This window comes from Rhizobium sp. Leaf321 (assembly GCF_001423215.1).
GTDB classification, from domain to species: domain Bacteria; phylum Pseudomonadota; class Alphaproteobacteria; order Rhizobiales; family Rhizobiaceae; genus Neorhizobium; species Neorhizobium soli.
Map to the genome: position 1 here is coordinate 1,139 of NZ_LMOF01000009.1, position 115,343 is coordinate 116,481.

Genomic DNA, 115,343 nt, shown 5'->3' on the forward strand with positions numbered 1-115,343 from the left:
AGTCAGGACGAGCGCTGGCCATTTGTAGATCGGATCGGGCAGAACGCCGCAGCGCGCCAAGACCTCCGTGCGCGTTTCGTGACGGGGTAAGCGCCAATGGTCTGCAACGCGTAGGATCGGGCTCGTGCCATCGGCAAGTAATGGAACCTCCGCCGGCGCGGGGCCGTCGGGCCAGGACGTCAGCGGCACCAGTGCGATCTGCGTGCGGCGCAAGAGGCGGTTCAAGAATCGTATCGCGGCCTCCGTTTATGCTCGCCGCTCAGCAACGGGTCCAGGCAGAGTACGAGATATGCGCGGCCCATGTCCACGTTCCAAACGTCGTGCCCCCAGTTCACCGAAAATTCGTTCGGTTACGAGGGAGTGAGTCTCCGGAACAGATCGGACCGCTACTATTCAAGGCGTAACCCGTGAACCGGTGCGCTTTTCGTTGTCGCCCGACCGTTAGGCCGCGACGGCGAGCATCGCCTTCGCGGAAGCGGGGATGGCGAGGTGTTCGAAGCTTGGCTTGGCGAGCAGGTAGCCCTGGATGAGGGACACGCCCAAATCCCGCAGGGCCGACATCTCGCCGACGGTTTCAACGCCTTCGCAGAGCGGCACGATGTTGAGTTCTTAGAGCATCCGCAACGTGTGCTTGACGATGGTGAGCCGGACCGGATCAGTGTCGATCCCTCTGATCATGTCCATATCCAGCTTGACGATATCGGGCTGGAAATGACTGAGGAGGCCGAGACCGGAGTGGCCTGAACCGAAGTCGTCGATCGCAGTCTTGAAGCCCATATCCCGGTATGTCCGCAGGATGTGAAGGACGTGCTTGGTATCCAACTCCTCGTTCTCAGTGAACTCGAAGATGATACGATCAAGCGGAAAACCCGTCTTCATGGCTGTGGCAAGCGTCAGGCGGATACACGCCCGCGGTTCGTAGACGGCATTCGGCATGAAGTTAATCGACAGTTTCACGTCGTCAGTGGGGTCGTAGAGCTGCGCGGCAAGTTCGATCGCCTTGACCCGGCACTGCTGATCGAACGCGTAGCGGTTGTCGGCCTGCACCTGCGACAGGACAGACCCGGCACCTTCTCCACTTGGACCGCGCACAAGCGCCTCGTGGGCGAAAACCTTGCCTGTTGCGATGTCGACGATCGGCTGGAATGCCATCGAGAACGGTAGTTCGAATGCTGCGCCGTCGCGGCAGCCTTGGCAACTCGTCGTCATTGTGGAAAAATCTCCGTTTGCATCAGACTTAAGGCTCATCGATTAAACTTTCGTTTCCCCGATGCCAGCTCGGTGGCTTCCGCACACATGTCATAGATTAGCCAGCGCTGCGGCCGTCTCTTCGTACGCGGCTGTCTCGCCCTTCGACATCGTCGGTCTTGAGTCGTTTGTATAGCTGCGCCTTAGACATCAAATCGCAACCTGCTCTCCAGTTCAAAGACCTGGTTTGAAAAAAGCCGCTTAGTAGACCTCTATGGTGGGGCTAAATCTAGCCTATGGCATAGTAAGCCGGCGCCCGGTACGGTTCTGTCACCGTGGCGTTCCCCTCAATGCATCCACGGTAGAGGCTCGGCGTCGGTAGTCCCTTCCCTTCCACAGGCTCCGGGCCTCATTTTCATCTCCAAATAGCTAGAAATCTTAGCAATTTGATTTCCGATGACCGGTCGTAGGTTCTATTCCCATCAAGGCGAGCCAAAGATCTCCTTCCCTGTCCGAACCGAAAAAACAGTGGTGAGTAGTAGAAACTTTAAACCATGAGACAAGTCCGATATCGCTATGTCGGAGCGGTAAAAGGCCGCGTCAAGTAGGCGACAGGTCGCCAAAAGGTTTTAACATTGAGTCGAAAAAGGAAGTTAACTTCGCATTTAGTAAGTGCTGTCACCATCTTCCGATTTCATCACTTCTCGGCAGAGAGCGCTGTTGAGAGCTCCCAAACATGGGGGACAGAGGTCACCAAGTCCCTGAGGTCCTTCGGGTTTTTTGCTCCTTCGACTTCCTTCTTCCCGAGCACTGCGGCAGTTGCGAAGGCTACCATCCTTTGTCCTGCGAACTTCATGTTTTCCGGATTCTGCGTTTGCAGGATATGGGGCCCAAGAAAAACGCTGATATCTTTTAGTCCCTTGGCACGCTTATAGGTGTCGAGCGATCCTTCCAGGCCCTCGACGTAGTCCCAAGTGCCTTTGATAATCTGCAGCCCCGGCCATTTGTCCACGTTCGCCGGCACCACCGAGTCGACATAGTAGGTGGTGTTGAAGTCAACGCGGAGCGCGCCTTCGACGGCATCATGCCCGGCTAAGCGAAAGCCTAGACCTGCCGAATTGGGGCCGTAGAGGATGGCACCCTTCACGTTGGAAAGGCCGACAGGCTTGGTGCAGTTGGGTTCCGCGACGTCATAGTTGCAATTTTCGACAAAATTCTTGTGCATGAACCACTGAGCGGCGTAGGAGCCGCGCGAGTAGCCGCCAACAACAACGGGTATTTCGCGAAAAGATGCGCCATCACGCAAAATCTTCGCCGCTTCGCCGCCTTGTGAGAGCTTGCCATCTGGCCCAAGCACCCGCAAACCAGCGCCGGTTTCGAGCTGCTCCAGTTCTCGGAACATGTCGTTGGCCTGCTCGGCGGTGTTGAAACCGTTTCGACCACCAGATATCCCGTTTCCGCGGCGATCGGTGATGAGAACGTCAAAACCTGCGATGTTCAAATCTGATAGAAAGCTGCGCCAATGACGAATGCCCGGCTCCTCGGTTAGCTCGTCGCTCTTGGCAGGGCTGTAGTCTCCGGTTGTCACGTCGACGGTAAATGGCGCGGTCTTCGTATTGTCGATCGCGGTAAATTCGCTGCCGCCGCCATTGTTCATGATAACAAGGCCGCGGATCTTCTGGCCATCATCGGCGGTCACGCCGTCAGCCCTGATATACCAGCCACGCAGCTTGATGTCGCCAGTGAGCTTTAGATGTCGTTGTTCATAGCTATCGCGCGGCACAGTGAATTCGACAATGCTTGTTCGCTTGTCCGCATGGACGATGGCTTCGCTGTAAGGTGCTTGTCCGAAATAGGACGGTCGACGAACACTCGCAAGATCTACCATGCCGTCGAAGTCAATCGCGCCTTTCTTATCGACCTTTCCCGTATCGCGTGGCTCGAACTTGGCAAAACCTTTCGCTGCGGCAAGCGTCTTTTCGGCACAGGCCGGATCGGTTTTGCAGGCCACCCACTTTTCGCGAACGCGAGCGTCAGAGAAATCTTTGATATAGAAATCGTCAGGCGAGACGCCGAGCGGTAGAAGCTGGTTTGTGGGCGTGAAGGGAACGCATACTTTTTTCCCGTCCCAGTCAGCTACATAGCCTGGAAGCTCGCCGTTGCGGTCGACGTTCACCCGAGCGCTACATTCGGGTGTCGGAGTATCCCTGTTGACGATTGGCTTACCGGATGTTTGCGCATTGGCGCATGAGCTGCCAAATGCGACAAGGATCGATGTAGCCGATAAGAGGCTTGAACGCAGCATGATTTTTCTCCCCGCCAGATACGCCTGAACGAATGACGTCTATGTCTTCTGATCTAGTGGCCAATCAGCAATTGACCAGTAACGGCATTGATTTGAACCACCGTGCGGCTTGGCAAAAAAGCGCAACTGCGAGGATCGCGTAAGAATAGCAGCTTAGGTGGCGGAGCTCGTGGCACGCCGCGGACCTTCGACAATGCATTGAAGGTGCTGAGCTCGACTGTTCAGACCGCCGTCTGACGAAGCCGAGAATGAGCGCCTCGGATCCTCTCCGATGAAAGTGGGATCATATCTGGACGGCCCTGCTGCCTTGCGTCGGCTGCGCGGACATTACAAGCGCGCGATCTCCACAAACTCCATCCCGTTGCCCCGAGCGTTGAGAGCGCATGAGTGCCGTTCGACTTCGTGATTACCAAGCAACAGGCGGGCTATTCCTCGACAATGTTCGATGGCACCTTTCAGCTGCAGGTTATCTCTGAAGGGATGAGCACTACAACGAGCGGCGTCAGATCGATCTCGCGCTTACGGGTTTTGAGGGTTGTCTACGTTACGCTGAGGAAATCTGTCGGAACCTGCATCGCGGCAAGAAGTTTGGGCAAGATTGCACCAGGTGATCACACGCATCAATCACTCTGAGTGTTGGAGAAATCATCCAACGAAAGGTATGGAGCGATCTATGTGTTCAATCAACGACGGCGCAGTAGGCGAGGATAAAGTACAACGTCGCCGGTGTCGTTCTTCCATCTACCATGCAGACAAAATGACAGGGAAGGAGCTGATTTCAGGCATTCACAATTTTGGGGACATTCTTGTGGCGGCAGTCTTATGGACAGCCTCCATGTGCTGCGTCATTGTCGCAGGATCCCTTGTGATGCTTGCATAGGTCGCAAGATTGGTTTGGCTCTGCGCCCACTGAGCTGCTAGCCATCGTAGCGATGACCAGTCCACGTTCTGGCATAGTTTTCGGGACTTCATATCAAGTGGTCGCAGCTTAGTTCTCGTCGAAAGATTGGTGTCACCGCTCAATCGCCATGCACCACTGGCTCGATACCGGCGCGAGCCTTAGCTTCATTCGGCACAAGCCAGTGGATAGAGCGTAACATGAATCTTATCGGCTCCACCTCGACGCCGCAGTGAGACAGAGCAAGGTTCGCTGCTTGAAGGTGGTCGATGTAGGATCGCCGTGTGGCAGCCTCTCCTTTCTCGTTCACCAAGGTATCGCGGTCCGTGTCCTTGCCACTGTCTTTGCCAAGAAAGCTTGTTCCAGCGATCGCGTCCATCAGGTCATCTAGCGCCTGAAAGGCAGAGCCAACGTGGAAGGCGAATTCCGTCAGCGCCGTCTCCTCCTGGACGGGCCGTTGCGAAAGGACCGAGGCCATATCCGCCATAGCTGCGAAGAGCTTTCCGGTCTTCAACCAGTTCTTCTGCTCGACGTCCAGCGAAGTACCGCTTACACCCCTTAGATCGATTTCTTGGCCCGCCGCAAGACCTGTGTGCCCAACAGCATGGCTCAGCACCGCCGCCATCCGCACGCGGACATGATCCGGCACGCCTTCGACAGTCGAAAGAATACGGATGCCCAGCGTCAACAGCGATATGGCCGCGAGAATAGCTGTCGCCTGACCGAATGCTTTGTGGGTTGTGGGTTTCTGTCTCCTGAGCTCCGCGTCGTCCATGCAGGGCAGGTCGTCGAGGATCAAGGATGCGGTGTGCACCATTTCAACCGCGCAGCCGATGTCGATTGCGGCATCCAGGCATTCATCACGATTGACTGTCATCACGAAGATCAGCGGCCTGAACCGTTTCCCGCCGCCGAGCAGCGCGTGGCTCATAGCGGATAGCAGGTTCGGCGGCGCGTATTCTTCGGTTTCGAGGAGAGATTGCAGCCTGTTCTCGATTCTCGATCGCAGCTCGCTGATCGTCTTTCCGAGAAGCTCATCGCCGACAAAAGCCTGCAGCCACTGCGTGTCTATCGTCTGCTTGCTAGCCGCATCAAAAGTTGTCGATTTTTGAGCCTGTGTGCCGGACATTCAGCAAGCCTACCCTATATAACGTTTTCAGTTCCGGCTTACCGGTTGCTCGAACATATCTGTAGCACACACCGCTGGATGAAAGGCCCCTATGCTCGCGGAACGAAAAAAACAGCATTTAGATATAGTTCTTAGCGGGCATGGTTCTTCGACAGGTGTTGGAACAGGATTCGAAAGGGTTCGCTTCGAGCATGTTGCACTACCTGAAATTGATATGTCAGCTATTGATTTGACGACGGAATTTCTAGGGAGGAAACTCTCGGGTCCATTTCTCGTCAGCTCGATGACCGGTGGTGCACAACAGGCTCAGGAAATCAATCACAATATCGCTATCGCCTGCGAAGCCGCTGGGATCGCTTTCGCGGTTGGATCGCAGCGCGTAGCTATCGAGACGAATTCGGACTGGGGGATGAATCGCGAGTTGCGTCGCCTGGCGCCCTCCGTCCCGATTCTGGCGAATATCGGCGCAGCGCAGCTCAACACCGGCTACGGCATCGATCAGGCGCGCCGGGCGATCGAGATGATCGATGCGGACGCGCTGATCATTCACCTGAACCCGTTGCAGGAAGCAGTCCAGCCGGAGGGCGATCGCAACTGGCGCGGGTTGACGGAGAAGATCGGTTTGCTTAGCCAATCGCTGCACGTGCCCTTGGTCGTCAAGGAAGTCGGCTCGGCCGTCTCGCCGATGGTTGCTCGGAAACTGGCATCGCTCGGAGTCGGCATCATCGACGTTGCGGGAGCGGGGGGTACGAGCTGGGCAGCTGTCGAAGCACAGCGTGCGACGACCGCTTCCGAGGCCGCCATCGCATCGGCTTTCGTCGACTGGGGACAGCCGACGGCATATGCGATTTCGGCGATCCGGAAGTCCCTCCCGGACATCTTTATCATCGGTTCAGGCGGCGTGCGCAACGGCGTCGACGCGGCGAAGGCCATCCGGATGGGAGCAAATATCGTCGGCCAGGCCGCGTCGGTGCTTCGTTCGGCAACTTCGTCACCCGAGGCAGTCGCAGATCACTTCGAGGTCATGTCGGCGCAGCTGAGGGTCGCGTGTTTCTGTACAGGCTCGTCCACTCTCGCAGATCTCAGGATCGCGAGGCTTGAAGCTACATCCTACCCCTGATGGTCCATCCTGTAGCATCTGGAGCGACAACGCCAGCGAAGACTGAAACCGCCGCCACTGCGGGGCGCGACCTCGCTCGTGCCGGCAATAGCGAGCGGATGGAGAGCGGGTCGCACGATCTGTCGCTGCCCATCGTGCTCGTCGGGGCAGGTCTTGCCAGCGCAGTCATCGCGCAACGGCTCTCGACTGTCCGTGATGCGCCACCGATCGTCATTCTCGAAGCCACGGACACGCCCTTCGGCGAGCATACCTGGTCCTTCCACAAAGCGGATCTGCAACCCTCCAGCCTTGCCTGGATAGCGCCCCTGATCGCCCATGAATGGGACGGACAGTCGGTGCGGTTCGGCAGCTATGAGCGCCACCTGCCGTCCGGGTATGCTTCACTTACATCTACGTCCGTCAGCGAAGCCATCGAACGTCTGCCAAATGTGTCGCTCAGTAAGAACACCGAGGTTACTGCGCTTTCGGCTGCGCAGGTCACGTTCGCCAATGGCAGTACGCAGGCCGCGTCATGTGTCATCGATTGCCGTGGCTATCGACCAAGCGCGTCGATGGTGCTCGGCTACCAGAAGTTCGTCGGCCTCGAAGTGGAGCTTTCGGAGCCTCACGGCTTGCCGCATCCGGTCATCATGGACGCAACGGTCGACCAGCTCGACGGCTACCGATTCGTCTACCTGCTTCCAATGTCGCCGACGCGCGTGCTGATCGAAGACACACGCTACTCGGAAGGCGCCGATCTCAACGATGCGGTGATATCAGAGGATATCCACACCTATGCCACCCGCCAGGGTTGGGATATCACGCAGGTCGTCCGCCGCGAGAATGGCGTTCTGCCGATCGTGCTTGCGCATGATTTCGAGCGCTTCTGGTCAGAATTGCCGGCGGATATCCCCCATGCTGGTCTACGCGCCGGCCTGTTCCATCCGACCACTGGTTACAGCTTGCCGGATGCGGTCCACGTCGCTGATCTGATCGGCGAGAACTGGCCCATCGGCAGCGCCGCTCTGCCCCGTGCGATCCGCGGACATGCCGCCCGCCAACACAAGAAGCAGGGTTTCTACCGCCTGCTGAACAGAATGCTGTTCCTTGCCGCGGAGCCTGATCGGCGCCATCTCGTGCTCGAACGTTTCTACAAGCTACCGACGCCACTGATCGAACGGTTTTATGCCGGACGGACAACGATGACCGATATTCTGCGCATTCTTACCGGAAAGCCTCCGGTCCCCATCCATAGGGCGCTCGCCTGTTTGAGCGAGGCCAAGTTGTTCGAGAACGGATCCTCATGAGTGGAAGCAAGAAAACAGCAGCGGTGATCGGTGCAGGCTTCGGCGGGCTCGCGCTCGCCATCCGGCTTCAGAGCGCCGGCATCCAGACGGTCGTCTATGAGAAGCGCGACAAGCCGGGTGGCCGCGCCTATGTCTACACCGATGACGGCTTCACCTTCGATGCAGGCCCGACCGTCATCACGGATCCGGACTGTCTCGAACAGCTGTGGGCCCTTTCCGGACGGCGGCTATCCGACGATGTGACCCTTCTTCCGGTGTCGCCATTTTACCAATTGTGCTGGGAAGACGGCTACCGCTTCGACTATGCCGACGATCAGGTGGAGATCGATCGGCAGATCGCTGCGAAATCGCCTGAGGATGTCGAGGGTTACCGGCGCTTCCTTGCCTATTCCGAAGACCTCTACCGGGAGGGCTACGAAAAGCTCGGAACGGTGCCGTTTTTGAACTTCTGGTCGATGGCGAAGGTTGCGCCGCAACTGATACGGCTGGAAAGCCATCGCAGCGTCTATTCCAAGGTCAGCCAGTTCATCAAGGACGATCAACTGCGCCAGGCCTTCAGCTTCCACTCCCTGCTGGTTGGCGGCAATCCCTTCCGCACCTCTTCGATCTACGGCCTCATCCATGCGCTCGAACGCAAGGGCGGTGTGTGGTTTGCCAAGGGCGGAACCGGCGCGCTGATTGCCGGCATGGTCAAGCACTTCGAAAGGCTTGGCGGGACGATCCAGCTCAATGCCGAAATCGACCGCATCGAGGCTCGGGACAACAAGGTCTCCGGCGTCACCTTGAAGGATGGCACCAGCCGGAGCTTCGACCAGATCGCGTCGAATGCCGATGTCGTGCACACCTACAAGCATATGCTTCGCGATACGAACCGTGGCCGGGCAAACGGTCGCGCGCTGGAGAAGAAAAGCTACTCCATGTCGCTTTTCGTCGTCTACTTCGGCCTGAAGACCGAGCATCCCGAACTCAAGCATCACATGGTCCTGTTCGGTAACAGGTACAAAGAACTCATCTCGGAAATCTTCGCAACGGACAGCCTGGCAGAAGACTTTTCGCTCTACCTGCACTCGCCTTCCGTGACCGATGACAGTCTCGCTCCTCCGGGATCGAGCGCTTATTACGTGCTGTCGCCCGTGCCGCATCTCGGCACCGCTGATATCGACTGGAGCGTCGAGGGTCCGAAATATCGCGACCGGATCCTCCAGTATCTGAACGACCGCTATATTCCCAATCTCCTCAAAGACCTGGTGACCGTCCGGCACTTCACACCCTTCGATTTCCGCGACGAGCTCAACGCCCATCACGGATCGGCCTTCTCCGTCGAACCCATCCTGACGCAAAGTGCCTGGTTCAGGCCTCATAACCGCGACGACAGTTTCTCCAACCTTTACGTGGTCGGAGCGGGCACACACCCCGGCGCTGGCATTCCGGGCGTGGTCGGATCCGCGAAGGCAACTGCCGGATTGATGATCGAGGATGCGCTAAAGTGAGCGATGCCGTTATCACAAGCAGCGAGCAATCCATTGCCCAAGGATCGCAGAGTTTCGCCACAGCCGCGCGGCTGTTCGATCGCAGGACGCGTGACGATGCGGTGATGCTATATGCGTGGTGCCGCTACTGTGACGATGTGATTGACGGGCAGACGTTGGGGCATGACCAAGCCGACGACTTCCGCGACGGCCAGCAGAATCGGCTAGGGCTTCTGCGGCAGCAGACCGCGGCAGCTTTGCGCGGCGGTCAGACGAATGAGCCGGTCTTCGAGGCTCTCCGTCGGGTGGTTGATCGCCACCAGATTCCGGCCCGCCATCCCGAAGAGCTGCTTACCGGTTTCGAGATGGACGTGGTGGACCGCAGCTACGCCACGATCGAAGACACGCTCGACTATTGCTACCATGTGGCAGGGGTCGTCGGCGTGATGATGGCGATGATCATGGGGGTTCGCGACCCCCGTGTGCTCGATAGAGCCTGCGACCTCGGCATCGCGTTTCAGCTGACCAATATCGCCCGCGACGTGGTGGAGGATGCGCGGGCGGGGCGGTGCTATGTGCCGGCGGATGTACTTGCCCGGCACGGCATCAGCGAGATCGATCTTGACGATAGCGCGCAACGCGCACATCTCCATGCGGCAGCCGTCGAACTTCTCGACCTTGCGGAAGCCTACTACCAGTCGGCCTATCAGGGACTGGCTTCACTTCCGCCGCGCTCGGCTTGGGCAATCGCGACCGCGCGTCGCGTCTACCGGGCGATCGGCACCAAGCTCCGGACAGCAGGTCCGAAAGCCTGGGACAAACGCGTCTCGACGACGAAGGCCGAGAAGGCCGCGCTGTTGAGCGTCGCGCTTGGAGACGTGGCGCGCTCGCGCCTTCGTATGCAGGAGGTTCCCCGGCAGGGGCTCTGGCAACGTCCGTGATTATGCCCGGACGTCGCGCTTGTCCTCACCTCCGGCCGGTGGCGGGCTTAACTCCTGCTTGTTTTCCTGCAACTCCTTGACGAGCTTGTCCGCGGTCTTCGCGTAGACGAAGCCGAAGGATACGCAACCATCGCGACCTTCGACCGCATGATGAAGCCGGTGCGCCTGATAGACGCGCTTCAGGTAACCCTTGCGCGGAATGTAGCGAAACGGCCAGCGCTGATGAACCAAACCGTCATGCATGAAGAAATACAGAACGCCGTAGACGGAAACGCCGACCGCGATCCACCATAGCGGCCAGTACCAGTTGCCGATGAAGAACATGGCGACCGAGATGACGGCAAAAATGACGGCGTAGAGATCGTTCTTTTCCAACGTGTGGTCATGGGGCTCGTGGTGGGACTTGTGCCACCGCCATCCCCAGCCGTGCATGATGTGCTTATGTGACCATGCGGCAAACCATTCCATGAAGACGACGGTTCCGATGACCAGCGCGGCCGGGACCAGATAGTTCATAAGATTCTCCAAAAGCGACCTCAGTCCTGCTCATGCTGCGTTACGAGCGCGCGATGGGCCGGCAGCTTCCACCATGGCACCCAGGGCGCATCATGATGTTCATGATGATAGCCAAAGTGGAAGCAGGTCAAAAGCGACAGAAGCGGCGAAAATTCGTTGCTTCTCGCACGATGCTTGTCCGCAAATGGGATGTCGTCGACGCGGTGAGGCCGATACGTACCGAAATAGAAGAGCTGGACTGACGACAGGATGGCAGGCAGCGCCCAGAAAATCAACATCGTCGGGAAGCGTTCCTGCAGGATTACGAGGTAGAGGACCACGGCAACCGTCAGTGTCGCGAACTCACGCCAACCGAAATAATACTGGAAGAACTTGAGGTACCACGGCCAGAATTGCGCCGAGTGTTCGGTGTCGAAATCGGGATCGTCTGCCGTGCCTGCGTGGCGGTGGTGGGCGTGATGGTTTTCGTGCAGCTTTTCGTATGAAAATCCCGCGTAGATGAAGACGCAGAAGCGACCGATTGCGCGGTTGATGGCCGGATATTGCGGGAACATCGAGCCATGCATCGTGTCGTGCGCAACGATGAAAAGGCCGACGCTCAGCCAGCATTGGACGGCGATCACAAAAGGTGCAGCGAAGATGCGGCCGGGCACCGTCCAGTCGATCAGGAAGATCGCAGTGACATGGATCGTCATCCAAGCGGCGACGATGAGGCCTGCCAGCAACAGTCCTGTCGCGACGTCCCGTCGGTCGCCGCGTCTTGATCTCTCGTTGGTCCTCATCGCTCCATCCATCAGAACCTCAGCCTTCGTCGCGAAACGATCAGAGCGGAAGCCGTGCCGACCACAGCCATTGCCACGAGTGAAACTATCTCTGGAATGACATCCGACAAGGTCTCGTGTCTCCAGAACACACCGTAATAGGCTTCGATAGCCCAAGTGTTTGGCGTGAAGCGACCGATCGACTGCAGGAATTCGGGCATCATGAAGCGCGGTACCATGGAGCCGCCGACGGCCGAACAGATGAGCACGACGAAGGTGGAAACGGTCTGCGCCTGCTGTTTCGTCGTGCACGCCGATGCAACCGCCAGAGCCAGCCCGGACGCACCCAGTGCCGCGGCAACGGTGATCAGCAGCCACAGATCCAGCCGCCTGGTCACGTCGACCTCATAGACCAGCTGCGCAACGATGAAGATGAGGCCGACCTGGATGACGCCCTGGATCGTCAGGAACAGGAGTTTGCCTAGCACGACCACCGCGCTACCGCCCGGGCCGACCGCAATACGATCGATAATACCGGAGTTTCGCTCCTCAATCAGGGTCGCCGCACTTTGCAGAGACGCAAACAGCAGAAACAGAATGGCGACGGCGCCCGCATAATAGGTCACCGTTGCCCCGGAGCTATCGGACGAACCGACGGACGCCGTCGCGACAAGGCCGGGCGCGTTGGTGGCAGCCTGCGGCTCGCTTACCCGCGCACCGGCTTCGATCGCGGCTGCCAGCCTTGCGGACTGCTCCGGCGTGAATGTGCCGACAACGCTCTGGAACGTGATGGCGGTTCGCGAAAGGAGGAGATCGGGTAGCTGACGCGCCACCAGTTCCTGGACACGACCGGAGACGATACTGCCGGCCATCAGCTTCGACGGTTCGACCAGAACTTCGAAAGGTGCGGCCCCGGTGTCATCGATCTCCCCGCGGATGACAAGTCCGACATCCGCAGCGCCTTGTTTGACAAGGGTTTCGACCTCAGCCCGGTTTGAGCGCACGGGGCCGATGACCTCGAATGTCCGTTCCTGACGGAGCGCCTTCTCCAGACGCTGCGACGCTTGGGTGGATGAAAGCTGCGCGACCGCAACCTTCAGATCTAGCTTGTCGCTCGTCGTTGCCGAAAATATGGAGGCGAAGATCACGAAGATCGCCGGGGGCAGCACGAATGCAAGAACCAGCGCTCCCCGGTCGCGCAAAAGCCCTAGCGTCATCACACGAAGCATGGCAAGGATCATGGGCGAGGGCCCTCAAACCCGGTTCCTGGCTGGTCTGCTAGGCGGAGGAACAGGCTGTCGAGGCCGGGCTTGCGGAACCGGATCTCCTTCGTCGCCATGCCGGATTGTTCGAGATGTTCGGTGATCTCGTGAAGCGGCTTGGTGCTGATTACGCTCCAGCACTGGCCTCCCTCAACGGCAGAAAATCCGCGCCCGCGCAAGACTGCCGCATCCGTCGCCGAGACCGGCAGTTGCGTCTCGATGATGATCTCGTGCTGTCCGTCAAACGCCAGATCGAGGAGGGCGCGCGGAGCTCCCTGCGGACCGATAACGCCCTTGTGCAGAAAGCCAACCTGCGTGCAGAGAGTTTCTGCCTGCTGCAGATCGTGGGTGATCAGCAGGATCCCGACGCCGCTGTCGCGAAGCTTGAGAATGACGTTTTGCAAGGTGATGCGAGCCTCGATATCGACGCCGACCATCGGCTCATCCAGGATGAGAAGAGCAGGGCGATGCAGGATTGAAGCGGCGATATTGACGCGGCGCTTCCATCCCCCGGACAGGACTTCGACCCGCTCATGAAGACGATCCGTCAAAGCTGTGTGTTTGATGACTTCGCCGATCGCGTCTTTCGTCGCGACAGCACTCAGACCGGACAGCCGTCCGAAGACCTGCAGGTTTTCCAGGATCGTCAGGTGCGGATAGAGCGCGATTTCCTGCGGGACAAGTCCGATCTGCCGGGAGACGCCAGCCCGTATTGCCTGACCGCCGATCGCGATCGTTCCCGCACGCGGCTTCAGCCGACCGCAAATGGCACGTATCAGCGTCGTCTTGCCCGCGCCGTTCTGGCCGAACAGACCGAATATCTCTCCTCGCTCGATGCGAATGTTGATCCGACGGAGGATTTCCCGATCGCCGTAGCAGGCATTGAGATCACGGACCTCGAGAGCAGCAGGACTTCCCATCAAATCGCACTCCTTCCGTCGTTACCGTCTAACACGAGCAGCAAGATCTAACAGCCCGGCATCGGATCGATAACGGCCATCAACGGTCAAGATAAGGCGAACCATTTCATCTCTGGCTAGTTTGAGGCCACGTAGTTTCGTTCGGATTCAAATCGAGAGCTCGCGCTTGGGTCATGCCGAACTGATCGCATCCCTAAGATGGCCAATGATCGTTACGGCTTTCGTAGCACGGTACGGTTGACGGACGACGTTCTGACGACAAATCAGATCTCTTCGTCTGTATGAAACGACGCGTTTGGATAAGGGAGCGTCGTCGCGCGAGACATTCGAAGAGGAAACGGGTTGTCGGTTATCGCGTGGGTCCGTGGCGGATTAGGAAAGTGGAATGCATATCAGTAACGATGTTGTCTCGCGCTCGAGTCGCCATTTCACGATCTCTTTCCTGCTCATATGCTCGCAGATTATCTGGTTGCTTTCGCTCGGACGAAACTGGTTCTGCGCCTGCGGGTCGATCAGGCTCTGGGCGGGAATGGATCCGGCTCAGAACTCGCAACAGTTCTTCGACCCGTATTCTCTCCTCCATTTCGCATTCGGCTGCGGTCTCTTCCTGTGGCTCACGGCCGTGCGACCGCATTTCAATCTTGCCAGACGGGCAGCCTACGCCGTGATGAGCAGCGTGTTGTGGGAAATGTGCGAGAACCTGCCCTTCGTCATCGGACTTTTCGGCACCGAGGGCACCCAGCTCGCCTATTCCGGCGACAGTATCGTCAACTCGCTGTCCGACACATTCAGCGTTCTTATCGGCTTCGCAGTTGCGTCGCGCATCTCTACACCCGTAACCGTATCGGTAATCCTCGCGCTGGAGGTCCTGACCTTCACCTGGATCGGCGATAGCGTGGTGGCAGGAGTCTTGCGCATAGTATCGTCGTCGATAGCGTGAAATGCAGCAAAACGCCTCGACAACGTGCCTGAAGACACCCTCGTCACGCTCCGAAAGGTAACCGACTTTTGCATCTCGCTCTTATCTGCCCCCCATTCAAGAGCCATATCGCCGTCTTCGAGACAGTCGGAGCCGAGCTTGTGCGCAGAGGTCACCGGGTTACCTTCGTGCTGAATGCCGGAGCCGAGCGGTATGTGACGGAAGGATTCGATGTCTGCGCGGTGGAGGGGACCGACGCGCGACAGATGGAACGCGTCATCGACAGGGCGTCACGACCCAGCGGGCTTTTGGGCGTTCTGAGAACCGTTCACGACACGGCCATGCTGACGGACGCCCTCTGTGAACATGCTCCGGAACATCTTCGTGCACTCGGCATAGATGCCGTTCTTGGCGATCAGATGGAGCCGGCGGCTGGGCTGCTCGCTCGCCATCTCGGGGTACCCATCATATCGATCGCATGCGCACTGCCGATCGAACGCGATGAAACCATCCCGCTCCCGTTTTTGCCGTGGCTCTATGATCCGTCGCCAAAAGGGATCCGCCGAAACAGGGGAGGGGAGCGCGTCTCCCGGCTGCTCCTGCTGGAGCAGAACCGGGTCATCCGCAAATGGTCACGCCGCTTCGGTCTTGGAGAGACATTCCACGACCTTCAGTCATGCCTTTCCGATGTAGCGACAATTGCCCAGACGACGGTCGGCTTCGATTTTCCCCGCACCTCAGCCAATAGTCGGTTGCACATGGTGGGTCCGCTTCGAGAGGAGGAGCTCGAGGAGGAAATCCCGTTCGACGTCGACTCGGGAAAGCCCTTCGTCTTCATGTCTCTCGGCACGCTGCAGGGGCACCGCGCATCGCTTTTCGCTGCCGCCGCCCGAGCCTGCCGCCAGCTTGATGTGCAGTTGCTCGTCGCCCATTGCGGTGGGCTCGACCGGGAACAGGCAGAGGCCCTGGGCGCCACCTGGGTCGTGGACTTTGCGCCGCAGCGAGCCGTGCTTGCCCGTGCTGATCTTTGTATCACGCATTGCGGGATGAACACCGTCATGGACGCGCTCGAGTTCGGCACTCCCCTGCTTGCACTCCCGATAGCGTTCGATCAGCCCGGCGTCTCCGCCCGGATCGTCCATCATGGAGTCGGCTCGCGAATGTCGACCCGCCTGTTGACGACCGCCAAGACGAAGCAAGCTATTGAGACGCTGCTGCACGAGACAGGCTACAAAAAGCGGGCAGGGAAGATCGGCCGTACGATCTCGGCAGCAGGCGGACTGCGCAAGGCGGCTGGTATTATCGAGGCTGTCATCATCTGATCCCTTGGTGAACATTGCTTGGCACACCTAAGGCGCTTACTGCTGGGTCGCATGTTCGTATCCCTTCAAGGCGAAGATACTGATACGCCAGCACTTCATCTACATTCTGATCCGATCGCCAACCTATTTCAAATTACACGACACGACATTTTACCTGAGCATAAGAGGTATCTGCGGAAGGCATCTTTCGCGGGCCTCTCATCCGTCGAGTTTACGATGCCTGCTGGTTGCCTGCGGCGGATACGCTGGGTCCGACTGTCGGCCACGCGCACACGCAACGTTGCGACGCGCGCAGCCAGCAGCCCCTTCTGTCAGGTTCAGACCTGAGCCATGCCACCATCCACGGCCAGTTCTGCGCCGGTCGTAAAACTACTCTCTTCACTGGCAAGGAAAAGGACTGCGGCCGCGACCTCGTGTGGCCGGCCCATGCGCCCCAGCGGGATCATGCCGGAAAGCGCATCCCGGATCTCTTGCGAGGCTCCGGCCATCATCGCCGTATCGGTCGGGCCGGGGCTGACGACGTTGATACGGATGCCTTTGAGAGCAAGTTCGTTGGCCCAGGTGCGCGTAAAGGAGCGGACAGCGGCCTTTGTGGCGCCGTAGACGCCATATCCTTTGGTACCGATGTCGCCCGCGATGGAGCCGATCAACACGATCGTACCGCCGGGTTGCATGAGGTCAGTAGCACCTTGTGCCGCGAAAACGAGCGAGCGGACGTTAAGCCCGAATGCACGATCGAAATGGTCTTCGGATATGTCTTCCAAGGGTGCGTATTCGGAAAGACCTGCGTTGACGACAAGAATGTCGATGCGCCCCTGTTCCGACTTTACCTGCTCGAAGACACGAGTCAGGTCGGCGGTGTTGCTCGCATCCGCCTGGATGCTGCGCATGCTGCCTGTGCCTGTTTCTTCTGACACGCCATCCGTGCCCTTGCGGCTGGTCGCATAAACCTGCGCGCCCTCGTGGGCAAACCGCTGCGAAACGGCTCCACCGATGCCGCCTTGTCCCCCGATAACGAGGGCAATTTTGTTGTCTAATCTGGTCATGTTGGCTCCATTGAAAGTGACAGGTGATAGATATATATCTGATATGTAGGGTCAATTACGCACTTTATATAGAGTAGATATCGATGAGTATACCTGTGTCAGCCGGGATTAGAGACCTGCCAAGAGTGCTGGTGCACCGATCACATTTCGACAGTGTCCGCCTATGTAGCTGCGCTCGAAGAGAGCGATACCGACCGCGCGATTGCCGATGCCTTTGGCGGCCTTTTCGGGATCTCCACTTCTGCGACTGGTGATGAAGGCATGTGCACCCTCGGCACAAAGTCACTCCGCAGCAGGCAGGCCAATACGTTGGCGACCAGCCACCTCGTTACTCATTCGAGCCATCGTAAATCCTTCCCCGAGTGATCTCGCCATGATATACGCTGGATACCTGATATCAACTAACCACACGGATTAGCTCAGATATGGACCAGTATACCGACCTTGAAGAACTGTCTCAGCGTGCCTGTGGTGACATGGCGCAGGTTCGCCCGGTACTCGACAAGATCGCTGACAAATGGACGATCATGATATTGACGGTGATCTGTCCCAAACCGTCGCGCTTCAACGATCTCAAGCGGCGTCTTGACGGGATCACGCACAAGGCTCTGGCCGACGCTTTGAAGAGGCTTGAGCGGAACGGCCTTGTGACCAGAACCGTACTGCCAACGCAGCCGATTGGCGTGGAATACGCAATCACTCCCCTCGGCCACTCCTTGCGGGAGCCATTTGAAGCACTGTGTGACTGGGCAGAGGCCAATGGCGACCAAGTCGAGGCGGCCACGCGGCGCTATGACGAGAGGGTCGATCGTCTCTGACAAGGTCGCCGCGGTCGCCTGGGGCCCGATGCGGAGGATAGACGTCGTCGTCTCACGGCATCCCGACCTGATCGAAGGGCACAGGATGCAATGCCAAGCGCGTTGATGACCTTGCCAGCATGGCGACTAAGGGGCGAGTAGGGTTGGCAAGCGGCCTGCGCGTGATCCAGCGCGCGATGCGAGGGCTTCCGGGCCCGGTATACTCGTCCATATCTAGGCTAATCTAGGTGCGTAATTGATATCAGATATCCATCGTGTATCTATGCCTCATCATCATGAGATGATGTCGGGAACAAACGAGCGTCCCGACGCGCATCAAATATAGTCGAAGGAAATAGGATGACGTTGAAAAGACTTCTGGCTGGCGCCCTGTTGGCTCTAGCAATTTCGGGACCTGCCAAATCCGATGGAACTGCCAAAGTTGTTGGATCTGTCAATGCCGGTGCGACCAACGTTGTCCTGGTGCATGGTGGGACCACGGACGGCTCGGGATGGAAGGCTGTCTTCCAAATTCTACGGGCGAAAGGGTTGGCAGTCACTGTTGTCGAGTTGCCGCATACAAGCCTCGAAGATGATATCGCCGTGACGAAACTGGCCGTCGCTACCCAAAGCGGCCCCACGGTTCTGGTTGGCCACAGCTACGGTGGCGCCGTTATCACCGAGGCCGGTGTAGCCCCCAACGTCAAGGCACTGGTATACGTTGCGGCCCTTCAGCCCGACAAGGGCGAAACTCTGCTTGAGATCAGCAGCCGCTTTCCCATGGGCATCGACATGAAGAAGCTCGATGACGACAAGAGGTTCGTTCCAAATCCAGCGAGCTATCATGAGATGATCGGTGCGGACCTTCCACGCGATGTGACCGATTTCATGTCTGCGATGTCCAAGCCGATGAGGCTGGATACATTCCAGATCCCGTTCCAGCATGCTGCATGGCATGACAAGCCGTCATTCGGCATCGTGACGACCGAAGACAAGGTGCTCTCATCCGACTTTCTGCAGTGGATGTATCAGCGCTCAGGCACGAAGATGACGGAAGTGAAGTCGAGTCACATGGTCTACATGTCTCACCCACAGGAGACGGCTGATGTCATTCTTGAGGCAGCCAGCGCGGTAAAATAGGGCAACGGCTCCCATCCGGCCGTATAGAGGCCCCTATGTGCTGTCTCGAAGGCAGATAACTGAGCTTGACTGAGAAGCCGCGCCCCGAGGGTCCTTCCCACGGAGGAGGACGCTCGCACCCGTGACAAGTCAATCAAGCTAATTAATCCAACGAATTCAATTAATTCAACCAAATCAGGAGTTTCCTGTGATCCGCTTCTTTGCCCTCCTCCCCCGCCGCCCCGACATCGACCGCCAGCGCTTCCATGACCATTGGCGCCACCCGCACGGCACCATGGGCCGCCAGATTCCGGGGATGCTCACCTACGTCCAGGGGCACCAGTTCGACACCGACCGCCTCGGCCCAGGTCAGGACAAGTACGACGGAGTTGCCATGCCCTCGTTCGACTCCCCGAAAGACGCCGCCGCACTGGTCGACGAGCCCTTGTTCGTCGACAACATCCGCCCCGACGAGCCGTTGTTCCAGGACCTGCCGAATGTCATCTTCTTCATCACCGTGGAGGATGTCATCGTCTCGCGGCCCCCAATCGGAGCTGTATCTGCCGTCGATCGGCAATGGGACGTGCTGGAGCGGCCGACGAGCATCCATCTCCTGCAGTTCGTGCACCTTGATGGCAATCCCGGCTGGGCGGGAGCTGATGACGCCGAGCTCGGCCAGCGGATCGGCGCGCTGCGTCACGCGGTGAACCGGCCGAGCTCAGAGGTGCACAGCGACGGCGCACCGTTCCTGGGTGCCCGCCAGTTGTGGTGGCCCACACTGACGGCGTTCCAGGACGGCGTGGACGCCGATCGGGCCGCCTTCGACGAGCTCCTCGCCCAGGCCGGTCACGCCGTCACCATGCTGGCGGTCTCGGAGCGGTTCGTGCGTTGAGCTGGGGCGTCCTTTCTGCGGAAGGGCCTGGGCGCAGCTGAAACCCCTCCGCGCGAAGGACGGGCGGCCCACGTGGCCTACGCGCAGCCAAGACGACGAGAGGCCCCAACCGTGCACGACCAGGGCGACCGTCTGCCGCCGGGGTCTCTCGGGCCGCGACGATGAGCTGAGTGCAATGCGTTCGACCTGGTCGCCGTCGGCCGCGCTCTGATTAGCGATCCGGATTGGGTCGAGAAGGTCCGGTCGGGTGCCCTCGCAGGGCTCAAGGGCTTCGACGCTGATGCGCTACTGAATTTCTATAAATGCTGCTCGTTTTTCATGGTGGCGGCTCATTCATGCTGCCCTCACATCAATGGTCCTGACCGTAAGACAACACGGTCGAGTTCTGGGGATGGCATAGGGGACGCGCTGGGATTGGCGGAGCATACAAAGACTGAAGTTGTGCGGCCTCGCGCCAAGCGTGGCCGCACCTCTGCACACAGCAGCTAGGCGCTTAGTTAGCGGCGTAATGGGACATTGCTTTGATCGTGCTTCTAGGTCAACTCCTACGCGATAGCATATCGATGAAATGAGTCACTCGGTCTTTGCGGAACGCCTCCCTGATCCGACCGTGCCGCTCAAGTTCCGCTAGGCCATGGAGAGTAGCCCAAAAGGCCTCGGTCGCGACTTCAGCGTTTTCGCAAAATGGCTCAACGACCGCCATCATGGCCCCGAACGTATCGCGCAGGGATTGAGGTGTATCGGACTTTGCAAACCGCAGACCGCTCGGTAGGACGAACATCGCTTCGTACAAAGCTGGCCGCTCAAATGCGAATTCCAGGTAGGCCATAGCAACGTCTTCCATTGCTTCCGCCGAACTTGCGCCGCGACGGACCGATGCCCGCAGCACCGGTCCCAACTCCCCAAATCCTTCCAGTGCGACCGCCCCGACAATCGCGTCGCGGTTTTGGAAATGGGCGTAGAGGACGGGCTGGCTGTATTCGATCTCCTGAGCAAGCCGACGAACTGTCACCGAGGCCCAGCCGTCTTTTTCGGCAAGCATTCTGGCCGCGCCGATGATGCGCTGCTCTCGCTCCGCTTTTGCCCGCTCTTTGCGTTCGCTGATGCCCATGCCTTCACCTTCACCCGTTACCAAGTCCCATAGCGGCAGTAATAATGTGATGCAACGGTTGACAATATAGCAACGCTAGTTTTATTTATGGTGCTAGAGATATCGTCACGTCGGCGGGTGTCACCGTTAGGATCGTTCAATGTTCAACTTCATATCGCTGTCAGTCGGCAATGCTGCGACGCTCCTGGCGGCCGCCGCATTCCTTCTCGGCGCCGCCATCAACGCGTCCGGCAGCAAGGTTATCCGAGACGAATTCGTTCGTTACGGATTTCCATCGTGGTGGTGTTGGATCACCGCAATCCTGGAATTCCTGACGGCAGTCTTGCTAATCTTGCGGCCAACCTTCGCAATCGGCGTGGCGCTCGGAGCCTGTATCATGGTCGCCGCGATCCTCGCTGTCGTGAGAGCCCGCGATTTCCGCCATATCCCGCCGCCAGCGGTCTTCCTGCTGCTGCTCATCATCGCAGCTTCCGTCCAGTTCTCATCATAACAGCAGCCCCAATAGCAGCGGCCGCAAACCGCGCGCTTCCATCATCACAACCAACACAATCCAGACCGCGCTGACTCCATAGGCGACGCGTAAAATCACGACATAAGGAACAAGCCATGACGACCTCGAATTCCTTCGCAAAAACTGTCATCGTCTACCATTCCGGCTACGGCCATACGCAACGCATGGCAGAGGCCGTCGCGGAAGGCGCTGGTGCAACGCTCCTTGCCATTGACGCTGAGGGTAATCTATCCGACGACGGATGGGCGGCGCTGGATGCCGCAGACGCCATCATATTCGGCTCCCCGACTTACATGGGCGGACCGAGCTGGCAGTTCAAGAAATTTGCCGATGCATCCTCAAAGCCGTGGTTTTCCGCCAAGTGGCAGGACAAGGTCTTTGGCGGCTTCACCAACAGCGCCAGCCTCAATGGCGACAAGCTGAACACGCTGCAATATTTTGTCCTTCTTTCCGGGCAGCATGGTGGCCTGTGGGTGAGCCTGGGCATCAAGCCATCCAACGTGAAAGCGTCCAAGCGCGACGACCTGAACCGCATGGGATCCTATATCGGGCCGATGGCGCAGTCGGACGCCGACGCGGCTCCCGAAGAAATGTCTTCGGGCGATCTCGAAACAGCGCGTCTCTATGGCGCGCGGGTTATGAGCGTCGCTGGGCAGTACAAATCAACGCCGGGTGAATGACAAGCATTGCTTGCCGACCTTGAGATGGGGGCAATGAGGTAACTCAAACAATTACCTCCCGCGCATAGAGCGCGGGAACTCAATAATTATCGAGATGTCCGCCTCAGGCCAATAGTGGATATTGGGCCGCTATGCGCCCTCTTTTCGGTCATTCAGTCTGTTGTTGAATGACCTGGAAGTTACCGTTCGCCTGATCAGCCACGATGTCTGACCTGGGGTGGTAAGCGGAATGGCAGGTTTCCGGAAGGGGGTGGCGGTAGCCGACGTCACGGGTCGGCTGCCGTCTTGCCCGAAAACGATGTTATTTTGGGGCACTGCGCTCCGCGCTTGCGATATGTCAGTTTGCGGTTTCAGGCCGCTCACGCCCCCTCGCGACCGGCCACCTTCAGGCAGTAGGCGCGAAGCATGTCTGGCCGGTCGGCCCTGCCACGGAAGCCGATATGACCGTCCGGCCGAACCAGTATGAGTGCTGCTTTGTCACCGACGCCGTAGGCAGCGTGTACTTCACCATCGAGATCGTAGAGGACCTTCGCATCGTCCTTGCCGGCAACCGCGGACCCCAGCACGAGCCGTGGTCGGACCCACTCCCAGCACTCGACCTCGGTGAATGCCTGCTGCAACTCGGGCAGCGAGTCGGCCCGCCGGCCATCGAAGGCGAGCAGCGACCAGCCCCAGCTCCATCCGTCGGGATTGTAGAGATGCGCAAACAGCGTGGATGAAGCACCATCTGCGGCAATCACCTTCGCATCCGGCGCCCGCTCCCCCGCCTTCGGCGCATGGCGGCTCAGCAGATCGCGCAAGCCGCCAAGGTGGTCTTCGCTCAGCGGACTGTCGGGATAGCCTACGGTTAATTGCTGAAGATCAGCGCTGCCCTGAATGAGAGTGCCGATGTTAGGAATGAAGCGCGCTGCGACATCCATCGCGGCGTCCTTCACCTTCCCGCGATACACGCTGTTCTGGAAGCCGCGAACCTGCTGGTAATCCAGCCGGCGATGCTCGCCGCCACGCTCCTCGTCGTAGGATTCGAGCAATATCGGCGTGCCTTTGCCTGCCAGCACCAACGCCAGCCGCCATGCGACGCCGATCGCATCGTGAAACCCGGAGTTCATGCCCTGGCCGCCGGCAGGAAGCGACAGGTGCCCGGCATCGCCAACGAGCAAGACCCGATCCTTCGCGTAGTGCGCCGAGGCGCCGTGCTGGAAGTGGCTGTGCGTCAGCCAGATAGGATCGGTGAGCGTCAGCGTCTCATCCTCGGTGACTTCGCGCGCGATCGCCTGCATTTCCTCAAGCGTTGGATCGCGATCGGGGATGCCGGTGTCGTCGGCAAGGAAGAACAGGCGGTGGTAGCCGTCCCACACCGGCAGCACGCCGCAGAAACCGCGCGGATAGTAAAAGAACCAGAGATGGTCGAAGTCGGTCGAGCGGCGCCAGCTCAGCTTGGCATCGACCTGACGGTTCATGCAGTTTGGCAGTTTCGTCGGTTCGAAGCCGAGACCGAGCTCTTCGCGGACAAAGCCCTTGGGTCCGTCCGCGCCGATCATATAGCGGCAACGCAGCGTTTCCTCGGGGCCGACCGTCACGTTCTCGTCGTCCTCGCTGACCGTTGCGAGCGTCACGGTCACGCCTTCCTCGTCCTGTGCGAACCCCGTTACCTTGCGCCCGCGCTCGATCCTGCCACCCTTGGCTTGCGCCTGTTCGGCAAGTGTCTTCTCGATGACGTCCTGTCCGCTGTAGAGGACGGGCCCGTATGGGCTTGGTACGTCCGCGATCTCGACGGGATCGACCCTGCGGCCGTTCAGGAGCGTGTTGACCTGGGTGATGCTGTAAGCCTGCGCGGCGATGGCGTCGCGTACGCCGATGCTGGCAAGCAGTTCCTGCGGCCGGGCCCACAGGTTGTTGGCCCGCGACCACTCCTTTGGCTGGCGTCGCTGTTCGATCAGGAGACAGTCGACGCCGTGATGTGCAAGCGCGCAAGCGGTCGTCAGACCGATCGGTCCGCCGCCCACGATGATAACCTCGGCGTCGAAGCCGTCACGGAGGAATTTGCTGTTCATGCGATATCCTTGGGCGTTGAGGGTGCTGCAGGGTCCGCCGTCGTTGAAAGGCTGTCGGCGATCACTGCGTTCATCTCGCGAAGCACGGCGACGGCTGCGACGAGTCGATCGGCGCCGATCTGATCAAGGATGGCCTGATCGAGCGGGGCGACCGCTGTCTCGGCCCCGGCAAGTGCAGCCCGGCCAACGGTAGTGAGGACAATTAGCTTGGCTCGCTGGTGGTGCGGATTAGGCTGCTCGCTGACCAGGCCGTTTGCCAGCAGCAGATTGACGACACGCTGCACTGCCTGCCGGGTCAGCCCCATGTTGCGGGCAATGTGCGCTACCGGGAGGGGTTGGGGTGAATAGCCCAAAGCACCGAGAACCTGCCACCAAGCGGTCGTCAAGCCAATCGGTCGGACCAGCTCATTGCCTGCGTCGACCAAACGGCCGTTAGTCTCGAACACCGCAAGCGCAAGATCCCTGACATGGGCAGAGGGAGGAGAGTTACTCAAATCAACATCCTGTCATTATGACAACATGCTGCTATAACACTCGGAGCAAGCTTTGGTTCCCGTCGTTCCAGTTAGCTGTTTGCGGTAGGTCTATCGGACGCGGAATGATGCCAGAGCGGATGTGTTCGACTACTTCGAGCGCTTCTACAATCCAAAATGACGGCACTAGACAATGGGCTATCTCAGCCCAATGATTTTGAAACCAAGGTGCGGTTAGCTTAACCTCGTGTCCGAAGTCGAAGGTTCGGATCCGTTCAAGGCGAGGAAACACAGCATCATCAAGCATGATCGTAACCGCTGAGTGCCCAGCACCTTGACCATGCGCGTGGGGGGCTGAGACGACGAGTGGACAATTGATAAAACTGCTCAAATGTTGAACGTTGTCACAACTTTGCCCCAAGGCCGACAGTATGTCGCGAACCTCAATCTTGGAATATTGATGTGGAGCGTATCGAATGAGTAAATTTTCTTGTCTGGTCGCGTTTTCTATCGCGGTACTCGCCTCATGCGGCTCAGTTGCGAAGGCCGACGAGTTTGCTGAGAAGGCGCAAGCTTCATTCGAACCCGTCATAAAGGAATACGGTATTCCCGGACTCGTCGTTGGAGTTACCAGGAACGGCAAACATGAGTTTTATGCGGTCGGGTTGGCCTCGCGTGCCGACAACCGTCCGGCCACCCCTGATACGCTGTTTGAGCTTGGCTCGATAAGCAAAATTTTCAACGTGACGCTTGCGGCATTGGCTGAAGAACGCGGAAAGCTCAGCCTCAGTGATACGGTGGCACATCACGTCTGTGTCGACGCATGTTCAATTGGCGACAAACTTACACTCATGGATTTGGCAACACATCATTCGGGCGGACTGCCATTGCAGGTGCCGGACAACGTTTCCAATGTAGATGGGTTGGTGAGCTGGCTGAAGGATTGGAACCCGCCGCAACCGGGAACGCGCAGCTACTCGAACGTCAGCATCGGGATGCTCGGCTATATATCTGGCAAAGCCATGGGCTCCAACTACAAGCAGGCCTTGCAAGACGTGCTCTTCCCTGCGTTCGGGCTCCACCATACGTGGATAGACGTTCCGAAGAGTGACATGAACCGTTACGCTTTCGGCTATGACCGAAAGACCAATGCGCCAATTCGGGTGAGCTCTGGGGTCTTAGACGCGGAGGCCTATGGCGTGAAGTCGAGCGTCCGAGATATGCTAACAGTTCTTGATGTGGAGCTGGGGCACGGGAAAGCTCCCGACGAATTGCGCAACGCGATCGAGAGAACCCATGAAGGTCAGTACAAAACTGCTTTTTTCACACAGGATATGATTTGGGAGCAGTACCCATGGCCCGCCGACCTGCAGACAATGACGTCTGGCAATGGCTATGATTTCATCATGAAGCCACAACCAGCGGAAAAAAACAGCCCATCGCTTGCTCCGCAGAAGAATGTGATCCTGAACAAGACCGGCTCGACGAACGGGTTTGGCGGTTACATCGCTTTGCTGCCGAGCGAGGACATCGGCGTGGTTGTCCTGGCAAACAAAAACTATCCGAATGAAGCTCGCGTAAGGGCGACATATTCACTGATACAGGCGTTGCTCGCGAATTAGCGGCAACGTCGCGAGCCGAGGGCCATGCGTACTCCAAGTCAAGCGAGGACTAGGCTGACAGATAGCATGATCGAAGTCCGGTCGCTTAATAATGCTGCCGTCGCAGAATCTGCAGTGCGCGGACCACGGATGTGCAGCATCCTTGATGTTGTAGCTACGGGAGCTTCTTGATCGTGCGCTGAGAAGAAAGTTGGTCGGAACACGGTCGTGGTCTTCGGCTGGTGTCCCTGGTCTATCAGCCAATTTGACATGTCGAGACGGGCAGATTGGCGGCTGCCGAATCTCTAGTACGCGTTCGTCGGCCGGATGGCACATCGATCGCGCCGGTCGATATCATCCCCCGTCGCGGAACGATCAGGGGCAATAATCGAGCTCGGGCGTTGGGCGACACGAACCGTCCGCAGCGACCTTTTGGCAGAGAGTAAGGTGGAGGTCGCAAGTGTGATTGTTTCGCCGATTGAGCTCAAGATGCCGGACTTCTCGAGTTTCGTTGCTTCAACGCTCGCAGACTTTGGTTTAGCAGGAGCGAGGCCCGCTCTCGAAATTACGGAAGGCATAGAGCTGGAACTAGACCAGGATGTAGCTCTCTGCATCAACGATTTGAGAAAGTTGGGCGTGCAAGTTTGGCTGGACGACTTCGGTACGGGTTTTGCCGGATTGTCAGGGCTGCGTCTGATAGAATTCGATACCGGCAAGATCGATCGTAAGCGTCCGGTGGTGCAGCGCAAGTCGCGCGCCTATCCATGCGCAAAGTTAGCGAGATCGTTCAGCTGCTTGCGCACTTGTGATCGAAGGTTCGTAGTGTTGTGCGAGGTTCTGAAGAAAGCTGCTTCCGGAATACCGCCACGTATAGCGGCCTAAGCGAGTTCTCAGTAGAATGGGGATTGCCTCTCGCTGAAACTCGAAGTTCAAAACTAGGGTGCGCTGGCTAATGAGCCGGACGGCTTTGTCGCTGCCGCTAATTAGGGGAACCAACCATGAATGTGGCGCCGGACAAGATCGGTGAAAGTGCTGCGCGACTGTAGATCGCGAGGCGGCTGGACGTGCTCATCGTTGGCGATGGAGCGGCCACATACGAGTTTGCGTCCCGCCTAGCTGACGGTGTGCCTGACGAGGGCCAGAATGGGTGCGTTCAGTTCTAACGTGCGCTCATTATCACCGACCGAACCAGAAAGGAAAAGGCTGTGATCGAATACCTTCACCTTTCTGGAGGCCGAGAACGACCGAGACGATCATGCTTGAAACGTCCGTCTCGGTCGTCCAACATCTCGGCAAGGCGATGCCAAGACACTGACAGGTTATCAGGCTTTTTGTTTAAGGAATTGTTGCGGGAGTTGCGTCTTCCGTCCTCAGCAACTGGTAACGTTGTAGCGGAACATGTCGTTAGAAGGTGACAACCGGCACCGACACACTCCGCTTGCGATCTGGAACGGCATTGCCAGAGGCATATTACCGACAAGAGGTGGTATCTATCGGTAATACCGTACAACCCGAAAGCAGCAAGACCAAAACCAGCACCGAAAGGCCAAGAAATATCCACGCTGTTACTTTCACAAAACGCATTCTCGCGCTCCAAGCCATCTACTGCAATCATGCCGCCTTCAGCTTTCGGTTCCGTCAATATGAGAGGCAGGCTATGCGTTTGAGGTAGGCACGAATCAGCCGTTGTGTTCCGCGTACATCGGCACGAATGTTCTCGCGGGAGAGTACGGCAGGCCGGTTCTGGATGCCGCCACCGAGATTCACATGACGATTGAAAAACGCCGCGAGATATTCGAAGCGGTCGGCAACAAAGCCCATGCACTTGGATTGCAATTCGAGGACGATCCCACATACCTAAACGCTGTCGAAGAGTGGATTGCGGGATCGATCACCGCAGAGAATCTTCGAAACCACTACCAGGAGCTGTTGGAGGGTCGCGAGAAAGAGAGGCGTTTGTCGTACTTCGTCAAGCACTGCCTCCGGGAAGTCTGATAATGACCAGGTTCGGCCCCCCTATTGTGCAGGTGGCTAAGGGAAAAAGTCCGTTGTTCCCTTAGAAGTTACCCCCTCTCTGCCAGCTTTTCAGCGGCGGTTGAGCGGCGGATCTACGGTCCAATCGTAGGCCAAAAGATTGCTGAGCTGTGGGAGTTCCACGGCCGAGCGAAAACACGACGGAAAAGTACTACCTAAGAAAACAAACTGCCGCTGTTGATGTAGAAGCTGGCTCCGGTGACGAAGGCGGATTCGTTAGAAACCAGGCAGGCTACCAGATTGGCTACTTCCCCCTTGGCGAGTGCCGTCACCGCTTAGAACAGGAAATCGCCGGCAGCGAGGGCCGCCAGCTTTACGTCCTGCAACAGGATGCTGTCGCCGTTCAGGCCATCGATATAAACGTCTTGGCCGACCTGTTTCATATGGTGCTGGACTAGGTCCTTGTAGTCGGTGATGCTACCAAGACCGGTGAGGTCAAGGATGTCGTGCTTCGAACCGGTCGCGGCAAAATCGGTGATCTTGTCCTTGCCGTCCCTGGTGGCAAAGACGAACTGGTCGGCGCCCGCGCCGCCGGTCAGGATATCGGCGCCGCCATGGCCCCAGATGATATCATTGCCTGCCTTGCCGTCGATGACGTTCTTGCCGCTATTGCCGTGAAGCTGGTTGGCCAGCGCATTGCCGGTGGCGTTGATGGCCGAAGCGCCGTTCAGCGTCAGGTTCTCGAAATTGTTGCCCAGCGTGAACGACACCGCCGATTTGACGAGGTCGGTGCCGCCGCCGGTATTTTCGGAAAGCTTGATCTTCGCGTCGCTGATCACATAGACGTCGTTGCCGTTGCCGCCATAGATCGTGCCGTTGACCTTGCCGCCGGTGCCGTCGAAATAGTCATTGCCATTGCCCAGCTTGATGTCGCCGGTGATGGTTCCCTTGTTGAAGAGCGAATCGGCGCTGTTGCCGCCCAGGAGTGCGGTGCCCGCCGATTTGATCAGGCCGTTGTTTTGCAGCGCCGCTTTGCTCGCACCCGAAAAATCGATCGTCGCCAGAGATGCCTGCGTGCCTGTGATCGTACCGTCATTGGTCACGGTTTCACCGGCGCCACCGACCTGGATGCCGCCCGCCGCCGTCATGGTCTTGTTGTTGGTGATGATCGTATCGTCGGCCGAGACGGCAATCGCATAGCCGGAGGCCTTGATCAGGCCGTTATTGGTGATCTTGCCGTCATCGCCGGTAAGCGTGATGGCGTCCTTCAAAGCAGTGATCTCGCCGCTATTGGTGATGATCGCCACAGCGCCGGTCGCCGTGATCGCGCCGCCCTTCGTCGAGATGACGGCGCCGTCATTGGTGATCGTCGCATTGTCTCCGGACGATGCGATGGTGGTCCCGGTGCCGGCCGCGGTGCCGTGATTGGTCAAAACCGCCGCTTTGCCGCTCGACACGATCGCCGAGCCCTTGTCGGAGCGTAGTTCGCCATTGTTGGTGAGAATGGCCGAGGCGCCGCGCAGTTGCGCCACATCCAGCGCCGCATGCGTGGTGCCGTGATTGATGATTTCCGCGTTGCTGCCGGAAACGGCGATGCCGATAGCGGCAGAGGATTCGATCAGGCCGGTATTGACGAGTGTCGTAGCCGTTGCAGCAATGGTGATCGCGGTTAGGCGTGCCGCCACCGTACCGTCATTGATGAGCTCCAGACCGCCGCTGTCGATCTTCAGGCCATAGTCCTGGCCCTTGACCACGCCGGACGCGCTGACCACGAACTGGCTTTGGCTATCGGTCACCGCGGTTGCACCGAACTGGAAGACGTAATTGGAAGCGGAAAGCACCGTGCCGTTGATGAAAAAATCGCGCTGCGTCGCCGCGCCGGTTGCCACAATCGCTGTCGCGGCTGTGCTCAGCGTCACCCCCTTGTTGAGGACAAACTCGCTGCCGGTTTCAAAAACCGTCAAGGGAGCGGTGCGGTCCCTGCTAATCACGATCTTTTCGGTCATCTGCCCATCATGTGCAGTGTCATCGGTTTGGCTTCGCTGTCTCTAGGGCAAACGGGTAGGGACGCTTAGCCCCCGGCACGGCATTTCCGCTCTTATGGTCAATTCAATGTCACGCCGCAATGGCCATATTGAGTGAGGGCGCAAAGGGTTGTCACCGAATGGCAGGGGTCTTTGATTCGAATCCTATCAAGGCGTAGTGTTCGTCCAGCGGACGAGCAGTTACTTTGCAGTGGATGTCGCAGATTTACGCCGCGGCTTGAAGTCGACGAGCAGGGATTTCAGCTCCACTTCTCGAACTCGCCGAGCAGCCTCGTCGGGAGAAACCCATTCCAGTGTGCGCTGACCACGCTCCTTGTAGTCGGATGCAGCATCCTCCACCTCGATTTCGTAAACGTCAACCACGCACGGCGCAACATCGCCGTTGTCGAGCCATTTCAAATATGTGTAACTGCCGATCGGCTTTTTCTTGACCCGGCCACGTACGCCCGCTTCCTGCTGGGCCTCAATCTCGGCTGCCTCATGGGGTTTCTTTTTTTTCATAGGCCAGCCCTTGGGGATAACCCAGCGACCGCTGTCGCGCGAAGTGATGACGAGTATCTCTATGCCGTCGCGGTCAGCCGCGTGCCGGTAGCAAAGAGCCGCATATTGCTGCCTGAACTTGCCATTGAACAGCTTGTCCGGCGTCTGGGCTAACTGCTGCAGCAGAGTTTGCCGCTTGAAAGGTGGTTGCTTGGATGCGTTCTTGACAGACTTCATTCCCCTAGATGCTGTTTTCTCGCGATACTTTCCAGCGCGACGTCCGCTTTTAATGACGGTTTTGTGACGGCGGCCTTTAGTCGCCGACGCCGGCAATGATTGTCTGGGTCGAAGTTGGCTTTGCAAAGGTCAGCCTTCCGCCTCGCGCGCAACGCGCCGCTGCTCCGTCTGCGGCAGCCCGATCATTGCCTGCCCTGTCGATTTGGGAAGAGGAGCAGGGGGGTGCATGGCTGCGGTGCCCTTGACGGCGCAAGTCGTTCTGGTCGATCACACTGCAATCGCGCGAATAGAAAGCAGTCCCGCATGCCATATTACCTCGTCACCCAGACGTCGTTCAAGGAAGGCGCGGATGAAGTCGAAGCAGCTCAGAAAGTCCTCACGAAGTTGAAGTCAGATGGCGCCGTAGGATTCACCGTGAAATACGATGAAGAAAATATTCGGCAGGTGACGGTCGCCAACGTCCCGGCCTCGGAAGTCGCGCAACCGGCTGCCCGGGAGCCCCGACCATCCCCAGAGCAGATCCAGGAAGACAACATTCTTGAGGCCTCAGCTGTCAATCAAGCCCATACAGGTGTCTCCAAGCCGAGACGACTGTCAGCCAGGAGTGTTACTCTTGGACTGAGCCTGTTCGCAGCCGGCGTAGCAGCGGGGCTGGTCATTATGGCTCTAGTTGATCGCACTCATGGATGAGCCACCGAGATCTCCAATGAGACATTGGACTAGAGCTGCCTTTCGCTGTCAACATGATCGCAGAGCTACTTGAGCGGATCGCTGGCTCGGACCGATGTACGATTGCGACGCGAAGCCAGCTAGACCATACAACTTGGCTGATGACGACCAACTCACAACCGGATCGTTGGTTCGAATTGGCTCAAGACCTGAGAACAATCGTAAATCTTTACCGATTTCTGAACATTTAGTATTGCGACCAGTGCATTGCAGCAATCATCGTCCAAGGCTTGAGCGCGTCAGCTGAAATGTCATGCACACGTCGGTTTAGGGTGTAGAATGGCGGTCGCTGTGACCGAGCCAAATAGGAATACACGCCCGCGACGGCAGCGGACGTGGGCATGTCTGATAGGTGCTGGCCGTCACGTCGAAATCGCGATCAATACCCAAAGCGACCTCATGGCCTTGCTTAGTCCTGATCGACGTCGAGTCGATAAGGCGCAAGTGGGTTAGAGCCTGACAACGACCTTGCCGATTTGTTCGTTGGATTCCAAAAAACGATGAGCGTCTTGGATGTCGTCGAAGGCGAAGGTACGTGCGATCAGGGGCCTGAGCGCGCCCGACACCAAACCGTCTGTGATGAAAGTCTTGGCGCGTTCGAGGACCGGATCGTCCGACACGACTTCGGTGTAGAGGTAACCCTTCAGGGTCAGGCTCTTGCTCAGGACTGTAAGGAGCGGGAATGGCGTTGGCTCAGCGCTGAGCACGCCATATTCAAGCAAGATGCCACCCCGCGCCATGGCGGCCGTTAAAGGCACGAACGAAGGTCCGCCTACCGGATCGAACACGACGCGAGCGCCGATGCCATTCGTGATTTCAAGAACCCTAGCAACAAGGTCTTCTTCTTCCGTCGCAACGACGTAGTCGGCGCCAGCATCAAGAAGGGCCTGGCGCTTAGCGCTGGTTCGCGTCGTCGCAATGACGGTCGCGCCTACAGTTTTAGCGATCTGGAACGCCGCGACGCCGACACTGCTTGACGCTGCGGAGATGATAACAGCCTCTCCTTGTGAGAGCTTTGCCTGCTCGATCAGGCCGCCCCACGCTGTAACATATGCCATCCAAACCGCTGCGCCTTGCTCGAAAGACAAGTTCTCCGGATGTCTGACGACCAAGCGCGATTGCACATTGACCAGTTCGCCGTAGGTCCCTCCGTTAGAAATGTCCGGTGAGGGTACAACGCTGACCACGTCACCGATGGCGAAACCTTTGACAGATGCACCGACTATCTCGATGACGCCTGAGGCTTCGTAGCCAAGACGGCTTGGAAAGTGTGCATCCTGCAGGTAGGCGTGATTGCGGAACATGATCTCCGCACGGTTGATCCCGATTGCCTTGACCTTGATCTGAACCTCGTCGGCCGCTGGCGCCGGGACGTCCACGTCATCGATCCGGAGTACGCTGGCGTCGCCATATTCGTGAATTCTAACTACTCTGGTCATCAAATATCTCCATGCGTACGGATTTAAGGAGCGAATGCTCCAAATATCCCTAAGAGACGTTCCGAATGGTGTCAACACAATATGGAGGAATTGCTCCATATTGTGTTGACGGTGCCGCCGTAGCCGCTTTCCGAGCCCGACACCTCACAGAGCTGTGACCGATTGCTACACCTGCCCTATGGATTTCCGACACAAGGACTTCTGCCAGAATTTTTCTGGAGACTTGACTCCAATAACTTGTTGACGCGCAGGTCAATCGCGAGCAAGGCAATTTGGAGCAATAACTCCAGTTATGCGGTGCGCACCTGTAAACGCTACGAATGAGGATCATGTCATGCCGTTTTTTAACGTTCACGTCCCAAAGGATCTGTTTTCGCTGGATCAGCGTAAAGCGATTGCGGAATCGCTCGCACACTCTCTTCAGGAGAGCTTTGGACTGCCCCCGGAAGATAAGTTCGTCGTGATCAACGAGCACGCCGAAGGCTACATGTTTCTGCATCCTTCCTACGGAAATGTGGAACGCTCAGCGGGTGCGATCGTCATCTCCGTCCACATTCCGGCGTCGCGTCCAATGTCTCAAAAGCGAGTGCTATTGAAGGAGATCGTTCAGCGACTGCGCGACAATGTCGGCATCAGGCCGGACGATGTGTTCGTGACCCTCATTCCATTGCCTTCGGAGAACTTTTCGTTTGGGCGAGGTTTCAGCGCGGTCGACAAGGGCGACGACTAGGCGCGCACGCCCGGCCAAGCGTCGAGCGCCATGACGCCGATCTTTTCAAGCGTCTCGCGATCGGCGCCGTCACGCGCACGGACAGCCAGGCCTCTAAATACTGTTTCGAAAAATTCGGCGATCTGGGCGACGTCAGTCCCTTCAGGCAGGTCGCCGTTTCGGACACCCTCGTCGAGCCGCTCTATCATCAATGTGCGCGACCTCCCTCTGACTTCACGCATAAAGTCTCGAAAGTCTGCGCGGTCCGGGGCGTCGTGCAGCCCGGCCAGCGAGATCATGCAGCCAGCAGGCCCCACTTCGTCAGTGTAGGCTGCCGCCGTAGCCATCATTAGCCGCGCGAACGCATCCTTCGCCGGTCCCCCCCCGGCCAAAGCCTTAGGGAAAAAGCCGCCCGGTCCGGTGAGATATGCACCGACCGCTTCCCGGTAGAGGGCCTCCTTGCTGCCAAAAGCGTTGTAGAAACTCGAGGGGCTGAGGCCCATCACGGCGATCAGTTCGTCGAAGGTCGCTCCCTCGTAGCCCCTGTCCCAAAACACGCGCATCGCCCGGTCGAGCGCCGCTGTCCGGTCGAACAGCCGCGGCCGTCCACGCGCTTTCGACGCCTGGCCCTCGCCCTTGATCATCATTGTTACTCCCTTCCTCGCTGTCAGCATAACTGCTTGGTCTCTCCGTCTGCACCGCACCTAACATAATTGTAGCGATAGCTCCACTTTTATGTTGACTGAAGCCCGATAGCGGTTCATGGACTATTTATGGAGTAGCGACTCCATAAATATTCTTCGATAACGACTGACCGTATGACCAAGGAGACCCTGATGAAAGCTATCCAGATTTCCGCCTTCGGTGAGCCCCGTGACGTGTTGCGCTTCGCCGACTTCCCTGAGCCAGCAGCTCCTGGCCCGAACGAGGTGCTCGTTCAGCTCGAGGCGTCCCCGCTTAATCCCCACGACGTTTATGTTATCAGGGGCGGCTTCCCCGTTCTGCCGCCGACGCCCGGACCCGTGGGCAACGAGGGCGTCGGCCGCGTTATCGGTGTGGGAACGGACGTAGACCATCTTGCCATCGGTGACCGTGTGCTTCTTCCTATCTTCACCTGGCTTTGGCGCGAACGGATGACCATTTCTGCCAAGGGCCTATTCGCTCTGCCCGATGCCGACCTACATCAGCTTTCGATGCTGGGGATCAATCCGCCGACGGCGGCATTATTGCTCAGCGAATATGCCAGTCTCGAACCTGGAGAATGGGTGGTCCAGAATGCCGCTAATTCGGGGGTCGGCCGCGCAGTGATCGGTGTGGCCAAAGCTCGCGGCCTGAAGACGCTCAATATCGTCCGTCGCCCCGAGCTTGTCGATGAATTGAAGGAAGCGGGTGCCGATGTGGTTCTGGTCGCCGGCGACAACACCGCGGCTGAAGCCGAACAAGCGGTCAACGGCGGCCGCATCGGCCTGGGAATTGATGCGATCGGCGGGGAGGCGATTGGACTGCTAGCTACCATCGTCTCGCCTCGCGCGGCAGTGGTAGCTTATTCCATTCTCGGTAGCGCGACGATGTCGATCCCGGCCTGGTCGCCAATCTTCAAACAGGTTACCGTCCACGGCTTCTTCCTTGGCAACCCGGACTCGGCCGCAGCAGCACCCGCCGCCGTCAGAGAAGTCCTGCCGCTTGTCGTCAGTGGCGACCTGCATACCCCGATCAGCGGCGTCTATCCGCCGTCGGCTATTGTCGAGGCGGCTATTCATGCCGAACGCGGCGGCAAGGTAATCCTCGACTTCACCGCTGCCTAATCGCGTCGATATCGCCGCCCGGCTAATGACCCTGTAAATGGAGCGGCCTCGCCGCAATCCTCAATCTAAGGCACGAAACCATGACCGCCCTAGTCCTGATCGATCTCACTGTCCATGATCTACCCGCGATGACCAATTACGAGGGAGCAGTGATCGCCTTGGCGGGGCGGTTTGGTGGCAAACCACTCGTTAAGGAGCTTCATCCTGAAATCGTTGAGGGACAATGGTCCCCGACGTGGCTTGTCGTGCTGCAGTTTCCGAACCGTCAAGCCGTTCGTGACTTTTACGACGCGCCGGATTATCAGCCGCTGAAAGCGATGCGACAGACGGCAGCAACCTCCAACGGCCTCATTGTCGTTGGTGAGTAGCAGCTAGCACGATGGCGTAGGGGATCTCGAATAGCACCAGCTTTGGGACTGCTCTCGACATCTTAAGTGGCAGCGGCTCAAAGCTGGATGACGAAGTGGCAGGTGTCGAGATCGTGCTCAATGGCTGAGATTAGGGCGCGAAGCTGCGCGTCCTCGTCCGGACGACATTGAGCGCTTTGGGCTGAACCCGGGAGCCAACGCATTACGCTCAAACTCCATGACGCAATTATGCGGCTTTAGATTCCGAACAGTTTGATGTGCGGATTCCGGTCGTTTTCCGGGCAAAACTTCACAACCACACGGACGTCAAATTATGTTGGTGCGTAACGACGATGTCGTCGATATTCGCCGGACGACTACCGATGGGAAAATTCTCGCGCAGCCTGTATGAACGCACTGAAGGCGGCCGGTGGATTTTTTCTACCAGGGTAGTACAGTGCGAGCGGTGCCAGGGAAGGGGTCCAGTCCTCGAGAATGCGCACCAATCGACCAGCCGCAATGTCATCGCGCACATCCGCTTCCATGACATATCCAATTCCAACGCCGTTCTGAGCCGCTATCCTCACAAGACTTGGCTCGTCCAGCGTGATCGAGCCTTGTACATTGATCTGCATGGCATTCCCGTCCTTCTCGAACCGCCATCGAAACAAGGCATTATTGGGAAGCCGGGCACGAATGCAGCGGAACCGATAAAGGTCGGCTGGTTCGGTTGGCGTGCCGTGAGTGCGCAAGAAATCCGGCGACGCGACGACGGCATTGCTACGATCGAGACCGAGTGGCAGAACGATCATGTCGTTGGGAACGAGATCAACGGTCCTCAGGCCGAGGTCGAACCCTGCCGCGACGATGTCGACGAGTTTACCCTCCGTGACCAAATCAACATGGACTTGTGGGTAACGCCGCATGAACGTCAGGATGAGCGGTTCCATCACCTCTCGGGCTGCCGACGCAAATGCGTTGATGCGCAATGTGCCTGTCGGAGTATCCTGAAGCGATTGAGCCGCAAGCATGGCATCGTGGATGTCGGTCATTGCCGGTCCAATGCGCTCGACAAAGGTCTTTCCCCCATCAGTCAGCGAAACGCTACGTGTTGTCCGGTTGAACAGGCGAATGCCCAATCGCTCCTCAAGCTTCGCGATGGCGTTGCTCAGTGCGGTCGTAGACATGCCGAGTTCAAGCGCAGCGGCCCGGAAAGAGCCTAGCCGAGCTATGCTCAGAACGGCATCGAGGTCGGTAAGAACAGATCGCGACATTGTCCCTCTTTTCGCAATTCCTCATCCTGCTTTGTCCCAGTTATCATGTCAATCAAATGGCCTTAGATTGACCTTGTCGGCCGCAAGAGGGTCGAAGTTCCAGCCGGTAAAGGCTGGAAACATGATTGGAGGACACAGATGACGATAAAGCTACCCAAGGGCATCAAAGCCTATTTCGATGCTGACCGCGATGGAGGGCCGGAAACTGTCGCGGCCGCGTTTACCGAAAACGGTACCGTGAAGGATAAGGGCAAAACCCACAAGGGTCGCGATGCCATTCGCACGTGGATGGCCGACGAAGGCCAGCAATACAACTACACGGTCGAGCCCTTTCTGATCACCAGTGAAAACGGCAAAACCCTGGTGACGGCCCACGCTGTCGGCGACTTCCCCGGAAGCCCCATCGACCTGCGGTTCTTCTTCGTTCTCGCGGGCGACAAGGTCGCCGAACTGGAGATCACGGTATGACGCAGTTCCTCACATTGCAGGGCCGTCGCGCCCTGATTTCCGGCGGCACTTCGGGCGCCGGCGCTGCAACCGTAGCACTCTTCAAGGAACTTGGCGCCCGTGTCCTGACCAGCGCTCGCACCAAGCCGGCAGATTTCTCCGGTGCGGCATTCGTTGAAGCCGACCTGACCACCCCGACGGGGGTTCAAACCGTCGTTGACGCGGTGCAACGAGAACTCGGCGGCCTCGATATTCTTGTGAACGTGCTGGGCGGTTCTTCGGCACCTTCAGGCGGCTATGCTGTGCTCACGGACGAGGAGTGGGACAAGGAGTTCAACCTTAACTTCTTCCCGGCGGTCCGACTCGATCGTGCTCTGATTCCTGGCATGGTCGCTCAGGGAAGCGGTGTCGTCATCCACGTCACCTCGATCCAGAGAATCCTGCCGCTCCCGGAAGCGACGACCGGTTACGCCTCGGCCAAAGCGGCTCTCAACACCTACAGCAAAAGCATCTCCAAGGAGGTTTCTCCTAAGGGCGTAAGAGTGGTTCGCGTCTCTCCCGGTTGGATCGCAAGCCCAGGATCCAATGGCCTGGCCCAGCGCATAGCCGATCAAGCCGGTATCAGCTACGACGACGCGGTGCAGGTGATCATGAACTCGCTCGGCGGCATCCCGCTGGGACGGCCAGCCGCGCCGGAAGAGGTCGCGGACCTGATCGCATTCCTTGCATCGGATCGAGCATCGTCTATCACCGGCACGGAGCACGTCATCGACGGCGGGACTGTTCCCACTGCTTGAGCATTGAGGCCATATATCGCCAATGCAGATCAGGCGGGTGCGTCCCACCCGCCGATTTGGGAGTAGAGCTCGTCCCGCAGACGCGGTTCACCACGGGCAACACAATGGCGCCCTGTGTTGTCATCGGTGACGTGTTGACCGATCTGATCGGAATCTCACATCGACTTAGCGTTTTTATTCTGTATGGCGCTGCATTACCGAACTCGACGATCATGGAATACCGTGTCGTTAAGTGCGTCCGGCGCTCGGTTTGTATATCCATGGTAAAGGACATTATCATGGATAATCAGCGAGATGGAAGATTAGCAGTCTGCGGGTCGCGGGTTCGTATCTGTTCAAGGCGCGACACCTTTCGGCATCAGGCACGACGCCCGCAACGAGATTATCGTTGTAACAGCACAACGCGGGGATCTAGCTCAACTAAAGACGCTGGAAAACTTGAAGCACGGCGACACTACGATAGCCAGGCGGACCTTGGACTAGGGAAAACCGGTCCGATCATTTGACGAGCTCGGCGATGTAAAACGGGTTCTTGCCAATATGTATGACCGTGGGATCTTCATTTCGATCGAGCAGAACATATTTCTTGGCGCTATCGGCTGGGAGGGAAGAGTTAATGACCTCTTCTTCAGTTAGGTTGCAGCAAACAAGCCGCCGCACGATTTCCTCGACTTGCGCCTCGTTCAACTCTGCAGGCAGTTCCCACTGACTGGTCTCGATTGCGCCTTCGTATTTGGTCAGCTTCCAGGTTGGCATCATCTGTCCTACAGTTTTATAATCGGAAATTTATCCACGTGAGTGGCAAAGAGGCTTCGCTCTCAGTGGAAAGAGGCAACGCGGTACGACTGTGGTTGGTCCTTCACCTCCACATCTGGAAGAAAGCTCGAGACCAGCACTGCAAGCATTAGAACCACGAGTGACGTAAGAATGAGGCCAGTTTTCATCGGTTTCTCCATCCATGAGCTAAACAACTGTGGTTTCAATTGTTCGTTCCCTCCATCTAAAAGAAGGATGTAGAGGTTGGGTTCTAAGGGGACCGCGGCTGATTTCCCACGGTGCGATGATTTCGGCTAGTCGGTTAACGACCGCCCATATGCTACTCGCCATCACCCAACATCCAGCCCTTGGATATAATGGCCACTCGGTTCAGTCTCCGTTGCACCCAGCTAGTGTAGTGCATCAGAAGCTATGTCGTCGGAATATGCTGTCATGCTTTAGGGTACTGGAAGTTCGACATCTACTCCGCTGCTATCGACGTGGATAGGGACCGCGCGCTGATCAGCAGGGAGGCTTCGTCGAGCGCTTGGCTGACGCGGGTGAGTATGACCGGCGACGGCGCTCCATCGATGAAATCACGGCCGGAGGCGTAGATTGCAGTCGGCACAACAAAAGCCTCGAAGAACGCAAAGAGCGGGCGCAGCTGATGCTCAACAACCAGAGAATGGCGGTCTCCGCCTCCTGTCGCCGTCAGCACGACAGGCTTGCCACGCAGGTCGGATGGATCGAGTAGATCAATGACGTGCTTGAAGAGGCCGGTGTAGCTGCCCTTGTAGGTCGGGGAGCCGATAACGAGGGCTTCTGACTCGATGATCGTGCGGATCACCTTTCGTGCAGCGGGGTTGAGATCGGCGACGGATCTGGCTGCTGCCAGCGATTCTCCGAGATCCTCGACATCGAAGACGACATATTGCAGGCCCGACCTCTGCGCCAGCGTTTCGGTCACCGTTTCGACAAAGCGCCTTGTGCTCGATGGGCGGGAGATGTTGCCGGAAAAGCCGACGATCAGGTTGTTGCTCATTCAGTAGCCTTTCGATGTTGCGTTCGACCATAGTTTCGCGACAGGGCCGCGTGTTAGCCTGTCTTTAGTATTGATACCGGTGCCGGATAACTGGAGAGCGCTGCCGGGGCGCTGTTCCAACGAGTGAACGCGGCGCGGCCCAGCATGGAGATCGACGTATCTTCCTGCGGTGCATGGACGAGCACCGACTGTACATCGCGGAAATGCCGCTCGAGACCAAGGTCTGCATTGAGGCCCGGATTGCCGATGCCGCGGACAGCGATCTCGACGGCCTCGCGGATTTGGCGGCCCGCAAGGAGACGCGCCCTTATCAGCGGCTCCGCTTCACCCGTGTTGCCTTCGAGCGTGTCGAAAATGAGCTGGCGCGCGCCGGAAACCAGCAGGTCGATCTCACCGGACAATGTGACGAAGCGTTCCGTTCTGGCAATGGGATGGCCGAGATTGGCCGGCACACGCTCATGCGCGAAGCGGATGAAGGTTTCCTGTGCCGCTTCGGCTGCGCCAAGATAAAGCGCCGTCAGTGCCAAGTTGATCGCGGCATGAGCGCGATTGTCCTGCTGCGCGACGGACGGGTCAACGAGGTCAAGCACGTTTTCCGCGGGGATCTCGACTTCGGTATAGTCGACATCGTGCGAGCCGGTAGCGCGCATGCCGAGGCTTTTCCAGTTCTCGATCACCTTGATACCGGGCAGGCCGTTCTCGACAACGAAGGTTCCGACCCGCGAGGGGGTTTCGTCCGTATGCGCCCAGACGAGGAAATGCGTCAGGCCATAGGCCCCGGTGACGAAACGCTTGCGTCCCGTGATCGACCAGCCGTTTGCCGTGCGACGCGCGCGCGTGGCCGGCAGGCCGCCTCGGGCCGGCGAGCCGAGCTCGGGTTCGACACGTGCGGCATTGAGGAGAAGAGGACGATGTTTCGCCTCTGCCAAAAGGCGCCTGTAGAGATCCTCCGGCCAGTGGTTCTTCGTTGCCTGGCCGAGATGGTTGAAGATCGTCATGGCACTGATCAGCGCCACAGAAGGATCGCCGCGCCCAAGGGCTGCCAGAATATGCGCCGCATCTGCGAGGGTGCCGCCCTTGCCGCCGTAGCGGGTCGCAACGGTGCTTTCCAGAAGGCCAGCTCGATGAACGGCGTTGATGCCGGTCCAGGGAAACTGGCCCGTCTGATCCGCATCCGGTGCGGCGTCGGCGAGCTCGCGCGTGGCGGTGTCGAGGGCGATTGGATCATACGTCATGCAGTTCAATGCCTTCTGGCTGTCGACGGAAGCGGCTACTCGCGAAAAAGATGCCGGTAGCCGTTTTGCTGCTATCGCGTAATGTCCGGCAGCTCCTCTGGACCCTTAACGCGTTCATGCAGCAGCTTTCTTTCTAGCTTCTTCACGCTCGCGGATGCCTTCGCGCACCAGCGGCAGGACATAGCGGCCGTAGTCGACGGCATCATTGTAATTGTCGTAGCCTCGGATCGAGATCAGATCGGCGCCGAGATCGATGTAGTCTAGGATGGAATCCGCGATCGTGCGGGGCGAACCAACCAGCGCCGTGGTGGCACCGCTGGCATTTGTTGCAGTGACCGTCGGGTACCAGAGCGCGCGGTCATGAACGTCGCCACGTTTTGCTATATCGAGGAGGCGTTGCGATCCGACATTGGCCGGTGGTGTCGCGTTGATCGGTGCGCGGGCCAAACCCTTCTGGCGGTTGGCGTTCAGCTGGTCGAGGATCTTGTGGGCCTTTTCCCAGGCGAGGTCGTCGGTTTCGGCGACGATCGGTCGGAACGTGACCCATATGCGAGGGCGGTCGGTGCGACCGGCCTTTGCCGCCTCCGCATAGATCCGATCGATTTGCTCCTTGGTTTCTGCAAGCGGCTCGCCCCAGAGTCCGAAAATGTCGCAGAGCGAACCACCGATGCGGTAGGCGGCATCCGAGGAACCTCCGAGCGAAATCGGAATGAGACCATTGGTCGGTCGTACAGCGCTGCGGAACTGCTTGAACTGATAATATTTGCCGTCGAAATCGAACGGTTCTTTCGATTTCCAGGCAAGCCGCAGTATCCGAATATATTCTTCCTGCCGCTCGTAGCGCTGTTCCTTGTTGAGAAAGTCGCCTTCGCGCGCCTGTTCCTCATCACTGCCGCCGGCAATGAAGTGGACGACGACGCGCCCGCCGCTCAGCTGGTCGAGTGTCGCGAGCGATTTTGCCGCAACTGTTGGGTAGACGGTGTTCGGCCTAAGCGCCACAATGATCTTGATATGTTTCGTGTGCGCCAGAACCGTCGCGCCGAGCGTGAAGGGATCGAAGGAGGACGACGAATAAGGGATCAGCGTATAGTTGAAGCCGTAGTCGTCCAGAGAGCGGGAATAGCGCTCAAGGAAGAGGGGATCGACAGGTGCGTCAGGAATGGGATTAAGGTCATTCGACGCGTTGGGGAAGCTTACGCTGATGAATTCCGCAGTCATGGTATCTCCTTGAAATTGCCGGTCCGTGCTGTGAGGTTACGCAGCAGCCCGTGGATGAGGAAGACAGGTCGTTCTTATTCTATCGATTATGTAGAAAATATTCGTCTGAGATGACGCCGCAGTAGACGGACTACCTCTGTGCGCTCGTCCAGGTCTGTCAGAGCGCCGGCGACCAGCCCAGTGCCGGGGCAACCGTCTGTGCCAGATCGTTAAGAAGACGCAGGTTTTCGGCAAGGCTGAAGGCCGGCGGCAGAAACAGGACGATCTCGTCTGCGGCTGCGAGGCCGGGATCGTTGAAAACCGCCTCGATTACCTGATCGGGAGTTCCTTGGAAAACCGGGGAAATCTGTGCGCCTTCGGGCTGGCTGGGGGGTGCGAGTGCGCCCTTGGGGCGTGATGCACCGATGCCCTTTGTGCGGCGCTCCAGATCATAAGCCGCGTATTTGCTGCTGAGTTCCGGAGTGGTGCCGACCAGGATCGAGGCAGCGACGGCGACCGATGGCGGCTCCGTGTCCCAGGTATTTCGCCAGGTGGTGCGGAAGGCCTCGATGATCCGAGCCTGGTAGTTTCCGAAGGTCTCATCCTTGTCCTGATCGTGCAAAACGGTGCCGGAGATGATGCCGATGCCGAGCTCGGCCGCCTGAATTGCAGAGGCGAGGCTCGCTGAACCCTGTCGAATGCGGCTGCGCAATGTGGCGCTGTGCGGGGTGACCCGCAGCTCGGCACCCTGAGGCGCACCCTGACCCGGCTCGGCGACCGTGTGCAGGATCTCGCCTGAGATAGCCGACAGGAAGCGGGCCTGGCGGCGCTTGGCTTCCGTTCGTGCATCGGTATCGACCGCGCCGAACACGGCATCGAAAGCCGCGCTCACCCCGGTCGCGATGGCGAGTTCGAGGCGGCAATCGACTAGGAGATCGGTCGTGCCTGCGGCCTCGGCAAGCAGGATCGGATCTTGATAGCGCATCGGAATAACCGCCGACCCGAGCCTGATCCGGCTAGTATGCTGGCCGACGGCCGCAAAGAACGGAAGCGGCGAGGAGAGGTAGTGGTCGAAATGCCGCTGATACGCCCAGCCCGACTGGTAGCCCAGGCTCTCGGCCTGCCGGAATAATTCGATACCGTCCCGCAGGCCTTTCGCAGGGCCCGCGTCGTCGTTGAATGACACCCGTGTGTTGAAGCCCAGTCTTTGCTTCGGACGGAACGATGCGGGAAGAGACGCCGAGGTGAGAGTGATGGTCATGCGATCTTCTCCTTCCGGAGGGCACGTATCTGTTTGGTGCGTGTGAGGGGTTCAGGGCCTACGATCCCGGACGGTATCGATTCCAGCAACGAGGCAGTGTAGGCGTGCCGTGGACTGTCGAAGATATCCGCGACGCTTCCCTGCTCGACGACGCTTCCACGCTTCATCACCGAAACCGTATGCGAAAGCTGACGGACAAGCGCCAGATCGTGCGACACGAAGATATAGGTCAGGCCAAATCTGGCTTGCAGGGACAGCAACACCTCGACGATGTCTGCCTGGACGCTGACATCTAGCGCCGAGGTGGGTTCGTCCAGCACGATGACATCGGGTTTCAGCACCAGAGCGCGGGCAATAGCGACGCGCTGCCGCTGGCCACCCGAAAGCGCGCCCGCCTTGCGGGTCAGAAGGTGGTCTGCCAGCCCGACATTGGCGAATGCTTCGCGGACCTGTTCGGTTCTGTCTTTTTGCGTCCCGATCTTGAAGCGGTCGAGCGGTTCGCGCACCAGCTTTTCAACGGACCAGGTCGGGTCGAGCGATGTGAACGGGTTCTGGTAAACGAGCTGGAGATGCCGCCATACTGCGCGCAGCGACTGATGCGAACGCCCGGCAAGACGCTCGCTGGCCACCAGGATTTCACCTGTGTCCGGTTCTTCGAGACCCAACAGCAGGCGGATTGTCGTCGTCTTGCCCGAACCGGATTCGCCGACCAACGCATGGGTTGTCCCGCCCGGGACGGAGAAGGAAACGTCATCGACGGCCGTCAGGATATTGCCGTCGACAGTAAATCTCTTAGTAAGGCCGCTGACCGCAATCTTCGGTGCGTCTCCGGCCTTTGCCAGACGAAGCCCCGGATCGCGAAGTTTCGCATACCGATCGGGGTTGAGCGCTGGAACGTCGGCATGCAGTTTTCTGGCATAGGCCGAAGAAGGCGAGCGGAACACCGCCTCTGTTCTGCCGGCTTCCTGCACGCTGCCATTTTGAAGGACGACCAAAGTATCGGTTCGTTCCGCTGCAATGGCCAGATCGTGAGTGATGAGGAGTAGGCTGATGTTCAGGTCCTGCTGCAGGCGCGACAGCAGGTCGAGGATGCGCTTCTGGATAGTGACGTCAAGCGCTGAGGTTGGTTCGTCGGCCACCAGGAGTACGGGGCGCGGCAGCACCGCCAGACCAATTAGCACCCGTTGTAGCATGCCGCCGGACAACTGGTGCGGATAGGACTCGTAGACCCGCTGCGGGTTATCGAGTCCGACCTGGGCAAAGGTTTCGAGAACGAGCGCCTTGCGGATGGCGGCGTTCGGTTCATCGGTCAGTGCCGCGGCTTCCATAGCCTGCACGCCGATCGTGCGCACCGGGTTAAGAGCATTGCTCGGATCTTGCGGGACAAACCCGATGGCGCGTCCACGCAGCGGCCGGAACCGCCGCTCCGGTAACGTCAGGATATCCTGCCCTTCGAATTCGACCTGTCCGGAAGCGGTCGCACCGCCCGGGAGAAGACGCAGGACTGCGCGGGCGATGGTGGATTTGCCGGAGCCGGATTCGCCGATCAGGGCGAGGCTCCTACCGCGGCCGAGGTCGAAATCGATCTCATGAACAACTTCCTGTCTCCCGTAGGATACCGACAGGTCGCGAACTCGCAGAAGTGGTGCAGTTGTTGACTGGTGAAGTACGGTCGGAGTCAGTCTGTCTTGCGAAGCCATCGGCTGATCCTATTCACGGAGAGGACGGTTAAGATGGTGACGAGGGCGGGCGCATAAACGAGCCATGGCCATTTGAGATAATCCTTGCCGATCGAAATCAGCAGACCCCAGTCGGATGCAGGCGGCGGGTCGCCATAGCCGAGGAAGGCGAGGCTGGCGATCACCAGGATGGATTCACCAAACTGCAAAACTGCGAGCGGCAGTACCGAGCGCGAGGCGTTGGGAAGAACGTGGTGCCATAGGATGAACCAGCGCGAACCACCCGACAGATATGCCGCCTCGACGAATGTCGCCTGCCGCGTCTTGATGACTTCCGCGCGAGTGACACGCGCAAAGATCGCGACTGCCGACACGCCGGTGGCGATTGCAGCGTTGATCGTCTCGAAACCGATTGCAGTGACCACGATGACGGCGAGCAGGAACTTCGGAATGGCGAGGAGCACATCGACCAGCCTGGCGAGGACAACATCGACCCAGCCACCGAGAAAACCCGACACGAGACCGATAAAGCCGCCAAGAATTACGCCGATCACGACGGCAATGAGCGCGCTCGAGACTGATGAAGCCGTACCGTAGACGACGCGGGTATAGACGTCACGGCCGAGGTGATCGGTACCGAACCAATGGGCAAGACTGGGACCGAGCAACTTATCCGCGGTAACACCGGCGATAGGGCTGTGGTCAGCGAACGCATCCGGGGCCAGCGACCAGGCGATGACGATCGCGACGATCAGGAAGGAGATCGCCACGGTGACGGGCATGCGAAGGCCGGTCAGTCGGCCGGCGACGCGGGCACCTGGCAGAGAGGAAGGTGACACGAGGCTCATGAGATCACCGCCTTGCTCGCGCCGATAGACGGTTCATCCGCTGTGGTCGGAATCCGTTTTCGCCCACCGACGATTTTTACACGTGGGTCGAGCAGTGGATAGAGAAGGTCGGCAATCAGGTTCACGATCACGAAGACGACCGCGCCGAGCGAGACGACCGCCTGTAGGACCGGCAGATCCTGTGTGCTGACGGATCTCTGCACGAGGCTGCCGATGCCGGTGCGGCCGTAGACCGTTTCGGTGATCAGAGATCCACCGAGCAGTTCTCCGATCGTCAGAGCAATAACCGTGACCACGGGAAGCGAGGCCGGCTTCAGCAGATGGGTGGCGAAGAGGCGAGCTTGGCCGACGCCGCGGCTGCGAGCGACAGTCGCGTATTCCTGCTCCGCTTCCTTGTCGAGATTGGCGATGAGCACTTCTGCGATCTGAGCCGAGATCGGAATTCCGAGTGCAACGGCCGCGAAGAACGTTGCCCAGAAACTATCGGGATTGATGACGCGGAAGAGCCCGAGCTGGAAACCGAAAAGGTGGATCAAAACCAGCCCGATGACGAAGTTCGGTACCGACAGGAAGAGTGAGGGGAAACCGCGGAGCAAGCCCTGACCGTAGCGCTTAGGAACGAAACGGGTGCCGTAGGCCACCGCCATTGCCAACACCAGTGCGACAGCGAGACCAGCCGAAGCAAGGATCAGTGTCGACGGCAGAACCTCGGCAATCAGTATCGATACGGGCCGGTTGGACCGCATCGATACTCCGAGATCGCCGCTGAGGAAGCCAGACAGCGCATTCCAGAGCTGCACGAGGATCGGTTTGTCCAACCCCTGTGCCGCGATGATTTCTGCGATCTGTTCCTCGCTGAAACCGTTCTGGGGATTGCGCAGCACGCTGGTCACCGGGTCGCCAGGCAGGATGCTGACGACCACGAACGTAAAGACATAGGCGAGCAGGATGACGACGGCCGCTTGGCCAAGTCGTTTTGCTGCGTAGGTCAGGTAGGCATTGTTCACGCCGGCACCTCTCTCCATGTTAATCTGGACACGCGTCAATCGGCGATGAAGGCTGTGTAGTAGCTGGCATAGGCGACCCCGTTATAGGTCTCGCCTCTCAGCGTCGGCGACTGAACGTAGATGCGTTGGACGATCTGCGTGCGCGGGATGAAATAACCTTGGTCCAGGACATAGTTTTGAAGATCGCCGAGCAGCGGGTTCCGTTCTTCGATCGAACCGGCCCCTGCAATCTTGTCGCGCAGGTCGTTGATGTTTGTGTCGCGGTCGTCGAGAGCAAACCAGTTCTCTCCGTTGTTGGCGTTGGTGAGAATGCTGGCTACCGTTCCCGCATCGATGAAGCTACGGGTCACCTCGTAGGCAGGTACTGCCGCACCGCCGAACTTGACCTTTTCGCCGTAGGTCACGACGTCATAGGCGCGAATGACGACCTTCCAGCCGAGCTTTCCGAGCTGCTGGGAAATCAACTCGTCCACCGATTTCGAGGTTGCAAGGTATGGATTGGAGTGGATCGTCAGGGAAAGCGGCTTGCCGTCCTTGCTGCGCGTGCCGTCCGGGCCTTTAACCCAGCCGGCCTCATCGAGCAGTTTCTCGGCCTTCGCTGGATCGTAGGTCAGGAGAGCGCTCTGGTCCGTCGCGCCGGGCACGTTGCTCTGGATGAAGGACGTGGCGAGGTGCCAGTCCGGCGTATAGACCGTATCGATGATTTCCTGGCGATTGATGCCAGCCTGCAATGCCTGGCGCACCTTTACATCATCGTAAGGTGGAAGTCTGGTGTTGACCGCCCAGCCGTTGACAAAGCCGAGGTAGCGGGGAGTCGCGACGGTAAAGCCTTCTTCCTTGAGGGATTTTAGCTCCTGGGGTGATGCATTGTAGGCAACGTCAGCCTGTCCGGACTGCACCGAGGCGACCCGCAGCGACGGTTCCGAGACCAGCTTGTAGGTGATCGTGTCGAGGAAGGCCGGGCCGGTGTGGCCGACCGCTGCCGGACCCCAGTTGTAGTCCTTCCGCTTGACTAGCGTCACTTGGTCACCCTCCTTCCAGCTCTGGACCACATAGGGCCCGCTGCCGGCGGTCTTGCTGAGATCGGCCTGCGCAGAGGCCGGCTGGGCAATGCTCTTGGGCGAAACCAAAATCGAGCCGTGATAGCCGAGAGTGGGGATGAAACCGAGGGTCGGTTTCTTGAAGATGACCTTGACCGTCGAGGCATCGACCGCTTCAGCGTGATCATAGGTCTTGGGGAAAAGCCCGATCGGATTGATGCCTTCGCTCTTGCGGCCGGCATACCAGATGTCGAGATTGGCAACGACGGCTTTAGCGTCGAGCGGTTCGCCATCGGAGAAGCTCACCCCCTTCTTGAGATGGAGCGTGAATTCGGTCGCTTTTTCATTCTGTTCCCAGCGCTCGACCAACCACGGGCTTACCTTGCCTTCGGCGTCTACATAGACAAGCTTGTCGGTGACGTGGCCCCAGATGTGACCCTGGAAGCTGGAAATGGCGCTGTTGTTCGGGATCCAGGTGTCTCCAAGCGAGTCAATCAGGAAAGTGATGTCGCCACCCTCGCGCGGACTTTCAGTCGCAAGCGCGGGGCCGAACCCTATGGTCGTCGCAAGTAGCGTGGCGGCGACGGACGCGCCAACAATAAGCCGACGGCGAGATATGGATAGGAATGGAGGGCGTTGGGTCATTGAGTAGGTCCTGATGATTTGGGATGTTGCTTGGTTCGCGGTTCGGATTGCGGCCGGGCGCAGCTCTCTATGACGCATACGCGTCCAGCGGCCGTCGCTGCGGTTGATGACGAGCGACCGGATGTCTGACCGAGGTTTAGAATGAATGCTGCGGCGTCGCCGCTATCCGACAGGCCCTGAGTGCTGTCTCAAGCGAGGAGCGCGCTTGGCGGTACATATCGTGATCATGGCGCGGCCCTTTTGGATTTGGCGGAAGATGATGTCAGTAGCCTAGCAGGAAGGGTGGGATGAGAAAGACTGGTTATTCTTTTTCTATCGAATTAATGGATTAATTTGCCGCCGTTTGTGCGCTCGAAGAAAAGAGCTTTTCAGAGTGCCTGTGAGCGCACAGCTGCGTCTGCCCCAATGGGGCGAAGCTTTGCCGTCAGGCCTAGCTTTTGATAGCCGCCTGCACGAACGTCATCCCGTCGAAGATCCGCACAGGCGACAGCTCGCCGGCAAACCGCTCGACCTCCACCTTGGTGATCTGTCCGGTGCAGCCCTGGGCCAGCTTCGAAGTTCCGATGTCGCGAGTGAGGATGTTGGGGTTGCCGTGAATGCACATGGCGTGTTCTGCCGTACTATTGTGCGGTTCGAACCACGCGCCGGTGGCAAGCTGCATCACACCCACGCGCACGTCTTCACTCAACACGGCTCCGGCGAGGCAACTGCCGCGGTTATTGAACAGGCGGACAATATCGCCGTCCGCGATACCGCGTACCTGCGCGTCTTTCGGATTGATGCGCACCGGCTCGCGGCTTTCTATCTTGTTTGAACGGCTGAAGTCGCCGTAGTCTAGTTGGCTGTGAAGGCGCTGACGCGGCTGGTTGCAGATGAGGTGGATAGGGTAGCTGTGATCAGCTTGGGCGCGGGCAGGGTACCAGCGGGGATGGCCTTGGCAATCGTCGTAACCGAATTCCGCGATGGACTGGGAAAAGATCTCGATTTTGCCCGACGGCGTCTGCAGCGGAGAGGCGTCGGAATCCTGGCGGAACGCATGGGCGGGCCCACCCTCGTCGGGCCTAAGGGGCAGGCGCACTTCGCCCTGCGCCCAGAATGTTTCAAAGGCAGGGGCCTGATGGCCACCTGCGGCAAGCGCCTGCCGGGTTGTCTCAAACAGGTGGACGAGCCATTCCTCACTGGTCCGGTTTTCGGTGAAGACATCGAACTTGCCGAGGTGCCGCGCGATCCCGGCGAAGATATCGTAATCGTCGCGCGCCTCGCCGACTGGCTCGATCAGCTTCTTCATCGCGATCATCAGGTCGTCGCGGTCTGCCGCACCGATATCGTTACGTTCAAGTGTCGTGGTCGCGGGCAAAACGATGTCGGCATGACGGGCTGTCGATGTCCAGGCTGTCTCGTGGACGATGATCGTCTCCGGTTGCCGGAAGGCGGCTCGCAGCCTGTTGAGGTCCTGGTGGTGATGAAACGGATTGCCACCCGCCCAGTAGACGAGGCGGATGTTTGGATAGTGCAGGTTCTTTCCGTTATACTGGAAGCCGGCACCTGGATTGAGCAGCATGTCGGCGACGCGGGCGACGGGAATATAATCCGTCACCGGATTGTTGAACTGGTTCAGCGTCGGCAGTGGAACGGCAAGCTGGCTCTTGCCGATGTTGCCGAGCGCTCCGAGCGAATAGGAATAGCCGCCGCCATCCAGGCCCATCTGCCCGAGCATGGCGGCAAGCACGATCCCCATCCAGACCGGCTGCTCACCGTAGTCCGCACGCTGCAAGGAGTGGCTGACGGTGATCAGTGTTCTGGATCGTGCCATCGTGCGGGCGACTTCGCGAATGACATCGACATCGATGCCGCAGATGCCGGCCGCCCATTCCGGACTTTTCGCCTGTCCATCGTCACGACCGAGAAGATAATCCTCGAAACGCGGGTAGCCAACAGTGTAGCCATCGAGGAAAGCGCGGTCGTGTAGCTCTCCCGAGACAAGGACATGGGCAAGGCCGAGCATCAGCGCGACATCGGTGCCCGGGATGATCGGTAGCCAATTGGCGTTCAACTCCTCCGAAAAGTCGTCCTTTAGCGGGCTGATCGAGACGAAGCGTGCCCCGCGTGCCTTGGCTCCGCCGAGCTTCTGTCGGACGACATGCCTGCTTATGCCGCCACCATGAACGTCGGCATTCTTGATCGCCATACCGCCGAAGGCCAAAACCAGCTCGGTGCTACGTTCGATGGCGTCCCAGGTTACGCTCTTGCGGTCGAATGTGTCATACGGCCCCAGCACATGTGGGATGATGACCGATGCAGCGCCGGAACTGTAGGTGTTGACCGAACGCACGTAGCCTCCCAACACGTTCAGAAAACGGTGGATCTGGCTTTGCGCATGATGGAAGCGTCCCGCACTCGACCAGCCATATGAGCCGCCAAACACTGATCCCGGACCGAAACTGCCATAGACGCGACGAAGCTCTTCGGAGACATGCGCCAGCGCTTCAGGCCAGCTCACTTCCACGTAATCGTCTATTCCGCGCTTCAGAGCGTTGCCAGGGGTGCCTTCAAGCCAGCCGCGTCGGATGGCCGGGCGCCTGATGCGGGCAGGGCTGTCGGCGATCGCTGCTATATTGCCTAGAAGCGGCGACGGGCTCGGATCTCCTGGGTGCGGCCGGATCTCAAGCCTGCCGTCTTCGTATCGCCCGGAAAATGCACCCCAGTGGGAGCTGTGAGGCTTGAACGAGTTCATGGTTGGCTACTCCGGTATTCAGTGCGTTCTTCGAAAATCGAGGTTCAGCCGGGCAGGACCTTGCCAGGGTTCATAATACCCGTCGGATCGATCGCGTTCTTGATTGCCACCATCAGATCCACTGCATCGCCGTGTTCTTCCCGCAGGTAGGCAATCTTGCCTGTGCCAACACCATGCTCGCCCGTCGATGTGCCGCCGACCGAAATGGCATATCGCACCATCGCCTTGTTGATTGCAGCGACTTCGTCGAGTTCGGCATGGTTCGCCGGATCGACGGCGAAGACGACGTGATAGTTGCCATCGCCGACATGGCCGAGAATGGCAGCCGGTACGCTGCAGCCTGCGAGCAATTCGCGGGTCCTCAGGATGCAGCCGCTCAGCTGCGAAACAGGCACGCAGACGTCCGACGACCAGCCTTTCGCGTTCTCTCGCTGGGACACAACAGCGTAAAAAGCGTTGTGCCGCGCTTTCCACAGCCGGTTGCGGTCCTCCGGTGCGTTCGCCCATTCGAAATCCCGTCCGCCGTTTTCCTCTACGAGGGCGGCGACCATTTCGACCTGTTCCTGCACTCCGGCCGGGGAGCCATGAAACTCGAATGCGAGGGTGTCCTCGATCTTCAGTGTCATGTTGGAATAGCTATTGATGGCCTGGATCAGACCGCGGTCCATCAGCTCCATTCGCGCGACTGGTATGCCGAGCTGAACCACCTGGATCGCGGCGGCGACAGCCTGTTCGACGCTTTGAAACGAGCAGAGCGCGGCGGAGATGGTTTCCGGAATGCCATATAAGCGCAGCGTCACTTCGGTGATGATGCCGAGAGTGCCCTCTGAACCGACAAAGAGCCGCGTCAGGTCGTAACCGGCCGACGATTTGCGCGCCCGTCCACCGGTGCGGATGATCTGCCCGGTCGGCAGCACGAGCGTCAAGCCTAGCACATTCTCGCGCATCGTGCCGTAGCGCACGGCATTGGTGCCCGATGCGCGCGTGGCTGCCATGCCGCCGAGCGAAGCGTTGGCACCTGGGTCGATCGGGAAGAACAGGCCCATGTCCCGCAGATGGGTGTTTAACTGCTCGCGGGTGACCCCCGCCTCGACCGTGCAATCAAGGTCCTCGGCGCTGATACGTTTGATGTTCGACATGCGCGAAAGATCGATCGATACGCCGCCGCGCACTGCTGTCAGATGGCCTTCGAGCGACGTGCCGGCGCCGAACGCGATGACGGGCACGCCATTTTCGGCGCAGAGCCGCACGATCTCTGACACTTCTTCCGTTGTCTCTGCGAAGATGACCGCATCCGGGATCGCCGTCGTATGATGCGACTCACCCCGGCCGTGCTGCTCACGCATTGCCTGCGCAATGGAGTAGCGATCCAAAAAACGCGCGCTCCGCGTCTGGGAAAGGGATGCCGGCAGCGCAGTCATGTGCGACCTCCCGTTTCGACCGGCGTGTCGCCCGACTTCAGGCCATGCATGTTGTAGGCCACGACGATGTTGTCGTTCGTGATGACGAGCTCGGCGGTGGCGTCGATATCGAAGAAACGAGCGTTGGTGATGCGCCTGGCGGCAAAGACTTCGGCAGCGACGGTCCTGACGCCCAGCAGCTTGAACGGGTCGTCGAGGCTGACAAGGGTCGGATCATCGAGATGTGACGCGAGCCATTCCGTGGGAACAAGAGAACCGGGCAGGGATAGGGACATTTTGAACTCCAACGGTTTGTCTGACGAGGCTGGACGCCTCACCGGGCGCGGCGCGTACTTTCTCGGATAAGAATCAGGCGACTAGTTTTTCTCCTTTTAGATGACGTGCCAAGAACGATAGGCTGTCCTGCCCCCAGTACAGTTCGTCTTCGTAGCGGTAGGTCGGGACGCCGAACACGCCGGCGGCCTTGGCGGTCTCGTAGCTGGATGTCCGAACAGCCTGCACGGCGTCGCTTTGGCCGCGTTCATCGAGCGCCGCGCCGTCGAAGCCAACAGCATTCGCGATCCCCCGGCGTACTTCGGCTTTGCCGATATCATCTCCACGTGCCCAGAAAGCCTCCTGGAGCGCTGCCGCCAGCGTCAGCCAGTCCTGGCTCTGCTCGATCGCGGCCATGATCATCAGTCCGGCCGGTGTCGGATCGGAAAGCTCTGCGCGGTTGTCGAAATTCAAGACCTTACCTCTCAAGGCCGCCCAACGCTTCAGATCCGTGGTCCAGTAGGTGCGGCGCGCTTCCGGGCGGTTGCGCGAATAGATGCCACCATTGTCTTCGATCAGGGGAATGACATAGGGCCGGATTGTTGCACCATGATCGCTTGCTAGAGTCGCGAAGGTTTCCAGGCCGATAAAGTCCCATGGCGAGCCGACGCTGAAGAAATAGTCGATGGATTTGGTCATGATCTGCGCTTTCAGGAGGCTTTTTCGAGAAGTGTGGCGGAATCGAAGACGGACAGCGCGCAGTCACGCGCAATGAGAACAGCACTTGGATCGCGCCCGACCGCGACAGTTGCAAGCGAGCCTTCGTAGAGCAGTGAGAGATGTGCCGCCGCCTGATCAGGCCGGTCGGCCGCCCGCGCCATGATGGCCGCGAATAAGTCTCTTACCATCGCCTTGTGGGTGCGGGCGACGGACACGACGCGCTCGGATTCACCATGTTCGGCGACCGCAAGGGCGAATGCACAGCCTCGAAAATCGGGGCTGTCGGCTTTCTCATATAGACGATCGAATATCAGTTTTATCTGAGCACGAGGCTCGATCTTCGCGTCCACGACATCCTGCAGCGCACGGATTACTCGCTCGTGACGCGCTTTGAGATAGGCCGCGACCAGATGATCCTTGGACGGGAAGTGCCGATAAAGGGTTGCCTTGGCGACATCGGCTTCTTCGATGATCCGATCTATGCCCACCGCCCTGATGCCTTCGCGGTAGAAAAGCGTGCCGGCGGCATTGAGGATCTGGTCCGATATAGCTTCTTTCATTGTATCGCTTCGGAATAATGGTTTCGTCAGGTGGGCAGCCGCACAGTCAAGGCGCCGAAGTAAGACCGGTCTGTCTTCCTTGCTTGCGGTTGTCGACCAGTGACAGGATATCGTCAAGTGCAAGTCGGTTCGAAAAGCTCCGCTGCTGCGCCAATTTTCCAGCCAGCAGTTGGACGGCTTCGTTGTAGGGCGTGGAAATGCCATGGAGACGGCCTAGCACCACGATTTCGCCGTTCAGAAAGTCGACCTCGCTGGAGGCTCCGCGCGTAAAGCTTTGCCAGGTCGACTGCTGGCCAGGATTGATGCCGCTGTTCTGTGCGATCCGCCAGCTCGAAATATCAACAGTCCGTTCCGAAGGCGAGGCGAGCTTGTAGCCTGCAGCAACCAGCGCACGCCGGGCCTCGTCCACCAAGGCCTCACCGACCTCGCTCCTGAGATCGTCCGGGCCGTCGAAAAGCTCAAGTGCGTTGCGCACGTTATGAAGAAGCTTTGCCGATTTCCATCGTCGAATGTCCGCGCTTGGCTCGGCAAGATAGCCGGCTTCGGTCAGATCGACTGCGATCCTGTTGCTGGTCTCGTCCCGCCCGAACGGGAAGCGCCCGACCGTCACCACACCAACTTGGGGATCGCCGCCGACCACGACATTGCCGATTTCGGTGAAACGTGCCGGCGTCAGGATACTTGCGCCATAGACATTGGCAAAGGTTCTAAGCGCCGCTGCTTCCGTCGCCAAGCCATTCTGGAAGGTGACAACGGGAAGCGTCGTTGCAGCGGTCGTGTCCGATACGTCCCGCCAGGACCAGAAGGCCAGCGCATCCGCCGCATCCTGGCTCTTCACGGTCAAAAGCAGAATGTCGTCGGTCGTCAATGCCGGCGGCTCGGATAGATCAAACACATTCAGCTTGATCTGCCGTATACCTGACGGGCGCTGGTAGCTGAGGCCATGTTCCTTAAGATGTTCGATCTGTGCGCCACGGCCGACCAAACCGTACGGAATCCCTGAAAGTTCAAATTGTGCGGCAAGACTTGCGCCGACGGCACCGGCGCCAATTATAACATAACGTGTCATCGCGCTTTCGTTTCCCTTTCCCGCGTCAGACGCCCAGGATTTTCCTGAGAATTTCGTGATGATAGTTGTAGTGAAAACTGCCCCGCTGCTGCCTTTCCGGTATCTTGTGATCGACAACGACGAGTGTCGTTGCTTTCAGGTTGAGCGGCGCCTTACAGGACGGCTGGAAGGGCCCGTGGCAGGTACAATTCCCGAAAACCAGGGCGGTGTTGCGGTCTGAGGTCAGTGTCTCTCCGCTCAATTTATAAGCCCCAAGTCGGCCATCAGTCGCTCCCGAAGCGCCGACGCTGCAGCACCGGTGCGCGTCCTTGGTCTAGGGAGACTGACCTCGGTCACCGACTTGATCTCGCCCGGTCTCGGCGACATCACGATGATCCGGTCACAGAGGTGGATCGCCTCTTCGATATCGTGGGTTATGAGGACGATCGAGATCCGGCGATGCTGCCATATACCGATCAGTTCGTCCTGCATCTGCATCTTGGTCAGGGCGTCCAGGGCGGCGAAGGGCTCGTCAAGCAAGAGCAGAGACGGCTGTGAGGTCAGCGCGCGGGCAACAGCGGCGCGCTGCGCCATCCCTCCGGATATTTCGTGAGGAAAGCGCTCTTCAAAGCCGGTCAGCCCGACAAGAGCGAGGTTCGCTTTGACGCGCTCCTGTTTTGCGCTCTTCGGCATGTCGACTTCGTGAACCGAGATCGCCACATTCTGTTCGATGGTGAGCCAGGGGAACAGGCGCGGTTCCTGAAAGACCACCCCACGCTCCGTGCCCGGGCCGGTGATGTCGCTGCCATCCAGCGATATGCGCCCAGCAAACTCCCTGTCCAGGCCGGCGATCAGTCTCAGCAGCGTCGACTTTCCGCAGCCGCTCCGGCCGACAATTCCGACGATCTCGCCGCTGCCGACGTTGAGCGTCACATTCCGCAGGGCCTCGATCGATCCGCCTTTGGACGCATAGGTCTTAGAGACGCCACGCACGTGCAGGGTTTGTCGCTCGAGGTCGGTTGCTGGCGTCGTCCGGATGCTCAAGTGGTCCATTTGCTCTCCTAAACCGTTGCCACACGACGCCAACGGGTCAGGTATCGTTCGATGCCGCCGATCACGCCGTATTCGAGAACCGCCATCACCCCGGCAAAGCCAAGGGTCCAGGCAAGGACGCCTGCCACGTTCATTGAGCTGTATTCCGCATTCAAACGATAGCCGACACCACTGGAGAGCCCGAAAATCTCCACCAGCACGATTACCTTCCATCCCATCGAAAGCCCGATCCGGATGCCGTTCAGCAGGAAGGGGATCAGCGTGGGCAGGAACAGGAACCGCAGACGCGACCAGGTCGACAGCCTGTAGACGGCGGTGATTTCCTGGAGATCGGCATTCACCGTCTTGATCCCTTGGGCGATGCTGAGGGCGAGCGGCGGCGTTAGGCTCAGCGCGACGGCGAGCGTGGATGTGGTGAGCGAGATCCCGAACCAGATGACGCAGAGCAGCGCCCAGACAAGGCCAGGAACCGTCAGTCCGATTAGGATCGCGGGTTCGAAGAACTGCCGGGCGTATCTATTGCGTCCCGTCACGATGCCGAGCGCCAGAGACACGATGAAGGCCAGCAAGAACCCGAGCGCCACACGGCCCAGGGTGATGAACATATGGCTGAAGAACACGCCGCTGGTGATGATGTCGACAAGTTCGGTAAACACCTCCTCCACCCCCGGGACCAGGGGATTTTCCAGTTTGCGCGCCATGACTTCCCAGCCCCCTGCCAACAGCAGCAGGAAGCTCAGTGGTAGCACCAGGCCGGAGAGTGCCGCCCAGTCAAATCGTCTCGGCAAAGGTGTATTTTGGTCTGCTCTTGATGATCTTGAGGTCGATTGCGACGTCAAGCTGTCGATTGAAGTCATTGATGACCGCCTCGTTCCATTCCGTTGCATAGACTCTCGGCAATCGCTCTTCGAGCAGTGCCAGAAGCTCTTCGCTGGGGTTCTTGATGCCCATTCCCCTCTGAATGTCGGGATCCCGTATTAGGGATGGCTCGGTCGAGAAGCGACGGTTTACGGCGAGCGTCATTTGCGCAACCCGTCGTGCTGTTTCGGTGTTCTCATCGACCCATTTGGCCGTGGCCGACACCCCTACGAGCGACAGAGGCGCGTTGCTCCCGGTCGCGTCTCGCCACTGATCCGCGACCCTTGCGATCTCCCGATGCCCCTGCGCGATCAACTGGGTCGAGACGGGCTCGATCGCGATCACCGCGTCGACGTCGCCTCTGTTGAACAGCGCGACATTTGAAACAGATGGGCCAAACGAAACCTGGAAATCGTTCTCGAGATCGAGTTTATGGAGGGCCGCGGCCATCCGGGCGTGACGATAGGTGTCACTGGTAGGCAGTTGCGTGGCGATCCGCTTGCCCTTGAGATCGGCGGGGTGCTGGTAGGGGCTATCCTCTTTCACGATCCATGAGCCGTGGTTGTTGAGACGCGAGCCGAAAATGACCAACTCCGCGCCCTTCTGTGCGGCCTCGGCGATACCGAGCGCACCGAAGGGACCACAGTCGAGCGCGCCGCTTAAAAGCAGCATTTGAAACTGACCCGGCGAGCCATCAATCCATTCGATGTCCAGACCCGGATCCAGTTCCGGAAACTTTTGGAGCATGTCGTCCTGCACTGTCCCGGCGGTGCCGGGGCCGGCCTTGCTCATCCGGACCGGCAACCGTTCGGTGGTCGCACCAGAAGGATGCGGCGAGAACGGCAGGACAAAGATTGAGGCGGCAAGACCGGCCAGAACCTGTCGACGGCCTGCGAGGGGGCCGCCGATCGTGTACGCTCCCGGGCTGGTCATCAGGCGACGAGCCGCTTGTATTCGCTGGTCCCCTCGGTCAGGTTCCAGGTCTTCATCCATTCATAGGTGTAGTCGAAGCGCTTCTGATCCAGCGGCCTGGAATGGACATAGTGGACGAAGTGCGACGCCAGTTCTTCAGGCGCAAGTCGACCGTTCAGCTCGGCAACGACATGGTGCTTGTAACGATCGAAATCAGCTTTGATCAGATCTGCGGCCTCGTTGACCGACGCGACGTAGGCCGCACGCTTGTCAGCCGGGACGTCCGGCGAGATCACCTCTGACCCTCGATAGAAATTGACGGCCACGATGTGCGCGCCTTCCTTCAGGGCAAGGCTGATGAAAGGCTCCATGATGGCGATCGCCTTGAGCTTTCCATCCTTCAGGGACTGGTAGCGCTCATGTGGCGGGCCCGCATGCTGGACGACGATCGAGTCTCTTGGGATCGCTCCTTCGAGAAGCTGAAGAGTCGTATAATGCGAGCCGGTCAATTCATTGATGCCGACAGCGACGTTTTCCAGATCGCGCGGCTCCTGGATCTCATCATCGAAAGTGATGATCGCCTGTGCTGCGACTGCGGGCCTAAGGCCGAACACCTGGCTGCCGCGCGCGCTCTTCTCTGAGCGGTCGAGCCCTGCCCATTCGCAAAGATTGTAAGCAGACGCCGCGCCTGCCTCGTACAGCGCTTCCTTCTGCCGTTTGAACGGGTCCTGCGAAGAGCTCTGAGGATCGTATTTTGTCGCAAATTCAACCGCGAGGCCATTTTTCTCAAAGATTCCCTCTTCCAGAGCCACGTAGATCGGAAGGTCGAAGACCGGGCCGTTCGGGGATATCGTAAAGCGGTAGGGCGATGTGTCCGACATCTTTGTCTCCTATCAAATGATGAGGAAACCGTATCCATTAAGCCTTATAATCTATAGGCATAATAGACTAATAACCTTTAGGTTTCGGGTTTTCTTTTCTGCGTTCGAACGGGACGGATATCGGGGCACCCTGACGACGTTTGCCTTAACGATTGATTTGGAGAAGGACTGGTTGCAGTATTCAAGGCCTATGCGGTCTTTGCTGCTGGTCACGCTCTTCTGGCTCGGCTCAGGCTCCGTATGCGCCGGATTCAATAGTTCAGCTAGCTATCCGTGCCGAACAAGAAACAGGCACCAAGATCGGTTGGATTATGCTCGGCGCGTCGCGCGTCCTTCGGCGACGTGAAGCTCTGCGGAAATTGCCTCTGCAATCCGTATGGCCTGGACACGGATGTCTGGAACCGCCGTGATTTCCCAGAACTGGCCTGCAGTCAGGGCCCCGACAGCAAACAGTCCTGCGTTCTGCAACTGCGTATCACCGAGGACACGCGACGTCTTGTCGACGACAATCCCGAGGCCCAGTTCGTCGATGCGGATCAGCCCGAGGTCGCACATCGTCCTAAGAAGTGGCGAATGTCGGATTCCGGCCTTTTCCATTCCCGTACAGTTCACCACCAGATCTGCGATAAAGGTCGTGGCGTTCTGGCTGCCTCTTGGCCGGTACTCGACTCGAACGCCGTCCCCGTCGTCATGGATGCCGGAGAGAAAGCCCGCCTCAACTTTCACTGTGCCGTCCGCCACTAGGTCTTGGAACTCCCGGTGCACATCCGGAGCGATACGGTGACGGTGAATATTCCACCAGGCCAGCGCATGACGCATGAACCGCGATCGCTGCGCCATGGTTAGCCCCTGCCAGAGTGCCTGGGTCTTCGGGCGCAATCCGTCGATGACGGACCGCCAATCCGCAACATCGTCAGCGGACCGGCGAAGTGCATGCAGCACCTGGCTAAGCTCGGCTCCGTCCGGAAGATCGACCGCCACGGGCTCGCTTCGGCGATCAAGATGCGGCATCGGCACGAGGCCGCGACGCGAAAGCGCGCGGATCGGCCCGCGATGCCCTCTGGCGCGAAGCGACAGCACTTGGTCGATCATCGTCAGGCCTGAGCCCAGCACGCAGATCTCGTCGTTTCGCCCGACGTGCGAAAGCCAGCCCATGGTCCATGGATTTTTGATAATTCGCCCGCGGGCAGCCGCGGAAACCCGGTCTGACGCGACCGGCAATCCTGCGCTTCCCACGCCGAGCGCAAGGACAACGGTTCGGGCCCGCAGGCTTCCACCCGTGTCGAGAACGAATGAGATTCCGTCTCCCTGCCCATCGTTGCAGCTCACGGCTTTCGCCCGAACGAAATCAAGACGTGCGCGATGCTCCCGCGCTCGAAGCCGGGAGGCGAGCCTGTCACGCAGGTAGAGACCAAAGTCACCGCGAGACGCAAACGTGTCGGGACTTACGGCTTTACCCCGCGACGTGAGCCAGTCGGTGAAGTCGTCAGGCTGGTCGGGGAAGATACTCATGCGCGCAGCAGGCACGTTGAGGCGGTGGAGATAGAATTCTGTCCGGTAAGCCGTGCCCCGTCCGAACCCCGGATCGTCTCCGATGACGGCAATAGTCGCCTCTGGTGGCAGGATATCAAGAAGATTGATTGTCAGTGCGATCGCCGAGAAACCGGCGCCAACAATGGCGACATCGTAGGTCAAGGACGTTCTCCTTAGCCGTTGCGGGGGCGCTCTGTCTGAGGTGCCCGAGCCGCCAGCAAGTCAATCTCAGTCATCACCTCAATCTCTATCAACTCGATAGAGATTGAGGTGATGTAAAGTCTTTTGCGGTCGGGCGTCAATGGCAGGCGGCGGGCGTACTAAGAATGCTCGTCATGCCTGAGGTCGGATCGCTATCGGTTGCGATCCGGTACACGGTGGCCGTCTAGGATGCGGAAGGACTTTGTGTGAAGCTCCGGCTGATCTGCGCAAATAGACTGTGGTTAGAATTTTATTCCAGCAATCATGGTGCCGAGCCGTGCAATGCTGGGGACGGAAAGCCTTATTTGAAATGGTATTCTGCAATCAGCGGCAATTGATATAACTTACCTTCTGTTTCACCCGTGGTGAAATCAGCTCGCATAGAGAGCTGCTCGGCAGCCAATGTCCGTCGGCAAGCGTGTAGACGTCCTCTAATGCGCGTGGCGACCCATGAAGAACACGAGGCAAACCGTCCCGCAAGCGAGGCTTGCGGCTCCCAGCCATTCGGGGATGACGGTGCTCATGCTGCAGGACACGAGACCCAAAGCCAGGAGGGCGATGCCAAGCCCGGCAATGGGGCAGACAGACAACTTCAACGCATGTTTCATCGTTCGTTCCGGTAACGAGAGGCCAGTAGCGGGAGGGCCATCACGCGCAATCTTGCGCCTTTAGGCGGCGATGGGCTGCGCGGACTTCAAATGGTTGCGGATGGCGAGCTTCAACTCACCGACGCTTGGGAACCGTCTTCCGTCGAGGTCGATGACGTGAAATTTCACGGCGATGAACCGCAGTTCTCCTTCGTCCGAAACAGCAATGCCCACGGGCAATCCGCCGAATTCGATAACCTGTTTTTCCAAGGTTTTTACTCCAGGTCGTTGTCGCTTGAGTTTGTCAGCGCCTGCTTCAGATCTGCCGCGCATTCGAGACATGAAACCGAGACAACAACGCAGATCCGGGAGCGAAGCGACTGTTCCAACAGGCGGCATTTGTGCAGGAAGGAATGTGGTCATCGTTGAACTCGTCATCACCATTGTCTGACCGCGATAATACCTTCAGCACCTGGTCGCCGCGAGGCAAAGAAATCTATCTTTTCTGTAGATTTTAGATGGGTCTTCTCCGACGGATCGATGAAGATTGCCTATCTTTGAAAAGACGGAAAGCTCGCCAAGAGGTCTTCAGTGGTCACGACGCTTCTCATTCCCGGGTTGAACGGTTCGGCACCGAACCATTGGCAAAGGCACTGGGGACGTGAGGAGCCCCGGGCCATGGTCGTCGAACAGGATGACTGGGCATGTCCGGTACTCAGAGATTGGCAGGAAAGGCTCGATGAGGCGCTGTCGAACACCGATGGCGCCTTTCTCGTTGGACACAGCCTGGGTTGCCTCCTTATTGCCAGCTATGCGCACCGTCGCCAGGCCGAGCGCATCAGAGGCGCATTGCTGGTCGCACCGTGTTCGCTGGCAGCGGTGCACAGACTACACCCCTGTACGGTTCGGTTCGGTGACGAGCCGCTGGACCAGCTCCCGTTTCCCAGCCTCGTGATCGGGAGCCTGGATGACCCGTATATGAGCGTCGAGCAATTGGAACGCCATGTCGGCAGCTGGGGAAGCGCGCTGACGACGATCGGGTTCGCCGGACACATCAATATTGCCAGCGGCTTCGGGCAGTGGCCGGAAGGATATGGGTTCTTCGCGAGGATGGTCAAAGATGCAACTTCACGCCCAACCCCGTCTGCAACGACATACGCTCATAGCGTACGTCCACCAGCACAGTTTTCGCGCCCTTCGGAAACTGCGGATCACTAGATATTCATCACGCCGACAGGACTTTGGTTGAAGCCTGGGCTTCGCTCCTGTATCGCTCGGGCCTGTTGAGGTGAGATGGTTTGCCTGCCTGCCACTGTTGGATTTTTTCGATGCTGACAAAGAAGGGGAAGTACGGGCTGAAGGCGCTGGTGCATTTGGCGCAGCTCGAGCCCGGGAAGACCGCCTTCGTCAGCGAAATCGCGCTGCAAAACAATATCTCCAAGAAATTCCTGGACGCGATCCTGCTGGAACTGCGCAAGGGCGGCATCTTGCGTTCAAAAAAGGGGCCGGGTGGCGGCTATGCGCTTTCAAAGCCTGCATCCCAGATTTACATCGGCCATGCCGTGCGCATTCTGGACGGCCCGCTTGCTCCGATCCGTTGCGCCAGCAAAACCGCGTTCGAGGCTTGCGACGATTGTGATTTCCCCGAGGACTGTCAGATCCGCCATTCAATGACGCAAGTGCGCGACGCCATCTCAGCCGTTCTAGATACGATGACGCTGGAGGATATGGTCGCACGCCGTGGGCCGCTGAGCGCACAGAGCGCCGACGGCCGGGAATAGCGACAGCCTCAGTTAAAAGATGCCGCTCGGCGCAGGCATCGTGTCGTTGAGGTGGAAATCGCCAATCGCATGATATTTCCATCGCACCGGATCATGGACCGTATGGGTGCGGGCGTTGCGCCAGTGGCGGTCAAGGTTGAGCTTCTCATCGGTAGACGATGTGCCTGCGAGTTCGAACAGCGCATTCGATGCGTCGATCGCCGCTTCCGTCGTCAGCGCCTTGGCTGAAGCAACGGCCAGCGACGCCTCCGTGGCCGCCTGTTCCGAAGGACTGACCTGAGCAATATCGACCTTGCGTCCGGCCCGTTCCAACATGGCACCGGCCGCCTCGATCTTGACGGCAACTACGCCGGCGCGGGCAATCGTCAGAGGGTCATCGGTTGCCCTGTCTATCCCCAGCTGAAAATGTCCGCGCGAGCGGTTGCGAACGAACTTGATCATATCCGTGAACGCCGCGCGCGCAATGCCGAGGTCCACGGCGGCATGCAGGAGCTGCCCGAGTGAACCGAGCGTCGCCGGCCGTTCGAATACCTGGTCGTGGCGCACGACGGCGTCAGCGGGGACGTAGATATTATCGATCAACACCGTACCACTTGCGGTCGTGCGCTGCCCGAACCCCGACCAATCGTCGATGACGGTCACCCCGTCGGCATCTCGCGGCACCAGAGCCATCACCGTTCGGTCCTGAGGGTCGAGAGCAAAGATCGCAATCCAGTCACAAAAGAGAGCGCCTGTTGCGTAGTATTTTGTGCCGGTGATGCGATAACCGACGCCGTCGGCCACGATCCGTGTCGCGATCTGTCCCGCCTGCCGCGGTCCGGCTTCCGCAAGCGCGTTGGCGAAGTGCTCGCCGGCAAGAGCGCGGCCGAAGAAATAGCGCTTCTGCTCTTGCGTCCCGGCCAGACGTAAGACTTCCAGGATATAGAAATGGTTCTGCGGGATCTGCCCGATCGAGCTGTCGGCTTCCGATAGAAGTGCGACGACTTCGGCCAGAAACGGATTGGAAATGTCGGTGCCGCCGTATTCCGATGGCACGGTAATGCCGAGCAAACCCGACTGCGCCACCTGTTCCATCTCATGATGGGGCAGCACGCGTTCCTGATCGCGCAGGCTGGCACCCTCGGCAAACAGCGCCGCCAGGCGTTTCGCGGACGCTATCGCCTCGTCTTCCGTCGCCAGATAAGCGGCGACAGGCTTGATCCTACCCGTCAATTGGACAACCCGGCTCACAGCTGCATCTCCCAAAGATGCCATTGGGCCACAGCGTAGCCGCCAACATAAGAGACAAAGCTGCGAAAGAAGCCCCGGCTTCGGCAGATTTTTCCAGCCAAACGTTCGACTGGGGTAAAATGCAGTTTGCACCGCGGGTGTGATGGCCCACCGTCGTCTTGCGTCAAATCGCCACCAGAAGGCGGGGAGAGGCATGCACGATGCCTCGTTCGACCGCGGAAATCCGTCACGCAAGCAGCGGCAGCAATTGGCTGCCTTGCCGCTTCAACTCCGTCATGTAGGGAGTGTCGGACAGCACAAAATAGCTGACCCCCAGCGCTTCATACTTGCGCAGGGAACGCGCCACGTCTTCGGCAGAACCGACAAGCCAGGTCGTCGCTGCTCCGCCTCCTCCAAACTTTGCCGGCGCCGTGTAGAGGTTGTCGTCGAGCACATCGCCTTGCCGCGCGAGGTCCAGAAGCCGTTGCTGACCGACGGCCACGCCATGGCGATGGTCCTGCCAGCTTCCGGCAGTACCCTGTGCCATCTTCGCGACCTTTGATTCCGCATCCGCCCAGGCCTGTTCCGTTGTATCGCGAACGAGCGTGGTGATCCTTAGGCCGAATTCCAGCGGAGGAAGATCACGGTCGAGCGCCGTGCTAAGTGATTTTAACCGATCGATCCGCTGCCGCACGCCGTCCAGCGGTTCCCCCCAGAAAAGCTGCACATCGGCTTCTGTCGCGGCGACCCGCTCGGCCGCTTCCGATGCGCCTCCGAAATAGAGTTTGGGATGAAGTCTTTCTCCGCGTACGTCGATCCTCGGTGCAACGGTTGAGCCTGTCACCTCGAAATAATCCCCGGAGAATGTCACATCCTCCTCTGTCCAGAGCCGGCGGGTTACCCGCATGAACTCCTTCGTCCGCGCGTAGCGCTGTGCCTGGTCGCCTTCGTGGTCGCCATAGGCTGCGAGCGCATCGGGACCGGACACGACATTGACGCGCACGCGGCCGCCGCTCAACTGGTCGAGCGTGGCGCAGGACGCCGCAAAGTTCGCGGGCTTCCAATATCCGGGCCGGACCGCGATCAGCGGCTCGAAAGTCTCGGTCCGGGCAATGAGCGCTGTCGCAAGCGTGAACGTGTCTGGCCGGCCCCAGCCTGTACCGATCAGCGCGCCTTTCCAGCCATGGTCTTCCATCGCTTTTGCCTGCGCCGTCAGGGTATCCAGACTGTTGTGATCTGGACCCGCCGCGTCCCCGCGATGGCCAGCTTTCACGTCGTTTGGGATGTACCAGAGGAAGTCGGAGGGATGCGTCATGGTGTTTCCGTGATCTGATTTCGAAGTCTGCCCTCGTCGAGCAGTATTCTGACGGTTTTTGCCGCATTCGTGCGCATTTCGACCGCAGCATGGTCCGAGTAGAAGGCATTGTGCGGTGTGATGACCAATCGCCCGGCGAGCCAGTCTTCCCGGTCGCGCCAGGCCGTCAGCAGGCTGTGGTCCTGCGGCGGCTCGGTTACCAGCGTATCGATGGCGGCGGCTGCCAGATGCCCGCTCCTCAATGCGTGCTCCAGAGCATCGAGATCGTCGATTAATTCACCGCGTGCCGTGTTAACGACAATCGCGCCGGGTTTCAGCTGGGCAAGGCCCTCGGCGCCCAGAAGGCCGCGCGTCTCACCGTTGGCCGGGCAGTGAAGCGTAACGACGTCGGAGCGCGCGAATAGCTCTTCGAGCCGGTCCGTGCGCTCATAGCCCACGGCCTTTTCATGACCGGGCGGCTGGCCCGGATCGTAGCCGAGAATATGGAAGCCGAACGGTTTTAGCCGATTGACGACGGCCGTACCGATGCGGCCGACGCCAACGACACCCACCGTTGCCCTGTTGGAGCGTGAGAGAGGTTTGAGACTGTGAACTTGCCATCCGGACGTGTATCCGCGAGCACGGGCGTCATGCTCGAACAGTCGCCGGTGCAGGGACAGGATCATGGCCAGCGCGTGATCGGCGACTTCTTCGGTGCCGTAGTCGGGATTGTTGGCAAACGGGATGCCGGCCCGGCCAAGGGCTGCGAGATCGATCTTCTCGTAGCCGACGCCGTAACGCACCACGCCCTTGCAGCGGGTGAGGTGCGCAATGCTTGCCGCCCCAAGACGGGCGCCCCATACCATCAGCGCATCGAGCCGTGCCAGCCGATCCGGTGCAAACGATGCCTCATCCGTGCTCGCGAAAAAGTCGATCTCGACATCATCGCCAAGAACTGCCGCTTCAAGGTCGGGCTTGCCGATCATGTGGTCGGTTATGCCGACCACGTAGGTCCTTCCAGTCGTCATTCCTGCTTATCCCTCACGACTAGCGCGTCATTCCCCATTTGGCCACCGTGCGTCGTTCCAGTTGGCGGAACACGACGTTTTCGACCAGAAGACCAAACAGGATGACCGTGATTAACCCTGCAAACACGCGGTCGGTGTAGAGCTCGTTGCGGTTCTGGAAAATGTACCAGCCAAGCCCGCCTCGGCCGGAGGAAGCGCCAAAGACGAGCTCGGCCGCGATCAGCGTCCGCCAGGCGAAGGCCCAGCCTATCTTGAGGCCGGCAATGATCGAGGGCAGGGCTGCCGGAACGAGGATCAAGAACACGTATCGCAGGCCCCGAAGACCATAGTTGCGACCCGTCATGCGCAGGGTCTCCGGCACGCTCGTAAACCCGGTATACATGTTGAGGGAGAGTGGCCAGAGCACCGAATGGATCAGCACGAAGACAAGGCTTCCCTGACCCAGACCAAACCAAAGCAGCGCCAGGGGGAGAAGCGCGATCGGCGGCAAAGGGTTCAGCATTGACGTTAGCGTCGAGAGGAAGTCGCGTCCGATCTGGGTCGAGACCGCAAGCGTGGTCAGAAGGAATGCTAGCACCACACCTGTGAAATAGCCCTTGAACAAGACGTCAAGCGAATACATCGCCCGAACGGGAAGAACCCCGCTGGCGATATCTTCGACAAAGGCCCGTATCGTCTGGGTAAACGACGGCAAGAGCAGGTCATTCCCCTGGATCGTCGCGACAACCTGCCAGAGCAGCGCCAGGGCGACCAGAATGACCGACTTGCGCAGCCAAGCACGCTGCCAGAGCCTCTGGTGGAGAGGAAGCACCGTGTCGACACTGTCCGCGGCAAGCGGCTCAAGGGGTCGTTCATATTCAGGCCGCACGGGCGGCGAGGGGCGAGCTGCGGGTGCGGCTCTGACGCTTGAAGTCTCGGTCATGTCCGGATTTCCCCTGCGGTTTCCGGCTGATCGAACAGAAGGCCGTGGATGCGGTTTGTGGCTGCCTGGAATTCGGGGCTTCCGCCACTGTTCAGATCCCATTCGTGGCTGTTGATTTCTGCCCGCATCCGGCCGGGATGCGGAGACAGGAGCGCAATCCGGTTTCCGACAACTAGCGCCTCTTCAATGGAATGCGTCACGAAGAGAAGAGTGAACCGCACCTCTTCCCACAGATGCAACAATTCTTCCTGCATCTTGCGCCGTGTAAGGGCGTCGAGGGCTGCAAACGGTTCGTCCATCAGTAGGACCCGTGGCTCCATGGCGAGCGCCCGCGCAATTGCCACACGCTGTTTCATGCCGCCAGACAGCGTATTAGGATAGGCGTCGGCGAACCGGCTCAGCCCGACCTTGTCCAGATAATAGTCCGCCCGCTCCGCAGCCTGCTTGCGGCTCATCCGACCGGAGACCCGTACAGGAAATGCGACATTCTCCCGAACTGTCTTCCAGGGCGGCAATTGGTCGAATTCCTGGAAGACGACAACGCGGTCAGGCCCCGGGCCGTGCACCGGATGTCCATCCAGCAGGATTCGTCCTTCGCGCGGGGCAATGAAGCCGCCGACGGCTTTCAAGAGCGTGGACTTGCCACAACCTGAAGCGCCGAGAAGAACAAACCGATCCGCTTCCCAAACATCAAAACTGACATTCTGCGTTGCGCGCACCACGCGCCCAGGCGCGCGATATTCCAACGTGACGTTCTCGACAGAAAGAAGCGGCGAGGAAAGCGTCACGCCATCCATTCCGATCGTCTTTTCATCCGCGCTGGCTTGCGGTTCAAACGCAGATATGCCGTCCAAATTCTATTCCACTTGTCTTTCAGCAAAAATGGCGGATCGTTTCCAACCCGTCATTTTCAGCAGGGGCTGGGTGTGTCGGCCGGTTCAGCTGCCGTCTTCGCCATGGGCTTCAGGGAAGAAATAATCCTTCCAGGACTTGGCCTCGGTCTTCAGGACCCCGAGTTTCTGGAGCTGCGACGCGTAGACGAAGGTGTTCTGCGGCGTGATCGTGAAGTCGTTCTCGGGATCGTTGATGATATCGAGGATGAGTTTTGGCGACAGTTTCGAACTCTGTTGCCTGATAAACGCCTCGGCTGCCCCGGCCTTGTTCGCGTCGATCCACTCCGCCGCTTCACGCAAAGCCGCGTAGAATGCGGCATAAGTCTTCGGATTTTGATCGTGATAGGCTGTCGTTGTGTACAGCACGTTGAATGTCGCAGGCCCGCCCAGGATATCGTAGGAGCTGATGACTTTGTGCACAGCCGGATTTCCCTGAAGCGCCTGATAGTAAAAGGGCGCGGACGAGAAATGCGAGTTGATTTCCGTTCCGCCGGCGATCAGCGCCGCGGTAGCATCCGGATGTGGAAGGCTCACGGAAATGTCGTCGAACTTCTTGAAGTCCGCCGTACCAAAAATCTTGGCTGTCTCGATCTGCAGGGTACGCGACTGAAATCCTACGCCCGCAGCCGGAACGGCGATCCGGTCTGTCGGTCCGAAATCCTTGAGCTGACGGACATTCGGATTGGTGGTCAGCAAGTAATTCGGCAGCGAGCCAAGAGCTGCCACCAGCTTGACGTTCTGGCGGTCACGGGTGCGATCCCACAGGGTCAGTGCGGGTGGCACGCCAGCCGACACGATGTCGAGATTGTTGGCAAGCAGCGCTTCATTCATTGCCGTGGCACCGGAAATGCTCGCCCATTCGACTTCGACGTCGAAGCCTGCTCCCTTGGCATGCTTCTCAATCAGCTTTCGATCCTTGACCACGTCGAGGATGAGATAGGAGATGCCGAACTGCTGCGCTATCCGGATTTTGCCCTCGGCAGCAGCAGGCCCTGCCGAAAGCGCGCCGAGAATACCGACGGCAGCCAGGCCTAGTTTGTAGCGCCTCAACCTGGAGGAGAACGTCGAAAGGTGAGAAGATGCCATTGCACGAAATCCGCTGCATATGAGTAAATCGGAAGTCCGAGCGCCCTTTCAGGCACGCGACGGGGCGCGCTGTCCGCATCACCGGAGGCTAAGCCTACGCAGCAGTCTCGTATCCATCAATGTCGCCGGCTTCTAATCTGAAGGCCGAAATGAGAGCAGATTGTCGCAGAATAAGAGCGCATCGGAATAAATGTCTTCGCGTCGGCAGCTCAGACGGAGTTGGCTCTCGACGGATGCAATTGGCTCCGCCCAAGCTTGCTCCTAAATACGGGTATCTCTCGACTGACACGCTCAGATCCTTCGCACGACCTGTTGCCCATGAACCGGCAGGCTTCCACAATTCGGAGGATGGGTTCAAATGAGGACCGCAGTCGATCTGAACACAATCGCCGTAAATAACACACTTTGCAAAATCGCAGGAGTTGAGAGGTTTAGTTTGAGAAGCGCACCGGTGTTGCTGGATCAGATCTGTTTCAGGGACCAGAGGCTTAGCCGACTTGATGCTCTAAGTATCTGGCAGCAGTCTTTACGACAGCGAAGCAAAGTTTTACCAATCGGTTGACCGCGGCGCCCTGTCGTCCCGGCAAAGGGGTGACGATGGCTGGAAAAGCGTTATTCGGTTTCGGCCTGCTGCTGATCGTTGCAGGTCTGATCTGGGCGGCCCAGGGAAGCGGCTATTTTCCCTATCCGGCCGCGAGCTTTATGATCGACCAACGACCCTGGATATCCCGCGGGGCGATCACGGCAGCGTGTGGCTTGGCCCTGCTTTTGTGGTCGCGACGGATTTGAAAACCCAGGGCAATAAAGGCTTGCCTTGGCAATGCCGACAGGATTTCCAGTCGTTCGACAAGCGTCCATGGTAGCGGTCATGTCCAAACCTTTGCAGCGGGATGGCTGATGCGCATCTTTCTTGTTCGCCACGGCGAATCCCTCGGCAATCTCGGCGAACGGGCTTACAGCCAGTTTGGCGATCACAACGTACCGCTGACGCAGTGGGGACATCGCCAGGCCGCCGAAGCCGGGGCTGTGATCGCGGCCTATATGTCCGGCCTGACCGGGCGGGGCGCGCAGAAGCTGCGCGTATGGTACTCACCGTTCCTGCGGACACGGCAAAGCAAGGACGCGCTTCTTGAAGCCTTGCCTGTCGAACGCATCGGCAATGTGCGCGAAGACTATCTGTTGCGGGAGCAGGATTTCGGCCTCTTCACTGAAATCTATGACCACGCCGAGCGGAGGCAAAAGTTTCCCGACGAATTCGAGAAGTGGGCGAGACTGCGCAGCAACAACGGCAAATTCTACGCCCGGCCACCGGATGGTGAAAGCCGCGCCGATGTTGCGCAGCGCATGCGGTTATTCCTGCAGACGATCATGCACGAGGCCCGACACGGCCACGACAACGTGGTGATCGTTGGCCACGGTGTCACCAACCGTGCCTTCGAGATGAATTTTCTGCAGCATCCTGTCGACTGGTTCGAACGTTCGGACAATCCAGGGAATGCTGACATCACTCTGATCGAGGGAACGCGCGAAATGGGATACACCTCGACGCTGTTGCATCAGGCGACCGACCGTCAGCGTGGTCAGAACGATCTGCGCCAGGCGTATGGCGCAGAGTTAACGATAAGGTCAGAGCCGGAGGTCTGAATGCGCGACACCCGCAGTGGATACCGCGGTCCAAAATTTGTTTAGCTTGTAGGTCGGCGGCGGCACGATCGATTAATATAAAGGCCAGCGCGCCGGAGGCGTTGCGAGATTGGCGCTCTTTGTTACCGGCCGGCGATGCGAGCTGCAGGTAGGACGAGATGTCGTTGATAGGATGGACTAACAGCCAAGAAAATTCACGCAACGGCCGTTCGAGTTGTTGCGGATCAGGTGTCGATACTCGCCGACGATAAGTCCAATGTCGATCATCAGCGGCTCTTTTCTGCCCTGAGAAGCCGGTTCAACAAGCGTTCAAAACGCTCGTCTGTTTCCGTCGCGCGATTGTGCTGGAGTGCTTGCGTAGCACGACGTACCATCTCGCTTTTGGCGACCTTCACGAATTGGTCTATTTCAATGGTCAACATAGGATCGTCCTTACCAATTGACCATAACCGCCAACCCTCCAAAACGTTCTCCGATTCATTGGATATGGCTGGAGCCGCCGTGCGTCAACGGACAGTCAAAGTGGCGACCTTTTTTGCAGCGATGTCACTACATCGATCGACGAGAAACCGGCGGACGTGTCAGACCGAGATGATCGCGGAGCGTCGAGCCGGTGTATTCTGTGCGGAACAGGCCGCGTTCCTGCAGGATCGGCACGACGAGATCGTTGAAATCTTCCAGTCCTTCCGGGAAGAACGGCGGCATGATGTTAAAACCGTCGGCGGCGCGGCCGTCGAACCATTCCTGCATGCGGTCGGCAACCTCCTCGGGCGTGCCGAGCACGATATGGTGGCCGCGGCCGGCGGCCACGCGAAGGGCCAGCTGGCGGATCGTCAGGTTCTCGCGGCGAGCAAGCGCAGTGAGCAGCTCGGCCCGGCTGCGCAACTGATCTGAAATCGGCAGATCCGGCAGCGGACCGTCCGGATCGTAGTCTCCAAGGCTGTGGCCAATGCGCTCTTCCAGTAGCGGCATGGCGCTCTTCAGCTCCGTCCACTGGTCGAGTTCGGCCAGCTTTTCGGCTGCTTCCTTCGATGTGCGGCCGATCACCGGCAAAAAACCCGGCATGACGGCAACGTCATCGGCTGCGCGGCCGGCTTTTTCGACACGGCCTTTCAGGCTCTTGTAGAAAGCCTGTGCCTCGGCAAGGCTCTGTTGGGCCGTGAAGACCACATCTGCCCTGCGGGCGGCAAGATCCTGACCGGGGCCGGAAGAGCCCGCCTGGATGAGGATCGGGTGACCCTGAGGCGAACGCGGGATGTTGAGCGGGCCTTTGACAGAGTAGTATTTGCCCTTGTGATCGAGCAGATGAAGCTTGGAGGGGTCGGCATAGACACCGTTGTCCTTGTCTTTGACGAATGCATCGTCTTCCCAGCTGTCCCACAGGCCGCGAACCACATCGACGAATTCCTCGGCGACGGCATAACGCTCGTCGTGTTCGGGATGGGACTTGGAAAAGTTGTTGGCCGTTCGGGCATAGGATGTGGTGACGATGTTCCACGCGGCGCGGCCATGGCTCAGGTGGTCGATCGAGGAAAACGCCCGCGCCGTGTGATAGGGCTCGCCATAGGTGGTCGACGACGTGGCCGCGAGTCCGATCTTGTCTGTCACCAGTGCTAGGGCCGCAAGCAGTGTCAGCGGCTCGAACCGGGCGATCGTAGATGGGTGCGCGTCGACGCCGCTGGTAAGGCCATCGGCCAGAAACACCATGTCGAACTTCGCCTGTTCGGCCATCTGGGTAACGCGGCGCAGAAGATCGAAATTCTCACTGCCGGCTTCGGCATTCGGGTGACGCCATCCGGAAACGTGGTGGCCGGCGCCCTGCAGAAACAGGCCGAGATGGATTTGTCTCTTGGCACTCATTCGAAAATTCTTTCGTTAGACTGGGTTCTGGTTGAGCAGGGAAAGGAGCCGGGTAAGGTCGGCCTCGCTTCTCATGCTGCGGACAAGGTCGGGAATGTCGGCGAAAGCCGGGTTGGCCGCCGTCGCGTCACGGAACTTTTCACTCGGATCGGTCACGCCCGGCAGGCCGTCGAACCGGCGGCGGATCGCACTGCCGCCTTCAAGCGTGACATCGAGAACGACAAAGCGGGTGGCCGGATCGCTCGACATGCGCGGCGCCGTCTCATCATGGCGGCGGCTCGCGCGGCTGGCGAGCGCCATGATCCGGTCTTCGACAGGGCGGTCGTCGAAATGATCAAGCCGCAGCGCGCCATCGATCAAGGCAGCGGAAAAGACGTATTCCGGGCTGAACCGGGCTTCGATGCCGTTGGTAGGCTTCGTCACCACCAGCGCGGCATCTGCTCCGGGCGGATAGGTGAAGGTGATGCTTTCGATCCGCTCGGCGCCGAGGCCCTCCTTGTGCAGGTCGATACCCAGCGAGGCGACCGGGTGACTGGCGGTGCAGCAGGGATAGGCTTTAAGTGTCAGGCCGGGCGTTACGATCTGCCACGGCGACCCCCAGTTCTCGGTGACAAGTTCCGGTCGTTCGGCGCCGAATGCATAAGCCGAATAAAAGCCGACGGAATTGTCGAGAAAATCAGGCGCGCCGCTGAACCCTGCTGCGGCAAGCCGTGCCGCCAGCAGGCCGGATCGGGCTGCCATGCCGGCATGGTAGGGTTTCGTGTCGTAGCCGAATTGCAATCGCAGTCCTGATGACTGTGTGGCGGCAATGCCAAGCGCGACCGCTGTTTCTTCCACCGAGGCTTCGGTCAAATGGCAGATGGCGGCAGCGATGCCGATCGGCCCAAGCGTTGCCGTCGCGTGAAAGCCGTTTTCATAGTGCTTGGAACCGAGCGAGAGGCCAAGCCGCGCCATCGCCTCCAGCCCGACCACGTAAGCCGCGATCAGCGCCTCGGCCGAGAACCGACGCTGGGCGGAAAGCGATAGCAGCGCTGGAATGATCACGGTGGTGGGGTGCCCACGCACGCTCGCATGAACGTCGTCGTAATCAAGCACATGCCCGGCATAACCATTGACGATGGCGGCCACCAGCGGATCGGTCTTCCTGTCGCTTCCAACGAGGATCGCGTCACCCGGCAGGCTTGCGCCGACGGCATTGGCGAGAACGCCGGTCGTGCGGTCGGCTGCACCCGCAATCGTGCAGGCGAGAAAGTCGATGAGCGCGGTGCGTGCCGCATCCATCGCGGCCGTGTCGCGGCGCGGGTCAGAGCGGAGGATCGCGTTGGCGAATGCGGTGGTGAGGGGTGCCTTTGCCATGATCAGATGACCTCGTTGTCGCGAACGGAGCCGCGTCCGCCCGACAGGCCGCCGACGAACTGGCGGATGCGCGGGTTATCAGATGCGTGGAAGATTTCCTGCGGCGAGCCTTGAGCGACGATACGGCCGTTTTCGGTAAACACCACCGTGTCGCTGATTTCTTCGGCAAAGCGCATTTCGTGGGTGACGAGAATGCTGGTCATGCCGTCGCGGATGAGGTCGCGGATCACCCACAAAACCTCGCCCACGGTTTCCGGGTCGAGTGCCGAGGTGACCTCATCGAACAACACGAGTTCCGGCTTCATGGCAAGCGCACGGGCGATCGCCACACGCTGCTGCTGGCCGCCGGAAAGCTGTCCGGGAAAGGCATCCGCTTTCTCCGATAGCCGCACCTTTTCAAGAAGCTCGCGGGCGAGCTTCACCGTGGCAGTCCTGTCGGCGCCGAGAATGCGGGTTGGCGCCAGCACGATATTGTCGAGTACGCTCAGGTGCGGAAACAGATTGTATTGCTGGAACACGATGCCGACGCGCTTGCGCAGCTCAATGCGTTCGCTTTCCTTTGTCAACTGATCGACGCGGGTTCCGGCGACAGTGATCTTGCCGCTCTGCGGCGTGACCAGCGCGTTGATGCAGCGAAGGATGGTCGATTTGCCCGACCCGGAGGGGCCGATGATAGAAACGGCATCACCCTTGTTGATGGTGAGGTCGATACCCTTCAGCACTTCGGTCTGCCCGAACGACAGGTGAACGTCTTCCAGTTTCACGATCGCGGTGTCTGATGATGCAGTCATGTCAAAAATCCTTCAGCCCGCGTTGAAGCGCTGTTCGAGGCGACGGGTCAGGCGGGCAATCGGGTAGCAGAGTGTGAAAAAGGCGGCCATCACAACGACATAGGCAATGATGGTGAAATCGAGCCGGCGCACGGCGGTGCTGGCATCGGTCGCGGCATGCATCAGTTCATGCACACCCACCAGCGAGGCAAGCGAAGTACCCATCGCGATCGAGGAGGCAACATTCATCCATGGCGGCAGGGACCGGCGCACACATTGCGGCAGAATGACGAAGCGCAGCGCCTGCAGGCGCGAAAAACCCAGGCCCTTGGTGGCTTCCCACTGGGTGGTCGGGATGGACAGCACGGCACCGCGGGTGATTTCGGCGATATAGGCGCTCGCGAGAATGGCAAGGCCGATCACCGCCTTCACCCAATCCGGAAACGGCAGGTAGTTGCCGAACAGCACGATCTCGAACGGGAAGATGTAGGTCGTGGCAAAAATCAGCACGAGAGCGGGCGCATTGCGGAATATCTGGACATAGATCTGCGCCGGCAAGCGGATGAACCAGTAGGGCGCCATCTGCATCAGACCGAGAAGAACCCCGGCCGTGGTGCCAAGCGTGACCGCGCAGACGGTGATGAGGATGTTCATCGAAAAGCCCGACGCGAGATAGGGGATCCAAGCCACCAGTTCGCGACCGAGCGACAGGTCGAGCAGCGACCAGACCACGACCAGCAGCGGCATAGCCACAAAACCGACGTAACGCAGAACATGGCTGCTCGCGGCTGTGGCTTTTGGTTCCTTGGGTTCCTGAGTTTCTGTCATGCTCATAGACCGAACCCCGATATGGCAAGCCTGCGCTCAACCCATTGACCGATGCGGGCGATCACAAAATTGATTAGGCTGAAGAAGGCGAGAAGCACGATCATCATCTCCACCACATTGTCACGCTGCGTCCACACCATGATCGAGGCATAGGTGATTTCGCTGACCGCAATCGCATTGCCGACCGTGGTCGATTTGACGAGGCTGATCAGGCCGTTGACAATGGCTGGCAGAGAGGACCGCAATGCGAGCGGGATCTGCACGTAGCGCAGGATCTCGAGCTGGCTGAACCCCGTGCCGCGCGCCGCTTCGATCATTGACGAAGGCACGGCCTCGATACCGCCGCGGATCGCCTCGGCATGCAGTGCCGCGACATGCAGGCCGACCACAGCTACGACCCAGAAGAACGGCGAGAGCGGATTGTTCTGCGCGCCGCCCAGCATGTTGGAAACGCCCGTATTGAGAACCAGGAAGCTGAACATCAGCTGCACCAGCGTCGGGGTGTTGCGGGTGAGTTCTACGAAGGCTCTGACTGGCGCAGACAGAAAGAGCCTGCCCGAGGTGAGGCAGGCCGCAAAAATGAGGCCGAAGATCAGGCTGACAGGGATGGTGATAGCGATGAGATAGAGCGTGGTGATGAAACCGTCACGCCAGATCTGCTCCTCGTAACCCGTCGCCAGAAACTCGTAATTGAGGCCAAGCTTGCCCGTCAGATCGACGAACAGGCTGGTCAGGTTCACGTCCTGCATGTCATTTAACGCCGCTTCACGCTTACTGCGCGGACAGCTTCTTCTTTTCTTCTTCGAGATAAGCGGTGTTGAGCAGGCGGTTGGCCTTCGCAAGCTCGAGCATCTTGCCGGACGCATGAAGCTTCTTCACGGTTCCGTCGAGGGCTGCCTGCGTATCGGTCTCGCCCTTGCGCAGCCAGATCACGCTATCTGACGGGATGAGCTCGGACGGGAAGGGGATGGCGTAATCCTTCCATTCGTCCGCGCGGTCCTGCAGAAGCAGACCGACGGTCGCGCCGACATGGACGGCAGCCACGCAATTGCCGCCCTGAAGGGCCAGAAGCGATTCCGGCTGGCTTGGCAGACCTTTGACGATTGCGCCATACTCTTCGGCAAGCGGCTGTGCGTAGTTCGAGCCTTGCGAAATGCAGACTGGCTTGCCCTTGAGATCGCCCCAATCCTTGAGACCGCTGTCTTTCCGCACCACGGCGGCACCGCCAGCACGATCATACGGCGTTGGAACATAGTCCATCACCTTGGCGCGTTCTTCGGTGTACTGCATGTTAGCGATCAGGATATCGACCTTGCCCTGCTGCAGGAACTGCACGCGGTTGGGCGGTGTGACGGTCACGGATTCCAGTTCGACGCCGAGGTCTGCCGCCAGTGCCTTGGCAATGTCGATATTAAAACCCGTCTGCTCCTGGGTTTTCGGGTCGATAGCACCGAACGGAGCACCGGAAAGAATCACGCCGACAGTCAGCTTGCCGCGACCCTTGATGCGGTCGAGCGTCGAATCGGCCGACGCCCCCGTCGCAGCCAGCGTTGCAACGGCTAGGGCAGTTGCGAAAACGGTATTGGTAATAGTTTTGACTAACATCAAGTGGTTCCTAGTTTGGACGTGAAACTAGGCTCGCCGCGAAAAACTCACGAGCAAGGACATACCTAATTCCAGGTCCTTACCAGAGCGGCATTCCAATTAGGGCGTAATAATGAGAATGGTTTACTAGTGGTGCCTCCAGACGGTCTCTTCGCCCGTCCAGGAGCTGCTCCGCGAGAGCCAAATCCACCAGCTCGAAGTGGTTCGGCGGGGGTCGTGAGCTCGACGATGAACGTGCCCGATTCCTCGCGGCGTTCCATAAATTTGCTTTCGGCGCACGAGTACTCGGCGGCTTATGAATCATAGGCTTAGCCAATCACCTGAGAATCAGCGGTTCGATTCCGTTCAAGAGCTTAGCTAAACACAATTGGTTTGCAGTCGCCCCGAAGCAGTCATCCAGTACCGCCCCTTTGCCCAGGCCACTCTCACGTCGCCATGTACCGATCCCATATCTGCATCAATGCTGTCACAGCTTCGTTGATATCGCCGCCATCAGCACCGTCCCGTGCTTCAAATGCGATACCCATCAGGAAGGTATGAAACAGGGTCGCCAACCCACGTACATTCGTGGTGCTGACAAGCTCTCCTCCATCGACTGCACGCCTGATGCAGGTTTCGATGCCCGCACGATTTCGCATCCGGTCGGCTGCGAGCACATCATCTACGTGACGATTTTCGGGCGCACAGTTGTTGGCCCCCAGGATCATTAAGCATCCTGGCGGGTGTGTCTTGTCGGTTTGCATCCTTGCGGAAAGCCTCAGAGCCGTCTCGATAGCTTCGCGTGGTGGCAGAGCCTCATTCTTTAGGCTTGCAGTTACGCGCCCGTAGGAGGCCTGATAGCGCAGGACGACCTCGTCGAAGAGGGCTTCCTTAGACCCGAAGGCCGCATAAAAACTTGCCGGAGAAATGTCTCCCATCGCGGCTTTCAGTTGATTGAGAGAGGTTGGCTCATAGCCCTGCTCCCAAAATAGGATCATCGCGTCATCCAGTGCCTTGTCTCTGTCAAACGCCCTTGGCCGCCCAGTTCGAGCCATATCGTGCCTCCGTAAACTTATTCTGTACTATTCGATCCAGAATATCTTGCCAAGGGTGCTTGATGTCGATATCTGGATCGTCCGATCTATATATCGAGGGCAATGAAATCAATGAAAACTACCGAATCTGAAAAAGACACCCAACGATTGCCTGTTGCTGGGTTGCTGGCACTGGCGATGACTGGCTTTATTTGTATTCTTACAGAGACCCTACCCGCGGGGCTTCTGCCGCAGATCACTGAGGGTTTAGCCGTTTCTCCATCCCTTGCTGGCCAGATGGTGACTGTCTACGCCCTCGGTTCGCTGCTCGCGGCGATTCCTTTGACCATTGCCACAAGCAGTTGGCGGCGCAGGACAGTCCTGCTGTCCACCATCATTGGGTTTCTGATCTTCAACACTGTGACTGCGATTTCGTCCAACTACACACTCACATTGGTCGCACGTTTCTTTGCTGGCGTTGCCGCTGGTTTGGCTTGGAGCCTTTTGGCAGGCTATGCACGACGCATGGTCCCTGCACATCAACAGGGGAAGGCGATGGCGATCGCTATGGTAGGAACGCCGATCGCGCTGTCGCTTGGCGTGCCGATGGGGACATGGCTTGGTGCGCAGGTCGGCTGGCGAACCGCCTTTTGGATCATGTCGATATTGACATTGATCCTGATCGGCTGGGTCATAATGAAAGTGCCGGACTATCCAGGCCAGAAGAAGGGCGATCGACTGCCCCTGCTTCGGGTATTTTCAACCGCCGGCGTTCGACCGGTGCTTTCCGTTGTCGTTGCATGGATGCTCGCGCACAACATTCTCTACACCTATATCGCACCCTTCGTTCAGTCGGCCGGGCTCCAGGATCGGGTCGACCTTGTTCTTCTTGTATTTGGATTGGCCGCGCTCGTCGGTATCTGGATGGCGGGAAAGCTGGTCGACCGTCTCCTGCGAGCGACCGTGCTGACCAGTCTAGCCGCCTTTGCACTGGTATCCCTCCTTTTCGGGATCGTTTCGATGTTGCCTTGGGTGGTATATGGTGGCGTTGCCATTTGGGGCCTGACATTCGGCGGCGCCGCAACGCTCTTGCAAACCGCCCTGGCCGACACCGCGGGTGATGGTGCGGACGTTGCACTGTCGATGAACGTCGTCGCCTGGAATGGCGCCATCGCAGGTGGCGGAATCATTGGCGGTATCCTTTTGGATGCGTATGGGCCCACGGCGTTTCCCTGGGCGCTGACCGTTTTGCTGATCATCGCCCTTCTGATCGCTTGGTCCGGACGGGCGCGCGGATTTACTCCGGGTGCACGCACCTCCAACGCAAAGGTGGGGGGACACTGACGGTTCACGAAGACATGGATCGGTCCATCGTTGCAGCGATGGGGCCGAAACACGACCGCGACTGAAATGCGGAGCCATGACTCCCATTGGCGCTTAGTAACAACGGGTCAGCGGTTCGATTCCGTTCACGCAAACCTAACGATTGGTCCAAATTGCACATAACCGTATGCGGAATGGATGACCTAATCCCGTTGGGGGATCCGGTGTAAAACGACCCATTCAATGTAAAGGAGAACACCATGAAATTTTCAGGCTTCCAATCGTGCGCCTTCTGCGTGCTTGCGCTTGTTTCCGGCATAGGGTGGGTAGCGCATATCCAGAATTGCGCCGCCTAATGGCATTCGGCAACGCACCGTCTGCATGCAATCAAAAGCCAAGACTGACCGGTGTTACTACAATTTAGGTGCGTCGGAACCCGAGCCCTCAAACGTGTCTCGAGGCGCCATGCAGATGGGTTACGTTCCTCTATTCGCGGCACGATTTTTAAACCCCACCCGGCGATCCACCGCCTCAAGCTCTCGGAGAAGATACATGACCCCTAATATTGAAAACAAAGTCGTAGTCATCACAGGCACTTCCAGCGGGATTGGAGAGGCAACGGCCCGTCACCTCGCAGGTCATGGCGCGAAAGTCGTGCTTGGCGCCCGTCGAGTAGAACGTCTTGAAGCTCTAGTGAGCGACATCAAGGCTGCCGGAGGCCAAGCGTTGGCTGTCGCGACGGATGTTACTAACCGCACAGATATCGCCACCCTTATCGATGCCTCAGTCAAGGCTTTCGGTCGCATTGATGTTCTGATCAACAACGCCGGCATTATGCCCCTTTCCGCCCTCGAAGCGCTTAAAGTCGAGGAATGGGACCGAATGATCGACGTCAACATCAAGGGCGTCCTCTATGGCATCGCCGCGGCTCTACCTCATATGAAGGCGCAGAAGTCTGGCCATATTATCACGACGGCCTCGGTAGCAGGTCATCTGGTGTTCCCAGCCTCATCTGTTTACTCGGGGACGAAGTTTGCCGTCCGGGCAATCTGCGAAGGTCTTCGCCAAGAGGTGAAGGACTATAACATCCGCACGACTATTTTAAGCCCGGGAGCAGTCAAGACCGAGTTGCTTGACCAGATCTCTGACGAGACGGTCAAGACGGCGAATAGCGACTACGTCAACGAAATCGGCATCTCCGCAGATAGCTATGCGCGTGTAGCGGCTTTTGTCATCAGTCAGCCGGAGGAGGTCGATGTGAACGAGATTATTTTCCGACCGACTGCCCAGCAGCTTTGAGCAAAGTTGCCCAAACTCCGGTAGCCCTGTCGCTCACTGGCTTGCGAGCTATCCTCCGCGGCTGAAGAACCGATCCAATTGATTGATGTCCAGGATCGATATGTCCAAGCGATGAATGCCACCTAATCATTTTGTATCCCCGCCACTATCCTTAACCATGGTGCGGTCTACCCGCGCTCGACAACACCGAAGAAGGAAGTGGAGCCGGATATGCAAAACCCAATCCAACTGGAAATATCCCGAAGGAATTTACTTGTCTCGTCAGCCGCGACAGTCGCGGTGACGGGAGTCGCGGGTAAAGCGGTGGCACAGCCCGCGGGACGAGCCATGAACCTCACGACGAAACTATCATTCACTGTCAACGGCGAGATTCGTGAGCTCGACGTCGACAACCGCACCACGCTGCTTGATGCCCTGCGCGAGCATCTTCACCTGACAGGCACGAAAAAGGGCTGCGACCACGGCCAGTGCGGTGCCTGTACCGTCATGGTGGACGGCCGTCGCGTCAATTCCTGCCTGTCGCTTGCGGTCATGCATGATGGCGACCAGGTGACCACGATCGAGGGTCTCGGCGAACCCGGCAATCTGCACCCGATGCAGGGCGCGTTTGTCAAGCACGATGGCTTCCAGTGTGGCTATTGCACCCCCGGGCAGATCTGTTCCTCGATCGCCGTGATCGAAGAAATCAAGGCCAATATCCCGAGCCATGTGACCGGCGACCTGACCGCCCAGGCCCAGATGACGGCCCACGAGGTGCGTGAACGCATGAGCGGCAATATCTGTCGCTGCGGTGCCTATTCCAATATTCTCGACGCCATATCCGAAATTGCGGGGATCAAAGCATGAGAGCCTTTACCTATGAGCGTGCTTCCTCCGTCGAGGCGGCAGCGAAGACGGCTGCCGGCAACCGGGAAGCCAAGTTTATCGCGGGCGGCACCAATCTGCTCGACCTGATGAAGCTCGAGATCGAGACGCCGACCCATCTGATCGACGTGAACGGCCTTGGGCTCGACACGATCGAGGCGACCCCGGACGGAGGCCTGCGGATCGGCGCGATGGTGCGCAATACCGTTCTGGCCTCGCATGAGATTGTGCGTAGAGACTACGGCTTGCTGTCGCGCGCACTCCTGGCCGGCGCTTCCGGCCAGCTGCGCAACAAGGCGACCACATCCGGTAACCTGTTGCAGCGGACTCGCTGTCCTTATTTCTATGACACCAATCAGCCGTGTAACAAGCGGACGCCGGGTAGCGGGTGTTCGGCCATCGGCGGCTACTCTCGACAGCATGCCGTGGTTGGCGTCAGCGATGCCTGTATCGCAACGCATCCGAGCGACATGGCGATTGCCATGCGGGCGCTCGACGCCGTGGTCGAGACGGTCAAGCCGGACGGCAGCAAGCACGCAATTCCTATTGTAGACTTCCACCGGCTGCCAGGTGAAACGCCGCATATCGAGACGACGCTGGAGCAGGGCGAGTTCATTACTGCCGTTGTGCTGCCGGTACCGATCGGCGGCAAGCAGATCTACCGAAAGGTGCGCGACCGCGCGTCCTATGCCTTCGCACTGATTTCCGTTGCTGCGGTCATCCAACCCGATGGCAAGGGTCGCGTCGCCGTGGGTGGCGTCGCGCACAAGCCCTGGCGCGTCGAAGCGGCAGAGGCCGAACTGCCCAAGGGCGCCCGCGCCACGGCAACCATTCTTCTCGCGGACGCCCGTCCGACCGAGCAGAACCGATTCAAGGTTGATCTGGTCGAGCGTACGCTTGGCGCAGTGATCGCCGAAGCGAGGGGCTGAGCCATGAAGTTCGACACACCAGCAACCACCAATCCAATCGATCAGCTCAAGGTAGTGGGCCAGCCGATCCAGCGCATCGATGGTCAATTGAAGACTACCGGCCGAGCAATGTATGCCTATGAATGGCACGATCAGACGACACCCTGTGCCTACGGCTATCCGGTCGGTGCTGCCGTCGCGAAAGGGCAAATCAATGAAATAGACGTCGCAGCCGCCAAGAAGTCGCCGGGCGTTATCGCCGTTGTCACGACATTGGACGTCGGTGAACGTGGAAAGGGCAAGTTCAATACTGCCAACCTCTTCGGCGGCAGCAAGATCCAGCACTATCATCAAGCGATTGCTGTGGTGGTGGCCGAAACCTTTGAGCAGGCGCGCGCTGCCGCAGCTCTCGTCAAGGTCGATTACACGGCCGAGGAAGGTGTGTTCGACCTTACGGCGGCCGTCAGGGATTCGGTCAAGCCGAAGGATGCCGGCGGCGCGCCAACTGATAGCGCCGTTGGCGATTTCGATGCTGCCTTCAGGGAGGCTGCCGTAACCCTGGAAGAAACCTACAAAACACCAGACCAATCACATTCGATGATGGAGCCACATGCTTCGATCGCTGCGTGGGACGGTGACGAACTGACGCTGTGGACATCTAGCCAGATGATCGACTGGTGGCGGTCCGACCTGGCAACGACGCTTGGCGTCGACAAGGAGAAGATCCATTTGATGTCGCCCTTCATCGGCGGCGGGTTTGGCGGCAAGCTCTTCCTGCGCGTTGATGCCGTTCTGGCCGCTTTCGGTGCGAAGGCTGCCAAGCGCCCTGTGAAAGTCGCGTTGCCACGACCTTTTATGGCCAACAACACCACACACCGGCCGGCGACTTCGCAACGCATCCGGATCGGCGCCGAAAAGAACGGCAAGATCACCGCAATCGGTCACGAAAGCTGGTCGGGTGACCAGCCCGGTGGTCAGTTGGAGGCGGCTACGCTGCAGACGCGTTTGCTCTATGCGGGCGAAAACCGCATGACGGCGATGCGGCTTGCAACGCTCGATCTTCCGGAAGGCAATGCCATGCGCGCTCCCGGCGAGGCGCCGGGCTTGATGGCGCTCGAAATTGCAATGGACGAGATGGCGGAAAAGCTTGGGCTCGACCCGGTCGAGTTCCGGATCATCAACGACACGCAGGTCGATCCGGAAAAGCCGGAACGCCCATTCTCGCACCGCGACCTGAACGGCTGCCTCAAGCTGGGTGCCGAGACATTCGGTTGGAACGGCCGCGGCAAACCCGGCACACGGCGCGAGGGCAACTGGCTGATAGGCACAGGCGTCGCCGCCGCATTTCGCAACAACATGGTACTGCCGTCGGGCGCAAGGGTACGCCTGGACAACGAAGGGATAGTCACTGTTGAAACCGACATGACCGATATTGGAACGGGCAGCTACACGATCATCGCCCAGACGGCCGCCGAGATGATGGGTGTCACCATGGACAAGGTTGCGGTCCAACTGGGCGACTCGCGCTTCCCCGTATCGGCCGGTTCAGGCGGGCAGTTCGGTGCCAATTCGTCAACGTCAGGTGTATACGCCGCATGCGTCAAGCTTCGGGAAGCGATTACCCAGAAGCTGGGTTTCAATTCCGAAGATGCGGTGTTCGAGGGCGGCCAGGTGCGCTCCGGCAACCGCTCGGTTCCACTGGCCGGATCCGCAGGGCCTGAAGGTTTGGTGGGAGAGGACACCATGCAGTGGGGGAACCTCACAGAAACGCACCAGCAGTCGACCTTCGGCGCGCATTTCGTGGAAGTCGGCGTGGACGTAGCGACCGGGGAGACCCGCATCCGGCGCATGCTTGCAGTTTGCGCTGCTGGCCGCATCCTCAACCCTATCACCGCCCGCAGCCAGGTGATCGGCGCGATGACCATGGGTGTCGGCGGTGCGCTGACGGAGGAACTGGCGGTGGACACCCGCCGCGGCTTATTCGTCAACCATGATCTCGCCGGTTACGAAGTGCCCGTGCATGCGGATATTCCGCACCAGGAAGTGATCTTCATGGACGAAACCGACCCGATGTCATCGCCGATGAAGGCAAAGGGCATCGGCGAACTGGGCCTCTGCGGCGTTTCCGCCGCCATCGCCAACGCCATCTACAATGCGACGGGCGTGCGTGCGCGGCACTATCCGGTCACGCTCGACAAGCTGATCGGTGGGCTCCCCGAGGTTGCGTGACGTGGTCAGGCGGCGGTTCCAAGTGAGCCGCCGCCTGAGACATACGGAAAACCAGGATTCTTCAGCGTTGCATCAACCATCCGGCTCCGCCGATAGGATGACGTGGCGCGTCAAAAAATTGCCAGGGAGTACCAGATGAAAATTCAGAAGAATGGATCGCAGCCGTCTGCGAAAGGACCAGTGGACTGGTTTACCGGGACGGTCCGGATCGATCCGCTTTACGCAGCAAACGATGCACGTCGCGGCGCTGCCGGCACCGTCACTTTTGAGCCGGGCGCACGTACTGCCTGGCATACGCATCCGCTAGGCCAGACGCTCATTGTCACCGCAGGATTTGGTCGTGTGCAGCGCGAAGGTGGTGAAATCGAAGAGATTCGGCCGGGCGATGTCGTCTGGTTCGAGCCCGGCGAAAAACACTGGCACGGCGCGTCGCCCACGACGGCCATGACCCATATTGCCATTCAGGAGCACTTGGATGGCAAGGTTGTCGATTGGCTTGAGCACGTCACCGACGAAGACTACGACAAGTAGTTTCGTGACGCCGGGCTCACTGAGGCTCAGACGTCAACGTGAGCGCTGAAGACGGTGAAGGACGAGTGTGGATGCCGGGCGCCCGTTGGGTCCCCGGCATTCTCTTTTAGTCTAGGTATTGTTCGTCCGTGACCTTTTCCATCCAGTCGACGGCCTTGCCATCCTTGACGTTCGAGACCGCGATATGACTGACGCCGGTTTGGTCTGTAGCTCCGTGCCAATGCTTTACGCCGGGCGGCGTCCAGACCACGTCGCCGGGCCGAATGGAGCGCTTCTCGCCACCTTCCTCCTGAACCCATCCGGATCCCGATGTAACGATCAGGACCTGTCCGGCGGGATGTGTATGCCAGGCCGACCGCGCGCCAGGTTCGAACGTCACTTGGCCCCCGGAATTACCGGTGTGCTCGTTGTTCGAGTAAAGCATGTCGACCATGACAGATCCCGTGAAGTTGGCTTCCGGCCCTTTGGCAGTCGGCCTCGATCCAGCTCCAAAGACCTCGGTGGATTCAGCGAAGGCTTGTGTCGTTGTGAAAATGGAGAAGAGCATCGCAGTTGTGGCGAGCAGTTTCATCTTATCGTCCTTCTGTCGTGTCTTTTGAACCTTGCCTGAACGCTTCCCCCTGGTAACGAGGAACGCGCTGGCTACAAACAAATGGGATGAACTTACTGCGGTATTAGAGATCGAAATTCGAAAGGATATATGGGGCTCACTCATAAGTGTCTGGCGCCGGTGGCTCGTGTCGTTACGGTAGGCCAGGTAGTGTGGAGATGACGGATGCTAAGAGAAAACGTGACCGACTTGATGGCGTTCATGGTGGTCGCTCGCGAGCGCAGCTTCACGAAGGCTGCGGCACAGCTTGGCATCTCCCAATCCGGATTGAGCCACTCGATCCGAGGACTTGAGGAGAGGCTGGGCTTGCGCCTTCTCACAAGAACCACCCGTAGCGTAGCGCCAACACCGGAGGGCGAGCGACTTCTTGAGACAATGGCGCCACGATTGCTGGAGATAGAACAAGAGCTTGTTTTGCTCAGCGATTCACGGGGGAAGCCGGCAGGCACGATCCGCATCACCGCGGATGATTTCGCCATAGATCATGTCTTGTGGCCCAAGCTACGACAAATTCTCCAGCACTATCCCGAGATCAAAGTCGAACTCATCGTGGACTATGGCCTGACGGATATCGTTGCCGAGCGTTTTGATGCCGGTGTCAGGCTAGGCGAGATCGTTTCACCGGGAATGATTGCGGCGCGGATCAGCGGCGATCAAAGGATGGTCGCTGTTGGGGCACCCAAATATTTTGAGAAGCGAAAAGCACCCGCGTCACCACTCGATCTGACAGGGCACGACTGCATCAATCTACGACTTCCCACCAAGGGCGGGCTTTATGCCTGGGAATTTGAAAAGGACGGGCAGAACGTTAACGTCCGTGTCGATGGCCAGATGACGTCCAACGGCATCCATCAGATCCTGCAGATGGCCCGCGACGGTTACGGGATCGCGTTCCTGCCAGAGGGGCTGGTTCTCGCTGATCTGAAGGACGGCCGGCTGGATCAGGTGCTGGGGGACTACTGTCCCTACTATCCGGGATATCACCTTTACTATCCGTCGAGAAGGCAGCCCTCGGCAGCCTTCTCCATAGTGCTCGCGGCTCTCCGGGAGCGCGCCTAGCAAAGTAATAATCCTTTGTGCGCAGGGCTCACGAGGGACGTGTTGCGATTACATCTTTCACCACCGGCACAGCGGAGAATACGTTTGGCCAACCCGCATAGAAGGCGAGTTGCGTCAGCATTTCTGATGCCTCCGCTGCTTTCAGACCGTTATCCATCGCCCGGTTGAGGTGATAGGTAACCTGAGCGATCTGCCCGTTCGTGATTAAGGATGTGACCGTGATCAGGCTTCTGTCACGCGGGTTCAATCCGGGCCGCAGCCATACGTCCTTGAACAACAGGCCGTTGGTGTATTCCGCGACACCGGAGGATGTCGGCGCGACTGTTTGTTCGACGGTAGCCTGTCGTGGCGCATCTTTCTGACCATCCAGAGGTAGCAAGGTCGGAGTAGCTTCAGGAAGCTGATCCTGCCCTATACCCCTAGCGGCGAAAACGTCCTTTGCTACCGCGACGGCGCTGGTTGCGTTCGCCCAGCCGGAGTAGAAGGCTAAATGGGTGATGATCTCCGATAACTCCGCCGGCGTTACCCCATTGTCGAGTGCCAGATTGAGATGAAAGGGCAGTTCAACAGGTTGGTTTCGGGCGATCAGAGCAGCAACAGTGATCACACTACGATCTCGCGGAGAGAGACCCGGACGCTTCCATAACCCATCGATGACGGATGCCTCGGTGTACTTTGCAAGTGCCGGCGATACCGCCCTCATATCCTCGAGTGTGACAGGCGAGGTTGCGAGAGGGTATGTCTTATCATCAGCAAGAACCGGCGCTGCTGCAAGCGAGAGGGAGAAGGCCGTAGCGGCAAGATGCTGCTTCATAATTCGGGGTCCTTTCGAATGGGTGCATCCACTGAAGCAGTGGCTGCCTGATCGATATAAAACTGCTCCCGCTCGAAATTAGAGGCCGATCTTTCATAGAACTTATGAGCCCATATCATGAATGCAGTTTTTTCTCTGGATGCTCCGCTTTTGATATCTCGGAACAACCTTAAAGTCTCGGCAACAGGATGCGGTGGCCGGGAAATCTGAAGCGTGACCGTAACGGTCGACACCGCAACAGTTAGACACAAATGGTCGTCAGTCGGCGTGCACAATTGATCCGGGGCATGCGCGTGATTGCATTATTCATCGCATTTCCCCCTTGTGGCTCCAAAGGACCGTCGGTTCGACGCTGTAGCGTCGTTCACTTACTTCGTTCACTTACTTCGTTCGATTTTGACGCTGACCTCGCCGGGACGATCAAAGATCGAAACGTCTCCTTGAACCTGACCCAGAATGACGATGCCAGGCGGCGGCACGCGTCCCTCACGGTAGTAGATGACGAAGTCGCCCGAACTCCAAAGGCCAAGCGTTCCCGCTGAAAATTCGCGCTGTCGTGAAGCCGTCGGCAAGGCAGCCGGCAGGTCGCCTGTCTTTTCCTGGCGCAGATGATCGTCCATCTCAATGGTCAAAGGCAGCATTTCGGCCAGGGCACGAGCAGCCGCGTTGTCCGCAAGCTCGGCCGTGACCGTGCCCCAGTCGGAGGAAATCTTGATAAGATCTTGGGCCATGGCGGATCCTCCAACTGGCATTGTAAGCGAGGCGATGACGAACGCGGTTCCTGCGAGATATCTCATGTTGCACCATTATTTGAGTGAGAACGGGGCTTTCCAGCGGACCTCAGAGCAGCCATCGAGTAATATGAAAGCACGGCGACACCGGCAATGACCGCTGTCCAATGCGCAAAAAATGGCGTCACCGATGCGGTAAACTCCCAGAATTCCAGACTGTAGCCAAACATCAGCTTCGTCGAGACGCCGAGGACAGCGAAACTCCAGGTTCCAGACGCCAGCAAGAGCGCGGAAAAAAGCCTGAGCGAGTTGGTCCTGATCCGCGAGGGAGAAAGCCTGAGTACTGTAGCGGTCGTCGCCATTACACGTTTCCAATGGCTTCCAATATGGATGGCGATGATCAACACCACCCAGTATGCCGAGAACCAGTGGAGTTCGATGACGCTGACGTTATCCGTCAATTGGATGAAGCTCAGCACTGAGCGGGAGATCAGCACGCTGGTAAAGAACAGCACGGTAATGTTGATTGCCAGCCAGGTATGGATGATCACGACCGCCCAGCGGCGTGCGTCGTAGCGGCCGATACGAATGGTTACGAACCAGCGCCTGTTGGTGTAAACATGCCATACCAGGAGACCGAACATCGCCGTCCCAAAAATCTCGTGTGGGCCGTTGTCGAGCCACCAGTAGGCAAGCGACAGCATCAAGAGCGCGGCCATAACTGCGGGAAGAAGGAGGCGATTGGCTGCTAGTCGGAGCATCGCGACACCCCGCTTACATTAGAGGAGATCATCATCTGAGATGGCTCCATCGAACGTGAACATGAACTGTTCTGACTGACGTGATCGATGGCAGGAATAGCAACGAGCGACATTTTCGTCTGCCTTGACGCTCCCATCGGGCCAGAACCACTGGTATTCCCACTCATTGTCACCATCGCCGATCTTTTGCCCGATGAGATAACGCGTCAGGACATCGCTCTGATAATCGACAAGAACCATGTGCGTGCCCGTTGGAACAGGCTGCCCAGCCTTTAGAGCGATGAGGGCCTCGGGGCTTGTCAGCATGTGTTCCCGTTTAATCCCCCGTCTAACCGTCGTGTAATGCTTGAGCTGGTCGAGAGGCGGAAATGTCACGGAATTGGCGGCCGCCAGTGCTGGAGTTGGAGAAAGCTCGATTTCGACCAGGAAATAGCCCGTCAGAACGACCACGAAGGGTAGGGCTATCAAGCCAGCCCAGCGAAAGATCTTCATATTTGTCATTCCTTATGCTGGTTCGTAAGCGGCGCTCGAAGCCTCGCAACGCGCAGGCCTGTTCCAGAGCTTACCAGGATGTGTCGGTCGCCCCACGACGACCGACACAGATGGACGTTCCGCTTCGGTCAGGCGAGATGTTGACCGAAGAAGGTCTTCAGCCGGTCGAACGGGATGAGATCAACGCGGTCGTAGAGATCGACATGGCCGGCGCCCTTCACCCAGACCAGTTCCTTGGGCTCCGACGCCCGGTTGTAAGCATCTTGGCTGAATTCCTTCGAATGCGCCTGGTCGCCGGAGATGAACAGCAGCGGGCGCGGCGAGATGGTCTCGATGTCGTTGAACGGATAGAAGTTCATGAACTTGACGCTGCTGCTGAGGGTCGGCTTCGTCGTCGTTTCCCTCGTGACGCCGGCAGGCGTGAACTCACCGCGAGGAGTGCGATAGAAGTCGTAGAACTCGCGTTGTATTGGATCCGTAACGGCCGTCAGTTCCAGTGTGGTGCCACCGATGTACTGGGCCTCTGCACCGTCGGCCTCTGCCCAGCGCTGTTCGGCAGCCGTTGCGATGAACTGCTTGCGCTGCTCGATCGTCTGAGACTTGTTCAGTGCGTCGCGAAAGGCAGCGCCCATGTCGTACATGCTGACCGTCGCGACCGCCTTGATGCGCGGATCGATCTTGGCGGCGCTGATGACGAAGCTGCCGCTGCCGCAGACGCCGATTGCACCGATGTTGGCGCGATCAACGAATGCATTTGAACCCAGGAAATCGACGGCCGCGCTAAAGGCTTCGGCGTAGATCTCTGGAGAAACCAGATTGCGTGCCTGCCCTTCGCTCTCTCCCCAGAACGGCAGATCGAGGGACATGGCGATAAAGCCTTGTTCAGCCATCTTGGTTGCGTAGAGATTGGCGCTCTGCTCCTTTACCGCACCCATCGGATGCCCGACGATGATCGCGGCTGTCTTGCTGGTTCGATCGAGGCCATTGGGGAGGAAGAGGTTTCCGACCACAGATGTCTGGTACTGGCTTTTGAAGGTGACCTTGTGCGAGGTCACCTTGTCGCTGGTGTAGAAATTGGCGGCGCCCCTGGACATGTCTTGAGCCCCGGCAGGCGTCGTGTCGAAAACCGATATTGCCCCGAGAGTTGCGATGCCCGCACCCGTCATCTTGAGCAGGTGGCGGCGATCGATACCGGTCTTCAAGGCCTGTGTGTCTTGGTTCTGGGTGGTCATATTGATGTCTCCTTTAGCGATGAAGCGATGGAAATCGGTTGTGGTGCGCCGAGCGACAAATTTATCGGCGTGTTGAACGCCAGGCGGCGATGGCGAGAAGAAACGCGCCGAAAAGCAGCCCTGCGGCCAAAAGAAAGGTCGTCCACCAGCCATAGCCGTCGAACAGGACGCCGCCGACGGACGCGCCGAGGGTAATTGCAAGCTGGATGGTCGCCACCTGCAACCCGCCGCCGGCCTCCGCGTCGTCGGGCATTGTCCGGCTGAGCCAGGTTCCCCAGCCGACCGGAGCGGCCGTGCTGAACAGACCCCAGCCGACCAGAAGCATGGCGGTGATTGTCGAGGATGATCCGAATGCGATCAGGCCCAGGGCAATGACGGCCATGATCAGCGGGATTCCTGCGAGGATCACAAACAGCCGTTTCTGAAGCAGGCGACTGACGATCGTGGTGCCTGCAACTCCTGCCAGCCCCATCAGCAGAAGGAGGAGAGACAGTGTCGATATCGAAACCGCCGTCACTGTTTCAAGAAAGGGCCGAAGGTATGTGAACAGAGCGAACTGGCCCATGAACAGGAGCATGATCGAAGCCATCCCGATCGCCACCGGCGGGCGCAAAAGCAGCCGGAAGACATTCGACGAGCCCTTACTGGAACGCGGAGGCAGGGATGGAAGGCTGATCCACTGCCAGACAAGCGCCAGAAGTGCGAGGGGAACAACGGCAAAGAAGGCACCTCGCCAGCCGATGTAGCTGCCGAGCAGGCTTCCCAGCGGTGCCGCGATCGTCGCCGCGATTGCGTTGCCGGCGTTCAGCATCGCAAGCCCCTTGGGGACCGAATCGGGCGGAACCAGCCGCATGACGATTGAGGTCGACATCGACCAGAAACCGCCGATGGCAATCCCCAGCAAGGCGCGCCCTACCATCAACACGAGATAGTTCGGGGCGAATGTGACGATCGTTCCAGAGATCACCAGGGTTGCCGAGAACGATGCGAGCACCAGCCGCCTGTCCACGCGACGCGTCAGCCCTGCCACGAAAATGCTGGTCGCGACGGCAAAGATCCCAGAGATCGAGATCGCCTGGCCCGCACGACCCTCCGTTACACCGAGTTCCGCGGCGATGGGGGAGAGAAGGCTGACCGGCATAAACTCCGACGCGATCAGGACGGCCACGCACAAGGCCATCGAGATGACTGCGCCCCAGGCAGCAACCGGTACAGGCAAAGTGGCTGCAATCGGGACCGCGGCTACCTCGTCGTTGTTTCTGAAGTCGGGTTGTATGAGAGCTTGTTGTGTCATGGCCGCAATATACGCAACGGCCAGTTCCAAGATTAGCCATTGCAATTCACTTGGACCTATCGCCCTATGACATCAATCACCGATGCTTTGGAGACGGACCATGAAGCGGGAAGATCTCAATGACATGCTTTGGTTCTTGGCAGTGGCAGAGGAGCGGAGCTTCACAAAAGCGGCCGCAAGACTCGGGACGTCGCAATCGACCATCAGCCATACCATCAAGAAGCTCGAAGCTCGGATGGGGCTGCGGCTTCTGACCCGCACAACCCGCAGCGTTTCTCCTACGGAAGCGGGAGAGAGATTGATCCGCTCACTGGCGCCGCGCATCGAGGAGCTTGAGACCGAGATCGACGCGCTAATGGAGTTCAGGGACAAACCGTCAGGCTCTGTTCGCATAACGCTTTCGGATCACGCGTTGGAAAGCGTCGTCTGGCCGAAGCTGCGCTCAGTGCTGCGAGACTACCCTGACATCAAGGTCGAGCTCAACAGCGACAATGGCTTCCGGAATATCGTGGAAGATAAATTCGACGCCGGTGTGCGGCTTGGCGAAAGTGTTGATAAGGACATGATCGCCGTGCGCATCGGGCCGGACTGGCGACTAATCGTCGTTGGCTCTCCGGAATATTTTGCTGGAAGGCCTGCTCCTGAAACGCCACAGCAGCTTGTCGCTCATGACTGCATCAACCATCGGCAGTCGCGCCTTGGAGGGCTCTATAGCTGGGAATTCGAGAAGGACGGCAGGGAGCTTCGGGTCCGTGTAGAGGGTCAACTGACTTTCAATACGTCCTATGCGATGATCGATGCTGCCGTGAAGGGCTACGGAATTGCTTACGTACCCGAAAACCTTGTTCAGCGGCAGCTCGCTTCCGGTGAGTTAGTGCAGGCTCTTGATGACTGGACCCCACTGTTTCCGGGCTACTACCTCTATTATCCAAGCAGAAGGCAGAACTCCCCAGCGTTCAAAATCGTTGTAGAGGCGTTACGCGTTTGAGTTCGAAAAGAGAAGATCGCGTGGTTGGTGCCAACGGAAAGCTTGGCGATGGGGCTTTGGACGAACAGATCAGCGTTGACAAGGTCCTGTTGTTCACAAGGATAAAAACGTAGCGGTGAACTCGTCGGGCCTTAGCCGATATGGTGACAATAGCCGCCGCGCCTCAGCCGCTTGGTGCCGCCTCCTGTGTTTGACACATGTTCTTCTCGTCCAAATCTGTTGCTTATCGATCTCCATCACCTGGAGGCGGGGGTTGTGCAAGTAAGCGGGGTCGTAGGTTCGTATCCCTTCAAGACCGTCAGGTTCAGATCACAGCCCAGAAATTTCCAGGTCTCGGTTCTGCACACAGTGTCCGAATATTGTTGTCTTTCAACATGATCCGGCCGCCCCAGGTGACATAACTTCAGAGATCCAGAACCTCGAAATATCCGGCACCCTCCTCTGTAAGGAGCGGACGAGCATCTTTGAGGGGAACCGTCAGGAGCTCGTCGGTGCAGGCGAATATGACGTGTGGCAGGCCCTGCAGGGTGAAAAGGAGATTATCGGCGTTGAAGTAGACTGCGAGATTGCTCCGGATGAGGTCTTCATACCCACACCCTTTTTCCGTCTCGTCATCGAATTTCGCGCGGTTTTTAAGAATGAACTGGATCAGGCTCTCGCTCGGGCCAAAGCTTAGCAACGAGGGATCCGCGACCGTAGAAGGATCGACCACAGTTCCGTCTCCGTTGGTTGCGGTCCAGCCGCGCAGCAGGGTTTCCGGCACGAGTGCCTTGCCCGTTCGCGCATCGGCGAGACGATGATTCCCGAAATTACTGGGATGAGCGCCACCGCACCAATAGCTGCCACCCTCTGCAATACCGACCAGGCGCGAAGTCAGATGTTCAACCGTTACAGATCCACCGCCGTCATATCCGCTGGTACCATCCGCATCCTGTCCCGACCAGCCGAAGCCAAGATAGGCTCTTGCCATGCAGGAAAAGGCGGACAAGGCAAGCTGCAGGCGCTGTTGCGCCAGGTAGCGGTTGATCGGTGCTGGATCGATTTTTTCAATCGAAAGGACAACCGGATAAGAAAGTCCGGTTCGGCTGTCTTCATCCATGCGGTAGCTTCTGTCGCCAAGATTGGTCGTGACGCCTTGTTTGAAAGGGCGATCCATCTTCAGGAAATCGTAGGGCAAGCTGTCTTTGGTCAGCACCATCGGCTGGTCGGTCCCGGTGAGCGCGTAGCTTGGGTCGAGAGCAGCGAGCAGGTCTGGTTCGCTATCGGAAACCGTCCGCTTGCCCTTCTTGACGAGCTTGACCTGCAGCGTCTTGCCACTCTCTTTGTCCTGCCATGTCCCCAAAAGTCGCTCGCCGCTGCCTTCGGTTTTCAAGTTCCATTCAGCGGCGATAGGCGCAACATCGATGACGTCACCATCGGCGGTTTTGCAGAGCTTTTCGGTACAAGGCTTTTCTTCGGAAAGTAGCATGGCGTCAGGATCCTTAACCTTCATGCCATGCAAAGGGATGTCACCGCCTTTAGCAAGATAGGCATAGCGTCCGGCCCGCAAACCATCGGCACCCGGCGACGCCAATTCAAGGATGACTGGCAGAGACCCGATGGAGCCGACGTAGGTAACCGCCTCAGCCGAATGCGCAACACCGGTTCCGAAGGAAAAGACAATCAAAGCAGCAAGAGGAAGGCGCATGTCTGATCCACATCCGGTTGTGATCGTTCATCTTTAACGCCCACAGCCGCGGTTCGCCAGGGATATGATTGTTCCTAATAAGACGCTGATTGGTGTACGAACCCAAGATCTTGACTTCTGGGCCTGCATGGTGCCGTCGGTTCGGATTGGTTTGAGGCGGTTTGCAGGCTTGACATCGGAGCTACGGCAATCACACATGCCTGCCTTTATGCGGCTAAGGGAGGTTTATCGAGATGCGTCATAGGCTTATCACGGCGACGACCGCCATTATTATGGCTTTTACCACGGGGGCGTCCGCGACAGATATTAGCCAGGACAGCGCCAACAACATCCGTGACACTCTCAATCACCTGCTGCCCAAGGACATCGCCAAGCGTGCGCCCGTTACGGTCACGCCGGCCGGATCGCGCTACGAGATCGGCTACGACTTCTCCAAACTCCTGGCGCAGTTCAAGAAAACGGATTTCGACATCAAGGGCCTGAAACCCTTCAAAATCTTCGCCACACCGCAGGACAACGGGCTCTGGGATCTGGAAGGCAACAACAACCTCAATGTCACTGGGCATTTCATCGGGCCTGACAAGAAGCGCTCGGACTTCACCTATTCGGTTGCCGACATGGTGTTTAACTCGGTCTTCGACCCGGCAATCAGCTACTTCCGCTCCGGTGATTTCAGGGCCAAGGAACTGAAATTTATCTCATCTACCGATACCGAGGTGATCAAGGCCAGCTTCGGCAACATGATCTACAAGTTGACCTCTGCCGAGAGCGTCACTGCCGGTCGCCTGGATTTCGCTGCCGACGGCAAAATGAGCACCTTTGTGGAGCAGGTCAGCGGCAAGGAAATGCCGCCGATCCAGATCTCGGCAGGCAGTCTGGATTTCGATACCAAGGTCAAAGGCGTTGCAGCCAAGGACTTGAAGGAAATGGTCCTGTTCGTGCTCGATCACGTCGAGCAGAAGCATCTCACCAAGGAGAGCGAGACCAAGTTCAAGGACATGCTCGGCAAAGCCTTTCCGTTGCTGAGCTCGCTTGAGGAAACCATCAGACTCAACAACCTCGCCGTCACCAGCGCCGTCGGAAGCGGCGGCGCCAAGTCCTTTGGCTATCACTTCACGGTCGATGGGCCGAGCAACGCGACGCGCGTTGGCGTGGCGATCGATGCTGGCGGCTTGACGCTAGACAGCGTGCTGGTTCCTGAGGGTTACACCGCCTTCCTGCCTCAAGCACTCGATATTCAGTTCGGCGTCCCGGGCATGGATTTCGCAGCCCTTGGCGACGAGTTCATGAAGACGGATTTCACCACGTCAACTGGCGACAGCAGGATGGCGGGACAACAGGCGGCCGCGAAGCTTTTTCCGGGCGGCATCCTGAAGGTTGATTTTCCGAAGGTCAGCGCCGAGTCTAGCGTCTATAACATCGAGGTATCCGGGGAGATGGAAGGCCGCGTCGATACGCAAAAAGACTACAGGGTGAACGCATCGATCGTTGCGCGCGACTACGACAAGACGATCGCGGCCGTGCAGGAACTGGCAAAGAGCAATCCGGATCTGAACAATGCCTCCTTCGGATTGATGATGATCAAGGGTTTTGCCAAGGCCGACCCCGATGGCGCGCAGCGTTGGGACGTAGCGGTCGCCAGCGACGGCTCGGTCAGCGTCAACGGCCAACAGATCAAGGGGCCGGACGCACCGGCCACTGACGAGGCAGCGCCTTCCGACCAGACCAAGCCCTGAATTTCGTTCGGTGACAATCGCGGAGAGCCGGTTACTGGCGGCACGCCCTGCCGCAGACGATCGGAAAGTCCGCGATACCGGCCTCGCAGGCATTAGGGAAGGTTCGCGTCCGGCGGCAGAATTGAACAAATGTCCGATCTGACACAACGAGGCCCTCAGAGGTCATAACAGCGGAAAGTCGTCGTGAAAAAACTTATTTCTATCGTGATCGTAGCGAGCTTCGCGTGTTTAAACCAATCCTCTCCAGCGTGCGCAGACGGTGCCGTAACTGAGCTGTTTCAAAAATATCTGGCCAATGGACGCCTTGATGAGGCAGACGAGCAGATGTTGTCCACAGCTGCCGCAGCCCCTAACAATGCTGACGCACAGTTGGGGCTCGGTCTGGTGCGATCGGCCCGTGCATTCGAAAAACTATCTCGGTCGCTGTACCGCTATGGCTTTGGCTCCAAGTCCGACGGCTATGAGATGTTTCTAGGCCGGGCCTCCGGCAAAATTGCCCGAAACGAAAATCCCGAGGCAATCACATACGACCAGTTTCGCGGCATTCTTGCGGCCTTCATTGAAGATCTGGATGTCGCCGACAAGGCTCTTGCAGCCGTCGGTGAAAAGCCGGCAAAATTGAAAGTCGACCTCTCCGTCGCGCGCTTTGACTGGAATGGCGACGGCAGGGTCGGGCCGGAAGATCACATTGGGCGGGCCTTTTCCAATCTGGACGAGAAAGGTGGGGCGCTGCCTTTCGTCGTCGGTTTTGACACTGCCGACGCCAAATGGCTGCAAGGCTACGACAATTTGCTGATGGCTGCTGCCAAGGCGTGGCTGTCCCATGATTTTTCCGAAAGCTGGAACGGGAGTTTCGGTGTCATCTTCCCACGGGCCGTCTCGACATTGTCGGTGGCCAATGGCAAAGGCGCGGATGACATGACGATGTTCGGCGTCAATAAGGCGCAAGCTGATGACATCGCCGACTACGTCACGCTTATTCATACGATCCGCTGGCCGGTTACCGACACGGCAATGTGGCGCGAAGTGCGCGATCACCTGAAGAAGGTCATTGTACTCAACCGGGAAACCTGGGCACTCATCGACAAGGAAACCGATGACGATCATGAATGGTTGCCGGGGCCAAAACAAAAGAGCGGGGTTCTGCCGTCCTTTAACGTCACGCCTGAACGCATTCAAGCATGGCTCGCAGTCCTCTCGCAGTTTGAAGCCGCCCTCGATGGCAAGATCCTTGTCCCGCACTGGCGCTTCGACAAGGGCATCAACCTTGCAAGAGCTTTCACAGATCCTAAGCCTTTCGACCTCGTGCTCTGGGTAACGGGACCGGCTGCGTTACCCTACCTGCAGGATGGCAAAGCCATGAGTAGCGGCGAGTGGAACCAGATTACCAATATCTTTGAGGGGAATTTCGCGGCCTACGCTTTCTATTTCAACTAATGTGAACCGGCGACGCGTCGCGATGCCGATACGCATGATAACCCACTATAATTGCTCACGTTGACGGGGCATTTCTGTATGCGGGAACACAATTTCGCAAGTCGAAGTGGCTGTCCGTCATTCAAACGCCCCAGTATCATCTATTCATCAAGATAGAAAAGTCCGTGCGATTGACGACTCCTCGCCGCAGTTGCCTTCCAGGGTCAGACCTTATGCGCCGAGGGATGAGGCGACCGGACCGGCTTCCAAGTCTTCGTCCGCCAGCGCGCGCCGTGCATGCGCAGCAGAAAGATAGCGGCCCACAAGTTCCGAAAACGCAGCGGCCTTCATGCCGCGAATGCCGATGGCGTCCAGCTCAATCATTCGGCGCTTGGGCTTCACTTTGTTGTAGAACGAAAACCGCGTGCGGTTGGGCAGCGGCTCGTTTTCCCCGAGATACAACTGGAGAGCAAAACGGGTTGTGGCATAGACCTGATAACCGACGACAGCGTCCCACCGCACCGGCTCGCTCAGCCATGGGGACCGAAGTGTCTCCGGCGTGAACACCATCAACGGGCGGGCGCCGCTGCGGCGGTAGAAGACGACGGCCGCAAGGCACAGGAGCATGCCGGCACCGAGCACCGCCGCTAAGATTGCCTTGAAGCTCTCATTGCCCCCGAAGCCCATCTGGTAGGGGAAGAGATAGGTGCAGGCGATGAACAAGCCGAACAGCACAATGATGAACATCATTGCGCCTGCCATCGGTCCGGTATTTTCATGCACCACCAGTTCCGGCTCGGCGACCCCGGCGGCGGCCGTCTTCAGTTCTTCACGATATTCCGTGCGAACAGCGCTGGCATTGAGCAGGAAGTCCGCTGAAAGGTCGCGGCAAAGCTGATCCCAATCGGAAAACGCACGCCGACCGAAGGATGCAACGCCCGCGCCAGGCGGTCGCGTCGCGTGAGCCAGCAGCTTGTCGTCAATGGCGACGCCGAGCGCCTGGATGCGCTGGATCGTCGGCGGATGGCTGTCGGTGGGGTGGGACTGGCGGCCGTCCAGATGTGCGGCCGGATTATCGACACCACGCTTAGCCGTTGCCTTGGCAATGGCGGCAACGAGATCGGGCCCGAGTCCTTCATTCCCCCGAAAAGCGTCGGTCAAAACAAAATGGACGCCCGGGTCGGCGACGTGAACGCGCACCAGCGCGGATGCGGCGCCGGCCGGTCCGCTGACGGTGCTGCCGTGGCGATCCGCTTCGAACTCCCGCAGCCGGCTCCAGTGGGCAACGGCGGTATCGAAGCGCGACAGCGCGTGGTAACCGAGGCGAAGGCCGGCGGCGATGCCGAAGTCACCATTGATATCGGCACGATAGAGTGCGTCCAGCGAGCGCTGCAGACTGGAATAGATCGGCACGAACCGTTGCGAATATCGCGTATCCTCGCCGGCGAAGTGAGCAAGCTCGTGGCCGACGATGGCGGCAATCTCGGCGGTGTCGAGAAGTTCGAGGAAGGGGGCCGGCAGGTAGAGCGTTCGGCCTTCGATCAGTCTCTCTTCGGGAAGCAGGAGAAGCCGGCTCTCGGTCACGTAGAATCCGCTGGTCAGGCCGACGACGATCGTGTCGGGCGCGCCGGCCTGCATCCGCCCAGCCAGATTGCGGACGAATGTCCAAAGGCCAGGCGCGTCCTCCTCCGTGACGACGCGGGCCCGTTCCACTATTGGCTCCGGCTCGACCAGAGCGAAGACGCGGCGCAGTCCGCGGACAGCGGTGACGGCGCAATAGAGCGCGACACCAGCGAGAAGGATGCCGGCGAGCGCCAGTTTCACGGCATTGCCCGAGATATCGCCCCAGAACGGCAGCGTCATCGTCTCGAACACGGTGGCGCCAACACCCGCAAAGCCAAGTCCCAGCATCACGGCGGCGAGGAAAAAAGGCAACGTCATCTGCAGCCATGTGAAACTGCGCACCAGCTGATCGCGCGACCGGCGGGCTGACCGGCCGGCAAGGCTGGAGCCAAGCAGACCGACCGCTCCGCCGAAAAAGGCAAGCGCTCCACCGGCAATCGTGAGATAGGCGAACGGATGTCGGACTATCGCGACTGTCTGGAGAAGATCGTTCTCGCCGACGGCTTTTTCCAGTTCCGCAAGCGCCATCGAGGCCGGATACGATTGCCCGCCTTCGAAGCGGATCATCGTTCCGGGCGCCTGAGCCGCAATGGGGCGGATTTCCTCCAGCGCGCGGGCCATGTCCTGTCCGTTGGCTTGGACTGACCGGCTGGCTTCGACGGACCGATCAAGCTGCCAGATCCCCAGCCCGGCGAGCGCCAGCGGCAGCAGGATCAGCCAGAAGGCCAAAACCACGCCCGGCGGTATCTGGCGCTTGGCTGCCTCGGTGGGTACTTGCGCGTTGGTCATGACGTCCTCCCTGTCGCAGTATCTTGCAAAAAGCCTCCCAAAGCCGGGCGCCCGGCTTGGGGGAGGCTTCTATCCGCGGTGATTACATCACCCGACAGCTCTCTTAGAGAGCCGCTTCTAGCGCATCGACAATCGCCTTCGTTCGATCGTCGACATCTGCGGAATTGGTGAACGGCCGGAAATTGACGTCCAGGGTGCCGGCTTCGAACTTGACGCGGTCCTTGTAGGCGGATGCAGGGCTCCCAGCCTCCGTGTAATGGACGGTGATCGTCTTGAGTTTTTCGCGAAGCGCCTGCTTGCCCATCTCGTCCCGGGCAATGTCTTTCATGGCATTTTCGAGCGGCGTGAACACCGTTTTGACCAGGTAATCGTCCTGCCCGTAAAATTTGTCGTCACCTGGCAAGGCGAGGCTGTTCCAATCCACCTTGATCGGCACCTCGAAGCCTGCAGCAGTTTGAACGCTCTTCTGCAGCGCTGGAAAATTGTCCTTTTCGAAAGCCGCGATCGCCCGCCTTTCCGCAAGGCCCGGCGAGGTTTGCGCCACTGCCATTGAAGTAAAGGCTACCAAGGCGGTCAAACTGTAGGCGGTCAGAGTTCTTCTCATACTGCTGTCTTCCCTCATGATCCGGTTGTTTTTAAAGAAGGTCTATAGAACGGTGGTTATCTGTCTACCTGCTATGACAATTGTTCGGGTGCTACCTCGCATGCCGCCAAGGGCGGCGAATGGGTAGGTAGCACTGGTTGTCAAAAAGGGTAGAAAGGCGCAAAGATTTCGCGATGAGCAAGTTATGGGACCTATACGCCCACGGCGCGAACGTCGATCCTGCGGTGCACCGGGCGCCGCTACCGCAAGTCAATTATGGTGTCAAAAACCAACTGGCATAGTGGACATCCCGTCCCTCAATCCTTCTTGGATTGGCACCGCGGACAAGGAGCGATCTCACTAAGTCCTTCGGTTTCAACGTAATCGTCTGACTTTCAACAGGCCAATAGTTCGAGTTGGTTCAAGGCGTCAGACTGTAGGCACCTATTGCAACGACTTCTGGTCGATCGCACTGTGCATCTAGTTTCGCGTCACGGCTAAGTGTAAGCGCAAAGACTTGTCGTTAGTACCCGGTCGCTAAAGTCGCTAGCACCAAGCCACTTTCATCCCTAGACACGCAAGTGCATAGAGGCGGTAAACCCAAGCCAACTGCCTCCTTTATGACCACGATCAGGCGGACGTTGTGATTGACTTCTGTATGCGTCGCGTTAGAGGGCGTCTGCTTCTAAGCAAGCTGGAGGCAACGTGTTTGCTCAGCTCTAGTCTGTCGGACTGACGAACATGGATCGGGTGGCCGTCACGGCGGACCGACACGCCACCCGATCTCCCTTATGGGCGCCTGTCGCGGTCTTTAGTTGACGATCAACTTAGCGCGGGCAATGTCGCCTACGAGCGGCCAATTAGCGATTGGCTTCCGCTTGGGAAAGGCGCTCTAATAGTTGCTGAAATTCCTCGTCTGTCACAGGCGGACGATTAGTCGCCATGGCTTGCGAAGCCCGACGCACCATCTCGCTTTTTGCAAGTTTGACAAATTGATCCGACGGGCTAGGCATTCTGATATCCTCTCGCATTAATGACACTAACACCTACCTTCCGAAAATGTTCTCAAGATTCATCGTAAACGGATCTTCAGTCGCAATCGCAGCGAAAGGAGTAGCGCAGAAAACGACGGGCTGCGCTGGCAGGGTGGCCAGGGCAACAGAAGGACGATTTATCACCGGCAACCGGCTGCGTATGCTTCGTTAAGCGCCAAGGAGGTGCTGTAGCTGTCCAGGGATATCTTGCTAGTGGTGTGCCGTGGTTTTTAATGCCTACATGGTTGAACACCAGCACAGTCGCCGAAGAGAACGATAATCTAGCCGTATCGTTTGTTCGGCAGGATCTGCGTGCTTCTGGGCGAAATTACCCTATTAGGACCGTTTCAGACTACGTGCGAGAACGCGGTGCGCTTGCCATGCTGTATTAAGGCCAAGCCTTTCCTGTTTGGCCGTTTCTGATACCGATTAGCTGACCTGTTTAGGAGTAACCATTGCAATCAAGCTGACAATCAGAGAGTGCTTGATAAGAAACTCGGTTTGTTTCAAGCTGACAGCTCACATACCTAAAAATGGCTCCGCGAATTCCTCTCGCTCATGGACACGCCCAAGTCCTGGAGAAATCTTATCATATTGGTAGGAGCGAGTTGCGACGTGCGCACTGTCCAGATGGTGAGTGATATTGCAGCCAATCGCGATAGTGCTGACTTGCCACGGCCGCAACGGCCTCTCGTGAACTGCTCCGTCGAATACGACATGACTGCGGTTCAGTCGATACTGCGTGTCGGGGTAAAGGTCTGACCGAATGCCGTCAACGTAGTTCTCTCTCGGAATTCCAATTGAGACAAAGCCGTGGCCTTGCATGGAAGTTGCTAGCTGACGCAGTTTTCGCACATCAAGACTTGATATTGTTTCATCGGCATCGAGCTGCATGACCCATGGCGAGCGACTGTTTTGCTGAATAAAGTTTCGCTGCGCCGCAAAGCTTTGGGCGAGCGGGCGACCAAGTACTCGTATTCCTCTGGGCAATTCGAAAGTTGGATGCCAACTCTCTTGCTGATCGATGACGATCAAACACTCGGCGAACTCGTCCAATACATCGCAAGCTGACGAAACAGCCCTATCCAGCTCGCTCTCGCGGCACATGATACCTAGTGCGAACGATGCCAGCGGAAATTCTCCTAATGGTGTCGTATATGCATGCCCAGGAACATCACTGTGAGGGCAGGCAAGCGCACGTTCTTGTGCGGCATCGCCAGGCACTATCGCAAGGCCATCTCGTATGGCAATCATCTTGAGAGTGAAGATGTCGAAGCCAACTTCATCAGCCTGCGAACATCTGATTTCGTGGCCGTCGAAGTAGGTAGCTTGATGTAACGCTGCTTTCAAATCCGCGTAGAGTAGACCGCAGTGGGAACACTCGTACTCGTAATGCTTGCGGCGTTGGGAAAATTCTAAAAAGCGGCTGCTCGGTTTGATCTTGCGAGCGGCGCAAAGGCTACACCTTGGTTCTGTCGTTATGGTGTTCAGGGCGATCTCGACACTTCTAAAGCAGTTGATCCGATGCACGCCGCAAGGTCGTCAACCAAGAGCCGTGACTTGAAGCAGCAGGTTATTTGCGACCGTCAGCCATCATTCCGTTGGCAACCTCTCGGCAAGCACAAGGCTCGAAGGCACTTGCCTGCCGCGTTCCCCCGCCACGTAAGTCTCGAGAAAGGCCAGCGCGTTCCTGAACCCGTTCACGGTGTATGGTTTTTCGATCCCGCCGATGGCGCCGGCGTAGTCCGTCGGTATACGCTTGAGATTGCCCGATACGAACGTGTAAGGCACACCCCGCGCGGCCAACTCCCGTCCCACGTCAATGCCTGTCGGTCCGTCCTGCAGGTGAATGTCGACGAACGCGAATTCCGGCGAGGCATCCGAGACGAGGGCTTTCGCCGTCGCACTCTCGGCCGCGATGCCAACTACCTCGTGGCCGGCCGATTCAAGCTCGCTTTCCATCTCCATAGCGAGAAGCGCCTCGTCTTCGACGATCAGTATACGCATCTTTCAGTCCTTGTGTTCGTCGACGAGCATGGTGACATGGACATCCGTTCGATCTCCTTCGCACTTTTTTTCAATCCTCGCACCGAGCTGGCGCGCGGAAGTTTCCAGCAACAGCGCACCGAACGCCTGTTGCCCTTTGTCCACCTTGACGGGTGATGCTGTGTCGCTGACCCGGATCAGGAAGTGCCCGTTCAGCCGTCTGACCTCGACGTGTATCTGGCCGCCGTAGTCACCAAGGCCGCGGCGTATGGCGTCTCCGACGAGCTCATTGACGACGAGAGCGATAGGAGAGGCTTTGGCGGCAGGTACAATGACCTCGTGTAGGTCCATCCTCACCTCGATGTCGGTTCGGTTCAAACCGCCTATGCGGTCCTGGATCAGTTCCCGCGTGAATTCGGCGACGTCGAAGTGACCAATGTCGTCGTTGTTGAGAAGTTTGCGCTGTACGGTGCTCAACGCTTCGACGCGGTCGAGCACGGAACGCAGCGTCTTCCTGGCTATTTCGTCTTCCGAGATCCGCGCCTGAGCCTTGACGATCGACGCGATGGTCATCAGGTTGTTCTTCACGCGGTGGTCCACCTCGTGGACGAGGACCGTCTTCGTCTCCAGAGCGCTCTGCAGATCTGCCGTCCGCTTTTGGACTTCCTCCTCGGCAAAATGGCGGGCTGCCGCGAGTTCGGCTTCCTTGCTCTTGATGTTCGTAAAGTCGAGCTGCGACGCGAAGAAGTAGATCACCTCGCCCGCGTCGTCTCGCACGGGGCTGACGAACAGCGCGTTCCAGAAGGAGGCCCCGTCTTTCCGATAGTTCAGGATGTCGATGGCCAGGTCTTTCTCGGCGGCGACCGCGTCCTTTATTCTGGCGATGGCTTCGGGATCCGTGCCCTCTCCCTGAAGCAGGCGGCAGTTGCGGCCGACGAGCTCCGCCTGGCTGTAGCCCGAGAGCTCGCAGAACGCATTGTTGCAAAAAATGATCGGATTGTCGTGCTGACGGGGGTCAGTGATCAGCATCGGCATCCGTGTCGCTTTGAACGCCGCCGAGAACGGGTCTTCGTACATGTGCTCAGCGAGAAGCCTCTGGCCCGCCTGACGTGCAAGACGGCGCTCGACCGTTTCCTTCATCACGTAATCCGATCAATGGAGTAGTTGCCGTAACTAACGACCGTGCTGAGAAGGTCAATAAGACGGATCACAATTAGCTCATGTCCCGCATATCGCTTGTTTTAACGCGTGTTCCTGTTATGTCCTACTTATCGAAGGAAGACGGTTGTCCCGCCCTTAGTCGGCGTGAGCTGCCAGTACAAGCAGAGGCCGCCTATGCTTCAACAAAACCTCACCGCATGTGATGTCGAACCGATCCACGTCCCCGGTTCCATCCAGTCTCATGGCATTATGCTGATCGCCGACGCCCATACGCTTGTCTGCATAGGCGAGGCGGGTGACGTTGATGGCTTTCTCGGACAGACGGTGGTTGGCCAGCGGCTCGACGACGTCCTTAGCGCTTCGGCGCTCGGCCGAATGTCGGCGATCGCGACCGGAAAGGTCGCAGTGCTTGGTCGTGTGGATGCGAGCGGAGGACCCTTGAACGCCGTGGCGTATCGCTCGGGCGAGTTCGCCGTCGTCGAGATGGATAGGGCGGAGGAGACGGCCGTCGAGGCGGTCCCGTTCCTGGTCGACCTTGATGCCGCCAGCACACGCTTCGAACGTTCCGCAAGCGTCGCCGAGCTGTGTCGGAGTGCTGCGACGGTGTTCCGGGAGCTGACGGGCTACGATCGCGTCATGGTCTATCAGTTCCTCGATGACGATGCCGGCGTCGTGGTGGGCGAGAGCGCCGCCTCCGGCAACTACAGCTTCATGAACCACCACTTTCCAGCGTCCGACATCCCGAAGCAGGCAAGAGCGCTCTATCTGCGCAACAAGGTCCGCGTCATTCCGGACGTTGACTACCTCCCGCGGCCGATCCGTTCGGATCGCGACCTGCGCGGTATCGACCTCAGCGACTCGACGCTGCGGAGCGTCTCGCCGATCCATATCAAGTATCTGCACAACATGGGCGTGAAGGCATCAGCCTCGTTCTCGATTATCAAGGACAACGTGCTGTGGGGGCTTATCGCCTGCCACCATCACCAGCCAAGAACTATTCCTCTTACCGCGCGCATGGGATGCCAGACACTCGCGAATTCGTTCGCGCGAAAGATCAAGTCGAAGGAAGATGCCCAGGTTCATCGGGAGCGCATCCGGCTGCGGTCGCAGGAGGACGCTGTCCTGGCGTTGCTCGGACCGGAGACTTCCCTCGACGAGCTGTTTGCCAAATCCGGAGAGAAAATCGCGAAGATGCTGCATGCGGACGGCTTCGCCGCGGTTCAGGCTGGCGAGCTCTTCGCATACGGCAAAACGCCCGATCCCATCGATATCCGCAAGTTGGCCGATCACGTGCGGGTTCCGGCCTCGCAGCAGGCCTATGCCACGCCGAGCCTGTCGGCGAGTTGGGCAGAGGCAGTGGCCTTCACGGACATAGCCAGCGGATTGCTGGCGGTCACCATGTCGACAGAAGTACCAACCATCCTCATGTGGTTCCGTGCCGAACACGTCGAAGTCCTCAGATGGGCAGGCAATCCACACAAGGACACGTCGCACGATCCATCAGCGGTCCTAACACCGCGCTCGTCATTCGAGGCGTGGAGCGACGAAGTTAGAGGCAAGGCGAGACCCTGGTCACATGCTGAGATCGAGTCCGCGAGCCGCGTCGTGCGTCTGATGCTCGAGTACCGCAATAACCAGCGCCTGCGCGAACTGAACCGCGAATTGACGATTAGCCTGCGGGAGAACCAGGGGCTCGTTTCTCAGAAGGACTACCTCCTCAAGGAGGTCAACCATCGGGTCCAGAACTCGCTCCAGCTCGTCTCCGCCTTCCTGCGCTTGCAGGCACGGGGTGCGACGAGCGAGGAGGTAAGACAGAACCTCGACGAGGCGCAGAAGCGGCTAAACGCCGTTGCGCTTGTCCATCGTCGCCTCTACCAGGACGAGAGCGTCGAGATCATCGACCTGTCGCGCTACATCGAAAGCCTGATGGAGGAGATGACGACGTCGATGGACGAGAGGTGGCAGGACAACCTGACACTCGACCTGTCGCCAATCCTGATCGCCACCGACAAGGCCGTCAATGTCGGCCTGATCCTCACCGAGCTGGTCATCAACGCGCAGAAATACGCCTACGACGGCATGCCGGGACCACTCGCGATCAAGCTCGAACAGCACCGGAACTCGTTCCGTCTTATCGTTTCCGATGTCGGCCTTGGCAAGCAGAAGACCACGGGCGGGAGAAGCGGTTTCGGCTCTCGCATCCTTGCGGCAATCATCGACCGTCTTGAAGGCAACATCGACGAGGAGGACAACGCGCCTGGTCTGCGGGTCGTCGTTACAGCACCGATCCAGTGAGTGTTTAGTCCTCACACAGCGATCGTTACCTCAATGATGAGCACGCAAGATCAGCCGAACAAGTCTTTCGTCTGTGTCGGAAGCCCCCCGAGGCCACCGACCTGCATGTAACGTGGCAGCACTAACATTCGCTCGGCGGGCAGGGGACGTTGAAGGGCCTTCGCCTCACTCCACGGCACGGTCAACCAAATCTCGCATTCTTCCTTCGTTGTCAAAAGAACGGGCATGGCCTTCGGATGGATAGGTTTTACGATCTCGTTGGGGTCGGTCTTCAGGAAGGCATAGAGGTCGTGTTCTCCCTCGCGCGGCGAATCTTTCGGACCGTTGGCATCCGTCGTGATTGTCGATGGCACTGATGAGGCAATCCGGATTGCCAACGACAACGACTACGGCTTTTCCTCTGCAATATTCAGCCGGGACGTCACCCTTGCCCTCGATTTGGCGAAGCGACTGAATGCAGGGATGTCGCATATCAACGGCGCAACGCTTGATGACGAGGCTCAGATACCGTTCGGAGGGGTTAAAGATAGCGGCTACGGTCGGTCAGGTGGCGCAATCGGGTTCGAAGAGTTCACCGAGCTCCAATGGATCACAATCGAAGGTCCGCAAGCCCCGCGATATCCGATCTCCGAACAACAGCGTTGACCGAAGTGTCGGCTTGAGGGCCGCAGCGATGGTCCCTCGATGACCATTCTACGAAGGCGCTTATGCTGCACACAATATTCGTCTAGCTTGCCGTCGCGGCATTCGCTGGCAGTTTGTGAGAGGCTTACCGGTATCTTTCTAGCGTCCAGTACTCAGGACAGGATTAGCTTTCTCTGTGCTCGGGATGCGTATAGCAAGCCAGCGCCCTGGCGTAATGCCAAAGGTTTTGCGGAAATGGCGCGTAAAATGTGCCTGATCAACAAAGCCGGCATCAGCGGCCGCCGCCGCAAGCCCCTGTCCTTCCACCATGGATCGTTTCGCCCGTTCCAGGCGGCGCATCACAAGGTATCGGTGGGGGCTTGTACCCATCAACCGTCGAAACTGTCGCGCTAACTCGTACCGGTCCAGTCCTGTTTCCGCCTCCAGGGCCCTGGAGCTTACGGGTGCTGCGCAGCGGTCTTCGAGGAGGTCCCGAGCTCTCAGGACAGCGGACCGTGCCGAAGGAGTTAGCGTTTTTCCCGGTGTACCCGCCTGCCGGGAAAGGCCGGCAGCTAGCCGCATCACCACGTCATCCATCAACAGGTCAGACAGCTGCTCGTCCAGGTCAGCGAGTATATCTCCAAGCGCCTGCCGTATCCCTTCATGGGCTAACACAGGATCAGGAACAAAGGGCACCCCTGTGCGATGACCGTCAACGGCGCTGATCAGGTCCGGCGGGAGATAGATCATGCGGTAGATCAATCCATCGTCAGTGCCGGCAGCTCCATCATGCAGCTCGTCGGGATGAAGCACGATAACGTTGCCGGCATTGCTGAAGCGCTCGACCCCACGATAGCGGAAAGTCTGCAGGCCATGGAGGGTCAGTCCAAGCCCGTACGTGTCATGGCGATGCGGTGAGAAGGCGTTGCCATGAAAGCGAGCCTCGATGCGCTCCACCCCATGTGAGGAGTCGGCAACACGCATCCCGTCAGCCGGACGGGCCTGGCACGAACGTTCAAGACCGCCCCGTCCACCTGGCGCTAAGTCTGCGTTTGAGTTCACACCCAAAAAGGAGTTCCGTTGCATGTTTGACACCAAGATCGCGATCGTAATCCGCGATGATCTTGCAATTTGGCAGAAGCTGAACGTGACCGCGTTCTTGACGAGCGGCCTTGTCGCCCAGTCGCCGGAGATTATCGCGAACCATACCGGGATGCGCACGGTCATGTCTACAACCCGATGACCATCCAGCCAATGGTGGTGCTCGGCGCAGATCAGGAAACGTTACGCAGCGTCCACAGGCGTTCCGTTGAGCGCCACGTGAGAATCTCCGCCTACACCGAGGAAATGTTTGGGACTGGCTACGACGCTGCTAACAGGGCTGTGTTTGCTCAGTTCTCGCCAGATGACGCGAAACTCGTGGGACTCGCCCTGCGAGCCGAAAGGAAGATCGTCGACAAAATCGTCAAGGGAGCCAGGATGCATCCATGACCGCATCTGAATGATGCCGCAATGGCAGCGTCGCTCCGGTCGTCCTCGCTATCGGCCTGATCGGCGCTGGGCCAAACGATTGGAGCTACCCGCCCGCGGCATCCCTATTTGGCGCGCGGCTCTAGCCGCCGGCGAGACAATTGCGAAGTTTTGAGGATCGTAAGCGCGCAAACGTTTGGCGCTCAGCCCGCTTACGATCCCGTGGAATTCGCTCGATCAGGTCAAGGACGCTTGTAGATCGCTCCAGCTTTTACCGACAACGTCCCGGAAGCGGTGATGCGGTGACCGGCAGTAACCCTTACACAAGTGCCCTCTCGAGTTTACAATCGTCCGGAGCTAGCGAAACGCATCACCCTTCATCGAATATCAGAACTGCTTGGGCAGTCCATCTACGGGAGGTAGCTGCGGTAAAGTCGGGCGATAGACTTCTTGGTATGAACTCTCAGAGATCTGGACCAGCTACCGGTTGTTTAGCGCTCTGTCGTTATGCCTTTAAGAACGTCATCCACGCATCCCGAACCACACTAGAGCTATTCCTACTGCTATGCAGCAGCTGACGGTTATGAGCGCGTAAGTGTAATCCACCGCACGACCTTTGGTTAGGACGTGATGATACCTACAACATATAATTGTTCCGTAACGGTTTCCGCTGTCGCTTATGGCTCGTTTACTCACCAACGAACACTTTGAGCGGGTTGTTTGGTAACCTAGCGTATCGTGAGAGCCATGACTACAAGATCAGGCGCGGATCGCCAAACGGCGCACCTCGCAGCGGCGTTCTGTACGCTCTAGGGGCTCCCACGTCACCTAATCATCGGTGCTTACTGGTTGTCGGTGCCGCTTCTAAGATTTTCTATGTCAGTTGACGTACCGAGCCACTCGACAATGAATCCGTCCGCGCTACGCACCGGCGTAGCGCGCGTGTGAAACCGACGGTACGCATTCGTATTCGCCTCCCTGATGCGATACTCGATCTCGAACCCACCTGTCTCGATCGTTTTTGACCAAGCCGCCAGCGCAGCGGCCCGGTCATCAGGGTGAACTGGGTCGAGCCAACCCATTCCATGACTGTCAGCCTCGGCCTGACCGGTATACTCCGTCCACTGCGGGCCCGACCAAGTTAAATTGCCACCCTCGGCGGCACGCCAAACAAGCTGCGGAATACCTTCCAAAAGTGCTCTTTGCCGGACCTCGGCCCTAGCAAGCTCCTCCTCAATGACCTTCAGAGCCGTGACATCGTGACCAATGCCCCCAATATGTAAAACGTTACCTCGATTGTCCTTGATTGGGAAATCGGTGTTCCGTAGCCAGCGGATAGCACCATCTGAGGGCCGCTTGATACGATATTCAAAGGTAACCCATTCGCCTACCAGCACGCGCTGCAGGTTTTCGGCAGCCAGTTCACGGTCTTCAGGGATTATGAGATCGAGCCATCCGATCATATTGTCGCCACGCAGGGCTTCCTCTCGATCTAGTCCGTAGATCACCTCAAATGCGGGGGTTAGATATGACCACTGGAACGTCTTGGCATCACGTATCCAAAGAATATCTTGGGAAGCTTCGCCAAACTGACGGAGCTGATCCTGGATCTCTGACAATGCGGCTTCGGCACGTGCACGATCCGACACATCGATGAAAGTGACGACCGTGCCATCGATCCTGTCCTCTACCGTTCTGTAAGGTCTCAGGCGCATCGAAAAGTCCCGGCCGTGGCGGGTGGAAACTTCGCGCTCAACCGGTATTAGGTCCCGCAAAACCTTTCGGGCGTCCTTATCAATGTCGTTGTAGTCGAGATGGTGGGTGAAATCGGTAATCGCCCGACCGATGTCGTGACGAGTAATGTTAAAAAGTTCTGCCACGGGCGCAGTAAACATTCTGATCCGGAGATCTGCATCAAGGAAGAGCGTGCCGATTTCAGTTGCAGCCGATAGATTCTGGAGGTCGCTGTGGGCCTCTGAAATGCTGTCGAGCTTGTTCTTAAGTTCTGCGTTGACTGTGTGCAGCTCCTCGTTGATGGACTGCAATTCCTCTTTTGAAGTTTCCAACTCCTCAGCAGTGGAACGATACTCCTCATTCATAGATTGGAGCTCTTCGTTCGCGGCTCGTAGCTCTTGAACCAACGCGTCATGCCCGTTGCGGCTCATCATCAACGCTTCTTGCGAGGCTTTCAGTTCGGCGTAGATCCGTCTTACTTCACCAGGCCGGCTGTCGGTGATTTCGTCCTGATCATCGCTCTCTGCGACGACGCCGCCATCCAGGAAGAAAACAAGAGCGCGTGGAGATCTTGTGGCGTCGTCTTGAAGGGGAGTGACCTGCAGTGCAACCCGTCTCTTGCTTTGCTCAAACGCAACGATGCTGGGCAACGTGACCGTCGGCTCACCCATTTCAAGCGCTCGAGCCAAGGCAATCCCAAGATCCAAGCGCAACTCTGCTCTGACAACCGATGTGAGTGATTTGGAGACAGGTCCTGCTGAATGCAGGATGAAGCGACCGGCGGTCGGGGACAGATGAAGAATGTTCTGCCTATCATCGACAAGTGCACTCGCCGGTGCATGTTGCTCAAGTGCCGTGACATGAATTTCCGCCGCTGGCGCAGCCGTCCTCTCAACCATCTGAGTTGCTACCCGGTGACTTGAAAGCTTCTGAGGAGTCGCAAATTGTGGCATGATCGGTAGAAGTTGCGCACCATGGAGCTTGGCGCTGTAAATTCTAGCCTGCCGATCGACGGGCGAGAACAAGTCAGTAGCAGCGTCTACCGTTTCCGCTGAACCGAGAAAGAGGTAACGTCCACCGCGGAGACCGTAGCTAAACAAAGAGCACACTTGGGCCTGTAGAGTGCGCTCAAGATAGATCAGCAAATTACGGCACGTTACCAGATCCAGCCGCATGAACGGCGGCTCCTTCAGAATGCTGTGCTTGGCAAAAAGGATCGTATCGCGCAGTTCCTTGCGGACACGAAAATGCGAACCTTCATCAATGAAGAAGTTCGCTAGCCGCTCCTGAGAAACATCAGCCTCGATTGCCCGTGGATATCGCCCTTCTCTAGCGAGTGCGAGGGCGTTCTCGTCCAAATCGGTCGCGAAGATTTGGAGGGGTATCCGGACATTCTGTCGTACCATTTCTTCATGGAAGAGAATAGCGACGCTGTAGGCTTCTTCTCCGGTCGCGCACCCAACGACCCAGACACGAATACTGTCTTCGACATCCGCATCGTAGCCACTGACCAGTGGCCTTATAGTCTGTGTGGCCAGCGCCTCGAAAGCTTGCTCGTCCCGAAAAAACATCGTGACCGAGATCAACAGGTCGGAGAAAAGGTTGTGCGCCTCGTCAGGGGTACTGGTGAGATAGTCGGCGTATTCACTTAGGGTTTTAGCTCGACAAACCTGCATCCTGCGAATGACCCGGCGCATGACCGTTGCACTTTTATAGGCCGAGAAGTCATGGCCGACACGCGATCGGAGCACAGCAATGATGCGGCGCAACTCGATTGTCGATCCAGCGACATCAATTGAGCGGACTGCGTCTTTGCTGCGGGCAACTTCGGAAAGATATTCGACCAGGCGGGCGATCGGTGCAACGAAATCCGCAGAGCCAGTTGCAATCGCATTCTGCGGCATGGACGGAAAGCTGGCCTCTGAGGGGTCTTGAACCATGATGACCCCGCCCGCTTCCTTCACGGCGGTAACACCGAGAGCGCCGTCCGAGCCGGCGCCCGTCAATACGATAGCGACACCGTCGCCTCGAGCTGAAGCCACGGATCGGAAAAACATGTCGATTGGAGCACGCCTTCCACGAACCTCCGTAAACGGCCTGGCTGCAATCCTGTCACCTTCAATGACAAGTTCGCGGTCCGGCGGTATAACGTAGACGCAATTCGGTCTTAGCTCAGGGGAGTCGTCCACCTGATAGACAGGCATGGTAGTGCATACCGCTAAGATATCACGCAACGCGCTCCGCTCGTCCGGCGACAGGTGAAGGATTACGACATAAGCGAGCCCCAGATCAGGAGCAACCTGCCGAAACAGATTCTGAAGTACCCCGACGCCGCCAGCAGACGCTCCAATAGCGCACACGGGCACGAAATTTTTCTCGGGCGGGGAGGCAGTGTGCATCGAGTTGGTCATATCGCCTTTGCCTGGTCAAATCACAGCCGATAGAACTGCGCTAGACCATTTATAAGCAGACGTAGTCCGAACGCTAGGCAACCGACTTCGCGTCGGGCGATTTCTTTTGAATGTCCTCAAGTGTTTTGAGAACCTTGATGATTTCATCTGATGAGCAGGAATAGTAAATATTCTGCGCGTCTCTTCTAACGCCGACTACGTCTGCGTTTCTTAATTTTTTAAGATGTTGAGACAGAGCCGACTGGCTGAGATCCACCTCAGCCGCAAGGGCCGATACGCTCCACTCGTTTCTCGAAA

Annotated in this window: 106 protein-coding genes and 1 pseudogene (1 of these 107 cut by a window edge); 37 read left to right on the plus strand and 70 right to left on the minus strand. The window is 58.5% G+C overall.

Annotated features, from left to right (window positions below; translation table 11 throughout):
- The 4 genes from ASF70_RS24465 to ASF70_RS22800 all read right to left on the minus strand — a co-directional run.
- Positions 1-225 (minus strand): hypothetical protein (locus ASF70_RS24465; protein ID WP_210166810.1); only part of this gene is annotated, 225 nt, incomplete at its 3' end.
- A gap of 384 nt (positions 226-609) precedes the next feature.
- Positions 610-1,209, minus strand: coding sequence for an EAL domain-containing protein (locus ASF70_RS22790; protein ID WP_348270998.1), 600 nt, complete (start codon positions 1,207-1,209; stop codon positions 610-612).
- Between the two features lie 676 nt (positions 1,210-1,885).
- Complete coding sequence (locus ASF70_RS22795) at positions 1,886-3,493, minus strand: hypothetical protein (RefSeq protein ID WP_062583186.1); 1,608 nt, start codon at positions 3,491-3,493, stop codon at positions 1,886-1,888.
- A 1,019-nt stretch (positions 3,494-4,512) separates the two neighbouring features.
- The gene (locus tag ASF70_RS22800; RefSeq protein ID WP_062583189.1) at positions 4,513-5,520 is read right to left on the minus strand and encodes a polyprenyl synthetase family protein; all 1,008 of its coding nucleotides are present in this window, start codon (positions 5,518-5,520) and stop codon (positions 4,513-4,515) included.
- A 91-nt stretch (positions 5,521-5,611) separates the two neighbouring features.
- Here ASF70_RS22800 and fni point away from each other — a divergent pair, with 91 nt between their 5' ends.
- Genes fni through ASF70_RS22820 form a run of 4 tightly spaced genes read left to right on the plus strand, consistent with a single transcriptional unit; the run spans position 5,612 to position 10,336 of the window.
- A complete protein-coding gene (fni, locus tag ASF70_RS22805) occupies positions 5,612-6,640 on the plus strand; it encodes a type 2 isopentenyl-diphosphate Delta-isomerase (RefSeq protein ID WP_062583191.1) in 1,029 nt (342 codons plus the stop codon).
- Positions 6,640-7,926: a lycopene beta-cyclase CrtY gene (gene crtY / locus ASF70_RS22810; RefSeq protein WP_200943580.1), complete on the plus strand. Its 1,287-nt coding sequence runs from the start codon at positions 6,640-6,642 to the stop codon at positions 7,924-7,926. Before fni ends, crtY begins: the two co-directional genes overlap by 1 nt.
- The gene (locus tag ASF70_RS22815; RefSeq protein ID WP_062583196.1) at positions 7,923-9,416 is read left to right on the plus strand and encodes a phytoene desaturase; all 1,494 of its coding nucleotides are present in this window, start codon (positions 7,923-7,925) and stop codon (positions 9,414-9,416) included. The genes crtY and ASF70_RS22815 overlap by 4 nt, the downstream gene beginning before the upstream one ends.
- Complete coding sequence (locus ASF70_RS22820; protein WP_062583198.1) at positions 9,413-10,336, plus strand: phytoene/squalene synthase family protein; 924 nt, start codon at positions 9,413-9,415, stop codon at positions 10,334-10,336. Before ASF70_RS22815 ends, ASF70_RS22820 begins: the two co-directional genes overlap by 4 nt.
- On the opposite strand, the gene ASF70_RS22825 is transcribed toward ASF70_RS22820, so the two are convergent.
- The 4 genes from ASF70_RS22825 to ASF70_RS22840 are packed head-to-tail and all read right to left on the minus strand — an operon-like array spanning position 10,337 to position 13,795.
- Positions 10,337-10,852: a sterol desaturase family protein gene (locus ASF70_RS22825; protein ID WP_062583200.1), complete on the minus strand. Its 516-nt coding sequence runs from the start codon at positions 10,850-10,852 to the stop codon at positions 10,337-10,339.
- 20 nt (positions 10,853-10,872) lie between these two features.
- Positions 10,873-11,634, minus strand: coding sequence for a fatty acid desaturase (locus ASF70_RS22830; RefSeq protein ID WP_062583351.1), 762 nt, complete (start codon positions 11,632-11,634; stop codon positions 10,873-10,875).
- 11 nt (positions 11,635-11,645) lie between these two features.
- A complete protein-coding gene (locus ASF70_RS22835; RefSeq protein WP_062583203.1) occupies positions 11,646-12,854 on the minus strand; it encodes an ABC transporter permease in 1,209 nt (402 codons plus the stop codon).
- A complete protein-coding gene (locus ASF70_RS22840) occupies positions 12,851-13,795 on the minus strand; it encodes an ABC transporter ATP-binding protein (RefSeq protein WP_062583204.1) in 945 nt (314 codons plus the stop codon). Before ASF70_RS22840 ends, ASF70_RS22835 begins: the two co-directional genes overlap by 4 nt.
- Before the next feature lie 385 nt (positions 13,796-14,180).
- On the opposite strand from ASF70_RS22840, the gene ASF70_RS22845 reads away from it, so the two are divergent.
- Positions 14,181-14,735 carry a DUF2585 family protein gene (locus tag ASF70_RS22845; protein WP_062583207.1) on the plus strand — a complete coding sequence of 185 codons (555 nt, stop codon included), beginning with the start codon at positions 14,181-14,183 and terminating at the stop codon, positions 14,733-14,735.
- A gap of 68 nt (positions 14,736-14,803) precedes the next feature.
- Positions 14,804-16,036: a glycosyltransferase gene (locus ASF70_RS22850; RefSeq protein WP_062583209.1), complete on the plus strand. Its 1,233-nt coding sequence runs from the start codon at positions 14,804-14,806 to the stop codon at positions 16,034-16,036.
- 317 nt (positions 16,037-16,353) lie between these two features.
- On the opposite strand, the gene ASF70_RS22855 is transcribed toward ASF70_RS22850, so the two are convergent.
- Complete coding sequence (locus ASF70_RS22855; protein WP_062583211.1) at positions 16,354-17,082, minus strand: SDR family oxidoreductase; 729 nt, start codon at positions 17,080-17,082, stop codon at positions 16,354-16,356.
- Between the two features lie 425 nt (positions 17,083-17,507).
- Here ASF70_RS22855 and ASF70_RS22860 point away from each other — a divergent pair, with 425 nt between their 5' ends.
- The 3 genes from ASF70_RS22860 (at position 17,508) to ASF70_RS22870 (ending at position 19,890) form a co-directional block, all read left to right on the plus strand.
- Positions 17,508-17,900: a helix-turn-helix domain-containing protein gene (locus ASF70_RS22860; protein WP_062454711.1), complete on the plus strand. Its 393-nt coding sequence runs from the start codon at positions 17,508-17,510 to the stop codon at positions 17,898-17,900.
- Positions 17,901-18,239: 339 nt separating this feature from the next.
- Positions 18,240-19,019, plus strand: coding sequence for an alpha/beta hydrolase (locus tag ASF70_RS22865; protein WP_062583213.1), 780 nt, complete (start codon positions 18,240-18,242; stop codon positions 19,017-19,019).
- A 187-nt stretch (positions 19,020-19,206) separates the two neighbouring features.
- Entirely contained in the window at positions 19,207-19,890 is a 684-nt protein-coding gene (locus tag ASF70_RS22870; RefSeq protein ID WP_062583216.1) for an EthD domain-containing protein, read from the plus strand.
- 538 nt (positions 19,891-20,428) lie between these two features.
- On the opposite strand, the gene ASF70_RS22875 is transcribed toward ASF70_RS22870, so the two are convergent.
- Entirely contained in the window at positions 20,429-21,001 is a 573-nt protein-coding gene (locus ASF70_RS22875) for a TetR/AcrR family transcriptional regulator (protein ID WP_062454706.1), read from the minus strand.
- Between the two features lie 139 nt (positions 21,002-21,140).
- On the opposite strand from ASF70_RS22875, the gene ASF70_RS22880 reads away from it, so the two are divergent.
- Together ASF70_RS22880 and ASF70_RS22885 are read left to right on the plus strand one after the other, a co-directional pair.
- The gene (locus ASF70_RS22880; RefSeq protein ID WP_062454704.1) at positions 21,141-21,491 is read left to right on the plus strand and encodes a DoxX family protein; all 351 of its coding nucleotides are present in this window, start codon (positions 21,141-21,143) and stop codon (positions 21,489-21,491) included.
- Between the two features lie 116 nt (positions 21,492-21,607).
- Positions 21,608-22,192 carry a flavodoxin family protein gene (locus tag ASF70_RS22885; protein WP_062454702.1) on the plus strand — a complete coding sequence of 195 codons (585 nt, stop codon included), beginning with the start codon at positions 21,608-21,610 and terminating at the stop codon, positions 22,190-22,192.
- Between the two features lie 359 nt (positions 22,193-22,551).
- Here the strand turns inward: ASF70_RS22885 and ASF70_RS22890 are convergent, their stop codons facing one another.
- Entirely contained in the window at positions 22,552-24,246 is a 1,695-nt protein-coding gene (locus ASF70_RS22890; protein ID WP_062583218.1) for an FAD-dependent oxidoreductase, read from the minus strand.
- Entirely contained in the window at positions 24,243-24,740 is a 498-nt protein-coding gene (locus ASF70_RS22895) for a MarR family winged helix-turn-helix transcriptional regulator (protein ID WP_062454697.1), read from the minus strand. The genes ASF70_RS22890 and ASF70_RS22895 overlap by 4 nt, the downstream gene beginning before the upstream one ends.
- Before the next feature lie 455 nt (positions 24,741-25,195).
- Here ASF70_RS22895 and ampC point away from each other — a divergent pair, with 455 nt between their 5' ends.
- The 3 genes from ampC (at position 25,196) to ASF70_RS22910 (ending at position 28,315) form a co-directional block, all read left to right on the plus strand.
- The gene (gene ampC / locus ASF70_RS22900; RefSeq protein ID WP_062583220.1) at positions 25,196-26,341 is read left to right on the plus strand and encodes a class C beta-lactamase; all 1,146 of its coding nucleotides are present in this window, start codon (positions 25,196-25,198) and stop codon (positions 26,339-26,341) included.
- A gap of 306 nt (positions 26,342-26,647) precedes the next feature.
- Entirely contained in the window at positions 26,648-27,202 is a 555-nt protein-coding gene (locus tag ASF70_RS22905; protein WP_082476224.1) for an EAL domain-containing protein, read from the plus strand.
- Positions 27,203-28,087: 885 nt separating this feature from the next.
- Positions 28,088-28,315: a hypothetical protein gene (locus ASF70_RS22910; protein WP_156461923.1), complete on the plus strand. Its 228-nt coding sequence runs from the start codon at positions 28,088-28,090 to the stop codon at positions 28,313-28,315.
- Between the two features lie 314 nt (positions 28,316-28,629).
- Here the strand turns inward: ASF70_RS22910 and ASF70_RS24695 are convergent, their stop codons facing one another.
- Positions 28,630-30,300, minus strand: a complete 1,671-nt coding sequence (locus ASF70_RS24695; RefSeq protein WP_062583224.1) for a calcium-binding protein — start codon at positions 30,298-30,300, stop codon at positions 28,630-28,632.
- A 219-nt stretch (positions 30,301-30,519) separates the two neighbouring features.
- The gene (locus ASF70_RS22920) at positions 30,520-31,056 is read right to left on the minus strand and encodes an NUDIX hydrolase (RefSeq protein WP_062454688.1); all 537 of its coding nucleotides are present in this window, start codon (positions 31,054-31,056) and stop codon (positions 30,520-30,522) included.
- Between the two features lie 303 nt (positions 31,057-31,359).
- Here ASF70_RS22920 and ASF70_RS22925 point away from each other — a divergent pair, with 303 nt between their 5' ends.
- Complete coding sequence (locus tag ASF70_RS22925; RefSeq protein WP_062454685.1) at positions 31,360-31,746, plus strand: hypothetical protein; 387 nt, start codon at positions 31,360-31,362, stop codon at positions 31,744-31,746.
- Positions 31,747-32,234: 488 nt separating this feature from the next.
- Here ASF70_RS22925 and ASF70_RS22930 read toward each other — a convergent pair whose 3' ends face one another.
- Positions 32,235-33,224: a zinc-dependent alcohol dehydrogenase family protein gene (locus tag ASF70_RS22930; protein ID WP_062583226.1), complete on the minus strand. Its 990-nt coding sequence runs from the start codon at positions 33,222-33,224 to the stop codon at positions 32,235-32,237.
- A gap of 334 nt (positions 33,225-33,558) precedes the next feature.
- Between ASF70_RS22930 and ASF70_RS22935 the strand changes: the two genes are divergently transcribed.
- Positions 33,559-33,954: a tautomerase family protein gene (locus ASF70_RS22935; RefSeq protein ID WP_062583229.1), complete on the plus strand. Its 396-nt coding sequence runs from the start codon at positions 33,559-33,561 to the stop codon at positions 33,952-33,954.
- Here the strand turns inward: ASF70_RS22935 and ASF70_RS22940 are convergent.
- The gene (locus ASF70_RS22940; protein WP_200943581.1) at positions 33,951-34,580 is read right to left on the minus strand and encodes a TetR/AcrR family transcriptional regulator; all 630 of its coding nucleotides are present in this window, start codon (positions 34,578-34,580) and stop codon (positions 33,951-33,953) included. The two genes, ASF70_RS22935 and ASF70_RS22940, sit on opposite strands and share 4 nt — an antisense overlap.
- Before the next feature lie 189 nt (positions 34,581-34,769).
- Here ASF70_RS22940 and ASF70_RS22945 point away from each other — a divergent pair, with 189 nt between their 5' ends.
- Together ASF70_RS22945 and ASF70_RS22950 are read left to right on the plus strand one after the other, a co-directional pair.
- A complete protein-coding gene (locus ASF70_RS22945) occupies positions 34,770-35,738 on the plus strand; it encodes a zinc-dependent alcohol dehydrogenase family protein (RefSeq protein ID WP_162238008.1) in 969 nt (322 codons plus the stop codon).
- A gap of 80 nt (positions 35,739-35,818) precedes the next feature.
- Complete coding sequence (locus tag ASF70_RS22950; RefSeq protein WP_062583233.1) at positions 35,819-36,106, plus strand: DUF1330 domain-containing protein; 288 nt, start codon at positions 35,819-35,821, stop codon at positions 36,104-36,106.
- A 356-nt stretch (positions 36,107-36,462) separates the two neighbouring features.
- Here the strand turns inward: ASF70_RS22950 and ASF70_RS22955 are convergent, their stop codons facing one another.
- The gene (locus ASF70_RS22955; RefSeq protein WP_062583234.1) at positions 36,463-37,359 is read right to left on the minus strand and encodes a LysR family transcriptional regulator; all 897 of its coding nucleotides are present in this window, start codon (positions 37,357-37,359) and stop codon (positions 36,463-36,465) included.
- A 138-nt stretch (positions 37,360-37,497) separates the two neighbouring features.
- Between ASF70_RS22955 and ASF70_RS22960 the strand changes: the two genes are divergently transcribed.
- Positions 37,498-37,827: a nuclear transport factor 2 family protein gene (locus ASF70_RS22960; protein ID WP_062583237.1), complete on the plus strand. Its 330-nt coding sequence runs from the start codon at positions 37,498-37,500 to the stop codon at positions 37,825-37,827.
- Positions 37,824-38,603, plus strand: coding sequence for an SDR family oxidoreductase (locus tag ASF70_RS22965; protein WP_062583240.1), 780 nt, complete (start codon positions 37,824-37,826; stop codon positions 38,601-38,603). The genes ASF70_RS22960 and ASF70_RS22965 overlap by 4 nt, the downstream gene beginning before the upstream one ends.
- Before the next feature lie 498 nt (positions 38,604-39,101).
- On the opposite strand, the gene ASF70_RS22970 is transcribed toward ASF70_RS22965, so the two are convergent.
- The 22 genes from ASF70_RS22970 to ASF70_RS23070 all read right to left on the minus strand — a co-directional run bounded on the left by ASF70_RS22970 (position 39,102) and on the right by ASF70_RS23070 (position 62,343).
- Positions 39,102-39,359, minus strand: a complete 258-nt coding sequence (locus ASF70_RS22970) for a hypothetical protein (RefSeq protein ID WP_156461924.1) — start codon at positions 39,357-39,359, stop codon at positions 39,102-39,104.
- 481 nt (positions 39,360-39,840) lie between these two features.
- A complete protein-coding gene (locus ASF70_RS22975) occupies positions 39,841-40,401 on the minus strand; it encodes an NAD(P)H-dependent oxidoreductase (RefSeq protein ID WP_062583244.1) in 561 nt (186 codons plus the stop codon).
- Between the two features lie 53 nt (positions 40,402-40,454).
- Positions 40,455-41,636, minus strand: a complete 1,182-nt coding sequence (locus tag ASF70_RS22980) for an acyl-CoA dehydrogenase family protein (RefSeq protein WP_062583245.1) — start codon at positions 41,634-41,636, stop codon at positions 40,455-40,457.
- A gap of 114 nt (positions 41,637-41,750) precedes the next feature.
- A complete protein-coding gene (locus ASF70_RS22985) occupies positions 41,751-42,854 on the minus strand; it encodes an LLM class flavin-dependent oxidoreductase (protein WP_062583247.1) in 1,104 nt (367 codons plus the stop codon).
- Between the two features lie 157 nt (positions 42,855-43,011).
- Positions 43,012-44,094: an LLM class flavin-dependent oxidoreductase gene (locus ASF70_RS22990; protein ID WP_062583250.1), complete on the minus strand. Its 1,083-nt coding sequence runs from the start codon at positions 44,092-44,094 to the stop codon at positions 43,012-43,014.
- On the minus strand, positions 44,091-45,794 hold the full coding sequence (locus tag ASF70_RS22995) for an ABC transporter ATP-binding protein (RefSeq protein ID WP_062583251.1): 1,704 nt from the start codon (positions 45,792-45,794) through the stop codon (positions 44,091-44,093). The genes ASF70_RS22990 and ASF70_RS22995 overlap by 4 nt, the downstream gene beginning before the upstream one ends.
- A complete protein-coding gene (locus tag ASF70_RS23000) occupies positions 45,773-46,621 on the minus strand; it encodes an ABC transporter permease (RefSeq protein WP_062583254.1) in 849 nt (282 codons plus the stop codon). The genes ASF70_RS22995 and ASF70_RS23000 overlap by 22 nt, the downstream gene beginning before the upstream one ends.
- Entirely contained in the window at positions 46,618-47,628 is a 1,011-nt protein-coding gene (locus ASF70_RS23005) for an ABC transporter permease (protein ID WP_062583354.1), read from the minus strand. The genes ASF70_RS23000 and ASF70_RS23005 overlap by 4 nt, the downstream gene beginning before the upstream one ends.
- A gap of 35 nt (positions 47,629-47,663) precedes the next feature.
- Complete coding sequence (locus tag ASF70_RS23010; RefSeq protein ID WP_062583255.1) at positions 47,664-49,313, minus strand: ABC transporter substrate-binding protein; 1,650 nt, start codon at positions 49,311-49,313, stop codon at positions 47,664-47,666.
- Positions 49,314-49,743: 430 nt separating this feature from the next.
- Entirely contained in the window at positions 49,744-52,047 is a 2,304-nt protein-coding gene (locus ASF70_RS23015; RefSeq protein ID WP_062583257.1) for a molybdopterin-dependent oxidoreductase, read from the minus strand.
- A gap of 44 nt (positions 52,048-52,091) precedes the next feature.
- Positions 52,092-53,468, minus strand: coding sequence for an FAD-linked oxidase C-terminal domain-containing protein (locus tag ASF70_RS23020; RefSeq protein WP_062583259.1), 1,377 nt, complete (start codon positions 53,466-53,468; stop codon positions 52,092-52,094).
- Positions 53,465-53,743, minus strand: a complete 279-nt coding sequence (locus tag ASF70_RS23025; RefSeq protein ID WP_062583261.1) for a hypothetical protein — start codon at positions 53,741-53,743, stop codon at positions 53,465-53,467. Before ASF70_RS23025 ends, ASF70_RS23020 begins: the two co-directional genes overlap by 4 nt.
- Positions 53,744-53,816: 73 nt before the next feature.
- Entirely contained in the window at positions 53,817-54,419 is a 603-nt protein-coding gene (locus tag ASF70_RS23030; RefSeq protein WP_062583263.1) for a DsbA family protein, read from the minus strand.
- 11 nt (positions 54,420-54,430) lie between these two features.
- Positions 54,431-55,000: a TetR/AcrR family transcriptional regulator gene (locus tag ASF70_RS23035; protein ID WP_062583265.1), complete on the minus strand. Its 570-nt coding sequence runs from the start codon at positions 54,998-55,000 to the stop codon at positions 54,431-54,433.
- 46 nt (positions 55,001-55,046) lie between these two features.
- Positions 55,047-56,069 carry a 2-dehydropantoate 2-reductase N-terminal domain-containing protein gene (locus ASF70_RS23040; protein WP_062583267.1) on the minus strand — a complete coding sequence of 341 codons (1,023 nt, stop codon included), beginning with the start codon at positions 56,067-56,069 and terminating at the stop codon, positions 55,047-55,049.
- A gap of 237 nt (positions 56,070-56,306) precedes the next feature.
- On the minus strand, positions 56,307-57,101 hold the full coding sequence (locus ASF70_RS23045; RefSeq protein ID WP_062583269.1) for an ABC transporter ATP-binding protein: 795 nt from the start codon (positions 57,099-57,101) through the stop codon (positions 56,307-56,309).
- An 8-nt stretch (positions 57,102-57,109) separates the two neighbouring features.
- On the minus strand, positions 57,110-57,889 hold the full coding sequence (locus tag ASF70_RS23050; RefSeq protein ID WP_200943582.1) for an ABC transporter permease: 780 nt from the start codon (positions 57,887-57,889) through the stop codon (positions 57,110-57,112).
- Entirely contained in the window at positions 57,873-58,952 is a 1,080-nt protein-coding gene (locus ASF70_RS23055) for an ABC transporter substrate-binding protein (protein WP_082472054.1), read from the minus strand. The genes ASF70_RS23050 and ASF70_RS23055 overlap by 17 nt, the downstream gene beginning before the upstream one ends.
- The gene (locus tag ASF70_RS23060; protein ID WP_062583273.1) at positions 58,892-59,752 is read right to left on the minus strand and encodes an ABC transporter substrate-binding protein; all 861 of its coding nucleotides are present in this window, start codon (positions 59,750-59,752) and stop codon (positions 58,892-58,894) included. The genes ASF70_RS23055 and ASF70_RS23060 overlap by 61 nt, the downstream gene beginning before the upstream one ends.
- A gap of 309 nt (positions 59,753-60,061) precedes the next feature.
- Positions 60,062-61,447 (minus strand): FAD/NAD(P)-binding protein, encoded by a 1,386-nt coding sequence (locus ASF70_RS23065; RefSeq protein ID WP_062583275.1) that lies wholly within the window; start codon positions 61,445-61,447, stop codon positions 60,062-60,064.
- A 470-nt stretch (positions 61,448-61,917) separates the two neighbouring features.
- Positions 61,918-62,094, minus strand: coding sequence for a hypothetical protein (locus tag ASF70_RS24125; protein ID WP_156461925.1), 177 nt, complete (start codon positions 62,092-62,094; stop codon positions 61,918-61,920).
- Positions 62,095-62,154: 60 nt separating this feature from the next.
- The gene (locus tag ASF70_RS23070; protein ID WP_062583277.1) at positions 62,155-62,343 is read right to left on the minus strand and encodes a hypothetical protein; all 189 of its coding nucleotides are present in this window, start codon (positions 62,341-62,343) and stop codon (positions 62,155-62,157) included.
- Between the two features lie 321 nt (positions 62,344-62,664).
- Between ASF70_RS23070 and ASF70_RS23075 the strand changes: the two genes are divergently transcribed.
- On the plus strand, positions 62,665-63,291 hold the full coding sequence (locus ASF70_RS23075; RefSeq protein WP_082472055.1) for an alpha/beta fold hydrolase: 627 nt from the start codon (positions 62,665-62,667) through the stop codon (positions 63,289-63,291).
- A 110-nt stretch (positions 63,292-63,401) separates the two neighbouring features.
- Positions 63,402-63,854 carry an Rrf2 family transcriptional regulator gene (locus ASF70_RS23080; RefSeq protein WP_062583278.1) on the plus strand — a complete coding sequence of 151 codons (453 nt, stop codon included), beginning with the start codon at positions 63,402-63,404 and terminating at the stop codon, positions 63,852-63,854.
- 12 nt (positions 63,855-63,866) lie between these two features.
- Here ASF70_RS23080 and ASF70_RS23085 read toward each other — a convergent pair whose 3' ends face one another.
- From ASF70_RS23085 to ASF70_RS23110, 6 genes are all read right to left on the minus strand, one after another.
- Positions 63,867-65,084: an SfnB family sulfur acquisition oxidoreductase gene (locus tag ASF70_RS23085; RefSeq protein WP_062583280.1), complete on the minus strand. Its 1,218-nt coding sequence runs from the start codon at positions 65,082-65,084 to the stop codon at positions 63,867-63,869.
- Between the two features lie 226 nt (positions 65,085-65,310).
- Positions 65,311-66,378: an LLM class flavin-dependent oxidoreductase gene (locus ASF70_RS23090; RefSeq protein ID WP_062583283.1), complete on the minus strand. Its 1,068-nt coding sequence runs from the start codon at positions 66,376-66,378 to the stop codon at positions 65,311-65,313.
- Positions 66,375-67,385 carry a C-terminal binding protein gene (locus ASF70_RS23095; RefSeq protein ID WP_062583284.1) on the minus strand — a complete coding sequence of 337 codons (1,011 nt, stop codon included), beginning with the start codon at positions 67,383-67,385 and terminating at the stop codon, positions 66,375-66,377. The genes ASF70_RS23090 and ASF70_RS23095 overlap by 4 nt, the downstream gene beginning before the upstream one ends.
- Before the next feature lie 19 nt (positions 67,386-67,404).
- The gene (locus ASF70_RS23100; protein WP_062583286.1) at positions 67,405-68,307 is read right to left on the minus strand and encodes an ABC transporter permease; all 903 of its coding nucleotides are present in this window, start codon (positions 68,305-68,307) and stop codon (positions 67,405-67,407) included.
- Positions 68,304-69,104: an ABC transporter ATP-binding protein gene (locus ASF70_RS23105; protein ID WP_062583358.1), complete on the minus strand. Its 801-nt coding sequence runs from the start codon at positions 69,102-69,104 to the stop codon at positions 68,304-68,306. The genes ASF70_RS23100 and ASF70_RS23105 overlap by 4 nt, the downstream gene beginning before the upstream one ends.
- 141 nt (positions 69,105-69,245) lie before the next feature.
- Complete coding sequence (locus ASF70_RS23110; RefSeq protein ID WP_062583288.1) at positions 69,246-70,286, minus strand: ABC transporter substrate-binding protein; 1,041 nt, start codon at positions 70,284-70,286, stop codon at positions 69,246-69,248.
- Positions 70,287-70,883: 597 nt separating this feature from the next.
- On the opposite strand from ASF70_RS23110, the gene ASF70_RS24700 reads away from it, so the two are divergent.
- Together ASF70_RS24700 and ASF70_RS23120 are read left to right on the plus strand one after the other, a co-directional pair.
- Positions 70,884-71,075 carry a hypothetical protein gene (locus ASF70_RS24700; RefSeq protein ID WP_062583290.1) on the plus strand — a complete coding sequence of 64 codons (192 nt, stop codon included), beginning with the start codon at positions 70,884-70,886 and terminating at the stop codon, positions 71,073-71,075.
- 108 nt (positions 71,076-71,183) lie between these two features.
- Entirely contained in the window at positions 71,184-71,930 is a 747-nt protein-coding gene (locus tag ASF70_RS23120; protein WP_062583292.1) for a phosphoglycerate mutase family protein, read from the plus strand.
- Between the two features lie 266 nt (positions 71,931-72,196).
- On the opposite strand, the gene ASF70_RS23125 is transcribed toward ASF70_RS23120, so the two are convergent.
- From ASF70_RS23125 to ASF70_RS23160, 8 genes are all read right to left on the minus strand, one after another.
- Positions 72,197-72,352: a hypothetical protein gene (locus ASF70_RS23125; protein WP_156461926.1), complete on the minus strand. Its 156-nt coding sequence runs from the start codon at positions 72,350-72,352 to the stop codon at positions 72,197-72,199.
- A gap of 127 nt (positions 72,353-72,479) precedes the next feature.
- A complete protein-coding gene (locus ASF70_RS23130; RefSeq protein ID WP_062583296.1) occupies positions 72,480-73,790 on the minus strand; it encodes an LLM class flavin-dependent oxidoreductase in 1,311 nt (436 codons plus the stop codon).
- A gap of 15 nt (positions 73,791-73,805) precedes the next feature.
- Entirely contained in the window at positions 73,806-75,146 is a 1,341-nt protein-coding gene (locus tag ASF70_RS23135) for an MmgE/PrpD family protein (protein WP_062583298.1), read from the minus strand.
- 2 nt (positions 75,147-75,148) lie between these two features.
- The gene (locus tag ASF70_RS23140; RefSeq protein WP_062583300.1) at positions 75,149-75,937 is read right to left on the minus strand and encodes an amino acid ABC transporter ATP-binding protein; all 789 of its coding nucleotides are present in this window, start codon (positions 75,935-75,937) and stop codon (positions 75,149-75,151) included.
- Positions 75,938-75,949: 12 nt separating this feature from the next.
- Complete coding sequence (locus ASF70_RS23145) at positions 75,950-76,663, minus strand: amino acid ABC transporter permease (protein ID WP_244474123.1); 714 nt, start codon at positions 76,661-76,663, stop codon at positions 75,950-75,952.
- Between the two features lie 83 nt (positions 76,664-76,746).
- Positions 76,747-77,493, minus strand: coding sequence for an amino acid ABC transporter permease (locus ASF70_RS23150; RefSeq protein WP_062583302.1), 747 nt, complete (start codon positions 77,491-77,493; stop codon positions 76,747-76,749).
- A 22-nt stretch (positions 77,494-77,515) separates the two neighbouring features.
- The gene (locus ASF70_RS23155; RefSeq protein ID WP_062583304.1) at positions 77,516-78,349 is read right to left on the minus strand and encodes a transporter substrate-binding domain-containing protein; all 834 of its coding nucleotides are present in this window, start codon (positions 78,347-78,349) and stop codon (positions 77,516-77,518) included.
- 425 nt (positions 78,350-78,774) lie between these two features.
- Positions 78,775-79,326 (minus strand): TetR/AcrR family transcriptional regulator, encoded by a 552-nt coding sequence (locus ASF70_RS23160; RefSeq protein WP_200943584.1) that lies wholly within the window; start codon positions 79,324-79,326, stop codon positions 78,775-78,777.
- A 168-nt stretch (positions 79,327-79,494) separates the two neighbouring features.
- On the opposite strand from ASF70_RS23160, the gene ASF70_RS23165 reads away from it, so the two are divergent.
- From ASF70_RS23165 to ASF70_RS23190, 6 genes are all read left to right on the plus strand, one after another.
- Entirely contained in the window at positions 79,495-80,706 is a 1,212-nt protein-coding gene (locus ASF70_RS23165; RefSeq protein ID WP_244474117.1) for an MFS transporter, read from the plus strand.
- A 531-nt stretch (positions 80,707-81,237) separates the two neighbouring features.
- Positions 81,238-81,984, plus strand: a complete 747-nt coding sequence (locus ASF70_RS23170; RefSeq protein ID WP_062583310.1) for an SDR family oxidoreductase — start codon at positions 81,238-81,240, stop codon at positions 81,982-81,984.
- Between the two features lie 210 nt (positions 81,985-82,194).
- Positions 82,195-82,830 (plus strand): aldehyde dehydrogenase iron-sulfur subunit PaoA, encoded by a 636-nt coding sequence (gene paoA / locus ASF70_RS23175; protein WP_062583312.1) that lies wholly within the window; start codon positions 82,195-82,197, stop codon positions 82,828-82,830.
- On the plus strand, positions 82,827-83,777 hold the full coding sequence (locus ASF70_RS23180) for a xanthine dehydrogenase family protein subunit M (protein ID WP_062583314.1): 951 nt from the start codon (positions 82,827-82,829) through the stop codon (positions 83,775-83,777). The genes paoA and ASF70_RS23180 overlap by 4 nt, the downstream gene beginning before the upstream one ends.
- A 3-nt stretch (positions 83,778-83,780) precedes the next feature.
- Positions 83,781-85,985: an aldehyde oxidoreductase molybdenum-binding subunit PaoC gene (gene paoC, locus ASF70_RS23185; protein ID WP_062583316.1), complete on the plus strand. Its 2,205-nt coding sequence runs from the start codon at positions 83,781-83,783 to the stop codon at positions 85,983-85,985.
- 135 nt (positions 85,986-86,120) lie between these two features.
- Positions 86,121-86,516 (plus strand): cupin domain-containing protein, encoded by a 396-nt coding sequence (locus tag ASF70_RS23190; protein ID WP_062583317.1) that lies wholly within the window; start codon positions 86,121-86,123, stop codon positions 86,514-86,516.
- Positions 86,517-86,622: 106 nt separating this feature from the next.
- Here the strand turns inward: ASF70_RS23190 and ASF70_RS23195 are convergent, their stop codons facing one another.
- Entirely contained in the window at positions 86,623-87,087 is a 465-nt protein-coding gene (locus ASF70_RS23195) for a cupin domain-containing protein (RefSeq protein ID WP_062583319.1), read from the minus strand.
- Positions 87,088-87,291: 204 nt separating this feature from the next.
- Here ASF70_RS23195 and ASF70_RS23200 point away from each other — a divergent pair, with 204 nt between their 5' ends.
- Positions 87,292-88,185, plus strand: coding sequence for a LysR family transcriptional regulator (locus ASF70_RS23200; RefSeq protein ID WP_062583320.1), 894 nt, complete (start codon positions 87,292-87,294; stop codon positions 88,183-88,185).
- 28 nt (positions 88,186-88,213) lie between these two features.
- Here ASF70_RS23200 and ASF70_RS23205 read toward each other — a convergent pair whose 3' ends face one another.
- The 6 genes from ASF70_RS23205 to ASF70_RS23230 all read right to left on the minus strand — a co-directional run bounded on the left by ASF70_RS23205 (position 88,214) and on the right by ASF70_RS23230 (position 93,395).
- Positions 88,214-88,999, minus strand: coding sequence for a carboxymuconolactone decarboxylase family protein (locus ASF70_RS23205; RefSeq protein WP_062583321.1), 786 nt, complete (start codon positions 88,997-88,999; stop codon positions 88,214-88,216).
- Between the two features lie 377 nt (positions 89,000-89,376).
- Complete coding sequence (locus ASF70_RS23210) at positions 89,377-89,730, minus strand: cyclophilin-like fold protein (protein WP_062583362.1); 354 nt, start codon at positions 89,728-89,730, stop codon at positions 89,377-89,379.
- Between the two features lie 62 nt (positions 89,731-89,792).
- Positions 89,793-90,491: a hypothetical protein gene (locus tag ASF70_RS23215; protein WP_082472056.1), complete on the minus strand. Its 699-nt coding sequence runs from the start codon at positions 90,489-90,491 to the stop codon at positions 89,793-89,795.
- Positions 90,492-90,509: 18 nt separating this feature from the next.
- Positions 90,510-90,983: a hypothetical protein gene (locus ASF70_RS23220; protein WP_062583323.1), complete on the minus strand. Its 474-nt coding sequence runs from the start codon at positions 90,981-90,983 to the stop codon at positions 90,510-90,512.
- A gap of 128 nt (positions 90,984-91,111) precedes the next feature.
- Positions 91,112-92,215, minus strand: a complete 1,104-nt coding sequence (locus ASF70_RS23225) for an alpha/beta hydrolase (protein WP_062583324.1) — start codon at positions 92,213-92,215, stop codon at positions 91,112-91,114.
- A gap of 61 nt (positions 92,216-92,276) precedes the next feature.
- Positions 92,277-93,395 carry an MFS transporter gene (locus ASF70_RS23230; RefSeq protein WP_156461932.1) on the minus strand — a complete coding sequence of 373 codons (1,119 nt, stop codon included), beginning with the start codon at positions 93,393-93,395 and terminating at the stop codon, positions 92,277-92,279.
- Between the two features lie 214 nt (positions 93,396-93,609).
- Between ASF70_RS23230 and ASF70_RS23235 the strand changes: the two genes are divergently transcribed.
- A complete protein-coding gene (locus ASF70_RS23235) occupies positions 93,610-94,497 on the plus strand; it encodes a LysR family transcriptional regulator (RefSeq protein ID WP_062583325.1) in 888 nt (295 codons plus the stop codon).
- 403 nt (positions 94,498-94,900) lie between these two features.
- Here ASF70_RS23235 and ASF70_RS23240 read toward each other — a convergent pair whose 3' ends face one another.
- The gene (locus ASF70_RS23240; protein ID WP_062583326.1) at positions 94,901-96,184 is read right to left on the minus strand and encodes a hypothetical protein; all 1,284 of its coding nucleotides are present in this window, start codon (positions 96,182-96,184) and stop codon (positions 94,901-94,903) included.
- A gap of 272 nt (positions 96,185-96,456) precedes the next feature.
- Here ASF70_RS23240 and ASF70_RS23245 point away from each other — a divergent pair, with 272 nt between their 5' ends.
- Both ASF70_RS23245 and ASF70_RS23250 read left to right on the plus strand, forming a co-directional pair.
- Positions 96,457-97,920, plus strand: coding sequence for a hypothetical protein (locus tag ASF70_RS23245; protein ID WP_244474118.1), 1,464 nt, complete (start codon positions 96,457-96,459; stop codon positions 97,918-97,920).
- A 183-nt stretch (positions 97,921-98,103) separates the two neighbouring features.
- Positions 98,104-99,357 carry a hypothetical protein gene (locus tag ASF70_RS23250; RefSeq protein WP_244474119.1) on the plus strand — a complete coding sequence of 418 codons (1,254 nt, stop codon included), beginning with the start codon at positions 98,104-98,106 and terminating at the stop codon, positions 99,355-99,357.
- Between the two features lie 210 nt (positions 99,358-99,567).
- Here the strand turns inward: ASF70_RS23250 and ASF70_RS23255 are convergent, their stop codons facing one another.
- The 5 genes from ASF70_RS23255 to ASF70_RS23275 form a co-directional block, all read right to left on the minus strand.
- A complete protein-coding gene (locus ASF70_RS23255) occupies positions 99,568-101,748 on the minus strand; it encodes a M48 family metallopeptidase (protein ID WP_244474120.1) in 2,181 nt (726 codons plus the stop codon).
- Between the two features lie 103 nt (positions 101,749-101,851).
- On the minus strand, positions 101,852-102,352 hold the full coding sequence (locus ASF70_RS23260) for a hypothetical protein (RefSeq protein WP_062583330.1): 501 nt from the start codon (positions 102,350-102,352) through the stop codon (positions 101,852-101,854).
- A gap of 1,532 nt (positions 102,353-103,884) precedes the next feature.
- The gene (locus ASF70_RS24130) at positions 103,885-104,895 is read right to left on the minus strand and encodes a glycosyltransferase (RefSeq protein WP_156461927.1); all 1,011 of its coding nucleotides are present in this window, start codon (positions 104,893-104,895) and stop codon (positions 103,885-103,887) included.
- A gap of 63 nt (positions 104,896-104,958) precedes the next feature.
- The gene (locus ASF70_RS23270; protein ID WP_062583333.1) at positions 104,959-105,372 is read right to left on the minus strand and encodes a response regulator; all 414 of its coding nucleotides are present in this window, start codon (positions 105,370-105,372) and stop codon (positions 104,959-104,961) included.
- 3 nt (positions 105,373-105,375) lie between these two features.
- Positions 105,376-106,491, minus strand: a complete 1,116-nt coding sequence (locus ASF70_RS23275) for a PAS domain-containing protein (RefSeq protein WP_062583335.1) — start codon at positions 106,489-106,491, stop codon at positions 105,376-105,378.
- Positions 106,492-106,686: 195 nt separating this feature from the next.
- On the opposite strand from ASF70_RS23275, the gene ASF70_RS23280 reads away from it, so the two are divergent.
- Entirely contained in the window at positions 106,687-108,807 is a 2,121-nt protein-coding gene (locus tag ASF70_RS23280) for a histidine kinase dimerization/phosphoacceptor domain -containing protein (RefSeq protein WP_062583337.1), read from the plus strand.
- A gap of 50 nt (positions 108,808-108,857) precedes the next feature.
- On the opposite strand, the gene ASF70_RS24135 is transcribed toward ASF70_RS23280, so the two are convergent.
- On the minus strand, positions 108,858-109,160 hold the full coding sequence (locus ASF70_RS24135; protein ID WP_156461928.1) for a hypothetical protein: 303 nt from the start codon (positions 109,158-109,160) through the stop codon (positions 108,858-108,860).
- On the opposite strand from ASF70_RS24135, the gene ASF70_RS23285 reads away from it, so the two are divergent.
- On the plus strand, positions 109,144-109,452 hold the full coding sequence (locus tag ASF70_RS23285) for an aldehyde dehydrogenase family protein (protein ID WP_244474121.1): 309 nt from the start codon (positions 109,144-109,146) through the stop codon (positions 109,450-109,452). The two genes, ASF70_RS24135 and ASF70_RS23285, sit on opposite strands and share 17 nt — an antisense overlap.
- Before the next feature lie 138 nt (positions 109,453-109,590).
- On the opposite strand, the gene ASF70_RS23290 is transcribed toward ASF70_RS23285, so the two are convergent.
- On the minus strand, positions 109,591-110,415 hold the full coding sequence (locus ASF70_RS23290; protein ID WP_062583341.1) for an AraC family transcriptional regulator: 825 nt from the start codon (positions 110,413-110,415) through the stop codon (positions 109,591-109,593).
- Between the two features lie 100 nt (positions 110,416-110,515).
- On the opposite strand from ASF70_RS23290, the pseudogene ASF70_RS23295 reads away from it, so the two are divergent.
- Positions 110,516-110,922 (plus strand): annotated as a pseudogene (locus ASF70_RS23295) (DUF2000 family protein).
- 821 nt (positions 110,923-111,743) lie between these two features.
- Here the strand turns inward: ASF70_RS23295 and ASF70_RS23300 are convergent.
- On the minus strand, positions 111,744-115,046 hold the full coding sequence (locus ASF70_RS23300) for a chemotaxis protein CheB (RefSeq protein ID WP_244474122.1): 3,303 nt from the start codon (positions 115,044-115,046) through the stop codon (positions 111,744-111,746).
- A gap of 73 nt (positions 115,047-115,119) precedes the next feature.
- On the minus strand, positions 115,120-115,343 hold the 3' portion of the coding sequence (locus tag ASF70_RS23305; RefSeq protein WP_062583343.1) for a metalloregulator ArsR/SmtB family transcription factor. It continues 91 nt past the right edge of the window; the window shows 224 of its 315 coding nt (coding positions 92-315); its start codon lies beyond the right edge, outside the window; its stop codon occupies positions 115,120-115,122.

Bases quoted from the DNA above. Each gene is read 5' to 3' on its own strand.
- ASF70_RS22790 (WP_348270998.1), bottom strand. From the start codon at position 1,209: ATGACGACGAGTTGCCAAGGCTGCCGCGACGGCGCAGCATTCGAACTA.
- ASF70_RS22795 (WP_062583186.1), bottom strand. From the start codon at position 3,493: ATGCTGCGTTCAAGCCTCTTATCGGCTACATCGATCCTTGTCGCATTT.
- ASF70_RS22800 (WP_062583189.1), bottom strand. From the start codon at position 5,520: ATGTCCGGCACACAGGCTCAAAAATCGACAACTTTTGATGCGGCTAGC.
- fni (WP_062583191.1), top strand. From the start codon at position 5,612: ATGCTCGCGGAACGAAAAAAACAGCATTTAGATATAGTTCTTAGCGGG.
- crtY (WP_200943580.1), top strand. From the start codon at position 6,640: ATGGTCCATCCTGTAGCATCTGGAGCGACAACGCCAGCGAAGACTGAA.
- ASF70_RS22815 (WP_062583196.1), top strand. From the start codon at position 7,923: ATGAGTGGAAGCAAGAAAACAGCAGCGGTGATCGGTGCAGGCTTCGGC.
- ASF70_RS22825 (WP_062583200.1), bottom strand. From the start codon at position 10,852: ATGAACTATCTGGTCCCGGCCGCGCTGGTCATCGGAACCGTCGTCTTC.
- ASF70_RS22830 (WP_062583351.1), bottom strand. From the start codon at position 11,634: ATGAGGACCAACGAGAGATCAAGACGCGGCGACCGACGGGACGTCGCG.
- ASF70_RS22835 (WP_062583203.1), bottom strand. From the start codon at position 12,854: ATGATCCTTGCCATGCTTCGTGTGATGACGCTAGGGCTTTTGCGCGAC.
- ASF70_RS22840 (WP_062583204.1), bottom strand. From the start codon at position 13,795: ATGGGAAGTCCTGCTGCTCTCGAGGTCCGTGATCTCAATGCCTGCTAC.
- ASF70_RS22845 (WP_062583207.1), top strand. From the start codon at position 14,181: ATGCATATCAGTAACGATGTTGTCTCGCGCTCGAGTCGCCATTTCACG.
- ASF70_RS22855 (WP_062583211.1), bottom strand. From the start codon at position 17,082: ATGACCAGATTAGACAACAAAATTGCCCTCGTTATCGGGGGACAAGGC.
- ASF70_RS22860 (WP_062454711.1), top strand. From the start codon at position 17,508: ATGGACCAGTATACCGACCTTGAAGAACTGTCTCAGCGTGCCTGTGGT.
- ASF70_RS22865 (WP_062583213.1), top strand. From the start codon at position 18,240: ATGACGTTGAAAAGACTTCTGGCTGGCGCCCTGTTGGCTCTAGCAATT.
- ASF70_RS22875 (WP_062454706.1), bottom strand. From the start codon at position 21,001: ATGGGCATCAGCGAACGCAAAGAGCGGGCAAAAGCGGAGCGAGAGCAG.
- ASF70_RS22880 (WP_062454704.1), top strand. From the start codon at position 21,141: ATGTTCAACTTCATATCGCTGTCAGTCGGCAATGCTGCGACGCTCCTG.
- ASF70_RS22885 (WP_062454702.1), top strand. From the start codon at position 21,608: ATGACGACCTCGAATTCCTTCGCAAAAACTGTCATCGTCTACCATTCC.
- ASF70_RS22890 (WP_062583218.1), bottom strand. From the start codon at position 24,246: ATGAACAGCAAATTCCTCCGTGACGGCTTCGACGCCGAGGTTATCATC.
- ampC (WP_062583220.1), top strand. From the start codon at position 25,196: ATGAGTAAATTTTCTTGTCTGGTCGCGTTTTCTATCGCGGTACTCGCC.
- ASF70_RS22905 (WP_082476224.1), top strand. From the start codon at position 26,648: ATGGCACATCGATCGCGCCGGTCGATATCATCCCCCGTCGCGGAACGA.
- ASF70_RS22910 (WP_156461923.1), top strand. From the start codon at position 28,088: ATGACGATTGAAAAACGCCGCGAGATATTCGAAGCGGTCGGCAACAAA.
- ASF70_RS24695 (WP_062583224.1), bottom strand. From the start codon at position 30,300: ATGACCGAAAAGATCGTGATTAGCAGGGACCGCACCGCTCCCTTGACG.
- ASF70_RS22920 (WP_062454688.1), bottom strand. From the start codon at position 31,056: ATGAAGTCTGTCAAGAACGCATCCAAGCAACCACCTTTCAAGCGGCAA.
- ASF70_RS22925 (WP_062454685.1), top strand. From the start codon at position 31,360: ATGCCATATTACCTCGTCACCCAGACGTCGTTCAAGGAAGGCGCGGAT.
- ASF70_RS22930 (WP_062583226.1), bottom strand. From the start codon at position 33,224: ATGACCAGAGTAGTTAGAATTCACGAATATGGCGACGCCAGCGTACTC.
- ASF70_RS22935 (WP_062583229.1), top strand. From the start codon at position 33,559: ATGCCGTTTTTTAACGTTCACGTCCCAAAGGATCTGTTTTCGCTGGAT.
- ASF70_RS22940 (WP_200943581.1), bottom strand. From the start codon at position 34,580: ATGATGATCAAGGGCGAGGGCCAGGCGTCGAAAGCGCGTGGACGGCCG.
- ASF70_RS22945 (WP_162238008.1), top strand. From the start codon at position 34,770: ATGAAAGCTATCCAGATTTCCGCCTTCGGTGAGCCCCGTGACGTGTTG.
- ASF70_RS22950 (WP_062583233.1), top strand. From the start codon at position 35,819: ATGACCGCCCTAGTCCTGATCGATCTCACTGTCCATGATCTACCCGCG.
- ASF70_RS22955 (WP_062583234.1), bottom strand. From the start codon at position 37,359: ATGTCGCGATCTGTTCTTACCGACCTCGATGCCGTTCTGAGCATAGCT.
- ASF70_RS22960 (WP_062583237.1), top strand. From the start codon at position 37,498: ATGACGATAAAGCTACCCAAGGGCATCAAAGCCTATTTCGATGCTGAC.
- ASF70_RS22965 (WP_062583240.1), top strand. From the start codon at position 37,824: ATGACGCAGTTCCTCACATTGCAGGGCCGTCGCGCCCTGATTTCCGGC.
- ASF70_RS22970 (WP_156461924.1), bottom strand. From the start codon at position 39,359: ATGCCAACCTGGAAGCTGACCAAATACGAAGGCGCAATCGAGACCAGT.
- ASF70_RS22975 (WP_062583244.1), bottom strand. From the start codon at position 40,401: ATGAGCAACAACCTGATCGTCGGCTTTTCCGGCAACATCTCCCGCCCA.
- ASF70_RS22980 (WP_062583245.1), bottom strand. From the start codon at position 41,636: ATGACGTATGATCCAATCGCCCTCGACACCGCCACGCGCGAGCTCGCC.
- ASF70_RS22985 (WP_062583247.1), bottom strand. From the start codon at position 42,854: ATGACTGCGGAATTCATCAGCGTAAGCTTCCCCAACGCGTCGAATGAC.
- ASF70_RS22990 (WP_062583250.1), bottom strand. From the start codon at position 44,094: ATGACCATCACTCTCACCTCGGCGTCTCTTCCCGCATCGTTCCGTCCG.
- ASF70_RS22995 (WP_062583251.1), bottom strand. From the start codon at position 45,794: ATGGCTTCGCAAGACAGACTGACTCCGACCGTACTTCACCAGTCAACA.
- ASF70_RS23000 (WP_062583254.1), bottom strand. From the start codon at position 46,621: ATGAGCCTCGTGTCACCTTCCTCTCTGCCAGGTGCCCGCGTCGCCGGC.
- ASF70_RS23010 (WP_062583255.1), bottom strand. From the start codon at position 49,313: ATGACCCAACGCCCTCCATTCCTATCCATATCTCGCCGTCGGCTTATT.
- ASF70_RS23015 (WP_062583257.1), bottom strand. From the start codon at position 52,047: ATGAACTCGTTCAAGCCTCACAGCTCCCACTGGGGTGCATTTTCCGGG.
- ASF70_RS23020 (WP_062583259.1), bottom strand. From the start codon at position 53,468: ATGACTGCGCTGCCGGCATCCCTTTCCCAGACGCGGAGCGCGCGTTTT.
- ASF70_RS23025 (WP_062583261.1), bottom strand. From the start codon at position 53,743: ATGTCCCTATCCCTGCCCGGTTCTCTTGTTCCCACGGAATGGCTCGCG.
- ASF70_RS23030 (WP_062583263.1), bottom strand. From the start codon at position 54,419: ATGACCAAATCCATCGACTATTTCTTCAGCGTCGGCTCGCCATGGGAC.
- ASF70_RS23035 (WP_062583265.1), bottom strand. From the start codon at position 55,000: ATGAAAGAAGCTATATCGGACCAGATCCTCAATGCCGCCGGCACGCTT.
- ASF70_RS23040 (WP_062583267.1), bottom strand. From the start codon at position 56,069: ATGACACGTTATGTTATAATTGGCGCCGGTGCCGTCGGCGCAAGTCTT.
- ASF70_RS23045 (WP_062583269.1), bottom strand. From the start codon at position 57,101: ATGGACCACTTGAGCATCCGGACGACGCCAGCAACCGACCTCGAGCGA.
- ASF70_RS23055 (WP_082472054.1), bottom strand. From the start codon at position 58,952: ATGGATGAAGACCTGGAACCTGACCGAGGGGACCAGCGAATACAAGCG.
- ASF70_RS23060 (WP_062583273.1), bottom strand. From the start codon at position 59,752: ATGTCGGACACATCGCCCTACCGCTTTACGATATCCCCGAACGGCCCG.
- ASF70_RS24125 (WP_156461925.1), bottom strand. From the start codon at position 62,094: ATGAAACATGCGTTGAAGTTGTCTGTCTGCCCCATTGCCGGGCTTGGC.
- ASF70_RS23080 (WP_062583278.1), top strand. From the start codon at position 63,402: ATGCTGACAAAGAAGGGGAAGTACGGGCTGAAGGCGCTGGTGCATTTG.
- ASF70_RS23090 (WP_062583283.1), bottom strand. From the start codon at position 66,378: ATGACGCATCCCTCCGACTTCCTCTGGTACATCCCAAACGACGTGAAA.
- ASF70_RS23095 (WP_062583284.1), bottom strand. From the start codon at position 67,385: ATGACGACTGGAAGGACCTACGTGGTCGGCATAACCGACCACATGATC.
- ASF70_RS23100 (WP_062583286.1), bottom strand. From the start codon at position 68,307: ATGACCGAGACTTCAAGCGTCAGAGCCGCACCCGCAGCTCGCCCCTCG.
- ASF70_RS23105 (WP_062583358.1), bottom strand. From the start codon at position 69,104: ATGGATGGCGTGACGCTTTCCTCGCCGCTTCTTTCTGTCGAGAACGTC.
- ASF70_RS23110 (WP_062583288.1), bottom strand. From the start codon at position 70,286: ATGGCATCTTCTCACCTTTCGACGTTCTCCTCCAGGTTGAGGCGCTAC.
- ASF70_RS24700 (WP_062583290.1), top strand. From the start codon at position 70,884: ATGGCTGGAAAAGCGTTATTCGGTTTCGGCCTGCTGCTGATCGTTGCA.
- ASF70_RS23120 (WP_062583292.1), top strand. From the start codon at position 71,184: ATGCGCATCTTTCTTGTTCGCCACGGCGAATCCCTCGGCAATCTCGGC.
- ASF70_RS23125 (WP_156461926.1), bottom strand. From the start codon at position 72,352: ATGTTGACCATTGAAATAGACCAATTCGTGAAGGTCGCCAAAAGCGAG.
- ASF70_RS23130 (WP_062583296.1), bottom strand. From the start codon at position 73,790: ATGAGTGCCAAGAGACAAATCCATCTCGGCCTGTTTCTGCAGGGCGCC.
- ASF70_RS23135 (WP_062583298.1), bottom strand. From the start codon at position 75,146: ATGGCAAAGGCACCCCTCACCACCGCATTCGCCAACGCGATCCTCCGC.
- ASF70_RS23140 (WP_062583300.1), bottom strand. From the start codon at position 75,937: ATGACTGCATCATCAGACACCGCGATCGTGAAACTGGAAGACGTTCAC.
- ASF70_RS23145 (WP_244474123.1), bottom strand. From the start codon at position 76,663: ATGCCGCTGCTGGTCGTGGTCTGGTCGCTGCTCGACCTGTCGCTCGGT.
- ASF70_RS23150 (WP_062583302.1), bottom strand. From the start codon at position 77,493: ATGCAGGACGTGAACCTGACCAGCCTGTTCGTCGATCTGACGGGCAAG.
- ASF70_RS23155 (WP_062583304.1), bottom strand. From the start codon at position 78,349: ATGTTAGTCAAAACTATTACCAATACCGTTTTCGCAACTGCCCTAGCC.
- ASF70_RS23160 (WP_200943584.1), bottom strand. From the start codon at position 79,326: ATGATCCTATTTTGGGAGCAGGGCTATGAGCCAACCTCTCTCAATCAA.
- ASF70_RS23165 (WP_244474117.1), top strand. From the start codon at position 79,495: ATGAAAACTACCGAATCTGAAAAAGACACCCAACGATTGCCTGTTGCT.
- ASF70_RS23170 (WP_062583310.1), top strand. From the start codon at position 81,238: ATGACCCCTAATATTGAAAACAAAGTCGTAGTCATCACAGGCACTTCC.
- paoA (WP_062583312.1), top strand. From the start codon at position 82,195: ATGCAAAACCCAATCCAACTGGAAATATCCCGAAGGAATTTACTTGTC.
- ASF70_RS23180 (WP_062583314.1), top strand. From the start codon at position 82,827: ATGAGAGCCTTTACCTATGAGCGTGCTTCCTCCGTCGAGGCGGCAGCG.
- paoC (WP_062583316.1), top strand. From the start codon at position 83,781: ATGAAGTTCGACACACCAGCAACCACCAATCCAATCGATCAGCTCAAG.
- ASF70_RS23190 (WP_062583317.1), top strand. From the start codon at position 86,121: ATGAAAATTCAGAAGAATGGATCGCAGCCGTCTGCGAAAGGACCAGTG.
- ASF70_RS23195 (WP_062583319.1), bottom strand. From the start codon at position 87,087: ATGAAACTGCTCGCCACAACTGCGATGCTCTTCTCCATTTTCACAACG.
- ASF70_RS23200 (WP_062583320.1), top strand. From the start codon at position 87,292: ATGCTAAGAGAAAACGTGACCGACTTGATGGCGTTCATGGTGGTCGCT.
- ASF70_RS23205 (WP_062583321.1), bottom strand. From the start codon at position 88,999: ATGAAGCAGCATCTTGCCGCTACGGCCTTCTCCCTCTCGCTTGCAGCA.
- ASF70_RS23210 (WP_062583362.1), bottom strand. From the start codon at position 89,730: ATGGCCCAAGATCTTATCAAGATTTCCTCCGACTGGGGCACGGTCACG.
- ASF70_RS23215 (WP_082472056.1), bottom strand. From the start codon at position 90,491: ATGCTCCGACTAGCAGCCAATCGCCTCCTTCTTCCCGCAGTTATGGCC.
- ASF70_RS23220 (WP_062583323.1), bottom strand. From the start codon at position 90,983: ATGAAGATCTTTCGCTGGGCTGGCTTGATAGCCCTACCCTTCGTGGTC.
- ASF70_RS23225 (WP_062583324.1), bottom strand. From the start codon at position 92,215: ATGACCACCCAGAACCAAGACACACAGGCCTTGAAGACCGGTATCGAT.
- ASF70_RS23230 (WP_156461932.1), bottom strand. From the start codon at position 93,395: ATGGCCTTGTGCGTGGCCGTCCTGATCGCGTCGGAGTTTATGCCGGTC.
- ASF70_RS23235 (WP_062583325.1), top strand. From the start codon at position 93,610: ATGAAGCGGGAAGATCTCAATGACATGCTTTGGTTCTTGGCAGTGGCA.
- ASF70_RS23240 (WP_062583326.1), bottom strand. From the start codon at position 96,184: ATGCGCCTTCCTCTTGCTGCTTTGATTGTCTTTTCCTTCGGAACCGGT.
- ASF70_RS23245 (WP_244474118.1), top strand. From the start codon at position 96,457: ATGGCTTTTACCACGGGGGCGTCCGCGACAGATATTAGCCAGGACAGC.
- ASF70_RS23255 (WP_244474120.1), bottom strand. From the start codon at position 101,748: ATGACCAACGCGCAAGTACCCACCGAGGCAGCCAAGCGCCAGATACCG.
- ASF70_RS23260 (WP_062583330.1), bottom strand. From the start codon at position 102,352: ATGAGAAGAACTCTGACCGCCTACAGTTTGACCGCCTTGGTAGCCTTT.
- ASF70_RS23270 (WP_062583333.1), bottom strand. From the start codon at position 105,372: ATGCGTATACTGATCGTCGAAGACGAGGCGCTTCTCGCTATGGAGATG.
- ASF70_RS23275 (WP_062583335.1), bottom strand. From the start codon at position 106,491: ATGAAGGAAACGGTCGAGCGCCGTCTTGCACGTCAGGCGGGCCAGAGG.
- ASF70_RS23280 (WP_062583337.1), top strand. From the start codon at position 106,687: ATGCTTCAACAAAACCTCACCGCATGTGATGTCGAACCGATCCACGTC.
- ASF70_RS23290 (WP_062583341.1), bottom strand. From the start codon at position 110,415: ATGCGTGTTGCCGACTCCTCACATGGGGTGGAGCGCATCGAGGCTCGC.
- ASF70_RS23300 (WP_244474122.1), bottom strand. From the start codon at position 115,046: ATGACCAACTCGATGCACACTGCCTCCCCGCCCGAGAAAAATTTCGTG.